General features: G+C 64.6%; 106 protein-coding genes, 2 tRNA genes, 1 pseudogene and 1 riboswitch (1 of these 110 cut by a window edge). Of the genes and pseudogenes, 52 read left to right on the forward strand and 57 right to left on the reverse strand.

Translation table 11 applies throughout. The features are described 5' to 3' along the window. Positions 1-335: 335 nt before the first annotated feature. Both V8352_RS04090 and V8352_RS04095 read left to right on the forward strand, forming a co-directional pair. Positions 336-1,064, forward strand: coding sequence for a helix-turn-helix transcriptional regulator (locus tag V8352_RS04090; RefSeq protein ID WP_336422993.1), 729 nt, complete (start codon positions 336-338; stop codon positions 1,062-1,064). Beyond that, positions 1,061-1,561 carry a hypothetical protein gene (locus V8352_RS04095; RefSeq protein ID WP_336422994.1) on the forward strand — a complete coding sequence of 167 codons (501 nt, stop codon included), beginning with the start codon at positions 1,061-1,063 and terminating at the stop codon, positions 1,559-1,561. The genes V8352_RS04090 and V8352_RS04095 overlap by 4 nt, the downstream gene beginning before the upstream one ends. 225 nt (positions 1,562-1,786) lie before the next feature. Here the strand turns inward: V8352_RS04095 and V8352_RS04100 are convergent. The 3 genes from V8352_RS04100 to V8352_RS04110 all read right to left on the reverse strand — a co-directional run bounded on the left by V8352_RS04100 (position 1,787) and on the right by V8352_RS04110 (position 4,737). Beyond that, a tRNA-Thr gene (locus tag V8352_RS04100) sits at positions 1,787-1,862 on the reverse strand. 86 nt (positions 1,863-1,948) lie between these two features. Continuing rightward, the gene (locus V8352_RS04105) at positions 1,949-3,430 is read right to left on the reverse strand and encodes a heme biosynthesis protein HemY (RefSeq protein ID WP_336422995.1); all 1,482 of its coding nucleotides are present in this window, start codon (positions 3,428-3,430) and stop codon (positions 1,949-1,951) included. 14 nt (positions 3,431-3,444) lie between these two features. After that, positions 3,445-4,737: a COG4223 family protein gene (locus tag V8352_RS04110; RefSeq protein ID WP_336422996.1), complete on the reverse strand. Its 1,293-nt coding sequence runs from the start codon at positions 4,735-4,737 to the stop codon at positions 3,445-3,447. On the opposite strand from V8352_RS04110, the gene V8352_RS04115 reads away from it, so the two are divergent. Beyond that, the gene (locus V8352_RS04115) at positions 4,727-4,987 is read left to right on the forward strand and encodes a hypothetical protein (protein WP_336422997.1); all 261 of its coding nucleotides are present in this window, start codon (positions 4,727-4,729) and stop codon (positions 4,985-4,987) included. The genes V8352_RS04110 and V8352_RS04115 overlap by 11 nt on opposite strands. Before the next feature lie 202 nt (positions 4,988-5,189). Here the strand turns inward: V8352_RS04115 and V8352_RS04120 are convergent, their stop codons facing one another. Continuing rightward, complete coding sequence (locus V8352_RS04120) at positions 5,190-5,933, reverse strand: uroporphyrinogen-III synthase (protein ID WP_336422998.1); 744 nt, start codon at positions 5,931-5,933, stop codon at positions 5,190-5,192. 89 nt (positions 5,934-6,022) lie between these two features. Between V8352_RS04120 and tsaD the strand changes: the two genes are divergently transcribed. The 4 genes from tsaD to V8352_RS04140 all read left to right on the forward strand — a co-directional run bounded on the left by tsaD (position 6,023) and on the right by V8352_RS04140 (position 8,530). Further along, positions 6,023-7,102: a tRNA (adenosine(37)-N6)-threonylcarbamoyltransferase complex transferase subunit TsaD gene (tsaD, locus tag V8352_RS04125; protein WP_336422999.1), complete on the forward strand. Its 1,080-nt coding sequence runs from the start codon at positions 6,023-6,025 to the stop codon at positions 7,100-7,102. A gap of 77 nt (positions 7,103-7,179) precedes the next feature. Continuing rightward, positions 7,180-7,449, forward strand: a complete 270-nt coding sequence (locus V8352_RS04130; protein ID WP_336423000.1) for a YciI family protein — start codon at positions 7,180-7,182, stop codon at positions 7,447-7,449. Positions 7,450-7,454: 5 nt separating this feature from the next. Continuing rightward, on the forward strand, positions 7,455-7,874 hold the full coding sequence (locus V8352_RS04135) for an EVE domain-containing protein (protein ID WP_336423001.1): 420 nt from the start codon (positions 7,455-7,457) through the stop codon (positions 7,872-7,874). A 131-nt stretch (positions 7,875-8,005) separates the two neighbouring features. Then, the gene (locus V8352_RS04140; RefSeq protein ID WP_336423002.1) at positions 8,006-8,530 is read left to right on the forward strand and encodes a hypothetical protein; all 525 of its coding nucleotides are present in this window, start codon (positions 8,006-8,008) and stop codon (positions 8,528-8,530) included. Between the two features lie 315 nt (positions 8,531-8,845). On the opposite strand, the gene V8352_RS04145 is transcribed toward V8352_RS04140, so the two are convergent. Then, complete coding sequence (locus V8352_RS04145) at positions 8,846-9,361, reverse strand: transglycosylase SLT domain-containing protein (protein ID WP_336423003.1); 516 nt, start codon at positions 9,359-9,361, stop codon at positions 8,846-8,848. Positions 9,362-9,655: 294 nt separating this feature from the next. Here V8352_RS04145 and V8352_RS04150 point away from each other — a divergent pair, with 294 nt between their 5' ends. Continuing rightward, complete coding sequence (locus tag V8352_RS04150) at positions 9,656-9,955, forward strand: hypothetical protein (RefSeq protein WP_336423004.1); 300 nt, start codon at positions 9,656-9,658, stop codon at positions 9,953-9,955. A 149-nt stretch (positions 9,956-10,104) separates the two neighbouring features. Here the strand turns inward: V8352_RS04150 and V8352_RS04155 are convergent, their stop codons facing one another. After that, a complete protein-coding gene (locus V8352_RS04155; RefSeq protein ID WP_336423005.1) occupies positions 10,105-10,758 on the reverse strand; it encodes a peroxiredoxin in 654 nt (217 codons plus the stop codon). A gap of 191 nt (positions 10,759-10,949) precedes the next feature. Here V8352_RS04155 and V8352_RS04160 point away from each other — a divergent pair, with 191 nt between their 5' ends. Both V8352_RS04160 and V8352_RS04165 read left to right on the forward strand, forming a co-directional pair. Continuing rightward, positions 10,950-12,395 (forward strand): aldehyde dehydrogenase family protein, encoded by a 1,446-nt coding sequence (locus V8352_RS04160; RefSeq protein ID WP_336423006.1) that lies wholly within the window; start codon positions 10,950-10,952, stop codon positions 12,393-12,395. A gap of 102 nt (positions 12,396-12,497) precedes the next feature. Then, a complete protein-coding gene (locus tag V8352_RS04165) occupies positions 12,498-13,553 on the forward strand; it encodes a serine/threonine protein kinase (protein WP_336423007.1) in 1,056 nt (351 codons plus the stop codon). Between the two features lie 10 nt (positions 13,554-13,563). On the opposite strand, the gene V8352_RS04170 is transcribed toward V8352_RS04165, so the two are convergent. After that, positions 13,564-14,205, reverse strand: coding sequence for a pseudouridine synthase (locus V8352_RS04170; RefSeq protein ID WP_336423008.1), 642 nt, complete (start codon positions 14,203-14,205; stop codon positions 13,564-13,566). A 105-nt stretch (positions 14,206-14,310) separates the two neighbouring features. Further along, positions 14,311-14,916, reverse strand: a complete 606-nt coding sequence (locus tag V8352_RS04175; RefSeq protein ID WP_336423009.1) for a YqgE/AlgH family protein — start codon at positions 14,914-14,916, stop codon at positions 14,311-14,313. A 108-nt stretch (positions 14,917-15,024) separates the two neighbouring features. Between V8352_RS04175 and V8352_RS04180 the strand changes: the two genes are divergently transcribed. Continuing rightward, positions 15,025-15,834, forward strand: a complete 810-nt coding sequence (locus V8352_RS04180) for a protein-disulfide reductase DsbD domain-containing protein (RefSeq protein ID WP_336423010.1) — start codon at positions 15,025-15,027, stop codon at positions 15,832-15,834. Between the two features lie 72 nt (positions 15,835-15,906). On the opposite strand, the gene V8352_RS04185 is transcribed toward V8352_RS04180, so the two are convergent. From V8352_RS04185 to V8352_RS04205, 5 genes are all read right to left on the reverse strand, one after another. Then, positions 15,907-19,296 (reverse strand): efflux RND transporter permease subunit, encoded by a 3,390-nt coding sequence (locus tag V8352_RS04185; protein WP_336423011.1) that lies wholly within the window; start codon positions 19,294-19,296, stop codon positions 15,907-15,909. Between the two features lie 3 nt (positions 19,297-19,299). Next, entirely contained in the window at positions 19,300-20,793 is a 1,494-nt protein-coding gene (locus tag V8352_RS04190) for an efflux RND transporter periplasmic adaptor subunit (protein WP_336423012.1), read from the reverse strand. A gap of 85 nt (positions 20,794-20,878) precedes the next feature. Beyond that, on the reverse strand, positions 20,879-21,421 hold the full coding sequence (gene moaB, locus V8352_RS04195; protein WP_336423013.1) for a molybdenum cofactor biosynthesis protein B: 543 nt from the start codon (positions 21,419-21,421) through the stop codon (positions 20,879-20,881). 3 nt (positions 21,422-21,424) lie between these two features. Further along, on the reverse strand, positions 21,425-22,042 hold the full coding sequence (locus V8352_RS04200; protein WP_336423014.1) for a LysE family translocator: 618 nt from the start codon (positions 22,040-22,042) through the stop codon (positions 21,425-21,427). Next, positions 22,039-22,836 carry a uracil-DNA glycosylase gene (locus V8352_RS04205; RefSeq protein ID WP_336423015.1) on the reverse strand — a complete coding sequence of 266 codons (798 nt, stop codon included), beginning with the start codon at positions 22,834-22,836 and terminating at the stop codon, positions 22,039-22,041. Before V8352_RS04205 ends, V8352_RS04200 begins: the two co-directional genes overlap by 4 nt. Positions 22,837-23,013: 177 nt before the next feature. Between V8352_RS04205 and V8352_RS04210 the strand changes: the two genes are divergently transcribed. Genes V8352_RS04210 through V8352_RS04230 form a run of 5 tightly spaced genes read left to right on the forward strand, consistent with a single transcriptional unit; the run spans position 23,014 to position 26,739 of the window. Beyond that, positions 23,014-23,970 (forward strand): aspartate carbamoyltransferase catalytic subunit, encoded by a 957-nt coding sequence (locus tag V8352_RS04210; RefSeq protein ID WP_336423162.1) that lies wholly within the window; start codon positions 23,014-23,016, stop codon positions 23,968-23,970. A gap of 47 nt (positions 23,971-24,017) precedes the next feature. Continuing rightward, positions 24,018-24,575: a hypothetical protein gene (locus V8352_RS04215; protein ID WP_336423016.1), complete on the forward strand. Its 558-nt coding sequence runs from the start codon at positions 24,018-24,020 to the stop codon at positions 24,573-24,575. Continuing rightward, positions 24,572-25,882: a dihydroorotase gene (gene pyrC / locus V8352_RS04220; protein ID WP_336423017.1), complete on the forward strand. Its 1,311-nt coding sequence runs from the start codon at positions 24,572-24,574 to the stop codon at positions 25,880-25,882. The genes V8352_RS04215 and pyrC overlap by 4 nt, the downstream gene beginning before the upstream one ends. Continuing rightward, positions 25,883-26,488, forward strand: coding sequence for a glycerol-3-phosphate 1-O-acyltransferase PlsY (gene plsY, locus V8352_RS04225; protein WP_336423018.1), 606 nt, complete (start codon positions 25,883-25,885; stop codon positions 26,486-26,488). Beyond that, entirely contained in the window at positions 26,485-26,739 is a 255-nt protein-coding gene (locus tag V8352_RS04230; protein ID WP_442970954.1) for a hypothetical protein, read from the forward strand. The genes plsY and V8352_RS04230 overlap by 4 nt, the downstream gene beginning before the upstream one ends. Here V8352_RS04230 and V8352_RS04235 read toward each other — a convergent pair. From V8352_RS04235 to V8352_RS04245, 3 genes are all read right to left on the reverse strand, one after another. Beyond that, positions 26,736-27,509, reverse strand: a complete 774-nt coding sequence (locus V8352_RS04235) for a 3'(2'),5'-bisphosphate nucleotidase CysQ (protein WP_336423019.1) — start codon at positions 27,507-27,509, stop codon at positions 26,736-26,738. The two genes, V8352_RS04230 and V8352_RS04235, sit on opposite strands and share 4 nt — an antisense overlap. Continuing rightward, positions 27,496-28,842, reverse strand: a complete 1,347-nt coding sequence (locus V8352_RS04240; protein ID WP_336423020.1) for a TldD/PmbA family protein — start codon at positions 28,840-28,842, stop codon at positions 27,496-27,498. Before V8352_RS04240 ends, V8352_RS04235 begins: the two co-directional genes overlap by 14 nt. Positions 28,843-29,003: 161 nt before the next feature. Further along, entirely contained in the window at positions 29,004-30,542 is a 1,539-nt protein-coding gene (locus V8352_RS04245; RefSeq protein WP_336423021.1) for a DUF2125 domain-containing protein, read from the reverse strand. 268 nt (positions 30,543-30,810) lie between these two features. Between V8352_RS04245 and V8352_RS04250 the strand changes: the two genes are divergently transcribed. Further along, positions 30,811-31,575 carry an SDR family oxidoreductase gene (locus tag V8352_RS04250; protein ID WP_336423022.1) on the forward strand — a complete coding sequence of 255 codons (765 nt, stop codon included), beginning with the start codon at positions 30,811-30,813 and terminating at the stop codon, positions 31,573-31,575. Then, positions 31,572-32,189, forward strand: a complete 618-nt coding sequence (locus V8352_RS04255) for an enoyl-CoA hydratase/isomerase family protein (protein ID WP_336423023.1) — start codon at positions 31,572-31,574, stop codon at positions 32,187-32,189. The genes V8352_RS04250 and V8352_RS04255 overlap by 4 nt, the downstream gene beginning before the upstream one ends. Positions 32,190-32,306: 117 nt before the next feature. On the opposite strand, the gene V8352_RS04260 is transcribed toward V8352_RS04255, so the two are convergent. The 8 genes from V8352_RS04260 to V8352_RS04295 all read right to left on the reverse strand — a co-directional run bounded on the left by V8352_RS04260 (position 32,307) and on the right by V8352_RS04295 (position 39,064). Further along, positions 32,307-32,687 carry a biopolymer transporter ExbD gene (locus V8352_RS04260; RefSeq protein ID WP_336423024.1) on the reverse strand — a complete coding sequence of 127 codons (381 nt, stop codon included), beginning with the start codon at positions 32,685-32,687 and terminating at the stop codon, positions 32,307-32,309. Continuing rightward, positions 32,680-33,333: a MotA/TolQ/ExbB proton channel family protein gene (locus tag V8352_RS04265; protein ID WP_336423025.1), complete on the reverse strand. Its 654-nt coding sequence runs from the start codon at positions 33,331-33,333 to the stop codon at positions 32,680-32,682. The genes V8352_RS04260 and V8352_RS04265 overlap by 8 nt, the downstream gene beginning before the upstream one ends. Then, positions 33,330-33,752 carry a hypothetical protein gene (locus tag V8352_RS04270; protein WP_336423026.1) on the reverse strand — a complete coding sequence of 141 codons (423 nt, stop codon included), beginning with the start codon at positions 33,750-33,752 and terminating at the stop codon, positions 33,330-33,332. Before V8352_RS04270 ends, V8352_RS04265 begins: the two co-directional genes overlap by 4 nt. 82 nt (positions 33,753-33,834) lie before the next feature. Next, positions 33,835-36,285 carry a GcvT family protein gene (locus V8352_RS04275; protein ID WP_336423027.1) on the reverse strand — a complete coding sequence of 817 codons (2,451 nt, stop codon included), beginning with the start codon at positions 36,283-36,285 and terminating at the stop codon, positions 33,835-33,837. A 22-nt stretch (positions 36,286-36,307) separates the two neighbouring features. Beyond that, complete coding sequence (locus V8352_RS04280) at positions 36,308-37,204, reverse strand: homocysteine S-methyltransferase family protein (RefSeq protein ID WP_336423028.1); 897 nt, start codon at positions 37,202-37,204, stop codon at positions 36,308-36,310. Further along, positions 37,201-37,656 carry a pyridoxamine 5'-phosphate oxidase family protein gene (locus V8352_RS04285; protein ID WP_336423029.1) on the reverse strand — a complete coding sequence of 152 codons (456 nt, stop codon included), beginning with the start codon at positions 37,654-37,656 and terminating at the stop codon, positions 37,201-37,203. The genes V8352_RS04280 and V8352_RS04285 overlap by 4 nt, the downstream gene beginning before the upstream one ends. A gap of 256 nt (positions 37,657-37,912) precedes the next feature. Beyond that, entirely contained in the window at positions 37,913-38,524 is a 612-nt protein-coding gene (locus V8352_RS04290) for a LysE family translocator (protein WP_336423030.1), read from the reverse strand. 87 nt (positions 38,525-38,611) lie between these two features. Beyond that, complete coding sequence (locus V8352_RS04295; RefSeq protein ID WP_336423031.1) at positions 38,612-39,064, reverse strand: GAF domain-containing protein; 453 nt, start codon at positions 39,062-39,064, stop codon at positions 38,612-38,614. 115 nt (positions 39,065-39,179) lie between these two features. Between V8352_RS04295 and V8352_RS04300 the strand changes: the two genes are divergently transcribed. The 3 genes from V8352_RS04300 (at position 39,180) to V8352_RS04310 (ending at position 42,054) form a co-directional block, all read left to right on the forward strand. After that, positions 39,180-39,518, forward strand: a complete 339-nt coding sequence (locus V8352_RS04300) for an STAS domain-containing protein (protein WP_336423032.1) — start codon at positions 39,180-39,182, stop codon at positions 39,516-39,518. 19 nt (positions 39,519-39,537) lie between these two features. Next, the gene (locus V8352_RS04305) at positions 39,538-40,038 is read left to right on the forward strand and encodes an ATP-binding protein (protein ID WP_336423033.1); all 501 of its coding nucleotides are present in this window, start codon (positions 39,538-39,540) and stop codon (positions 40,036-40,038) included. 438 nt (positions 40,039-40,476) lie between these two features. Continuing rightward, on the forward strand, positions 40,477-42,054 hold the full coding sequence (locus tag V8352_RS04310) for a gamma-glutamyltransferase family protein (protein ID WP_336423034.1): 1,578 nt from the start codon (positions 40,477-40,479) through the stop codon (positions 42,052-42,054). Positions 42,055-42,119: 65 nt separating this feature from the next. Here V8352_RS04310 and hspQ read toward each other — a convergent pair whose 3' ends face one another. Beyond that, positions 42,120-42,446 carry a heat shock protein HspQ gene (gene hspQ, locus V8352_RS04315; RefSeq protein WP_336423035.1) on the reverse strand — a complete coding sequence of 109 codons (327 nt, stop codon included), beginning with the start codon at positions 42,444-42,446 and terminating at the stop codon, positions 42,120-42,122. A 260-nt stretch (positions 42,447-42,706) separates the two neighbouring features. Here hspQ and V8352_RS04320 point away from each other — a divergent pair, with 260 nt between their 5' ends. Next, the gene (locus V8352_RS04320) at positions 42,707-43,291 is read left to right on the forward strand and encodes a transglycosylase SLT domain-containing protein (protein WP_336423036.1); all 585 of its coding nucleotides are present in this window, start codon (positions 42,707-42,709) and stop codon (positions 43,289-43,291) included. 89 nt (positions 43,292-43,380) lie between these two features. On the opposite strand, the gene V8352_RS04325 is transcribed toward V8352_RS04320, so the two are convergent. The 4 genes from V8352_RS04325 to V8352_RS04340 all read right to left on the reverse strand — a co-directional run bounded on the left by V8352_RS04325 (position 43,381) and on the right by V8352_RS04340 (position 49,458). Then, the gene (locus V8352_RS04325) at positions 43,381-43,992 is read right to left on the reverse strand and encodes a LolA family protein (RefSeq protein ID WP_336423037.1); all 612 of its coding nucleotides are present in this window, start codon (positions 43,990-43,992) and stop codon (positions 43,381-43,383) included. A 74-nt stretch (positions 43,993-44,066) separates the two neighbouring features. After that, the gene (locus V8352_RS04330; protein ID WP_336423038.1) at positions 44,067-44,672 is read right to left on the reverse strand and encodes an exopolysaccharide biosynthesis protein; all 606 of its coding nucleotides are present in this window, start codon (positions 44,670-44,672) and stop codon (positions 44,067-44,069) included. Between the two features lie 86 nt (positions 44,673-44,758). After that, the gene (locus V8352_RS04335; RefSeq protein ID WP_336423039.1) at positions 44,759-47,764 is read right to left on the reverse strand and encodes a DNA translocase FtsK; all 3,006 of its coding nucleotides are present in this window, start codon (positions 47,762-47,764) and stop codon (positions 44,759-44,761) included. Between the two features lie 365 nt (positions 47,765-48,129). Continuing rightward, positions 48,130-49,458, reverse strand: a complete 1,329-nt coding sequence (locus V8352_RS04340) for an amidase (RefSeq protein WP_336423164.1) — start codon at positions 49,456-49,458, stop codon at positions 48,130-48,132. Positions 49,459-49,562: 104 nt separating this feature from the next. Here V8352_RS04340 and V8352_RS04345 point away from each other — a divergent pair, with 104 nt between their 5' ends. Beyond that, complete coding sequence (locus tag V8352_RS04345; protein ID WP_336423040.1) at positions 49,563-50,780, forward strand: UbiH/UbiF/VisC/COQ6 family ubiquinone biosynthesis hydroxylase; 1,218 nt, start codon at positions 49,563-49,565, stop codon at positions 50,778-50,780. Positions 50,781-50,858: 78 nt separating this feature from the next. Here the strand turns inward: V8352_RS04345 and V8352_RS04350 are convergent, their stop codons facing one another. The 10 genes from V8352_RS04350 to V8352_RS04395 form a co-directional block, all read right to left on the reverse strand. Then, a complete protein-coding gene (locus V8352_RS04350; protein ID WP_336423165.1) occupies positions 50,859-51,302 on the reverse strand; it encodes a molybdenum cofactor biosynthesis protein MoaE in 444 nt (147 codons plus the stop codon). 5 nt (positions 51,303-51,307) lie between these two features. After that, positions 51,308-51,553: a molybdopterin converting factor subunit 1 gene (gene moaD / locus V8352_RS04355; protein ID WP_336423041.1), complete on the reverse strand. Its 246-nt coding sequence runs from the start codon at positions 51,551-51,553 to the stop codon at positions 51,308-51,310. Beyond that, complete coding sequence (gene pgsA, locus V8352_RS04360; RefSeq protein ID WP_336423042.1) at positions 51,553-52,218, reverse strand: CDP-diacylglycerol--glycerol-3-phosphate 3-phosphatidyltransferase; 666 nt, start codon at positions 52,216-52,218, stop codon at positions 51,553-51,555. Before pgsA ends, moaD begins: the two co-directional genes overlap by 1 nt. A gap of 119 nt (positions 52,219-52,337) precedes the next feature. Beyond that, positions 52,338-54,221 (reverse strand): excinuclease ABC subunit UvrC, encoded by a 1,884-nt coding sequence (gene uvrC, locus V8352_RS04365; RefSeq protein ID WP_336423043.1) that lies wholly within the window; start codon positions 54,219-54,221, stop codon positions 52,338-52,340. A gap of 313 nt (positions 54,222-54,534) precedes the next feature. Further along, the gene (locus V8352_RS04370; RefSeq protein WP_336423044.1) at positions 54,535-55,323 is read right to left on the reverse strand and encodes an SDR family oxidoreductase; all 789 of its coding nucleotides are present in this window, start codon (positions 55,321-55,323) and stop codon (positions 54,535-54,537) included. Positions 55,324-55,331: 8 nt separating this feature from the next. After that, a complete protein-coding gene (locus tag V8352_RS04375; RefSeq protein ID WP_442970956.1) occupies positions 55,332-56,279 on the reverse strand; it encodes a calcium/sodium antiporter in 948 nt (315 codons plus the stop codon). After that, positions 56,279-56,449 (reverse strand): hypothetical protein, encoded by a 171-nt coding sequence (locus V8352_RS04380; RefSeq protein WP_336423046.1) that lies wholly within the window; start codon positions 56,447-56,449, stop codon positions 56,279-56,281. Before V8352_RS04380 ends, V8352_RS04375 begins: the two co-directional genes overlap by 1 nt. 6 nt (positions 56,450-56,455) lie before the next feature. Continuing rightward, entirely contained in the window at positions 56,456-57,250 is a 795-nt protein-coding gene (locus V8352_RS04385; protein WP_442970960.1) for a S49 family peptidase, read from the reverse strand. Between the two features lie 115 nt (positions 57,251-57,365). After that, positions 57,366-58,127, reverse strand: coding sequence for an ABC transporter permease (locus tag V8352_RS04390; protein ID WP_336423048.1), 762 nt, complete (start codon positions 58,125-58,127; stop codon positions 57,366-57,368). Next, positions 58,124-59,053: an ABC transporter ATP-binding protein gene (locus V8352_RS04395; RefSeq protein WP_336423049.1), complete on the reverse strand. Its 930-nt coding sequence runs from the start codon at positions 59,051-59,053 to the stop codon at positions 58,124-58,126. The genes V8352_RS04390 and V8352_RS04395 overlap by 4 nt, the downstream gene beginning before the upstream one ends. Positions 59,054-59,208: 155 nt before the next feature. Here V8352_RS04395 and V8352_RS04400 point away from each other — a divergent pair, with 155 nt between their 5' ends. Next, a complete protein-coding gene (locus V8352_RS04400) occupies positions 59,209-60,444 on the forward strand; it encodes a flavin monoamine oxidase family protein (protein WP_336423050.1) in 1,236 nt (411 codons plus the stop codon). Here V8352_RS04400 and V8352_RS04405 read toward each other — a convergent pair. The 8 genes from V8352_RS04405 to V8352_RS04440 form a co-directional block, all read right to left on the reverse strand. Continuing rightward, on the reverse strand, positions 60,437-60,940 hold the full coding sequence (locus V8352_RS04405) for a CoxG family protein (protein WP_336423051.1): 504 nt from the start codon (positions 60,938-60,940) through the stop codon (positions 60,437-60,439). The genes V8352_RS04400 and V8352_RS04405 overlap by 8 nt on opposite strands. Positions 60,941-61,095: 155 nt before the next feature. Further along, complete coding sequence (locus V8352_RS04410) at positions 61,096-65,292, reverse strand: translocation/assembly module TamB domain-containing protein (protein WP_336423052.1); 4,197 nt, start codon at positions 65,290-65,292, stop codon at positions 61,096-61,098. 5 nt (positions 65,293-65,297) lie between these two features. Then, positions 65,298-67,130 carry an autotransporter assembly complex protein TamA gene (locus V8352_RS04415; protein WP_336423053.1) on the reverse strand — a complete coding sequence of 611 codons (1,833 nt, stop codon included), beginning with the start codon at positions 67,128-67,130 and terminating at the stop codon, positions 65,298-65,300. Between the two features lie 242 nt (positions 67,131-67,372). Then, positions 67,373-68,209 carry an ABC transporter permease gene (locus tag V8352_RS04420; RefSeq protein ID WP_336423054.1) on the reverse strand — a complete coding sequence of 279 codons (837 nt, stop codon included), beginning with the start codon at positions 68,207-68,209 and terminating at the stop codon, positions 67,373-67,375. Then, entirely contained in the window at positions 68,206-69,093 is an 888-nt protein-coding gene (locus V8352_RS04425) for an ABC transporter permease (protein WP_336423055.1), read from the reverse strand. Before V8352_RS04425 ends, V8352_RS04420 begins: the two co-directional genes overlap by 4 nt. 4 nt (positions 69,094-69,097) lie before the next feature. Next, positions 69,098-70,231, reverse strand: coding sequence for an ABC transporter ATP-binding protein (locus V8352_RS04430; protein WP_336423056.1), 1,134 nt, complete (start codon positions 70,229-70,231; stop codon positions 69,098-69,100). Between the two features lie 71 nt (positions 70,232-70,302). Then, positions 70,303-71,427, reverse strand: a complete 1,125-nt coding sequence (locus tag V8352_RS04435) for an ABC transporter substrate-binding protein (RefSeq protein WP_336423057.1) — start codon at positions 71,425-71,427, stop codon at positions 70,303-70,305. Positions 71,428-71,471: 44 nt separating this feature from the next. Further along, positions 71,472-72,845, reverse strand: a complete 1,374-nt coding sequence (locus tag V8352_RS04440; RefSeq protein WP_336423058.1) for a glutamine synthetase family protein — start codon at positions 72,843-72,845, stop codon at positions 71,472-71,474. A gap of 114 nt (positions 72,846-72,959) precedes the next feature. Between V8352_RS04440 and V8352_RS04445 the strand changes: the two genes are divergently transcribed. Then, complete coding sequence (locus V8352_RS04445) at positions 72,960-73,796, forward strand: helix-turn-helix transcriptional regulator (RefSeq protein ID WP_336423059.1); 837 nt, start codon at positions 72,960-72,962, stop codon at positions 73,794-73,796. Between the two features lie 12 nt (positions 73,797-73,808). On the opposite strand, the gene V8352_RS04450 is transcribed toward V8352_RS04445, so the two are convergent. Both V8352_RS04450 and V8352_RS04455 read right to left on the reverse strand, forming a co-directional pair. Then, entirely contained in the window at positions 73,809-74,897 is a 1,089-nt protein-coding gene (locus V8352_RS04450; protein ID WP_336423060.1) for a DegT/DnrJ/EryC1/StrS family aminotransferase, read from the reverse strand. Positions 74,898-74,899: 2 nt separating this feature from the next. Continuing rightward, on the reverse strand, positions 74,900-75,310 hold the full coding sequence (locus V8352_RS04455) for a sugar 3,4-ketoisomerase (protein WP_336423061.1): 411 nt from the start codon (positions 75,308-75,310) through the stop codon (positions 74,900-74,902). Between the two features lie 227 nt (positions 75,311-75,537). Between V8352_RS04455 and V8352_RS04460 the strand changes: the two genes are divergently transcribed. The 20 genes from V8352_RS04460 to V8352_RS04555 all read left to right on the forward strand — a co-directional run bounded on the left by V8352_RS04460 (position 75,538) and on the right by V8352_RS04555 (position 94,333). Then, complete coding sequence (locus V8352_RS04460; RefSeq protein WP_336423062.1) at positions 75,538-76,926, forward strand: cytochrome ubiquinol oxidase subunit I; 1,389 nt, start codon at positions 75,538-75,540, stop codon at positions 76,924-76,926. Between the two features lie 2 nt (positions 76,927-76,928). Beyond that, positions 76,929-77,939, forward strand: a complete 1,011-nt coding sequence (locus V8352_RS04465; protein ID WP_336423063.1) for a cytochrome d ubiquinol oxidase subunit II — start codon at positions 76,929-76,931, stop codon at positions 77,937-77,939. Between the two features lie 112 nt (positions 77,940-78,051). After that, complete coding sequence (gene phnD, locus V8352_RS04470) at positions 78,052-78,999, forward strand: phosphate/phosphite/phosphonate ABC transporter substrate-binding protein (RefSeq protein ID WP_442970957.1); 948 nt, start codon at positions 78,052-78,054, stop codon at positions 78,997-78,999. 74 nt (positions 79,000-79,073) lie between these two features. After that, positions 79,074-79,895, forward strand: a complete 822-nt coding sequence (gene phnC, locus V8352_RS04475; protein ID WP_336423064.1) for a phosphonate ABC transporter ATP-binding protein — start codon at positions 79,074-79,076, stop codon at positions 79,893-79,895. Further along, a complete protein-coding gene (gene phnE, locus V8352_RS04480) occupies positions 79,892-80,692 on the forward strand; it encodes a phosphonate ABC transporter, permease protein PhnE (protein ID WP_336423065.1) in 801 nt (266 codons plus the stop codon). The genes phnC and phnE (V8352_RS04480) overlap by 4 nt, the downstream gene beginning before the upstream one ends. After that, the gene (gene phnE / locus V8352_RS04485; RefSeq protein WP_336423066.1) at positions 80,689-81,492 is read left to right on the forward strand and encodes a phosphonate ABC transporter, permease protein PhnE; all 804 of its coding nucleotides are present in this window, start codon (positions 80,689-80,691) and stop codon (positions 81,490-81,492) included. The genes phnE (V8352_RS04480) and phnE (V8352_RS04485) overlap by 4 nt, the downstream gene beginning before the upstream one ends. 187 nt (positions 81,493-81,679) lie before the next feature. Next, the gene (locus V8352_RS04490; protein WP_336423067.1) at positions 81,680-82,789 is read left to right on the forward strand and encodes an ABC transporter ATP-binding protein; all 1,110 of its coding nucleotides are present in this window, start codon (positions 81,680-81,682) and stop codon (positions 82,787-82,789) included. Positions 82,790-82,834: 45 nt separating this feature from the next. Further along, complete coding sequence (locus V8352_RS04495; protein WP_336423068.1) at positions 82,835-84,121, forward strand: ABC transporter substrate-binding protein; 1,287 nt, start codon at positions 82,835-82,837, stop codon at positions 84,119-84,121. A gap of 68 nt (positions 84,122-84,189) precedes the next feature. Beyond that, positions 84,190-85,059, forward strand: coding sequence for a carbohydrate ABC transporter permease (locus V8352_RS04500; RefSeq protein WP_336423069.1), 870 nt, complete (start codon positions 84,190-84,192; stop codon positions 85,057-85,059). Next, positions 85,056-85,907 (forward strand): carbohydrate ABC transporter permease, encoded by an 852-nt coding sequence (locus tag V8352_RS04505; protein ID WP_336423070.1) that lies wholly within the window; start codon positions 85,056-85,058, stop codon positions 85,905-85,907. Before V8352_RS04500 ends, V8352_RS04505 begins: the two co-directional genes overlap by 4 nt. A 413-nt stretch (positions 85,908-86,320) precedes the next feature. Beyond that, positions 86,321-87,538, forward strand: coding sequence for a tyrosine-type recombinase/integrase (locus V8352_RS04510; protein ID WP_442970962.1), 1,218 nt, complete (start codon positions 86,321-86,323; stop codon positions 87,536-87,538). 146 nt (positions 87,539-87,684) lie between these two features. Then, positions 87,685-87,915 carry a hypothetical protein gene (locus V8352_RS04515; protein ID WP_336423071.1) on the forward strand — a complete coding sequence of 77 codons (231 nt, stop codon included), beginning with the start codon at positions 87,685-87,687 and terminating at the stop codon, positions 87,913-87,915. Between the two features lie 110 nt (positions 87,916-88,025). Next, a complete protein-coding gene (locus V8352_RS04520; protein ID WP_336423072.1) occupies positions 88,026-88,454 on the forward strand; it encodes a hypothetical protein in 429 nt (142 codons plus the stop codon). After that, positions 88,451-90,970, forward strand: a complete 2,520-nt coding sequence (locus V8352_RS04525) for a YfjI family protein (RefSeq protein WP_336423073.1) — start codon at positions 88,451-88,453, stop codon at positions 90,968-90,970. The genes V8352_RS04520 and V8352_RS04525 overlap by 4 nt, the downstream gene beginning before the upstream one ends. A gap of 350 nt (positions 90,971-91,320) precedes the next feature. Next, entirely contained in the window at positions 91,321-91,719 is a 399-nt protein-coding gene (locus tag V8352_RS04530; RefSeq protein ID WP_336423074.1) for a hypothetical protein, read from the forward strand. A 1-nt stretch (position 91,720) separates the two neighbouring features. Then, positions 91,721-92,941 (forward strand): phage major capsid protein, encoded by a 1,221-nt coding sequence (locus V8352_RS04535; RefSeq protein WP_336423075.1) that lies wholly within the window; start codon positions 91,721-91,723, stop codon positions 92,939-92,941. A gap of 146 nt (positions 92,942-93,087) precedes the next feature. Continuing rightward, positions 93,088-93,366, forward strand: a complete 279-nt coding sequence (locus tag V8352_RS04540; protein WP_336423076.1) for a hypothetical protein — start codon at positions 93,088-93,090, stop codon at positions 93,364-93,366. Positions 93,367-93,447: 81 nt separating this feature from the next. Next, positions 93,448-93,906 carry a phage terminase small subunit P27 family gene (locus V8352_RS04545; RefSeq protein ID WP_336423077.1) on the forward strand — a complete coding sequence of 153 codons (459 nt, stop codon included), beginning with the start codon at positions 93,448-93,450 and terminating at the stop codon, positions 93,904-93,906. Next, on the forward strand, positions 93,903-94,142 hold the full coding sequence (locus tag V8352_RS04550) for a hypothetical protein (protein ID WP_336423078.1): 240 nt from the start codon (positions 93,903-93,905) through the stop codon (positions 94,140-94,142). The genes V8352_RS04545 and V8352_RS04550 overlap by 4 nt, the downstream gene beginning before the upstream one ends. Further along, on the forward strand, positions 94,139-94,333 hold the full coding sequence (locus V8352_RS04555) for a hypothetical protein (RefSeq protein ID WP_336423079.1): 195 nt from the start codon (positions 94,139-94,141) through the stop codon (positions 94,331-94,333). Before V8352_RS04550 ends, V8352_RS04555 begins: the two co-directional genes overlap by 4 nt. Positions 94,334-94,579: 246 nt before the next feature. Here V8352_RS04555 and V8352_RS04560 read toward each other — a convergent pair. The 3 genes from V8352_RS04560 to V8352_RS04570 form a co-directional block, all read right to left on the reverse strand. After that, a tRNA-Cys gene (locus tag V8352_RS04560) sits at positions 94,580-94,653 on the reverse strand. Between the two features lie 172 nt (positions 94,654-94,825). Further along, on the reverse strand, positions 94,826-96,310 hold the full coding sequence (dacB, locus tag V8352_RS04565; RefSeq protein WP_336423080.1) for a D-alanyl-D-alanine carboxypeptidase/D-alanyl-D-alanine endopeptidase: 1,485 nt from the start codon (positions 96,308-96,310) through the stop codon (positions 94,826-94,828). A gap of 87 nt (positions 96,311-96,397) precedes the next feature. Further along, complete coding sequence (locus V8352_RS04570; RefSeq protein WP_336423168.1) at positions 96,398-97,006, reverse strand: nicotinate-nucleotide adenylyltransferase; 609 nt, start codon at positions 97,004-97,006, stop codon at positions 96,398-96,400. A gap of 153 nt (positions 97,007-97,159) precedes the next feature. On the opposite strand from V8352_RS04570, the gene V8352_RS04575 reads away from it, so the two are divergent. The 4 genes from V8352_RS04575 to V8352_RS04590 all read left to right on the forward strand — a co-directional run bounded on the left by V8352_RS04575 (position 97,160) and on the right by V8352_RS04590 (position 102,578). Continuing rightward, positions 97,160-99,142 carry a putative bifunctional diguanylate cyclase/phosphodiesterase gene (locus tag V8352_RS04575; protein ID WP_336423081.1) on the forward strand — a complete coding sequence of 661 codons (1,983 nt, stop codon included), beginning with the start codon at positions 97,160-97,162 and terminating at the stop codon, positions 99,140-99,142. A 108-nt stretch (positions 99,143-99,250) separates the two neighbouring features. Continuing rightward, positions 99,251-100,900: an energy-dependent translational throttle protein EttA gene (gene ettA, locus V8352_RS04580; protein ID WP_336423082.1), complete on the forward strand. Its 1,650-nt coding sequence runs from the start codon at positions 99,251-99,253 to the stop codon at positions 100,898-100,900. Positions 100,901-101,035: 135 nt separating this feature from the next. Next, positions 101,036-102,202 (forward strand): geranylgeranyl reductase family protein, encoded by a 1,167-nt coding sequence (locus tag V8352_RS04585; protein ID WP_336423083.1) that lies wholly within the window; start codon positions 101,036-101,038, stop codon positions 102,200-102,202. 169 nt (positions 102,203-102,371) lie between these two features. Continuing rightward, positions 102,372-102,578, forward strand: coding sequence for a cold-shock protein (locus V8352_RS04590; RefSeq protein ID WP_076531718.1), 207 nt, complete (start codon positions 102,372-102,374; stop codon positions 102,576-102,578). Between the two features lie 75 nt (positions 102,579-102,653). Here V8352_RS04590 and V8352_RS04595 read toward each other — a convergent pair whose 3' ends face one another. After that, the gene (locus tag V8352_RS04595) at positions 102,654-103,403 is read right to left on the reverse strand and encodes an arylesterase (RefSeq protein ID WP_336423084.1); all 750 of its coding nucleotides are present in this window, start codon (positions 103,401-103,403) and stop codon (positions 102,654-102,656) included. Between V8352_RS04595 and V8352_RS04600 the strand changes: the two genes are divergently transcribed. Next, the gene (locus V8352_RS04600; RefSeq protein ID WP_336423085.1) at positions 103,402-104,070 is read left to right on the forward strand and encodes an ABC transporter ATP-binding protein; all 669 of its coding nucleotides are present in this window, start codon (positions 103,402-103,404) and stop codon (positions 104,068-104,070) included. The two genes, V8352_RS04595 and V8352_RS04600, sit on opposite strands and share 2 nt — an antisense overlap. Then, positions 104,067-106,663, forward strand: a pseudogene (locus V8352_RS04605) (ABC transporter permease). Before V8352_RS04600 ends, V8352_RS04605 begins: the two are co-directional and overlap by 4 nt. A 69-nt stretch (positions 106,664-106,732) precedes the next feature. Here V8352_RS04605 and gcvP read toward each other — a convergent pair. The 3 genes from gcvP to gcvT all read right to left on the reverse strand — a co-directional run bounded on the left by gcvP (position 106,733) and on the right by gcvT (position 111,244). Continuing rightward, the gene (gene gcvP / locus V8352_RS04610) at positions 106,733-109,594 is read right to left on the reverse strand and encodes an aminomethyl-transferring glycine dehydrogenase (RefSeq protein ID WP_336423086.1); all 2,862 of its coding nucleotides are present in this window, start codon (positions 109,592-109,594) and stop codon (positions 106,733-106,735) included. A gap of 115 nt (positions 109,595-109,709) precedes the next feature. Next, entirely contained in the window at positions 109,710-110,069 is a 360-nt protein-coding gene (gcvH, locus tag V8352_RS04615) for a glycine cleavage system protein GcvH (protein ID WP_336423169.1), read from the reverse strand. 38 nt (positions 110,070-110,107) lie between these two features. Then, the gene (gene gcvT, locus V8352_RS04620; protein ID WP_336423087.1) at positions 110,108-111,244 is read right to left on the reverse strand and encodes a glycine cleavage system aminomethyltransferase GcvT; all 1,137 of its coding nucleotides are present in this window, start codon (positions 111,242-111,244) and stop codon (positions 110,108-110,110) included. A 179-nt stretch (positions 111,245-111,423) separates the two neighbouring features. Continuing rightward, positions 111,424-111,511: riboswitch (glycine riboswitch) on the reverse strand. Positions 111,512-111,648: 137 nt separating this feature from the next. Between gcvT and V8352_RS04625 the strand changes: the two genes are divergently transcribed. Further along, positions 111,649-112,224: a gamma-glutamylcyclotransferase family protein gene (locus V8352_RS04625; RefSeq protein ID WP_336423088.1), complete on the forward strand. Its 576-nt coding sequence runs from the start codon at positions 111,649-111,651 to the stop codon at positions 112,222-112,224. Between the two features lie 6 nt (positions 112,225-112,230). On the opposite strand, the gene gltX is transcribed toward V8352_RS04625, so the two are convergent. Then, positions 112,231-113,146, reverse strand: the 3' portion of a protein-coding gene (gene gltX / locus V8352_RS04630; protein WP_336423089.1) for a glutamate--tRNA ligase. Its footprint extends 410 nt past the window's final position; only the last 916 of its 1,326 coding nucleotides appear in the window; its start codon lies beyond the right edge, outside the window; it ends in the stop codon at positions 112,231-112,233.

The following is a 113,146-nucleotide window of genomic DNA, read 5'->3' on the forward strand; positions in this document are numbered from 1 at the left end:
GTCGCCGGTCGGCTCAAGCACCTGCCCGCGTCACCCTACGACACAACATCTGGTGTGGTCGTGAACTGACCGGAGACCCGCACACCCACACAAACCGCGAAGAAGCCTTAGTTCTCGACGCATTTTCCCTGACGTTGCCAGATGACAATTACATTCGACAGAGCCGCTTATGGGCTACTCGACTTTCGTAGCGCACGACCCTGACCGAGCCTGTCGATCGATGCAGGCGCATCTGTCACCGCACTGTGCAAATGCCCAGATAAATTAGGGCCAGATGTCAAAGATACAGGTTGCTGCGCCGGACGTGGTTATGGGCCAAAGAGACGAGTATCGTTATGTTGCAAGATATTGCCGACTCTCAGAGATCCCTTCGGGGGATATTCATTGGAAGCGCACTGTGCTTTTCCGACATCGCCATCAAGCTGGCGAATGAGGAAATCACTTGCATCACATTTCAGCGCCTGCCGACCTTGGCCGATCTGTCGGCACTGGATGACGCGGCGGCGGCGGAGGTGCGACTGATTGTCGTCTACGAAGGGATGCTGGACGATCTTCAAGTCGCCATTCCAAGCCTCAAGCAAAAATTTCCGCAGGCGTTCATGGCGCTGGCCTACCGCAATCGCGCCGCAGCCCTGCGCCTGATCAGGGAGGCTTGTGACCACCCCTGTTCAAGGGATGTCGGCTTTCTGCCAATGGGGGTGGAAATGGATTGCTGGCTGTCCGTGCTGCGTCTCCTGGTCTGGGGCGAGCGATACGTGCCAGCCAATTTGATCGACAACGCGCGCGAGGCCCCGGCGCCGGCAACGCCTTCGACACCCAACGGCCAGGACCGGTCGCATAACGCGCAGCAGGAAGTGCATCTGACCGCGCGCGAACGCGAAGTCCTGCGCGCAGCCGCCGCAGGCAAGCCGAACAAGATCATCGCCGAGGACCTGAGCCTATCGCAACATACGGTCAAGCTGCACATGCACCACATCATCGCCAAGCTGGGGGTCAGCAACCGCACCGAAGCGACCCTGTGGTATCTGTCGCAGTCACAGCACGCTTCGGGGCGCTCATCATGACCGGCGCGGCGCATGCGCCCGATTTCGACACCTTTTTGCTGCTGATCGGCAAGCTGAACTACGCATGGTCCAATACCGAGAGCCTGCTGATACACCTCATCGCGGGCCTCGGCAAAATGGACAAGGAAACTGCGACGGTCGTGTTTCTGACACTCAGCACGGCCCGCGCCCGGATCGACCTGGTTGAACGGCTGGCCAAGCTGCCGCGCATCGACGTGGACCAGCGGACGCGCACGCTGGCGCTCACCTCACGCATCCAAGGGCATTCGGCCCTGCGCAATCGCTATAACCATTGTATTTACGCCTTCGACAGCGAGGGGGAGAATCCGCGCACCATCCTCATGCGGATCGCAGATCGCAAGGACAGCCTGAAGATGGGGCAGATGGCCCCGATGGACACCTCGGCGGCCGATGGGATCATCACCGCCATAGACGAGCTTGGAAAGGTGAACCGCGACATCTGGGGTTTGATCGACGCGTTCGGTTATCCCCGCTGAGACTGACCCCGGAAATTGTGGCGGGCGCCCAACCACTTCGGGCGATGCGAAGGCGCGAGTGGCCTTGCCCTCTTCCCCCGGCGCATTCCTTGGGTTTTCCCTGCGGTGACGTCGAGCACCCCGTCTCAACCCAAGGTCAACGCGGGTGAAATGATTGCAGGTATCATCTACGGCTCCCACTTCCGGTCAAGAGCGGGAATGTAAGCAGTCAGCTAGCTAAAATAGTGGTGCCGCTGATAGGACTCGAACCTACGACCCCATCATTACGAATGACGTGCTCTACCAGCTGAGCTACAGCGGCCCTTGGCGGGGCAATACACGGGTCAGGGGACCGGCACTGCGCCTCGGGTGACGGCGCTATAGCACCGCCGGCGGGGCGGGCCAAGACTATTTTTCAGGCTCGGACCCTTCCTTTTTCTCACGCTCTTCGGGCGGGTCCTGAACCACTTCGGCATCGACCACGCTGGCCACATCCGTCGCGCTGGCCTCGTCGAGATCGCCCATGATGAGGGGCAGCATCTCGATGCCAGTGGGCGAGGTCACATCGTTTTGCGGCGGTGTTTTCCATTCCAGCGTATCGAAGGCCTCGCAATGCTCGCAGGCCGGGGACCAGTCGCCGTGGATGTGCTGGCACTTGGCGCAGATCCATTGCGGGCCGCGCGGCGCGGCCATGGCGCGGGCAAGCCAGCCTTTGACAACCCGGTCGGCGGCACCCTCGCCGCGCTCGATGGCGGCCATGATCGTGAGGACCCGCGCGTCGGGATCTTTTTCCACCAGATCGCCCAGCGCGCGGCGCGCACCGGGGAAATCCTCGGCGGCGAGGTTCAGCTCGGCCTCGACGAGTTTCGATTCGCGGTGATCAGGGCGCGCATTTGTCAGCTTGGCAAAGCGCTTGAGCCGCTGCTGTGGTGTCTCTTCGGGGGCGATGGCGGCAAAGGCGGCAGCCAGATCGGGATGCGGCTGCTGATCCCATGCCTTGCGGATCACGCGGGCGGCATAGCGCGGCGCGCCTTGGGCGATGTAGCTGCGCGCGGCCATGACGGCGGCGGGGATCAGGTGCGGCGACAGACGGTTGGCCTCGATCGAGGCCTCGCGCGCTTCGACAGTCTTGCCTTCCACGGCGATATCGCGCGCTGCCGACAAGGCCAGCACCGCGTCGCGGCGTTTGTGGACGTCGCGGGGGATGTTGCCATGCTTGAGCTTGGCATTCAGCGTTGCGCGCGCACCTGCCCAATCCTCGTGCCCCGTCTGCAAGCGCAGCAGCGTGTCCTGAATCTCGGGATGCGCCGGCTTGAGGCCAAAGGCGGTCTGCGCCAGTTTCAGCGCGGTGTCGGTATCACCATCGGCGAGCTTTTGGCGCAGGATGCCGCGCACGCCGACAAACCGCGTGCGATCATCCTTGAGCAAGCGTTTGTAGACTTCCTCGGCCTTGGCGCGATTACCCGACATCTCGGCGGCCTGCGCGGTGACCAGATTGGTCAGCGCGGGCTTGCGCAGATAGCGCTCGGCCTTGGCGGCGCGCGCCATCGCAACGTCGCCCTCCCCCGAGGCCAGCGCCATCATGCCCTCAGAGAGCGCGCGGTAGCCCTTTTCCTGTCGGTTGCGGTCAAAATACCGCGAAATGGCAGTCTCATCACCATTGATGAATTTCAGCACCGCGATCACCAGCGCCGACAGCTTGAGCAGCAGCCAAAGCGCAAGGATCAGCAGCGACAGTGCCAGCACCGCCTTGAGCGGGGTCAGGTTCAGCTCGACCCCTGCCATGACGATGCGCACACCGCCATCCAGTTCCAGCAGGTAGGAGGCGCCGAAAGTGACCATGACCACGAGGGCCAGGAAAACGACGATCTTGATGATTGACCACAGCATTGGGGCTGGCCCTTTCAGTTCAGTTTCGCGGCAAGCGCGTCATGGGCGGCAAGCGCTTGCAACCGGGCGCGCGCATCTGCGGCCCAATCCGAAAGCTCGGCCTTGGCGGGATCCGGCAGCGTCTCCACTTCGTTCAGTGCGCTTTCCAGTTCGCCTTGTCTCAGATCATCCTCGACGCGCGACAGGATCGCATCCGTGCCCGGCCCCTCCTTGCGCTCAAGCGAGCGTGCGCCCAGCTGGTCCGACATGAAGGACCAGAAGCCCGGATCGGCCGCCTCGGCGCCTGTGCCACGCGCGGCGGACAATGCGGCGCGTGCGGCAGGGGCAAACGCCTCCTGAAGAGCGGCTTGGGTCGGGGCGCCGGTCTCGGCGACCTCCTGAAGCGCGTCGGGCGTGGCCATGCCCGCCCGCTCCAGATCGCCCAGCGCCTCTGCAAAGCCAGAGCCTGTGTCAAGCGCGGTGCGGATACGTGTGAGCGCGGCGCGGCGCAGGGCCTGCTGGGCGGCGGCGCGCGCGGCATTGTCGGCCTCTTCGGCCTCGCGGGTCAGCGCGGCCAATTGCTCACCCTGCTGCGACAGGGTGTTTTGCAGTGCATTCAGCTGGCTCGCCGACACCCCCGAGCCGTCGGCCGCGGGCTGCGCCTCGACCTGATCGAGGCGCTGGCTCAGCGCGCTGATCTGATCCGACAGGTCTGCGACGGTGCCCTCGAGCGCCTGCTGGCTGCTTTCGATCCCGCTCAGATCGGGGGCCTCGGGCGCGCCGGGCTGGTCGGCCACTTGGGCCGAGAGTGCGTCAATGCGCTCGGATTGAGCGTCAAGGCGGGCGGCCAGATCGTCGCCCCCGGCGCCAGCGGGCGTCATGATACCCATTTGCGGCAGAACATAATAAGCGGCGCCAAAGCCGATGGCCGCGGCGCAGACGCCGCCCAGAAAGAGCGCAAAGAACCCGCCCTTGCGCTGCCGTGCGGGGGCCGTGGTGCGCTGTGCGCTCTGGCCGGCCGCGCCTTGGCCACCCGAGGGCGCTGCCTTGGCGCCCGGCCCCGACGCGGTCTGCCCAGAAGTCGTCTGCCCGGAACTCGCCTGCCCGGAAGTGGCTTCCTTGGGCGCCTGGGTGCCGGGTTGAGAGGTCGCAGAAGCGCCCGTTTGCACCGCGGCGGTCTGGGACGGCGTGGATGCGGGGGCGCTGCCGGCGGCTGGCTTTGACGTCTCGCTCTTGGGAATGCTCGTAGCGGCTGTTGGCGTTGCGGTGGATGCAGTGCCGGCGCTGCCGTCCTCGGATGTCTCGGAGGCGGGCGTCGTGGACTGCACCCCGGTGGAAGTGGCGCCTTCGGCTTTTGGCGAAGCAGGGGGTGTGGACGACGCGGGCTTGCCCGATGTTGATGTGTCCGCCGCAGATTTTGCCGCAGATGATTTCGATGTCGTGGATTTTGCTGCGGTGGATTTGGTCGTGGTTGACTTGGCAGCCGTAGATTTGGCGGCGCTGGACTTGGCTCCGCGCTTGGGCGCACTCGCCTTGGTGGCGCTCGGCTTGCTGCCTTCGGTCGCACCCGCGCCTTGACCCGCGGGTTCGGAGGGTTCTGTTTTCGGCGTTTGCGCCCCGGCCTCGTCTGACTTTGCGCTATTTGTCGCATCATCCGGGCTGCGGGACTTCGAGGTCTCATCGCGACCCGGCTTGCTGTTCGGACTGTCCCCGGACCCTTTTTTATCTACCACGTCGCGTGTCCCTTTCGAATCTGCCCGAATTGCTCAGCCAGCCAACCTTACTGCGGGCGCATTGTTCCCTCAAGGCGATAGGCCGCCGACAGCGCCGCGGGCCAGGCGCGCAGCATGGCCGCAGCATCCGGGCGCTCTGCCACGATCACGGTCTGCGCGGCGGCGCCATGCGCCCTCTCGGGCACCCGCGCCGCCGCCGCCGCGCTGATCGCCAGGACCACCAGTGGCGCGCGCGGCGGCCCATCGGCAAAGAGCGCCGCCGCACTGCGCGGAGAAAAAACTGGCGCGATGACCGGCGCCGAGCCATCAAGGCAGGCGCGTGCCTCCGCGCTCAGCGGCGCGCGCCGTTGCGCATAGATCACCGCCTCATCCGCCGGAATGCCTGCATCGCGCAGCGCCCCGGCCACATTCGCCGCCGCATGCTCTCCGCGCAGGTGCAGCATGGGGCCGCGCACCCCGTCCGCGCGGATTCGGGACAGCAGATCGCCCGCGTCGCCGCTGCAGGAAATCGCCCGCATCCCCGCGCCGCGCGCCTCCTGGGCAGTGGCATCGCCCACTGCATAGACCGGAATATCGCGCCGCTCGCTGAGCGCCACGAACTGGCGCACGCCACTGCGCGAGGTAAAGATCAGCCAGTGATAGCCATCAAGGCCGGGCAAGGCGCCCGCCGCCTCGATCACCAGCGCAGGCGACAGGATCACCGGCACATCGCCCCCCGGCGCGGCCCGCAGCAAGGCCGCGAATTCGGCCCCATAGGGTTCGGGCCGCGTGATCAGCACGGTGGGGGGCAAGGCGCGGCTCCGCAGTTGTGAGGCAGTCATCCAAGTGATACGCCCTGCGCGGTGGTCACGCAACGGCGGCCACGCAACAGGCGGAAAAGATGAACGACCCCCTGACCATCCTCGGACTGGAGAGCAGCTGTGACGACACCGCAGCGGCAATCCTGCGCGTGGGCGATAGCGCGCAGATCCTCGCCCAGACGGTGCATGGCCAAGGGCAACTGCACGCGGCCTTTGGCGGCGTCGTGCCCGAGATCGCGGCCCGCGCCCATGCCGAAAAGCTGGACGTTTGCGTGGCCGAGGTGCTGCGCGCATCGGGCCTAGGGCTTCGCGACATGGACGCCATTGCCGTAACCGCCGGGCCGGGCCTCATCGGGGGCGTCATGTCGGGGGTGATGTGTGCCAAGGGGTTGGCCGCAGGCGCGGACCTGCCCCTGATCGGGGTCAACCATCTGGCAGGGCATGCTCTGACGCCGCGCCTGACGGACAATGTGCCCTACCCCTACCTCATGCTGCTGGTGTCGGGCGGGCATTGCCAGTTTCTGCGCGTGGATGGCCCGCAAGACTTCATGCGCCTTGGTGGCACCATCGACGACGCCCCCGGCGAGGCTTTTGACAAGACGGCGCGCCTTTTGGGGCTGCCCCAGCCCGGCGGCCCCGCAGTCGAGGCTGAGGCGGCGCTCGGCGATGCCGCGCGCCATATATTTCCGCGCCCGATGCTGGACCGCCCCGGCTGCGATATGTCCTTTTCGGGGCTGAAAACGGCCCTGCTGCGCGCGCGGGATGCGATTGTGGCCGTCAAGGGCGGTTTGACGGTGCAGGACCGGCGCGACCTCTGCGCCGGGTTTCAGGCCGCGATGCAGGAGGTTCTGGCCGAGAAAACACGCCGCGCACTGGCGAGCTTCCCCGATCTGCGCGTGATCGCCGTCGCGGGCGGGGTCGCAGCCAATCAGGCCATCCGCAGCGCGCTGGTCGAGGTGGCCGAGGCGGCCGGCGTGCAGTTCATCGCGCCGCCGCTTGCACTCTGCACCGATAACGCCGCGATGATTGCCTATGCGGGGGCCGAACTGTTGCGCGCGGGCCAGCGCGATGACATGACACTCGCCGCGCGGCCCCGCTGGCCACTGGACAGTGCCGCGCCCGCGATGCTGGGCTCGGGGCGCAAAGGCGCCAAAGCGTAAATTGCGCGCCGCGCCGCCCCGCTATAGTCTGCGCCCAAACAGACATCATACCGACCAAGCATCATCAAGGAGCTCATATGCTGATCGCCCTCATCGCCCGCGACAAACCCGGCGCGCTGCAAGTCCGCCTCGATACGCGCGACGCGCATGTCGCCTACCTCAAATCCTCGGATGCCGTATCGCATGCAGGGCCGCTGCTGGATGATGAGGGCCAGATGTGCGGCTCGCTCGTCGTGCTCGATGTCGCGGACATGGCCGCGGCCAAGGCATGGGCCGCCGCAGATCCCTATGCGCAGGCCGGGCTGTTCGCCTCGGCCGAGTTGATCCCTTGGAAAAAGGTGATCTGAGCGCCATGGCCTATTGGCTATTCAAATCCGAGCCGTCTGCCTGGAGCTGGGACGATCAGGTGGCGCGCGGCGATGCCGGTGAGGAATGGGACGGCGTGCGCAACTATCAGGCGCGCAACGTCATGCGCCAGATGGCCGTGGGCGATCGGGGCTTCTTCTATCACAGCCAGAACGAGCGCGCGATCGTCGGCATCGTCGAGGTCTGCGCCGAGGCGCATCCCGACAGCACCTCCGGCGATGACCGCTGGGAATGCGTCGATATCCGCGCCGTCATGCCCGTGGTCACGCCCGTCACACTCGATGCGATCAAGGCCGACCCGCGCCTTGCCGAAATGGCACTGGTGCGCCAGCCGCGCCTGTCGGTGCAGCCCGTCACGCCGGAGGCGTGGCGTATCCTGTGCGACATGGCTGGCATCGACGCATAAACCGGCCAACCTGTTGCTCTGAATGGAACCTTTTGCTTAACGCGGGGTTAAGCCGGTAATGCAGCGCGAGGCAGTATCTTCAGCATCATGCGATGCGTCACGCGCGATGGCAGGAATTATGGAGAAATCTTATGACCAAGCTTCTTACCGCCGTTGGCGCCCTCACAATCGCCTTCGCCGCCCCCCTTTCCGCAGCGCCCGAGGATGTCCTGCCCGAGCGCAGCGACGAGATTGCCGAATTCCGCGACGCTGGCGCATGGACCATCCGCGAAAATGTCACCAAGGGCTCGTGCTTTGCCTCCTACAAGGCCGAGTCGGGCGCAATCGTGCAATTCGGATTTACCGAGGATGAAACCGCCGGCTATCTGGGCCTCTTTGGTCGCGATGCGATGGCCATTCCCAGCGAACAGGAGGTTGCGTTCATCGCCAATGGCAACCTTTACTCCGGTATGGCGACCGGCGTTGGTGCAAGCCTCGAAGATGGCTACGAGGGTGGCTATGTCCTCGTGAACAACGCTGAGTTCGTCCAGGATATCGAGGCGGGCGGTGAATTGACCGTCTTGCCTGAAACGCCGCAGGCATTCGTCGTGGATATGTCGGGTGCCTCGGACGCGGTCTATGAGGTGCGTAAATGCACCACCGAACTGGACAGCTGATCCGCGAGCTGGCGAGATATTTGAGATTTCAGGTGAAGGCCCTGCTTCGGCGGGGCCTTTTTCCGTTTCCGTGCGCGAGACGTTGGCGCGGACCGCATATGCATAAAAACGGAGGGTTCCGGCAAACACCGAAACCCTCCGCCACCCCACGTGCTCCCAAGCACCACACGTGTATTCTGGAATAGGTTCCGGCCTTCCTGGCCCGACAATCAGAGATTAGCCCAGCGCGCATCGCCATGCAAAAGCCAAGTTGCGCCAATTTGCTTCAAAATCACGGGCAAGAAAAAGCGAGGTGCAATAGCGCGGAAACAGCGCTTATCTACAATGTTTGGCGATCTCGCGGTCCCGAAGCTCTGTTTCGACCAGAAGGCAGCGATTGCGCGCCTCGTAGTAGTATCCGCGCGCATACCACATCACCGCCTCGTCAATATCACCGTCCGAGACCAGCCACGCGCCGCGCAGGTATTTCACCGCAAAATGCAGATTGGTGTCGGGGTCCAGCAGGTCGGTATCCCTGCCGGCAAATCCCATGCCGCGCGCCGTGGCGGGCAGGATCTGCATCATGCCAAAGTAGGGGCCATTGCGCGCATGGGGGCGATAATCGCTCTCGCGCTGGATCACCTTGTGCACCAGCGGGCGGGGCACCTCGTAGTGATCGGCGTATTTGTTGACCAATTGCCGGATTTCGGGCGTCTCTCCGGGATAAAGCGCGGCCGAGGCGCTGCGGGAGTCCTTTGGGCCGTTTGCCGGCGGGGTGCTGGAACACGCGGCAACAAAGACGAGGGAGGCAACAAAAGCGGCGCGCAGGATCATGATCCGGGATGTCTCCATAGGATTCCTTGGCACGTTTAAGGCCCGGATTCGCCGCAACTGACAAGCAAATGATGAGGGGCTTGCGCGAAAAGGCGCCCGCGCGAGGCCGCCGTGCGCGAAGATTTGCGCAATTATCACCCTGCGCCGGATCAAGGGCGCGGGCCTATGCGCGCCTGCCTGCACACATCAAAACCTGCCCGTCGCGGCACGCGCTTGCCACACTTTCAATGGCAGGCAAGCGCCAATCCGGTCATCAAGCTTGATTACAGGCGATATTGGAGTAGACTTCAATTCTAACGGAGGGAGGCAGCCATGCCCAAGATTGCCCGTTTCTACATCCTGCATTGCACCATCGGATTCGCGCTTTCCGCGCTCTTCACGATCGCACTTTTGTGGCTGAACGTCGCAAACCTGTGGCATCTGATCAGCACATCCGACATCGGCGTGATGGCAGTGACGGTGTTCTGGATCCTCAACGGCATCGTCTTTGCCGGGGTCCAATGCGGTGTCGCGATCATGTTGATGACCGAAAAGGACGACGATGACGAGCCCCGCGGCGGACGCGGCGTGCCTGTGCGCGTCATGGCGAAAAGCGGTGGGCGTGCGCGCTAGCGCGACATGCGCCGAGCACCACCTTGGAAGAGCTGGCTCGCATCACGCCAGCCAGCCATCATCGGCTTGCGCCTGAATGACCAAAGGCCCCGGCACATTGCCGGGGCCTTCTCATGTTCGGGGACGTGCTGGCGCGCGACGAGCGCGGTTCAGGCCTTGAGCTTGGTCATGCGCAGATAGGGCAGAACGGTGGTGAAATCGCCAAACTTCTCCTTGGCGTCCGCATCGTTCAGCGTGGCCGGGATGACCACATCCTCGCCCACCTGCCAATCGGCGGGCGTCGCCACACCGGCGCTGGCCGCCGTCTGCAAACCGTCGAGCGCGCGCAACACCTCGGCAAAGTTGCGGCCGACATTCATCGGGTAGGTCATCGACAGTTTCAGCTTCTTGTCCGGGCCGATGATGAAGACGCTGCGCACCGTGGCGCTGTCATTGGGGGTGCGGCCATCGGGCAGATATGCCTCCGCGGGCAGCATGTCGAAGGCCTTGGACACCTCCAGCCCCGCATCCGCGATGATGGGGAATCCCGCGCCGGTGCCAGCGACCTGCTCGATGTCGGCCTTCCACTTCTTGTGGTCCTCGACACCGTCGACCGAGACGCCGATCACCTTGGTGCCGCGCTTGGCCCACTCGTCGCTCAGTCGGGCAACGGCGCCGAATTCGGTGGTGCAGACAGGGGTGAAATCCTTGGGATGGGAAAACAGGATCGCCCAGCTGTCACCGATGAAGTCATGAAAGCTGATCGTGCCCTGATCGGTCTCGGCAGTGAAATCAGGGACGGTGTCATTGATGCGAAGGGCCATGGCGGCTGTCCTTTCCTGTGATGTTTCATTTGTCTTTCTACGGCGCAAGATAAGCCGCTCTGGCCTGAATTGCACCCCCCGCCGGGCGCCGCCCACCTTGCAGGCTGTCGGTGCCGGGGCTATGTCATGGGGCAAGGCGCAAACCGCCAGCGAGACATAGTATTTACGGAACGTTCAAACGGAGACACAACATGATCGAGAAGCGTCAATTCTACATCAACGGGCACTGGACGGACCCCGCCAGCCCCAATGACTGCCACGTCATCGACCCCTCCACCGAAGAGCCCTGCGCGGTCATCACCCTGGGCGGCGCAGCCGATACCGACGCTGCCGTTTCCGCCGCCAAGGCCGCCTTTCCGGCGTGGATGAACACCACGCCCGCCGAGCGCATCGCGCTGGTCGAAAAACTGCAAAAGGTCTATGCCGCCCGCGCCGAGGATATGGCGCAGGCCATCAGCCTTGAAATGGGCGCCCCCATCGAGCTGGCACGCGAGCAGCAGGCTGCCGCAGGCTTGGGCCATATCGCCGCCTTCCTCAAGGCCGCCAAGGAGTACCAGTTCGAGCATCCGCACGATCCCGACACCCCCGGCAGCTACATCCGCAACGAGCCGATCGGCGTTGCCGCCCTGATCACGCCGTGGAACTGGCCGATGAATCAGGTGACGCTCAAGGTGATCGCGGCGGCCGTCGCGGGCTGCACCATGGTTCTGAAACCTTCCGAGGAATCGCCCCTGTCGTCGATGGTCTTTGCCGAGATGATGCACGAGGCGGGCTTCCCCCCCGGCGTGTTCAATCTGGTCAACGGCGACGGCGTCGGCGTCGGCACCCAACTGACCGAGCATCCAGATGTCGACATGATCAGCTTCACCGGCTCGTCCCGCGCGGGCAAGCTGATCTCGAAAGGCGCGGCAGACACGCTCAAGCGCGTCAGCCTCGAGCTGGGCGGCAAGGGTGCGAACCTCGTCTTCTCCGATGCCGACAGCGAGGCTGTCGAGCGCGGTGTGCGCCACTGCATGAACAACTCGGGCCAGTCGTGCAACGCGCCGACCCGCATGATCGTGCAGCGCGACGTGTATGACTCCGCCGTCGAAAAGGCCGCCGCGATCGCCAATTCGATCAAGGTCGGCCCGGCCAGCGAAGAGGGCGATCACATGGGCCCCGTGGTCAACCAAGTCCAGTTCGACAAGATCCAGGACCTGATCCAGCAGGGCATCGACGAGGGCGCGCGCCTCGTCGCAGGCGGCGTCGGTCGCCCCGATGGCCTCAACCGCGGCTTTTATGTCAAACCGACGGTCTTTGCGGATGTGAACAACAACATGGTTATCGCCCGCGAAGAGATCTTCGGCCCGGTCTTGGCGATCATCCCCTTCGACACCGAAGAAGAGGGCATCGCCATCGCCAACAACACGCCCTACGGCCTCACCGATTATCTGCAAACGCAGGACAAGGGCCGCGCCGCCCGTGTCGCCCGCGCGCTCCGCGCTGGCATGGTCGAGGTCAACGGCCAGAGCCGTGGACAGGGCGCGCCCTTTGGCGGCATGAAGCAGTCGGGCAACGGCCGCGAGGGTGGCCCGTGGGGCATCGAGGATTTCATCGAGGTGAAATCCGTCTCGGGCTACGACCCCAAAGCCGCCTGATCCCGGCGCAGTGACACGCAAAGGGGCCGGAGTGATCCGGCCCCTTTCGCCCCGCTCAGCAGGGTCTGGGCCCGCGCGCAAAAACCGTCTAGGACAGGAACCATGAGCCTGCCAGACCCCTCATCCAGTGACATCGCCGCAGCCGCATTCGTTCCAAAGACGGTGCACAAGCGTGACATCTTCTCCGAGACGATCTCGGGGGAACTCGAAGGCATCCCGGACTATCCGGTCGTCCTGCGCAAGCTGGACACGGTGCCATGGTACGCCCGCCCCGTCGCCTGGACGCTAGCCCGCAAGGAAATACGCGGCCTGCGCGCCGTGAAGGGGATCAAGGGCTGCCCTGCCCTCGTGCGCGTCGACAAAACCGGCCTCTTGCGCAGTTGGACCCGCGGCACGCCGCTGCAACTGGCCCAGCCTTCGGATGCCGCATGGTACCGCGACGCCAAGCGCCTTCTGCGCGAGATGCGCCGCGCGGGCGTGACGCATAATGATATCGCCAAGCCGCAGAACTGGCTGATGACCCCCGAGGGTGAGGCCGCCGTCATAGACTTTCAACTGGCCTCGGTTCACCGCAGGCGCGGGCGTCTTTTCCGCGTCATGGCCCGCGAGGATCTGCGCCACCTGCTGAAGCAGAAACGCGCCTATGCGCCCGGCCTTCTGACCCCGTCCGAGCGCCGGATGCTGGCGCAAAAGGCGCTGCCGTCGCGCATCTGGATGGCGACGGGCAAACGGGCCTACAACTTCATCACGCGCCGCCTGATGAACTGGTCCGATGGCGAGGGCACCGAAGACCGCATCCAGCGCGATGGCCCGGCCCTGACGGCGGCGCTCATGGCGCACCGCAATGTGACGGACGTGGCCCTCGCCACCTACGCCCTGCCCGCCAAGGGCGTAGGTCTCTATGCCTTCGTGGAAACGACGCTAGACGCCGATGCGCTGGCGGAGATTGCCCCCCAGCCGAGGCCGGAGGCGATCCAGCCCGTAGCCGCCCTGCCGCGCCACCCAGACGGCAGCACCCGCAACGACGCGCTACAGCTCGTCGCCGCCAACCGCCTCGACGAGCTTGCCCAGATGCAGGAGCGCGAGCCCGAGCTTGCCAGAACCCTTACCCCCATCATCGCCAACCGCCTCAACCTGACCGACCGCGTGCTGCGCTAGCCCCCGCGTGCTAAAAAGGCGCCTTGGCGCGAAACGACATGCCCCGCCCACTTTCAGGGTGGTTGATGCGCAACTCTTCGGCATGCAGCATCATGCGGGCATGGCTGTCATCGGGCGCATAGATCGGATCGCCCAGAATGGGGTGACCCAGCGCCAGCATATGCACGCGCAGCTGATGCGTCCGTCCCGTCCTGGGCCAGAGGCGCACACGGCTTTCCGTCTCTGCGGCCTTCATCACACGATATTCCGTCAGCGACGGCTTACCCGTCTCATGGCACACCATCTGGCGCGGGCGATTTGGCCAATCGACGATCAGCGGCAGATCCACCTCGCCCTTCTTCCCCTCCATGCGCCCCGCCACACGGGCCACATAGGTCTTGCGCGCGCGGCGCTCCTGAAACTGCGTCGACAGGAACCGCTGCGCATGGGGCGTTATCCCAAAGACCATCACGCCCGATGTGTCCCGGTCCAGCCGATGTACCAGAAGCGCGGTGGGAAAGGCCGCCTGCACGCGCGAGAGCAGGCAGTCGGCTAGGTGATCGCCCCGGCCCGGCACCGACAAGAGGCCGGCCGGTTTGACAACCGCCAGCACCTCGAAGTCTTCGTGGACGACATCCAGCGGCGTCATGGGCGGATCATAGGGTGTCAGCATGGCGCCCGCTCTACCCCGTGCCGCGTGCGCAGTCCAGCGCCCGCACCATGGACTGGCACCTTTCATTGTTCTGAAAATACTCCCGCGCGGAGCGCGTCTCGGCTCTCAGGCCGTGCCGAAGTCTGCCGACAGCGCCACCGGGCTGATCCCGAGCGTGGCAAGCGCAGCGGCCCATTTGCCCTCCGACATCGTGCCGAAGATCAGCTTGGCACTGGCATCGCAGATCAGCCAGGCGTTCTCGGCAATCTCGCCCTCCAGCTGACCCGGACCCCATCCGGCATAGCCCAGCGCAATCAGCGCATTGTCCGGCCCCTCGCCCGACGCCATATCCTCCAGAATATCCAGCGTCGCGGTCATGGAAAAATCGTCTGTCACCTCCAGCGTCGAGATGGACGACGCATAGCCGCCATCATGGAGCACGAACCCACGCCCCGATTCGACGGGCCCGCCGTAATGGATGGGAAGGCGCCGCGCGTTGGGCGCCGCCTCGATGTCCAGCTGTTCCAGAAGGTCCGCCAACCTGAGGTCATCGGCCACCTTGTTCAGGACAAGCCCCATGGCCCCCTCGTCGGAGTGGGCGCAGACAAAGATCACCGATTGATCGAACCGCGGATCGGCCATGCCGGGCATCGCGATCAGGATGCGGCCCGTCAGGTCCATGCCCGCAAGTGCGGGGCCAGTCAAAAGGGCGGTATCCTTGGCAGTCGTCATGTACTCGACAATGGCGGCTCGCCCCCGCGTTTACAAGGGGCCAGGCGGGCGCAGACGGTGACCCGATTGTGAATTGGCTTTGCCCGCGACATCGCGCAAAGAGAGGGGATGAAAAAAATCCTCTCCGCCCTTTGTGCCGCCGTTCTTTGCCTCGCGCCACTGCCTGCCGCCGCCGATGCGATGCAAGCGGTCACCTCGGCCAAGGTGCTGCCCGGTTGGCGCATGGCCGACGGCACGCATATGGCCGCGTTCGAGCTGCGCCTCGCCCCCGGATGGAAGACCTACTGGCGCGCGCCTGGCGATATCGGCATCCCGCCGCGCTTTGACTGGCGCGCGTCGCGCAATCTTGCGGGTGTCGAGGTCGAATGGCCGACGCCCATGCGTATCGACCAGGGCGGCATGATGGCCATAGGCTATCATGATACCGTGATTTTTCCGCTGCATGTGCTGCCGAAGGCAAGCGGGGACGTCGGCCTGACCGGTACTGTCGAAATCGGCGTCTGCCGCGATGTCTGCATCCCTCTGACGCTCGACCTTGCTGCCGATCTTCCGAAGGCAGACGCGCCGCGCGATTCGCGCATCATCGCCGCGCTTGCCGACCGTCCGCTGACCGCGGATGAGGCGGGCGTGGGCCGTGTCGCCTGCACCATTTCGCCCGGTCAGAAAGGCGGTCTGGCGTTGCGCGCCGAGGTGACGGTACCACCCGTCGGCGGCCTTGAGACGATGGTGATCGAAGCCAGTGACCCCAGTATCTGGATCGCGCAGCCGCGCAGCACCCGGCAGGGAAACACATTCGTCGCGGAGACGCGGCTGGCCCATGTCGAGGGGCGGCCCTTTGCGGTGGACCGCTCGAACCTGCGCCTGACCCTTATCGGAGAGAGCCGCGCGATTGATATCAAGGGCTGCCCCGCGCCCTGAAACGCGCAGCCAAGACCCCGCATCACAGCCGCTGGCAGAGCGCAGTCCCCAATATCAGGGGTGCGTGACCCTTCAGACACGCCCGCGCCGCGCCGCCTGCCCGATCGCCAGTATCGCATAAAGCGCCAAGACCATCACCATCGCCCCCAGCGAGAAGGCCACCAGCGCGCCCGGCACACCCGTCATGGCCGCTGGCATTACCTGCGCGATAGCGCCCGGCAGGCTGCCCGACCAGATCGCCCAGCCCATCGTCGCCGCGAACCAGAGCACCAGCAAAGCCGCCCCGCCCAGCATCGCGCCCCGCACCCGCCCCGTGCGAAAGCGCATGCCCCGGCGCAGCGCCGCCATCTGGCGCGCCACGTCGTGCTGCACAGCGATCAGCGCAGGCACGACGAGCAGCACAAGGATCATGCCAAAGCCGAGGCCATAGACCAGCGTGATCACCGTCGGCTTCAGGAATTGCGCCTGCTGGCTACGCTCGAACAGCAGGGGCGTCAGGCCCAGAACCGTCGTCAGCGTTGTCAGCATCACGGGACGCAGCCGGTCGGCGGCACCGTCAATGATCGACGGGATCAGACCGCGCGTGCGCGCATGCTCGTCAATCGTGGTGACCAGAACGATCGAGTCGTTGATGATGATGCCGGTCATCCCCAAAAGGCCGACAACGGTGAACATGCTCAGCGGCACGTCCCACGCATGGTGGCCATAGATCGTGCCGACCAGGCCGAAGGGGATGATCGCCATCACCACCATGGGCCGCGTCCAACTGCCAAAGACCAGCGACAGCACAAGGTAAATCCCGATCAGCGTCAGCATCAGGCCCAAGAGCGCATCGTTCAGAAAATCGCTTTCCTGCTCGGCAAGGCCCGACATCTGCCAGTCGACCTGCAATTCGGCGGCAATGCGCGGCAGGATATCGCTTTGCAACAGCTCCTGAATCTCGGTGGCACGGGCCGGGTCCTCTTCCGAGATGTCGCCCGTCACGCTGATCAGGCGCACGCCGTTCTCGCGCCGCACGGTCGAAAACCCGTCGCGCGTCTCGGCGGTGACGATCTCGGCCAGCGGAACGTAGGCGCCGCCGGGAGTGCGCAGCTGCGTCTCTTCCAGAAAATCGGCAGTCAGCGTGCCTTCGGGCAACTCCACCCTGATGTCGGCGCTGCGCGGCCCGACGGGGAATGTCGCGGCCTCGATCCCGTTCAGCCGCGCGCGCAGCTCGCGCCCTAGATCGTCGATGCCAAAGCCAAGCGCCGCGCCCTGCGGTGTCAGATCCAGCACCAGTTCCTGCTTGTCATAGGCCAGATCGTCCTCGACGCCGCTGACCTCGGGAAAGGCCGATAGCGCCTCTTTCAAACTCTGCGAGGCGGCCTTGAGCGTCGCCGCCTCGGCACCCGAGAATTGCACGTCCAGTGCGTCGCCGCCCGGCCCGCTGCGCGAGCCCCGGAAGCTGACCGTTTCGGCCAGCGGGTGCGGCACGATCCGCTCTTGCAGGTCGGCGGCGAAGGCAAAGCTGCTGTAGGGGCGCAGGTCCGACTCGATCAACTCGATCGAGATACCGCCAAGCTGGTCGGGCTCCTTATTGCCAGCGCCCGACAGGCCGCGCCCGGCATTGCCGCCGATTTCCGCGATCACATAGTCCAGCGGGCTGAGGCCATATTCAGCCTCATACTCATCGGCCAGTTCCTGCGTGGCGCGCTGCATCTCGCGCAGCATCTCCAGCGAGTCGGCGCGCGTCGCACTGGGTGCCATGGCGAAATTGCCCGTGACGCTGCCCTGCTCGGGCGCGTTGAAAAAGCGCCAGGTCACATCGCCGCGCACAAAGAGTGCGGCCTGACTGGCTAGGATCAGGATCACCCCCGCCAAAACCGGGTACCGCGCCCAGATCACACCGGCCATGGCAGGGCGAAACACCCGCTCGCGCGCCCATTCAAAGCCGCGATTGACCACGCGCGACGGCGCGTCATACCAATGCCGGCGTTTCGAAGCACTCAGCGCGTGGCTCATGTGGTGCGGCAGGATCAGGAAACATTCGGCCAGCGACGCGATCAGCACGACGATCACGGTAAAGGGGATGTCGGCAATCAGATCACCGAACCGGCCCGCGATGGTGATAAGCCCGCCAAAGGCGATGATCGTCGTCGCGGTCGCGCAAAAGACCGGCATCGCCATGCGGCGCGCCGCGTTCTCGGCGGCAACGACGGGCGATTCGCCCATCCCGCGGGCGCGCGCATCCGCATGCTCGCCCACCACGATGGCATCATCCACCACGATCCCGAGCGTGATGATAAGCGCAAAAAGCGAGATCATGTTGATCGTGATCCCAGCCGCGAACATCAGCGCGACAGCGGCCAGAAGCGCGACGGGAATCCCCGCCGCCACCCAGAAGGCCGTGCGCGCATTGAGAAACAGGAACAGCAGCGCCACGACCAGCATCAGGCCCGTGGCTGCATTGTCCAGCAGCGTGCTGAGGCGGCCCGAAATCTGTTCGGACCGCGTGCGGATCAGATCGACGCTGACGCCCTCCGGCAGGCCCCTCACCATCTCGGCCGCGACCTCGGCCACGGTTTCCTGAATGGCCAGCGCATCGCCCCCTTCTGAGCGGTCGACACGCAACGATATGGCCGGGTTGTCACCCACGAAATAGGCGCGATCGCGCGCTGCACCCAGCATCGTGATCTCGGCCACATCGCCCACGGTAAGGCGCGTGTCGCCGATGCCGCCGCGCAGGGTGATGGCGGCGATCTGCTCCGGGTCGCGCTTTTCGCTGCCAGTGCGCACGCGGGTGTCGGCGCCCTCAACGTCGCCTGCGGGGTTTGCATCCACCTCGGCGCCGATGGCCGACGCGATCTCGGTCAGGGTGATGTCATGCTCCATCAACTGGACGCTTGGCACCTCGACCAGAATCTGCGGCGCGGCCACGCCGCGCAGTGTGGTGCGGGTGACGCCTTCGGCAAAGAGGCGGGTCACCAGATCATCCGCATAAAGCGCCAGTTGATCGGAGCTGATCGGGCCGGTGATGACCACATCGGTCACCCGGTCGGACCAGCTGCCGCGCCGCACCTCAGGCTCCTCCGCGGCCTCAGGCAGGGTCGTCACCGCATCGACGGCGGCCTGCACATCGGTCGCGGCGCGCGACATATCCCAGCCGGGCTGAAATTCGATCGCGATGGTGCCAAAATTCTCGCGCGACGAGCCACTTGTGCTCTCGACGCCCTCCACGGCCAAAAGATCAGGCTCGAGCACCTGAACGATGGCGGCGTCGATATCGCCCGCCCCCGCGCCGTCCCATTCGACCGAGACGGTGACGCTCTGGATCACGACATCGGGAAAGAACTGCGCGCGCATGTTGGGCACGGCGGCAAGGCCCAGCACGACCATGACCACCAAAAGCAGGTTGGCAGCCGTCGGGTGGCGCGTGAACCAGCTGAGAATGCCCCCCGGACCTGCGCCGATCTTGCCCGCCATCCCCTAGCCGCCCATCCGCGTTTCGATCTGCTCGACCACACTGGCGGGCACGCGGGCCTGCGCCAATTGATCCAGAAGGCGCGTGCGCATGGCGTCCGGCATGTCGCGGCTGCCCTCCACATAGGCGATGAGACGCGCGCGGCGCTCATCGGACAGGTTCATCATCTCAGAGGTCTCGTCCTGCGCCTTGACATCCACATCTGCCCCAGTGGCCGCCCCGGCGCCCAGCGCGCGGGCCTTGATCCCGGCGCCAAGCAGCGGCGAGCGCTGCATGACGATCTGGCGCCCCGTCAGTGCGGGCGCGCCCGCCTCCGCGCGGACCAACACATCATCGCCCTGCCGGCGCAAGAGCGTCACGGCCACCGGCTGCAACCGGCCATCCTCGCCCAGCGCCAGCACAGCGCCGTCCGCGCCCAGCGCGCTGGCGGGCAGGCGCACCACGCGCTCCAGCGCGGGCTCGGCGACCTCGACTGTGACGAAATCGCCGGGCTTCAGCCCGCCCGCCGTCTCGAGCCGCGCAAAGACGCGCCGCCCGGTCTGCCCTTCGCCCACGGCGGCGCTGGCGCGGGTGATCGTGCCCGGCGCGCTCAGCCGCGCGCCCGACGCTTCCAGAACGGCCGTCACCGGCGCGCGGCGAAGCTGGCCCTGCGCATCAAGCAGCCGCGCAAATTGCGAGGTCGAGACGCGAAACGCCACCTCGAGCGCATTGCGGTCGATGAGCGTGCCCAATTGCTCACCATTGGAGACAATCGCGCCTTCATCGACGGCCACATCGGCCAGCGCGCCGGAAAATTCGGCCGTGATCACGGTGTCGGCCAACCGCCTTTCGGCCTCGGCCAGCGCAATCTCGGCGCGGGCGGTCGCGGTCGCGGCCTGATCGACGCGCGCCTCGGCCCCAAGGGCGGCCTGCCTGCGCGTCAGCACCGCGCCCCGCGCGGCGGCGGCGGCCAGCTCTGCCGTCTCGACGGTGGCGGCGGTGCCGACGCCTCGATCCTCAAGGTCGCGCTGGCGCTGCAAGGCGCGCTCCTGCAACTCGGCCTGATCGCGCGCGGCGCTCAATTCGTCCTGCGCCAAATCCAATGCGCGACCTGCCTCGCGCGCCGAAGCACGCGCATCCATCAGATCGGACTCGGCCCGGTCGCGGGCCGAGCGCATGTCGGCCGGATCAATCCGCAGCAAGACCTGCCCGGCCTCGACCTGCCCGCCCTCCTCGAAGGCGTCATTCAGTTCGATCACGGTGCCGGATGCCTTGGCGCGCAGCTCCAGCGCGCGGCGGCTCTGCACCTCGCCATAGGCAGTCAGTGTCGGGGCAATGGTCTGAGGCGCGGCGACCACCACGTTGACGGCAAACTCACGCTCGTCCCGCGCGCCCGGCCCCGGCGTACGCTCCATCCGGGCCTGCACCGATGTGCTGAGGATATAACCAGCATAGGCCAGAAGGCCCAATGTCAGCGACATCAGGATCAGGCCGGTCAGGCTGCGGCGCAGAAAATGCATGGCGGGGCCATCCTCGCATGTGGGCAAGCACTCTGAACATCAGGGCACTCTAAATATAAGGCATGCCACGTGAATACCAAACGCCCTACTTGCGGCGGTGATGCTCGTCCAGCCTCGGCATGATCTCTACAAAGTTGCAAGGCAGGTGCCGATAGTCGAGTTGCAGGGCCAGAATCTCGTCCCAGGCATCGCGGCACGCCCCCGGACTGCCCGGCAGCGCAAAGAGATAGGTGCCCATGGCAACACCTGCCGTCGCGCGGCTCTGCACGGCGCTGGTGCCGATCTTGGCCATGCTGACATGGGTAAAAACGGTGCCGAAGGCGTCGATTTCCTTTTCATAGACATCGCGGTGCGCCTCGACGGTCACATCGCGCCCGGTCAGGCCCGTCCCCCCGGTCGAGATGACGGCATCCACACCCGCATCCTCGCACCAGGCGCGCAGCTGCGCCGCTATGGCCTCCCGCTCGTCCTTCACAATGCTGCGAGCGGCCAGAACATGCCCCGCCGCCTCCAGCCTCTGGACCAGCGTGTCGCCCGAGCGGTCATCCGCCTCGGCCCGCGTATCGCTGACCGTCAGAACGGCAATGCGCACGGGGATAAAGGCGCGGCTCTCGTCGATGCGGCTCATGGCTCAGACCCTTTCAAGGATGGCAAGGCGCGCGGCAAGCGCGGTGAATATCGCAGCCGTGGCAAGGCCCAGCCCGCGCGCAAACCGCGGCGATCCGGCCATGCGCCGACCCAGTCCCCCGGCAAAGACACCGACCGCGCCGTTGATGAAAAGCCCGCCGATCCCCATGATGCACCCCATCACCAGAAACTGGGGAAGTAGCGCGCGCGCCGGGTCGGCGAATTGCGGCAGGAAGGCGAGCACAAAGAGGATCACCTTGGGGTTGCTCAGGTTTACGATCAGCCCCTCGCGAAACGCGCGGGGCGCGCTCATGGGCCGGCCCTTCGCCTGCATGCGGCCCTGGCGCAGCGCACCCAGCGCAAGCCAGAGCAGATAGCCGACCCCGACCCAGCGGATCACATCGAAAAGCCATGGTGCCGCGGCCACCAGCGCGCTGACGCCCAGCGCCGCCAGTGCCGCATGGATCAGCGACCCCAGCGCAATTCCGGCACTTGCCGCCATCGCGGGCACCGGGCCCGCCCGCAGCCCCTGTCCCAGGCAGAAAATCATGTCCGCGCCCGGCGTCAGATTCAGCGCCAGAGCGGCGGGCAGAAAGGCCAGAAGGAGCCATGGGTCGATCATTCCGCCCCGTCCCGCAACCGTGCCTGCACCATCAAAAGATCGGCCCAGGCCGCCCGCTTGGCCGCAGATGTGCGCAAGAGGTAGGCCGGATGAAACATCGGCAGCACGGGCTTGCCCCACGCCTCATGCCATGCGCCACGCAACTTGGTGATCCCGCGCGCGCCCAGCACGGCCTGGCAGCTGATATTGCCCATCACGATGACGATTTCGGGGCCCGCAAGCTCCACATGGCGCTGCACGAAAGGACGCATCATGTCGATCTCGTCGGGCTTGGGGTCGGCGTTCTGCGGCGGGCGCCAGGGCAGCACATTGGTGATATAGACGCTTTCTGCGCGGCTCAGCCCGATGGCGCCCAGCATCCGGTCCAGCATCTGGCCCGCGCGCCCCACGAAGGGCCGCCCCTCGCGGTCCTCATCGCGTCCGGGTGCCTCGCCGATGATCATGACACGCGCGCCCGCCACCCCATCGGCAAAGACCAGATTGCGCGCGCCGCGCTTCAGATCGCAGTGCTCATAGGCCGCCAGCGCCGCGCGTAGGGCGTCCAGATCCTGCGCCGCGCCCGCCACCCTGCGCGCTGCATCCACCGCATCCGCGCCTTGATCGACGGCCCTAGCCGGCGCGGCGCCGGGCACCGGTGCGGCAGACACCGATGCAGGCGATGGCGCAGCCGCTTCCGGCGCCGCAGGCACGTCATAGCGGTCGACCGGCACGTCGCCGATCGCCTCGTCCACGCCCAGCTCCACCTGCCATTGCAAAAGCGCCCGCAGCGCATGAAAATCCAATGCCGAATCCATGCGCCAAGGCTACTCCCCCGGCCACGCAGGCGAAAGCGCCGAGTGCGCGCGCGACTCATACTTTCATTGTTCTTCAAATACTCAAATCCCGCCACAGCTCCATGCGCCCCGGCTTGCCGATTGAACGCCGCCCGCGCCCATGCGATAAAGCGGGCCAGTGCCAAGCGGGAGATGCCGGTGACCTTCGACCACACCCACCTTCTGGGGATCGAGCCTTTGGCCCCCCATGATATCCGCACGGTCCTCGACCTCGCCGATATCTATGCGGAGCAGGGCCGCAGCGGGGCCAAGCATGGCGATGCGCTCGCCGGTCTGACCCAGATCAACATGTTCTTCGAGAATTCCACGCGCACGCAGGCCAGCTTCGAGCTGGCGGGCAAGCGCCTTGGCGCGGATGTCATGTCGATGGCGATGCAGGCCAGCTCGATCAAGAAGGGCGAGACGCTGATCGACACGGCGATGACGCTGAACGCGATGCACCCCGATCTTCTGGTCGTGCGTCACCCCCATTCGGGCGCCGTCGATCTGCTGGCGCAAAAGGTCAATTGCGCGGTTCTGAACGCGGGCGACGGGCGGCACGAGCATCCGACGCAGGCCCTGCTCGATGCGCTGACGATCCGGCGCGCCAAGGGGCGGCTGCACCGGCTGAACATCGCCATCTGCGGCGATATCGCCCACAGCCGCGTCGCACGCAGCAACATCATCCTTCTGGGCAAGATGGAAAACCGCATCCGCCTGATCGGCCCGCCGACCCTGATGCCTGCCGGTATCGGCGAGTTCGGTGTCGAGGTCTTTGATGACATGGAGGCCGGTCTCAAGGACGTCGATGTGGTGATGATGTTGCGGCTTCAGCGCGAGCGCATGGATGGCGGCTTCATCCCGTCCGAGCGCGAGTATTACCACCGCTACGGCCTCGACGCCGAAAAGCTGGCCCATGCCGCGCCCGATGCAATCGTCATGCATCCCGGACCGATGAACCGGGGCGTCGAGATCGACGGCGAGTTGGCCGACGATATCCGCCGAAGTGTGATCCAGCAGCAGGTCGAGATGGGCGTTGCCGTGCGCATGGCGGCAATGGACCTTCTGGCCCGCAACCTGCGCGACAGACGCGCGCCGAAAACGGTGATGGCCTGAGATGACCGGTGATCTTGGAAGGACGATGGCACGAAAGGGACGGCGGCATGAGTGACAAGATCGAAATCAAGGCGACCGAGACGGGCGTCGTGCGCGTCTTTGCGGTCGATATCCCCGCAGATCAGATCGCGGCCTTTACCGCGCGCAATGGCCGTTGGCCCCTGCGCGAGGCACTGGGGGCCGAGGCGCTGGATGCAGATCATGTCGAGGTGTTCGATGCGTCCGATCTGGCCAGCGTCGGCCTGCCCGGCTATCTGGCCGACGGGCACGCCATCCCGGAGGATCAGCTGGAGCCGATGCGCGCGCGGCTGATGGCGCAGAAGGGCACCCTGATGGTCGTCACCTCGCGCGCGTTTCAGGGCACGGCGCAAACGCTGACGCCCCGCGCGCCGCTCAGCCTGATCGGCACCTTTCAGGAGGCGGATGATCCGATCACCTTCGGCGCCCTGCCCGATGCCTCCGCCCGCACGCCCGAAGCCGAGCCAGAGGCCGAGGAACCCGCGCGCAAGGCCCCGTCAGATGCCGCCATGTCGGGCCGCGTGGCCACCGTGGTGCTGCTTGTGCTGGCCCTTCTGGTCATCGTCATGGTCTGGATCGCCGCATGACGGCCACGGACAGCACCCTCATCACCAACGCGCAGATGATCGACCCCGAGGCAGGCACCGTCACGCGCGGCAGCATCCTGATCGAGGCGGGGCGGATCAGCCGCGTCACGCCGGATGATATGCAAGGCGCCGTGGCAGAGGATGCGCCGCGCGCGGGCCGCGTCGTCAATGCCGGGGGCAAATTCCTCGCCCCCGGCATCGTCGATATCGGCGTGAAGGTCTGCGAGCCGGGCGAACGGCACAAGGAATCGTTCCGCTCTGCCGGTCTGGCCGCCGCCGCCGGGGGCGTGACCACCATGGCCACGCGCCCCGACACGCTGCCCGCGATCGACAGCCCCGAGGTGCTGGAATTCACCCGCCGCCGCGCCAATGAGGCAGCACCCGTGAACGTCCTGCCAATGGCGGCCCTGACCAAGGGGCGCGAGGGCCGCGAGATGACCGAGATCGGCTTCTTGATGGATGCGGGCGCAGTCGCCTTCACCGATTGCGACCATGTCGTGCAAAGCACCAAGGTGTTTGCCCGCGCGATGACCTATGCGCGCGCCTGCGGCGCCCTGATCATCGCCCATCCGCAAGAGCCGGGTCTGTCGGCGGGCGCTGCGGCCACCTCGGGCAAGTTCGCGTCGCTCTACGGCCTGCCCGCCGTCACGCCCATGGCCGAGCGGATGGGCCTTGATCGCGACATCGCCCTGCTGGAGATGACCGGCGCGCGCTATCACGCCGACCAGATCACGACGGCCCGCGCGCTGCCCGCGTTGAGCCGGGCCAAGCGCAACGGGCTCGACATCACTGCCGGGACATCCATCCACCATCTCACGCTCAACGAACTGGACGTCTCGGGCTATCGCACGTTTTTCAAGGTCAAGCCGCCGCTGCGCAGCGAAGAGGACCGGCAGGCGATCATCGAGGCGGTGCGCAGCGGGCTCATCGACACGATCAGCTCGATGCACACGCCCCAGGACGAAGAGAGCAAGCGCCTGCCCTTCGAGGAGGCGGCCAGTGGCGCCGTCGCGCTCGAGACACTCTTGCCGGCGGCGCTGCGCCTTTATCATTCGGGCGATCTGGATCTGCCGACGCTTTTTCGCGCACTGGCGCTCAACCCGGCCAAGCGGCTGGGCCTCGCATCGGGGCGCCTCGCCGTGGGCGCGCCTGCCGATCTGGTGCTGTTTGACGCGCACAAGCCCTTCGTGCTCGACCGTTTCAAACTGAACTCGAAATCCAAGAACACACCCTTTGACGGGGCGCGTATGCAGGGCCGGGTGCTGGCCACCTATGTCGCCGGGGCGCGCGTCTATGAGGCCGAATAAATGCCAGTGATCGAGACCTCCGCCGCCCTTCTGCTTGTGTGGGCGCTGATCGGCTATCTGCTGGGCTCTATCCCCTCGGGCATGATCCTGGCGCGCGTTCTCGGGCTGGGCAACCTGCGCGAGATCGGATCGGGCAATATCGGCGCGACGAACGTGCTGCGCACCGGATCAAAAAAGGCAGCAGCAGCGACGCTGGTGCTGGACGGGCTGAAGGGCGCTGTGGCGGTGCTGTTGGCGCGCGCGATCGCGGGCGAGGACGCGGCGCAACTGGCAGGGCTGGCGGCCTTTCTTGGCCACTGTTTTCCCGTCTGGCTGGGCTTTCGCGGCGGCAAGGGGGTGGCGACATTCCTCGGCCTGATGCTGGCGCTGGCTTGGCCTGTTGGCCTCTTGTGCTGCGCGGCATGGCTTGCCACGGCGGCACTTGCGCGCATCTCGTCGCTCGCGGCGCTGGTTGCGGCGCTCAGCGCACCGGTCTGGATGCTGCTTCTGGGATACGGGTCGATGATCGTCCTTGGCGTGGTGGTGGCCGCGCTGATCCTCTGGCGGCACCGCAGCAACATCGCGCGGCTGCGCGCGGGCACGGAGCCGCGGATCGGCGCCAAGTGAAGGTGTTTCTGGCGGCCTTCGATGCGCTGCCTCTGGGGGTCTTTGTCGGCGCGGCGCATGGGCGGCGCTACGTCGTGACGCGCCAGGATTTCGTAAGCGGGGCGGCGCAAAAGCTGGTGGCCGAAGAGTGCTGCGGGCCAGATTACATCAGCCTGAACCTTTACCGCCTGACCTCGGGCGCGCGGCTGAAGCCCTGCGAGATGCCTCGGGAAAAGGTGGTGCGGTTCGTCATGGATCTGGAACCGCTTTAGGCCAGCGCGCCGACGATCTCGCCATGCAGGCGCGGGCCTGCTGCCACCATACCATCCACCTGCGGCACCGCATTGTTGAAGCGCAGCGCCTTGCCGCGCCGGTCGGTCGCCAGCGCGCCCGCCTCGCGCAGGATCAGATCGCCTGCGGCCACATCCCACTCCCACGTCTTGCGCAGGGTCAGCATCGCGTCAAAACGGCCCTCTGCCACGAGGCTGAGGCGATAGGCCAGCGAGGGGCGATGCTCGCGCTTGAAGGCCGGAACGGCGCCGCGCCAATGCCGCGCCTCAAGCATGGGGCGCGCGGCCAGGAGGGTCGCGCCCTCGGCCCGGTCCGCAAGGCTTGCCCGAATGGGCGCGCCGTTCAGCGTCGCGCCCTCGCCCAAGGCGGCGGCATACATGAGGTCGAGCATCGGCAGATAGACGACCGCCGCCGTCACCACCCCCTCATCAACCACGGCCAGCGCATGCGCCCATGCGCTGTTGCCCTCGATAAAGCTGCGCGTGCCATCTATGGGGTCGATGATGAAGGTGCGCGGCGCGGCAGCGCGCAGGGGGTCATGCGTGCTCTCTTCGCTGAGCCAACCGTAGGCGGGCCGCGCGCTGCGCAGCTTGGCCTCGAGCATGTCGTTGACCGCAAGATCGGCCTCGGTGACAGGGCCCGCGTCCTCGGGCTTGTCCCAGCGCCTGACAGAGCCGCCGACATAGCCGGTCGCCACCTCGCCCGCCGTGCGGGCTGCCTCGATCAAAAGGGGCAGGTCATGTGCCGGCAAGGGTCATCCCCTCGACCAGAACTGATGGGACGACCGACGACAGATGCGTGCGCGCGTCATTGGCGGGCGTCATGCGCATAAGCATGTCGTGCAGATTGCCCGCGATGGTCAGCTCGTTCACCGGATAGGCGATCTCGCCATTCTCGATCCAGAAGCCCGAGGCCCCGCGCGAGTAATCCCCGGTATTGGAATTGATCGTCGAGCCGATCATCGACGTCACCAACAGGCCCGTGCCCATGTCGCGGATCAGATCCGCGCGGCTGGCGCTACCTTGGGTCAGGGCGATGTTCCATGTGCCCGGGCGCGGCGGGCCGGACATGCTGCGCTTGGCATTGGCGGTGGACTGGAGGCCCAACTGGCGGGCACTGGCAAGGTCCAGCACCCAGCCCGTCAGCACGCCCTTGTCCACAATCGCGCGGGGCTTGGTGGGCAGTCCCTCGCCGTCATAGAGCCGCGATCCGGCCACGCGAGGGCGGTGCGGATCCTCGATGATGCTGAGTGCCTCGGGCAGCACCTGCTGGCCCAGTCTGCCGCGCAGCCATGTCGCCCCGCGCGCAACGGCGGCGCCATTGGCGGCGCTCAGCAGGTGGCCGATCAGCGAGGTTGAAATCCGTTCGTCAAAAAGAACCGGATAGGCGCCCGTCTTGGGGCGGCGCGCGCCCATGCGCTCGGCGGCGCGCTGGCCCGCGCGCGCGCCGATGTCGGCTGCGGCGCGCAGATCGGCGTCCCAGATGCGCGCGTCGCCATCCGAATCGCGTTCCATCCCTGCGCCAGTGCCGGCGATGGCCGCGCAGGAGACATACCAATCCGTGCGCGTGTGCCCCGCCTCGAACCCGTTGCTGGCCGCCAGCCAGACGCGCCGGCGATCATAGCCTGCGGTCGATGCCTGCACCTGGCTCACGCCCGGCGTGGCAAGGGCCGCCGCCTCGGCCTCGGCGGCGCGGCGTTGCAGCTCGGCGGGTTCGGGCTCGGGCGCGGGGTCGGCCAGTTGCAGCGCGTCCATATCCCAATCGCGGGCCAGCTGGCTGGCATCGGCAAGCCCGGCATGGGGGTCTTCGGGCGCCTCGCGGGCCATGGCCACCGCGCGTTCGGCCAGAATATCCAGCGTCTCGGGGCGGATGTCGGAGGATGACACATTCGCCTGCCGCCGCCCGACCAGCACGCGCAGGCCGACGTCAGTGGCCTCCGACCGCTCGGCCTGTTCAAGCGCGCCGCCGCGCACGTCGATCACCTGCGAGGCGCCAGTGGCGACCATTGCATCGGCGCTATCGGCACCCGCGCGGCGCGCAGCGGCCAGCAGGGACTGAGCCAGATCGTCAAGTTTGTGCGTCATCGAACCACCGCCTTTCAGATGCCTGCCTCAGGTAGTCCGGTCGTGCTCCCTGCACAAGGGCACATGCCAATGCAAAGGGCCGGGGCCAATGCAAAGGGCCGGGGTGTGCCCCCGGCCCTCGCGCCGCATGCGGCGCTCGCGCGCTGGCTGATGCCTGCGCGCTATTTCAGTTGCTGACCGTTGGCGATGATGCCGCCCGCCTCGGTAAACTCGATCTCGGACTTCAGCACATCCTCGCCGTCGCCCGGCACAGCGGCCATGCCCAGCGTCATACGCGCCATCATCGCCTGTTCAGAGCCCAGCATGCCCATCGAGACAAGCCTGTCCAGCAGCGTGTTCGCCCCCGTCAACGTGAACGAGGCCGCGCCCACCGGCTTGGGCTGACCCCCATAGCTTTCGGTGTCGGTGTTATCGAACGTCACCGCGCCCTCGCCGGTAAGTTCGGCCCCGACAAGGCTGACCAACAGGCTGTTCAGCGTGAGCGCGTCCAGTTGCGCCGGGATGTCATCCTGCTCCTCGACTTGGGCCATTTGCGCCGGGTCCATGATATCGGCCAGAATGCTGGCCTTGCCGTCCACATCCAGCGCCACGGTGGCCGGATCACGCGGCAGAACGTTCTGCCCGTCGATCATCGACCACGCCGTATCGCTCAGCGTCAGGCCGCCCAGCAGCAGGTTCAGCGCAAAGTCCTGCGGCTCCTCGGCCTGAGTGAGTGGAACGGCCAGGTCGAACTCCGTCTCTTCCATCGCCATGGAGACCGCGAAGGGCAGCGGCGGCACCAGCGCTTCGACCTTCAAGCCCTGCGATGTGACGCCATAGGCAAGCCCCTCCTCATCCATCCGCATGGTCAGCTTGCCCCCCTCGCTGGAGGTCGATCCGCTGGTGGTGTTACCGCCCGATGTCGCCTCGAACGTGCTGCCACCGGGGCCAAAGACATAACCGCCATCTATTGCAAAGCCCGACGCCAGCGCCGCCGACAGATCATTGGCGTCAACGCCCTCGGGCATTACAAGCTTGCCCATCATTTCGAGCGTTTCGAACTGGCCCGCGATCTTCGTGTCGCCGCCCTCGGGAGCGCTGACATCGAAGGTGTAAGTTGCGGGGCCAGCCATGACCTGCTGATTGGCGGTGCGCCCTTCCTCCAGCGTCATCACTGTGCGCCCCTTGAGGTTCTCCAGATCAAAGCGGATTTCACCCAGATCGACGGTCTCGCCCTCGGCCTCCAGGCCGGTCGCGGTCAGGCCAAGGCCGCTCGCGCTGTAGTCATAGGTCATCTCGGAGGCGTCGCCCGATACGGTGCTGACCATGTCGGTCGTGCGATAGAGCATCTCCAGCGTGTAGGTCTCAAGGCCCGTACCCGCGATGCTGATCGGCATTTCAGCGGGATAGACGATGGCGACGGTGCCGTCACCGTTGTCGCGCATCACAATCTCGGGCACGGTAATGACCGTCTCGCCCGCATCGTCCGGCAATGTCTGCGTCAGGGTGATGTCCGAAAGCTCAAGCCCCTCATCCGTCTGCGTTTCCTCCGCGTTCACGGCCATGTCGAAACTGCCCATGTATCTTTGCCAGTCGGCCCAGACCTCGGCCGGGGTGACATCGGCCATCGCACCGCCGGTGCCCATCATCAGCGCCAACGCGCTGGTTGCGGCCCTTGTGGCGGCCTTGCCGCCGCGCGTGTGTGTGCCTTGGAAAGTCATGTCGCGCCTCGTCGATCAGGAAGTTTGGGCCGAGTTTCGGGCGATTGCGGCCCAGCGTCAAGGCCGCAGGCCGGGATGGCACACGACGGGCAGGTGTCCGCGGCGGCAAACCCAAGGTCGGGGCGGCCGCAGCTGAGCATGGCCCGCCCCCGGTCTGGATCCCTGCTCCAGATCCCTGCTCCAGATCCCTGCTCTGTGCCCCGCCTCTGGACCGCGGCCGCGACGGGCGCTACGCATAGCGTGACACGCCCCTTGCAGGAGAAACGCCATGACCACCGCCCCCGACATGACAGGACAAACCGTGCTGATCACCGGCGCCAGCCGTGGCATCGGCGCCGAGGCCGCGCGCGTATTTGCCGGCGCAGGCGCGCAACTTGTGCTCATGGCACGCTCCGAGGGGGATCTGGCCGAGGTTGCTGGCCCCCTGAACGCGCTTGCCGTGACCGGGGATGTGGCCAACTACGCCGATATGCAGCACGCGGTGGCGCTGGCCGAGGAACGGTTTGGCAGGCTCGACGTGCTGATCGGCAATGCCGGTGTCATCTCGCCCATCGCCATGCTGGACGAGGCGGACCCAGAGGCATGGGGCCGCGCCATCGACATCAACCTCAAGGGCGTCTTTCACGGGATGCGCGCCGCCATGCCCGGGATGAAGCGTGCAGGGCGCGGCACGATCCTGACCGTCTCTTCGGGGGCGGCGCATAGCGCCCTCGAGGGGTGGAGCGCCTATTGCGCCTCCAAGGCGGGCGCGGCCATGCTGACCTCGGCCGCCCATACCGAAGGTGCGGCGCATGGCCTGCGTGTCATGGGCCTCTCGCCCGGCACGGTCGCCACCGACATGCAGCGCGACATCCGCGCCAGCGGCGTCAATCCGGTCAGCCAGCTGGAGTGGGATGCCCATATCCCGGCGGACTGGCCCGCGCGCGCGCTGCTTTGGATGTGCGGCGCCGGGGCCGATACGTATCTGGGGCAAGAGATTTCGCTGCGCGATCCGGGCACCCGCGCCGCCATTGGCCTGGGGGATGCCGCATGATTGCCGTTGAAGAGCAAGACGGCATCTGGACCGCGACCATTGACCGCCAAGCCAAGGCCAACGCGGTCAGTGAGGACATGCTGGTCCGTCTGTCCGAGATCGCCGAGGCCGCAGCGCGCCCCGGCGCCGCGCGCCTGCTGATCCTGACGGGGGCGGGCAAGGTCTTTTCCGCCGGAGCGGATCTGGCCGAGATGCAGACCGGCCTTGCCACCTCCCCCTCGTGGGAGCGGCTGTCATCGGCCATCGCGTCCCTGCCCTGCCTCAGCATCGCGGCGCTGAACGGGACGGTGGCGGGCGGCGCCATCGGCATGACGCTGGCGTGTGATTTCCGCGTGGCCGCGCCCGGCGCCGAAGTATTTTATCCGGTGATGAAGCGCGGGTTCCTGCCGCAGCCATCGGACCCCGCGCGCCTGACTGCGCTGGTCGGCCCGGCGCGCGCGCGCCGTGTGCTGCTGGCGGGCGAGCGGCTGGGTGCACAGACCGCGCTCGACTGGGGGCTATACGACCGGATCGCCGAGCCCGGCGCACTGCGCGAGGCGGCGATGGAACTGGCCGATCACGCGCTGGCGGCAACGCCCGAGCATGTGGCAGCGATCAAGCGGATGATCCCCTGAGCCTCAGTCAAGCCCCTGCTCGGTCACGATCAGGATGCGCCCCGCCCCCGCCGCGCGCAACTGGCGCGCGATGCGCACCAGATCGGCAACTCGCGCCGCGCCCCCGGCGCGCGCGTCTCATGAATCCCCCAGTACGGTCGGGGAGATGCCCGCGATCCCGCGCAGCAGCACCAGCAGATCCGCGAGGCGCTGCGAGGTGACAGCATCCCCGAGCGCAATCAGCAGCGGCTGCGCCTCGCCCGCCTCGGGCCGCGCGCGCAAGGCGGCGCCCAGCGCCTCCAGCGCCATCGCCTCGCCGTTCAGCGTCACGTCTGAGGCGCGCAATTGCACGAAGAGCGGGCGCGCATTGGCAGGCGCGCCCGCGCCCGCCGCAGCGCTCAGCTCGATCTCGGAGAACTTGGAGAAGGTCGAGGACAGCATGAAAAACAGCAGCAAAAGAAAAATGACGTCGATCAGCGAGGTCATCGACAGACGCCGCAGCCTGCGCGATCTACGCATCCTGCGCCGCCGCCGCGGGGACCGTCGCCGCGCCGCGATCCCCGCGCGGATGCAGGATGGCGGCCAGTGCGCGCTCGGCCGTGACGCGCTCGGCGTCCATGCGGCCCTCCAGCCAGCTCAGGACAAGGGCCGTGGGCATCGCCACCGCCAGCCCGACGGCGGTGGTCAGCAGCGCGACCCAGATGCCCCCCGCAAGGATAGACGGATCAACCTGCGCGCCCGCCTCCTGTAGCGATTGAAACGCCTCGATCATGCCCAGAACCGTGCCAAAAAGCCCCAGTAGCGGCGCAAGCTGCGCCACGGAGTCCAGCAGGCGAAAGCCCGTTTCCAGATCCGCAAAGCGCGTCTCCGCCTCTGCCGCCAGCCGCTGCACGTCCTTGGGGCCGGAGGTAAAAGCCATGTCCACGACCGGCGCCAGATAGCTTTGCGAGCGGGCCAGAGCAGCGCGCGCACCGGCCCGCTCGCCCGCGTCCCACGCAGCCACCGCCTCGCCCAGCGCGGTGTGACGGCCCACGCCCGCCGCCGAGAATTGCCATATTTTGTAGAGGATCACCGCCAGCGTCACGATGGACACCGCCAGCAGCAACAGGACGACCGGCCCGCCCAGCGCCGCGATCTGGCGGATGGGATCGAGAAGGGCGTTCATCCCTTGAGCGCGATTGCGGTGCGGCTGGTCAGCAGCAGATCCGTCTCGCAGGCCCGCTCCGGCAGATCCGCGCCGCTGCAGGTCTCGGCCCCGTTGATCAGGATGGCGCCCAGCGCTTCACAGGTTTGCCCCGCCAGTGCAAATTGCCGCACGCGCGGGCGCGCAGGCGGCAGCGCGCCCATGTCAAAAAGCGTCAGACGCTCGACCTGCCCGGCGGCATCAAAGAGCACCGCCTCGTAGATCGCCTGATCTATCGGCGCATCGTGGCCGTTCTGCACCAAAAAGGACAGCGTGCAAGCGCCCTCAATGGTGCGGGCCGCGTTCAACTCGATCGAGACCGCCGCGCCAATCGGCTCGTCGGCCAATGCGGGCAATCCCGCGACGAGCGCGATGGTCGTCAAAAGGGGCCGCAATGCCATGGATCGTCTCCCGCCCGCTGTGCATATATGCCTCAGTGTTTCACCATATGGGGCACATCATGGCAATGCCCGCCTGCGCCCCTCAGCTGCGCATCCGCGCGTTTTGAGGGTCATACATCGGCCTCAGGCTCGCTTCGGCGGGCACACGCGTGCCCGCAACATCAATTTCATAGGTCGAGGCCAGCACCTCCTCGGCAGATTGGCCCTCGCAGGGCACATAGCCCATCGCGATGGCGCCGCCCAGATGATGGCCATAGCTGCCCGAACTGACATGGCCGACGATCTCTCCGTCGCGCAAGATCGGCTCATTGTGATAGAGCAGCGGCTCGGGGTCTGTCAGGCGGAATTGCACCATACGCGCGGCCAGCCCCGCGTCCTTCTTGCGCAGCACCGCGTCCCGGCCGATGAAATCCGGCTTGGACATCCTGACCGCAAAGCCAAGCCCCGCCTCCAGCACATGATCCTCGCAGGTGATGTCATGCCCGAAATGGCGAAAGCCCTTTTCGATCCGACAACTGTCCATCGCGTGCATCCCGCAAAGCGACATGCCATGCGCCTGCCCGGCCGCGTGCAGCACCTCGAAGGCGTGGCCCGCCATATCAGCGCTGACATAGACCTCCCAGCCCAGCTCGCCCACATAGCTCACGCGGTGAACACGGGCGAGGCCCATGCCCAGCTCGATCTCCTGCGCGGTGCCGAAGGGGTTGGCATCATTGCTGAAATCGGCGGGCGATACGGCGCTCAGCACCTCGCGCGCTTTGGGCCCCATGACGGCCAAGACGCCCTCGCCCGCCGTCACATCGGTGATGACGACATGGCGGTCGCCGCGATGGCGCTCCATCCACGTCTGATCGGCCAGCCGCGTGGCAGCGGGGGTGACGACGAGATAGGCCGTCTCGCCAAGGCGCGTGACCGTCACATCCGCCTCGATCCCGCCGCGCGCGTTCAGGAACTGCGTATAGACGATGCGCCCGACCGGGACGCTGAAATCGCCGCCGCCGATATGGTTGAGAAAGCTTTCTGCATCCGGTCCCTCGACACGCAGCTTGCCGAAGGAGGACATGTCATACATGCCCACATTTTCGCGGATCGCACGATGCTCGGCCTCGGCGTTGGCGAACCAGTTCTGCCGCTTCCAGCTGTAGTGATATGCGCGCTCCTGTTCGGGTGCGGCAAACCAGTTCGCGCGCTCCCACCCGGCAGCCTCGCCCATGACGGCGCCCTGCGCCAACAGCTGTGCGTGAAAGGGCGTGCGCCGGATACCGCGTGCGGTGGCCTTTTGCCGATACGGGAAGTGGTCGGCATAAAGCAGGCCCAGTGTTTCCTTCGACCGCTCGAAAAGGTAGGTCTTGTTACTCTGAAATGGCTGCATCCGCGCGATGTCCACATCGCCCAGATCAAAGGGTTTCTCGCCACTGTCCATCCACAGGCTCAGCGCGTGACCCGCCCCGCCAGCCGACTGGATCCCGATGGAGTTGAAGCCGCAGGCGACCCAGACATTGTCCATCTGGGGGCTGAGGCCGAGGTGGTAGGCGTCATCGGGGGTAAAGCTTTCGGGTCCGTTGAAGAAGGTGTGGATGCCCGCCGTCGCCAGCATGGGCATCCGGGCGCAGGCGGCCTCCAGAATGGGCTCGAAGTGATCGAAATCCTCGGGAAGCTGGTCGAATTCGAAGGTGTCGGGAATGCCGTCCATGCCCCACGGCTTGGATACCGGCTCGAACGCGCCGACCAGCATCTTGCCTGCGTCCTCCTTGTAATAGGTGCATTCGTCCGGCACGCGCAGCACCGGCAACTGGCCAAGCGCCTCGATCGGCTCGGTCACGATGTAGAAATGCTCGCAGGCGTGAAGGGGCACGGCGGCGCCCGCCATGCGGCCCACCTCATGCCCCCACATGCCCGCGCAATTGACGACCATCTCGGCCTCTATATGGCCTTCCATGCTGCCATCGTCGCTGGCCCAGTCGACGCCGGTGACGCGCCGGCCATCGCGCGCCATGCCCGTCACGCGCACACGCTCCTGCACCCGCGCGCCCCACTGGCGCGCACCCTTGGCCAGCGCGAGCGCGATGTTCGCAGGGTCCGCCTGCCCGTCCGTGGGCAGCCAGACACCTCCCGTGACGCCCTTGATGCTCAGATGCGGATAGCGCGCCTTGATCTCTTGTGCCGTCAGCTCTTCGGCCGGCACGCCGAAGGCGCGGGCCATGGCCGCCTGACGGTGCAATTCCTCCAGCCGCTCGCCCGTGAGCGCCGCCGAGATCGAGCCGCCCTGACGAAACCCCGTGGCAACCCCCGTCTCCGCCTCCAGCCCGGTATATGATTCAGCCGAATAGCGGGCGAGTTTGGTCATGTTCGCCGAGGCGCGCAACTGTCCGATCAGGCCCGCCGCATGCCATGTGGTGCCCGAGGTCAGCTGCTTGCGTTCCAACAGGATGACATCGCTCCAGCCCAGCTTGGCCAGATGATAGGCGACCGAACAGCCGACGACGCCGCCGCCGATGATGACCACGCGGGCCTTTGTGGCCAGATCCTCCATGACCGCGCGCTCCCTTGGCCAACTAGACGATGGTGTGACCCGCCGCGTCGAGGCGCCGGGCAAGCTCGCGGATGTGATCGGGGCCGACCTCGCAGCAGCCGCCGACGATCGTGGCTCCTTGCGCGACCCAGCTCATGGCGAAATCGGCATAGAGGCTGGGTGTCAGATCGCGCCGCGCGGTCAGCGCATCGACGGTGGGCGCATCCTTGAGGAACCCTTCGGTAATATGGTCGAACCCGTTGGCGTAGGCCCCAAAGGGCAGGCCGAAGCCGCGCAGCGTGATCAGACCCGCGCCAACCGCCTCGGGGCGGGTGCAGTTGATCAGCAGGGCATCGGGCTGGTAACGCGCGATGACATCCCCCAGCGCCTCCAGCCGCTCGCCAGAGCGCAGGCGGGTTCCATCGTCGTCCATCACAGTGACCGACAGCCATACGGGCAGGCCCGCATCCGCACACCCCAGCAGGGCGCCCTCGGCCTGCTCGACCGATGCCGCGCTCTCGATCAGCAGCAGATCCACCCGGCCCTGCATCATCTGGACCAGTTCGGCATACAGCGGCGCGGCCACCTCGGGAGGGGGGCAGATGTCGGGTCTGTAGGACGCGCCCAGCGGCCCCAGCGTGCCGGCGATATGGCCTTCGCCGAAGTCCCGGCGTGCCGTCTCTGCCTCGCTCAGGGCACATTCGACCAATGCGGCGAATTGATCTTCCAGCCCGGCAGGCGCGAGGCGGTCACGGTGGATCGGGTAGGTGTTGGTGCTGGCGATGGTCGCACCAGCGCTGAGATAGGCCCCATGCACAGCCGCGACGAGGCCGGGCCGCTGCATCATCACGCTGGTCGACCAGAGGCTGGTCGGCGCATCGCCCGCGCGCTTGACCAATTCCTGACCGATCGAACCATCCAGAAGGATAATTTCGCTCATGGGTAGATCTCCTTGAACTTCGCCACGTAGGCGGCAACCATTTCGGCCTCGGTCATGCCATCGTCGTACGGCGGTGTCGTCACCTCGCGCGCCGCCTCAATGTCGATCAGCACAAGATCGGTGATGCGGCCCGCAAGATCACCCCATTTCGCCTGCCAAATGCCGATCAGCGCGTTGAACTCGGCGCTGCCGCTGGCCGCCACGCGCGCGGTGCCGCGCACGCGCAGGCCCTTGCGCTTCCATTGGTCGATGAAATTGACCTCGGCCCAAGGCGCGCGGGCAAGGTTGCGCAGCGTGCCGGGCGAGCGGATGTTGCCAAAGCCGATGGCCCCGTCGCCCAGCACGAGAAACGTCCCCTTGGGGCTGACCGCCGGGCGCCCCTCGGGCATTACCGTTGCAACGAACCCCAGCGGAAAGGTGGCGATCAGGTGTTTTGCGTTCTCACTCAACATCAGACTCAAATCCGTTCATCCTGAGTTCCCCCCGACCCGCACGATGCACAGCCCAAAGCCCCGCAGAGCGCCCACCGGCCTCCTCGGGCATCTCACTCAGGATCGGGCCGCCGCTGCCGACGCACAATACATAGGACGCCTCGAGCGCGCCCGCACGCAGATTTGCGCGATCCGGCAAATTTTGCCAGCAAGCGGCACAGGAGGGCCGAGAGATACCTTACGGCATGTCAAATCCGCCAAACGCCGCGCTCGGCCCTTACGGCAAGGCTGCGGCGCCCAGAAGCGCGCCATAAACGACAAAGCACACCGCCAAACCTCGGCGCAGCGGGCGCGATGCGACCGCGCCCAGAGCCGAGCGGCCCAGCATCGCGCCCAGCGCGGTGTAGCCTGAATAGCTGAGCGCCGTCAGGCTCAGCGCGGTTGGCACGATCACCCACATCTGTGCGCCGATGGGCACATCCGGCTGCACGAACTGGGTGAACGCGGCAAGGTAGCCCGCGACGCTCTTGGGATTTATCGTGGCAATGAGAAACGCGCGGCCATAGACCGTTCCACCCGCCACTTCGGCCACGCTCAGCGCGCGGCCCGCCTGCCGCCAGGTGCGCACACCCAGATAGATGAGGAAAGCGGCGCCAATGGCTTTGGCCACCTGAAACGCCACCGGCGAGGCCAGCAGCAGCGCCGAGACCCCTAGCGCCGACAGCGCCAGAAAGAGCGCCGCCTGAGTCAGGATGCCCGCGATGCCAGGCACTGACCTGCGAAAGCCCAAGGTGACGCCGTTGGTGATGCAATTGACGGCGTTCGGCCCCGGCGTCGTCACGAAGACGGCCCAGAAGGTCGCAAAGATGCTCCAGCCCTCCCAGCTCATCCGGCCGCCTTGTGAGGGGGTGGGGGCACAATAACCGGGTGCGCGCGATGCGCGGACATGGACGCCGCGTCCATGGCGCGCCCCGCACTACCCGCCAAAGGTCTGTCGCAAGAGGCGCGTCAGCCCCTCGACATCCTGCTGATCGAAGGCACCGGGGCGGTCACTGTCGATATCCAGAACGCCGATCAGCGCGCCGGCCCGATCCCGCACCGGCAGAACGATTTCGGACCGTGTGCTGCTGGAGCAAGCGATATGGTCCTCGAACGCTTCGACATCATCGACCAGCTGCACCTCGCCGGTGCGCGCCGCCGCGCCGCAAACCCCGCGCGCGAATGGGATCACCAGACAGCCGTGACTGCCCTGATAGGGGCCGATCCGCAACACCTCTGGCCCGGTCACGCGGTAGAACCCCGTCCAGTCAAAGCGTGGGTCGGCATGATGAAGCTCACAAGCCATGGTGGCCATGAGCGCGACGGTATCTTCTTCGCCGTCAGTCAGCGCAGCCAGCACCTTGGCCACCTCGTCATAGTTGATCCGCATTTTGCCCCCGCTCGCTGTTGTGACGCTGGTCTAACTTTTTCGGCGGGCGAGAACCAGATGGTAACGAATTGGTCCTAGCGTGAGGGCAACCAGAACGAGCGTATTGGAGTGGTTCATGGATTTGACCAGCAGCAGGCAAGGCGCCTACCACGTCATCACGGTGAATGCCGCGCGCATCGACGCGGCGGCGGCCATCGCCTTCAAGGAGGCGCTGCGCGCGCAGACGGCAGCGGGCACCGAGGATGTCCTGCTGGACCTTGGCGCAGTGGAATTCATCGATTCGAGCGGCCTAGGGGCGATCGTCGCCGCGCTCAAGCTGGTCGGGCCAAGCCGTCGCCTCGATTTGGCCCGGCTGACGCCCGATGTGCAAAAAGTGTTTCGCCTGACCCGGATGAACACGATCTTTGCGATCCATGAGGCGATCGAAGATGCGGCGCCCCGGCGCGCAGGATAACAGCCGGAAAGGGAATGCAATGACACCGGCAGCCGATCGCGCAGGCCCCATCAAGGCCGAGCGCCCGCATGAATTGCGCCTGACATTTCTTGCCTCTTGCGAGGATGTCCGCCACGCGCTGAGCGATCTGCGCACCTTCCTGCGGGACGCGGGCATTGACGCCGATGAGCGCGGCACGGTTGAAATCGTTCTGGCCGAGGTTTTGAACAACGTGGCCGAGCACGCCTATGCGATGCGCGAGCCGGGCAAGGTCTGGCTGGATGTTACGCTGGAGGAGGAGTCTCTGATCGCAGATATCACCGACGCAGGTGTGCCCCTGCCGGGGCTATGCCTGCCTGCAGGGCGCAACCCCGCGCCCGACGCGGCGATAAGCAGCCTTTCGCGCCATGACCTGCCCGAAGGTGGATTTGGCTGGTTCCTGATTCGCAGCCTGACATCAACGCTCCGGTATCGCCGGGTGGCGGGACGCAATCATCTGCATCTGGCGATGGATCTTGCTGCCTCGGACGCATCTGACTAAGCGAGGCGCAGGTTAACCAGCCCGCGCGGCACAGATACAACGGCGCGATATACTGGCCAACCACCCGAGCGGCGAGTGCATTGCACTGCGCTGATCCGTGTTTTGCAAGAATTCGGCAAAAGGCGAGCCATTCCGCGCCTCGCGCCATCCATCCCCCCTCCAAGCTGGCCGAGGCCGGGCGCATGACCTCTGACACAGTGCTGCCCAAAACTTGCCAACATCTTTTCTCATTCCCGACGAAGTAAGCCGCTAGTGGTAGCATCGTAGCTGCAAAAGCTTCCCTCGACGCCGCGTTTAACAGCCCCCCCCCAGTGCGCGGCGTCGAGGACCTATTCGCAGGCCATTCGTATGGCGCGTGACATTCCCCTTCAATTCAGTGCCTTGGCATTTGGCGGGCTGCCCCCTAACGTGCCTGCATTTCCCGATGCAGGAGCCGTTATGCGCGATTTTCATCTGCCCGGCCGTTCGCCCGTACTGGCGACCAACGGCATGTGTGCCACGTCCCACCCCCTTGCCGCCAAGGTCGCGGTCGACATCCTCGAACGGGGCGGCAACGCCATGGACGCGGCCATCGCGGGCGCTGTCCTTCTGGGCATCTGCGAGCCGCAGATGACCGGCATCGGCGGCGATTGCTTTGCCCTCTTCACCAAACCGGGGGAGAGCGGCGTGCAGGCCTTCAACGGCTCGGGCCGTGCGCCTGCTGCCGCCAGTGCCGCCGCGCTGCGTGCCAAGGGCATGGATGCGGTGCCGCTCTATACCGCCGACGCGGTGACGATCCCCGGCGCGATCGACGGGTTCTGCCAGCTCAGCGAGCAGCATGGCAAGCTGGGCCTCGACGCGATCCTCGCCCCTGCCATCCACTATGCCGACGAGGGCGTGCCGGTGGCGCCGCGCGTCGCGTGGGATTGGATCGAATCCTCTTCAGTCCTCAAGGATCACGCGCTGGCGCATTACCTGCCGGGCGGCACGCCGCCCAAGATGGGCACGCTGTTCCGGGCCCCCGGCCAGGCCGAAGTGCTGCGCCGCGTCGCCGCCAAGGGCGCCAGTGCATTCTACGAGGGGGAGGTCGCGGACGACATGCTGGCCGCGTTGACCGCAGCCGGAGGCGTGCATGACGCAGCAGATTTCGCAGGCCATCGCGGCGACGCAGCAGAGCCGATCAGCGGCACCTACAAGGGCCGCAAGCTGGTCGAGCATCCGCCCAATGGACAGGGCGCGACAGCGATCCTGATGCTGAACATCCTGGCACAGTTCGACGTGGCCGCGATGGATCCCTTGGGCGCAGACCGCGCGCATCTGGAGGCCGAGGCGACCAAGCTGGCCTATGACACACGGAGCCGCATCATCGCCGATCCGGACCACACTGCGCGCACCGACTTCATGCTGAGCATGGACACCGCGCAAAGACTGGCCGCGATGATCGACATGAAGCGCGCCATGCCCTCCGCCAGCCAGATGACCGAGGCGATGCACCGCGACACCGTCTATATCACCGTCGTCGACAAGGACCGCATGGCCGTGTCGCTGATCTATTCAATCTTCCATGGCTTCGGGTCCGGCATCGCGTCCGAAAAATTCGGCATCCTCATGCAGAACCGCGGGGCGGGCTTTACCCTCGCCGAGGGGCACCCGAACGCGTTGGCCGGCGGCAAGCGGCCGTTCCACACGATCATTCCCGGCATGATCTGCGATGGGGAGCGTGCCGTGATGCCCTTCGGCGTGATGGGCGGCGCGTACCAGCCTGCGGGACATGCGCGATATGTCTCGAACCTTGGCGATTTCGGGATGGATCCACAGACGGCCATCGACGCGCCGCGCGCCTTTGCCGACAAGGGTGAGTTGCGCGTCGAGCGGGGCTATTCAGACGCCATACGCGCAGATCTGGCCGCGCGGGGGCACAAGGTGGTGATCCCGGACGAGGCCATCGGCGGCGCGCAAGCGGTGCTGATCAGGGAGGATGGCGCGCTGGAGGGGGCGTCAGATCCGCGCAAGGACGGCTGCGCGCTGGGGTATTGACCCGGCCGCGTACCTCGCACCTCTGATACTATCGGCACGGGCGGTGATCCGCCCCTGCCCCCACATCAGTTCAGCTGAAAGTGCAGCGGATAGTGGCCATCCTCGAAGGGACCAAAGAGGTCTTCTATGTCGGGGTGCTCTACCGGCTCACCGGAATAATCGGCAATCAGATTCTGCTCGCTTACGTAGGCGACGTAATAACTCTGCTCGTTCTCAGCCAAAAGGTGATAAAACGGCTGATCCTTGACCGGGCGGCTTTCTTCGGGAATGGATGAATACCACTCCTCGGTATTGGCGAACTCAGGGTCGACGTCGAACACCACCCCCCGAAAGGGGTGTTTCTTGTGCCGGACGATTTGGCCCAGATGATATTTCGCACGTGTTTTCAGCATAGATTGCAGCCTTTAAACGTTGATACTAATGGTTTCAAGTGGACTTTGTCCAATTGCGAAGCGCTGCACGGTGGAAACAGTCTGTCGGCGCGAACGCGCCTTTGGCGGCAGGGCGCCCCCGGACAGGAAACCGGCCGGCCCATCGGCAACAGCGCGCGGGCCGGCGAAATTCGTGATTTCCCATCTGCGAAAAAATGGGTAAGCTGCCCCAATAAACAAAGGCAGCGCAGACTGCCGCAAAAACGAGAGCAGAGGCAGCTATGAGCAGACAGCTTCGCGCGCTCCTTCTTTTGGTGCTTGTCGCGGCCTGCGGGCGCGGTGGCAGCTACGGGGATTCCCCGAACCAGATGGAGGATGCCTGCGCCATTTTGCAGGAACGTCCCGAATACAGGCGCGCCTTTCGCGCCGCCGAGCGGCGCTGGGGCGTGCCAACCCACGTCCAGATGGCCACCATCTATCAGGAGAGCAAGTTCGTCTCGGACGCGCGCACGCCCTACCGCTTTACGCTTGGCGTCATTCCGATGGGGCGCCAAAGCTCGGCGTTCGGATACAGTCAGGCGCTGGACGGCACATGGGATGAATACGTCGCCGAGCAAGGCGCGCGGCGCGCGCGGCGCGACAACATCTATGATGCGACCGATTTCATGGGCTGGTACATGTCCAAGACGCGGGATTCGTTGAACATTCCGATGTATGATGCGCGCAACCAATACCTCGCCTATCACGAGGGGCGCACGGGCTATGCGCGCGGCAGCTACAATGGCAAGGCGTGGCTGGTGCGCGTTGCGGGCACCGTCGAGAGCCGCGCCGCGCGCTATCAGATGCAACTGCGGCGCTGCGGCTGATCGCCGCGCACCGGGCTTGCACATGATCCAAAAGGGCGGCGCATTGCGCCGCCCTTTTTCATCCGTCGCGTCCAGTCATTCAGGCGCAATCAGCGTTCAGGGCGTGAGCCCGTGCCGATGCCGAGGATGACGAAATTATCGTTGGAAATGCTGACGCCCGTGGTCAGATCGCCCAGAATGACCGTCGTGCGGCTGCCACCGCTGTCATTGATGACCCACTGGCGCAGTTCGGTCGGGTTCGAGGTAAAGACCAGATCAATGCTGCCGTAGTCGGGGTTTTTCGGATCCTGCGCACGCACGGTCGTTGTCGTGCCATCACTGCTATGGTCGGTGACCATGCGCGCACGGCTGAAATCGACGTTGCGCGCGAGGATGATCGACAGCGGCGTCTGGTTCAGCGGATAGCCTTGCGGACCCTCGTTGGACTTGCCGTCGATGATGCCGACGGTATCGCCATCGGCCACCACCAGCATATCCTCGGGCGGCTTGTATTCGAACCGCACGCGACCCGGCCGTTTGATGAGGATGCGGCCCTCGCTGATGGTCCCGTCATCATTAACTTGCGTGAACGCGCCGCTCGCGGTCTGAAAGCTGTTGAGATAGCGCGACAATTCGTTGAGGGGCAGCTTCTGCGCGGCGGCAGGCAGGCTACTGGCAAAGGTCAGCAGCAGGGCGGCGGCAAGCAATCGAAAGTTTGTCATCAGGGCAACCCTATGTTGTGAGTAGTCGAGTGGTTTTGTCGCAGACTTCGGATGGATATGCGATAACATCTCCATCAACCTCCCGCGATGAGCGCAAAATAGACGGTGATGGCCGCCGTGCCCGAGCCTACGAAGGCGATCAGCATCAGCAATCCGTCGCGCACGGTCATCGCAAGGCCCAGTAGCGCGATGGCGAGCATCGGCGCCGAGCTGACCCATGGCAGCAGCTCCAATGGCGGCACCGTCAAGCAAAGACAAAGGATGAGCGCCCCTGCGACCCGCGCGGCAACGTGCCCGGCCAGCGGATCAAGCCGTTGACCGAAATGGCGATCCATCCAGCCCGCAATCCCGCGCAGCGCATCCACCGCCTTGCAGACCCGCGGTGCGCGCAGCTTGCGGTTTTCGACAAAGCCGGGCAGCCACGCATGAGTGCGCCCCGCCAGCAATTGCAGCGCAAAGACGGCGCAAATCATCGCAAGAAACGTGGGAACGCCGGGGATGACCCCGAGAGGCGTGATTTCGAAAAGCGCCGTGATGAAGATCAGTGGGCCAAACCCGCGCCCGCCAATTGCCTCGGCCAGATCGCCGACAGAAACCTCGTCGCTTCCCTGCCTTTGGGCAAGGTCGCGGATATTGTCCAGAACGTCCCCGACGGCACTGGTTTTCATCGTATCAGACATGGCGCCCTCCGCAACCTGCCGGGGGATAACCCCGCGGGGCGTTCGCAGTTCCGCGCCCTCCCCCCGGTGGGGGAGGGGGGGCCGATTTACTGCTCGGGCACCAGGATCTCGCGCTTGCCCACATGGTTGGCCGCCGAGACGACGCCCTGATCCTCCATCTGCTCGACGAGGCGCGCGGCCTTGTTATAGCCGATGGCCAGCTTGCGCTGAATGTAGGAGGTCGAGCATTTGCGATCGGTGATCGCGATCTGCACAGCCTGATCGTAGAGCGCATCCTCGCCTTCGGTATTGCCCCCGGTCGAAAGGCCCAGAACGGCGTCGATATTGCTGGCCTTGTCTTCATCGGGGCCTTCCAGAACGCTGCCGACATAGACGGGCGGGCCCTGGCTCTTGAGGTGGTTGACGACATCCTCGACCTCTTCGTCACTGACGAAAGGCCCGTGGCAGCGCGTAATCTTGGCGCCGCCCGCCATATAGAGCATGTCTCCCATGCCCAGAAGCTGCTCGGCGCCCATTTCGCCCAGAATGGTGCGGCTGTCGATCTTGGACGTCACCTGAAAGCTGATGCGCGTGGGAAAGTTCGCCTTGATCGTGCCGGTGATGACATCGACCGACGGGCGCTGCGTGGCCATGATGATGTGAATGCCCGACGCGCGCGCCATCTGTGCAAGCCGCTGGATGCAGGCTTCGATCTCCTTGCCCGCGACCATCATCAGGTCGGCCATCTCGTCGACGATGACGACGATATAGGGCATCTTTTCGGGCGCGAACTTCTCGGTCTCGAACACCGGCTCGCCGGTCTCGTCATCGAATCCGGTCTGCACCGTGCGGCTGAACATCTCGCCCTTGCCCAGCGCGTCGGCCACGCGGGAATTGTAGCCGTCGATGTTGCGCACGCCCATCTTGGACATCTTGCGATAGCGCTCTTCCATCTCGGCGACGGTCCATTTCAGTGCCACGACCGCCTTCTTGGGGTCCGTCACAACGGGGCTCAGCAGGTGCGGGATACCGTCGTAGACGCTGAGTTCCAGCATCTTGGGGTCGATCATGATCATCCGGCAATCATCCGGCGTCAGCTTGTAGAGCAGGCTGAGAATCATCGTGTTGATCGCCACCGACTTGCCCGAGCCGGTCGTGCCCGCGATCAGGAGGTGGGGCATCTTGGCCAGGTTCGCGACCATGGGGTCGCCGCCGATGTCCTTGCCCAGCGCCAACGGCAGCTTCTGATTGCCATCGCCGAAATCGCGGGTCGACAGGATTTCGCGCAGCGACACCATCTCGCGGTTGTCATTGGGCAGCTCGATCCCGATCACGGTGCGGCCCGGCACGGTGCTGACGCGTGCTGACAAGGCCGACATCGAGCGCGCGATATCATCCGACAGGCCGATCACGCGGCTGGCCTTGAGGCCCGGCGCCGGCTCCAGCTCGTACATGGTGACGACGGGACCGGGGCGGACCGATACGATCTCGCCCTTGACGCCGTAATCATCAAGCACAACCTCGAGCATGCGCGCGTTTTCCTCGAGCGCCTCATCGCTCAGATGATAGCGCGTGATCGTGTCGGGGCTGGACAGCAGGCTGAGGGGCGGCAGCTCGTATTGGACGCTCGCGGTCTCCTCGAATTGCAGTGCAGGCTGCGCCTCGCCAGCGGCGCGGGCCGAGGGGGCGGGCGCCTTGCGCTGCAAATGCTGCACCACCTTGCGCGGCTCGGGCGTTTGGGCGCGCGGCGCGGGCTGAGGCGCGGCGCGCATGCTATCGTCGAGGATCACCGCCTCATCCATATCATCTGCCATGTCATCTGCGCCTGCATCGGCAGCGTAGCGCGCAGGATGCTGGGGCGCCTGAGTGTATTGGGGCGGCTCCACAGGTGCGCGCGGGGCGGTTCCGGGCCGGGGCGCTTGCTGCGGGGTTTCGGCGCGCGGCGCGGTCAGCGGCGGCTCGGGCGGCAGATGACTTGGGCGGGTTGTATCCAGCAAAAGGGGTGTCGGCCCGCGGCGGCCGTCGCGCGCAATCGCTGCGGCTGCGGCCTGCTGCACCTGTGCGGCAGGGCCCGAGCGCACGCGCGCCTTGATGATATCGGCAATCTTTTCCTTGATGCGATCCTCGCCCGGCATCGCGTGCTCGCCCGCAACGGACTGAGGCTCGATCAGTTCGGGGGCGGGCATCGCCTCAGGCTTGCGCGCAAGCGGATTCATCCGGCCCAGAAGCCCGCCCTGTTTTTCGGGTTTTTCAGGCGCGCGCGGGGCCGCGCGCTGCGAAGCATGCGACTGCGATGCGCTCAGCGGCGGCTCGTCCGCCTCCTGATACACTTTGGCGTGGGCGCTGCGGCGCACCTGCGGCTGCGCCGCCATCTCGGCCATCATGGGCTCGGCCCGGCGGGCCTGCGCGCTGGCCTGCACATTCGCCCGCGCGCTGCGGGCGGCCCCTGCTGCGCCCGACGCGCCGCGCGAGACGAGGGAAATCAGGAAGGAATACGCCATGACGACGCCCAGAATGGTCCAGCGCAGGCCGCGCCGGATCTCGGCCCGCTCAAACCCGGTGACAAAGGCACCCAGCGCCAGCATCACAAGGCCCAGCACCAGCGACAAAAGCTTCAGCCCCGCCGCCGCGCCGATGGGCAGGATACCCAGCGCCGCGCCCATGACGGTATCGCCGAAAATCCCGCCAAGCCCAAAGCTGTGGCTGGCATACCACTCGGCGCCCGGCGTTAGCGACGCCGCATAAAGCGACACGACAGCCACCCAGATCGGCGCAAAGATCACCCGAGCCATCACGCGGTCCTGTCCCCGGTGCAGCAAGAAGCGCAGGCCCCAAACCGCCAGCACGATCGCCACGCCCCAGCCGCCAAGGCCCACCACCATAAAGAGCGTGGCGGCGATCGTCGCACCCGTCTGGCCCACCCAATTCTGCACCGGCGTGTCCACCGCCGAAAGCCAGCTGGGATCGTCAGGACTGTAGGAGGCAAACATCATCATGGCCAAAGTGGCGAGGCCAAGCAGACCAAGACCCAGCAATTCCTTGCCACGTTTCTCGATGGCCATCGCCATGTTGCTGTCCAAGAGAGGATCGCGCCCGCGTGTCTGATATGCCATGTCTTCCCTCGTCCTTACGCCATGCAGGGGACGCGCCGCGCGCGCCGCCGCCCGAACCTGCGCGCAAACGCACCCGTGGTCCGGCTGATTTCATCGTTGACCTGAGGGGAATGGATCCGCACGGCGCGCTGCCCGCAGGGCCCGCCCGCCACATGGCAAGAGCGCACCAGACAAGGGGCCGCAAGGTTCGAAAACCGTTCGGAATACATGTTTACTGCCTCAGGTTCGGGATCGTTTTCGCCCCGTATAGCGCAAAACTACGCGCTGCGAGCGCGCCCGTCCAGCAAAACCATATCCTGCAAGCACGCATTGTGGCATTTTTGGCGAGCTTGGTTTTTTACTAGTAAAATACCCAATTCAACGGCTTAGCCCAGCGCCGCCTCCGCCGCCTGTGCAACCCGCAAGAGACGCGCCTCGCCCATGGATGCGCCGCAGAGCATGATGCCGCAGCTGTGGGTGCCGGTGGGCAGGGTGATCGCAGCAAGGCCCATGAGATTGCCGACGCGCGTGTTGCGCAGCGTCAGCAGGTTTTCCCTGACATAATAGTCGCCATCCTCCATCAGGCGCGCGGCATTGGGCGGCATGTTGGGCGCGGTCGGCATCAGCACGGCATCAAATCCGGCCATGCGTCCGGCCCAGACACCGCGCAGCCGGTCCAGCGTTTGCCATGCCGCGACATACTCCGGCGCGCTGACGCCCTGCCCGCCGCGAAACCTGTCTCGGATGGGGCCGAACATCTTGTCTGGCGCAGCCTCGATCACGTGCTGCCATGTCCCGTAGGCTTCGGCCGAAAAGAGCGTTGCCGAAAGGTCCATCGCCTCCTCGACTTCGGGCACCGTAACCGGAACGATCTGCGCGCCCGCCGCCTCCAGCCGCGTGCACGCCTCTTGATACGCGCGCGCAGGGGCGTCCCGCAGATCCTCCATCACCGTGGTTTCAAGCGCAGCAAAGCGCATCCCCTTCAGCGATGCGCCGCGCAGGTCGACCGGCGCGCGGTCCTCCAGCACCGCCAGCAGAAAGGCCGCGTCCTCGACTGTGCGCGTCAGTGGCCCGATTGTGTCAAAGCGCGCGGCGAGCGGCACCGTGCCCTCGCAGGACAGGCGCCCGGCGGTGGTCTTGAGCCCCACCAGATCATTCCAGGCGGCCGGCACGCGCACCGATCCACCCGTATCGCTGCCGATCCCGGCAGCGGCCAGCCCATGCGCCACGCCCGACGCCGCCCCCGACGAAGAGCCCCCGGCAACCGCCTCGGCATCGTTGACGCAAGGCGGCGTGGCGGTCATCGGGTTCAGGCCAAGGCCCGAAAACGCCAGCTCGCTCATATGCGTCTTGCCAAGGCAGACAAGGCCAGCGGCGGTCGCATTGGCCAGCACCTTGGCGTCGCGGTCCGGCACACGCCCCTCCAGAAGGCGGCTGCCCGCCCCGGTCGCAGTTCCCGCGCTGTCAAAGAGATCCTTCCAGCTGATCGGCACCCCGTCGAGCGGCCCGCGCCGCTGGCCCTCGTTGGCGCGCGAGGCTGCTGCCTGCGCCTCGGCGCGGGCGCGGTCCTGAGTGACAGCGGTATAGATGCGGGCCGCGGCAGGATGCGTGGCAATCGCCTCCAGATAAGCCTCGGTCAGATCAACGGCATCGATGCGCCCCGCGCCGATGCCCCGGCCCAGATCCGCCGCGCTCATCCTCAGCCAGTCCCGCATTGCCTGCGCCATGCAAAATTTCCCATACATAAATTTACGTCGCGCCGAACCTAGCGGCAGGGTGGCGCATGGACAATCCCGCACGCGCGACCATATTGAGGGGCATGAAAATAGACAGCGATATCGCAATCATCGGCGGCGGCCTGAATGGCTCGGCCCTCGCCTTGGCACTGGCGCAGCAAGGGCTGAGCGTGTGCGTCATTGACGCCCTGCCCCGCCCCACGCGAGCGGACCACGACTTTGACGGGCGCGCCTATGCTTTGGCGATGGCCTCGGTGCGCCTGCTCCGGGCGCTGGGGGTCTGGGCCGGGATCGAGGATCGCACCCAGCCCATGCTGGAAATAAAGGTCAGCGACGGGCGCGCGGGCATGGGGCCGCTCATGCCCTTTTCGCTGCATTTCGATCATGCGGAGCTTGAGGAAGGCCCAATGGGCCACATGTGCGAGGACCGCGTTTTGCGCCCTGCCCTTCTGGATGCGATGGATGCGCATGACGGCGTCACCACGATCTCGGAGGATGCCGTCACCGCGCAAGAGGTGGATGGCACCGGCGCGACGCTGACGCTGGCCTCGGGCCGGACGGTGCGCACGCGGCTGATCGTGGGATCCGATGGGCGCACCTCGGGCACGGCGCAGCGCGCAGGCATCACGCGCACCGGCTGGGGCTATGGGCAGACCGCGCTGGTCTGCGCGGTCGAACACGAACTGCCCCATCACGGCATCGCGCATCAATTCTTCATGCCGCCCGGACCGCTGGCGATCCTGCCGCTTCCGGGCAATGTCTCCTCCATCGTCTGGAGCGAGCGGGACGCGACAGCCGCGACCTTTGCCGCGCTGGATGACGAGGATTTTCTGACCGTCCTTCGCCCCCGCTTTGGCGATTTTCTGGGCGACATCCGGCTCAAGGGGATGCGCTACAGCTATCCGCTGGGCCTGAGCCTCGCAAAAAGCCTGATCGCGCCGCGCGTTGCGCTGGTGGGCGATGCGGCGCATGGGATGCATCCTATCGCGGGGCAGGGCCTGAATGCCGGGCTGCGCGATATCGCAGCGCTGACGCAGGTGCTGGGCGAGGCGCGCGCGCGCGGCGAGGATATCGCCGATCTCGGCGTGCTGGAGCGGTATCAGCGCTGGCGCCGGTTCGATATCGCGGCGCTGGCCGCAACGACAGACCTTAGCAACCGTCTGTTTTCAAATGACAATCCAGTGCTGCGCAAGCTGCGCGGTATTGGCATGGGGGCCGTTCAGGCCGCCGCGCCGCTGCGCCGTGCGCTGATGCGCGAGGCGGCTGGCCTGACGGGCGATCTGCCCGACCTCATGCGTTAGGGTTTGCACTGGGGGCTACTCCCCCGCCACCGCTCCGCTGCGCAGGACGGTATCGACCGGCTCGCAGGGCGGCGCGCGTCAGTCCCAATCCTTCAGCGCGTCCTCATCAACGTCTTTGGCCGCGACCCAAAGAGCGCCGTCCCCGGTCAGCTCTTTCTTCCAGAAAGGCGCGCGGGACTTGAGGTAATCCATCAGATACATCGCCGCCTCGAACGCATCCTTGCGGTGGCGCGCGGCGGTGGCGACCATCATGATCATATCATCCGGGCTCAGCCGGCCGTGGCGGTGAATAATCAGGCTTCCGCCCAGTTCCCAGCGGCCATGCGCGTCCTCGGCAATCGCGCCCAGCGCCTTTTCGGTCATGCCCGGATAATGCTCGATCATCATGTGATCGAGGCTGCCATCCAGATCGCGCACGATCCCGGTGAAGGTGACGACCGCGCCCATGCCGGTCTGGCGCGCGGCAAATGCGCTTGCCTCCGCGCCAAAATCGAATGGCGCCTCCTGCACGCGCACGTCCATGCCGCTCATCCGCCGGTCATGGGCGGAAAGAATGCGACCTCTCGCGCGCCCGCTAGGGGCGTATCCCACCCGGCAAGTTCCTGATCGACGGCGACGCGCAAGGCGGCCAGATCGCTGAATGCCATCTCGTAACGGGCCTCACGCGCGGACAGCTCGTCCACCAGATCCTGCACAGTGGCCGCATCGGTCTGCACCGCTTCGCGCGGCAGGCCGATCCGCTCGCGCACCCAGGCAAAATAGAGCACATCCATCAGCGATCATCCTTCAGATACGGCCGCGCTTTCAGCAGGTAATCCGCGCCGGAGATCAGCGTCAGGATTGCCGCAAGCCACAAGAGCCACAAGCCCGCATACCAAGTGTAGTGCATTCCGGCCAGTTTCCAGCCAAGGCCCAGCACATCCTCTTCCTCGCCCGCAAGGATCGCGTCCACCATGGCCAAATCCATGCCAAAGGTGGACATGCCGAAGTAATGCTCGAACACGCCTTGGGCGAAGAGCGTGGCGATCGCGACCATCTGGGCTGTCGTCTTCCACTTGGCCAGTTTGGTGACCTTGAGAAGGCCGGCAGTGTCGCCCAGAAACTCGCGCAGCCCCGAGACGAAAACCTCGCGAAAGAGAATCACGGTCGCCGGCAGCACCAGCCAGGGCGACATGGGCGAAAATCCGACGATGACCATCAGCGCGATCACCACCATCGCCTTGTCGGCAATCGGGTCGAGCATCGCACCCAGCCGCGTCTCCTGCTTCCACGAGCGGGCGAGATAGCCGTCGAACCAGTCGGTGATCGCCGCCGAGACAAAGAGCAGCAGCGCAAACCAGTCGGCATAGGGCCGTGTGAAATACAAAAACATCACCGCGACACCGGGCGCGGCCATGAGGCGCAAGAGCGTGAGGATGTTCGGGACCGTCCATGTCATGGGCTATGTCTATCCCTCTTGGCATGGCTGTTAAAGCCCCGCATTGCGGTGCGCGCGATATGGCCGGGCCCTGATTTTCCGAATGGACAACAGCCCTGCAATCGGAGGATTCAGCGCGCTCAGCCCTTGTCGTGGAAGTAGTCATAGACCTTTTGCGCCAGCGCTTCGCTCACGCCGTCCACGGCCTTGAGATCGGCGAGGTTCGCGCGGCCAACTGCCTTGGCACTGCCGAAATGGGCCAGAAGCGCGCGTTTGCGCGCAGCGCCGACGCCCGGCACGTCATCAAGGGGTGTGGCGCTGACCGCCTTGGCGCGTTTGGCGCGGTGCGTGCCGATGGCAAAGCGGTGTGCCTCGTCGCGCAGGCGCTGGATGAAATACAGCACCGGATCGTTGCGCTGCAGCGCAATGGGTCGCTGGCCGGTGCGGTGAAATTCCTCCTTCCCCAGATCGCGGTCGATGCCCTTGGCGACGCCCACCATCGGGATGTCGCCGACGCCCATCTCGGTCATGATGCTGCGCACCGCGCTGACCTGCCCTGCCCCGCCGTCGATCAGCAAGAGGTCAGGCCAGGTGCCCTTGCTTCGGTCCGGGTCCTCCTTCAGCAGGCGCTTGAAGCGGCGCTGGAGCACTTCCTTCATCATGCCGAAGTCGTCGCCGGGGGTCAGATCGTCGCCGCGTATGTTGAACTTGCGATACTGGCTTTTCAGCATCCCCTCGGGGCCTGCGACGATCATCGCACCGACCGCATGGGCGCCCTGAATATGGCTGTTGTCATAGACCTCGATCCGGGCCGGCGGCCCCTCAAGCCCGAAGGCGTCCGCGACACCGCGCAAGAGCCGCGCCTGGGTCGCGCTCTCGGCCATCTTGCGGGCAAGGCTTTCGCGTGCATTGCGTAGCGCAGATTCCACCAGCTCGGCCTTTTCGCCGCGCTGGGGCACCATCAGCGTCACCTTGCGGCCCAGCTTGCCCGCCAGCGCCTCGGCCATCAGGTCGGGGTTTTCGATGTCGTTGGACAGGATCAGCTGGCGCGGCGGCTCCTTGGTGTCATAGAATTGGCCGATGAAAGCCTCCAGCACCTCGGGCGCCTCGACATCCGCCCCGACGCGCGGGTAAAAATCGCGGTTGCCCCAGTTCTGCCCCGCGCGGATGAAAAATACCTGCACGCAGGCCTGACCGTTTTCGAGATGCAAAGCGATGATGTCTGCCTCATCGACGCTGCGCGGATTGATGCCTTGAGCGGTCTGCACCTGCGTCATGGCCTTGATCCGGTCGCGCAGGGCCGCCGCGCGCTCGAACTCCATCGCCTCGCTGGCCTCGGCCATCTGCGCGGCCAGCTTTTCCTGGATCTCGGTGGATTTGCCGCTGAGGTATCGCTCGGCATCGCTGACCTGATTGGCGTAATCGGCGCGCGAGATATAGCCAACGCAGGGCGCAGTGCAGCGCTTGATCTGATATTGCAGGCACGGGCGCGTGCGCGTCTCGAACATCGCATCGCTGCAATTACGCAGCTGAAACACGCGCTGAAGCTGCGCCAGAGTGCGGTTGACCGCCCCCGCGCTGGCGAAGGGCCCATAGTAAGAGCCCTTTTCCCGCTTGGCGCCGCGGTGCTTCTTGATCATCGGGTAGTCGTGCGACTTGGTCACAAGGATGTTCGGAAAGGATTTATCATCGCGCAGCAGCACGTTGTACTTCGGCTTGAGCTGCTTGATGAGGTTCTGCTCGAGCAGAAGCGCCTCTGTCTCGGTGGATGTGGTCAGGAACATCATCGACGCGGTTGCGTCGATCATCCGCATGATGCGGCCCGTGTGCCCGGTGGGCCGCGCATAGCTGGTGACCCGCGCCTTGAGATTGCGCGCCTTGCCGACATAGAGAACGCGCGCCTGTGCATCAAGCATCCGGTAGACGCCAGGCGACGCATCAAGCGTGCGCAGGTAGGATTGGATCACCTTGTGGCCCGTCGGAACAGGCGCACTCGGGGCGGTTTCAGAAGGTTCGTTGCTCATGTGTCCCTAGATATGATTCTGCACCCTGGCTGCAATCTTGGAAGGCTGCGCACAAGAGGTATCATGTCCACGATTTCTGTGGATAACTCTGCGGGTAAGTTTGGGTCATCAGGGAATTTCCCTTGTTCATAGCAGGTTTCGCAGGTTTGCCTGTTTTTTAGGCTTGTTTTCAACCACTTGAAAACAATCACTATATTTTATGCCGTCTCGCAAAATACTGAAAACATTAGCATTTTTGTAACGGTTTTTTAACAAAGCCTAACGCAGTGCAAAACTTTCGCGGCCCAGCGCAATCAGGGCTTGAAACGCGGGCCTATTCGACTCCCAGAACATCCGGGGTCTGCCAGCACAAATGCTGTCCCCCGTCGATGCACAGAAGCTGCCCGGTGACGGAAGGCGCGTTCAGAAAATAGCCGAGCGCGCCGGTGATGTCCGGCAGGTTCGCACCCCGCTCCAGCACCGTCGCCGCGCGCTGTCCGGCAAAATGCGCCTCGCTCTGCCGCGCGCCGCGCATGGTGGGGCCGGGGCCGATGGCATTGACCCGCACGCGGGGCGCGAGCGCCTGCGCCGCGGTCTGGGTGAACGTCCAGAGGCCCATCTTGGCCAATGTGTAGCTCATGAATTCGGGGGTGAGCTTGCGGACTCGCTGATCGACCATGTTGACTACAAGGCCCTGCGCCACAGGCTCGTCATTTTCGTCCATCACAGGCTCCGGCACCTGCGCAGCAAGGGCTTGCGTCAGCACGAAAGGCGCGCGCAGATTGCTTTCGAAATGGCGGTCCCAGCCGGTGCGCGTCGTGCTCTTCAGCGTGTCATACTCAAAGATCGAGGCCGAATTGACCAGCACGGTCATCGGCCCGCCCAGCGCATCGGCGGCCATCGGGATAAGGGGCGTGACCTGATCCTCGGCCAAAAGGTTGGCCTGCAGCGTCACGGCCTTGCGGCCCAATGCGCGGATTTCGTCAGCGACAACATCGGCCTCATCGGCCGAGCTGTGGTAGTGCACGGCCACGTCATGCCCTTGGCGCGCCAGCTCCAGCGCCATCGCGCGGCCCAGCCGCTTGCCCGCCCCTGTCACCAATGCACGCGCCATGGCCGTCATCCTCGCTGTCAGATCAATATGAAAGTCACATAGGCCAGATAGGCCGCGGTCAAGAGCACGCCCCAGACCCGTCCGATATTCGCCCCGAAAAAGACGAAGGGGATCAGGATCAGCGACGCCGCCAGCATGACCCATAGATCAAATCTCAGGAATGCCGCATCAACCGGGATAGGCCCGACCAGTGACGTGATCCCGATGATGGCCAACAGGTTGAACATGTTGGAGCCGATGACATTGCCCAGCGCCACATCCGCCTGCCGCCGCAGCGCGGCCATGACGGTGGTCGCAAGCTCTGGCAGGGATGTTCCAAGCGCGACCAGCGTCAGGCCGATCACCGCATCACTCACCCCGTATTGCCGCGCGATGATGGACGCATTGTCCACCAGCAGATCCGCCCCCAAAGGCAGGCCGATGAGACCCAGCAGCAGAAAGACGATGATGCGCCACCACGGCATATCAGGATCGGCGCCCTCGACCTCTTCCTCGGGCGGGGCCGCGCGTTCGGCGCGGCGGTGCCGCCGGGCATCGCGCGCCGCGTCAAAGAGCATGTAGGCCAGCGCGGCCAGCAGGATCAGGCCCGACCAGAAGGTGAAGGTGCCGAAAAAGGCCAGCGCGATGAAAAGAACGCTGGCGATCAGCATGAAAATGTAGGTCTTGCGCGTTTCGCACTCGCCCGTGTGAAGCACCGACAGGATCGCGGGCACGCCCAGCACCAAAAGCACGTTCGCCACGTTCGAGCCGATCACATTGCCCAGCGCTAGGCCCGGCTTGTCCATCAGGATGGCATTGACCGAGATCAGCAGCTCCGGCGCCGAGGTGCCGAAGGCGACGATGGTCAGGCTGACGATCAGCGCCGGAACACCGACCCGCAGGCTGAGATTGACCGCACCCTTGACCAGCGCATCACCGGCCAGCAGCAAGATCACGAGACCCAGCGCCGCGAATGCCCAAACCATCACTTGCCAATGCCCTTCCGGCAGGAGCATGGCCCCTTGCCGATCCTGTATTTACCGCAGTGCTTGCATTTGGCCGCTGCCAGACGCTTTTGCCCCGGAAAGCGCAATTTGCCGAACATGGCCAGAACGACCATACCGACGAGAAAGAGTGCGACGATCTTGACAATCATTCCCGGCTACAGCCCGAACCGCGCATAATGCGCGCGGTTCTCGACAGCACCGATGGCATCCTCGGCAATGGTCGCGCCGAACCGCGACAGCAATCCCTTCTTGGGGCCGTAGCGCATCAGGCGCACCTCCTTGCCATAAAGCTCTTGCAGCTTTGGCATCATGTGGCCCTCGCCATCGACCAGCCCCAGCTTGACCGCACGCCGACCCAGCCAGAATTCCCCGGTGAAGATGTCAGGATCATCGGCAAGTTTGTCACCGCGCCGGTCCTTGATATATGCGATGAAGCCGCTGTGCAGATCCTCCAGAATCTCCTTCAACCGGGCCACATCCTCGTCCTTTTGCGGCAGGAACGGATCGAGCGTCGATTTCGACTTGCCCGCGGTATGCACGCGCCGCTCGATCCCTTGGCGCGCCAGGAACACCGGGGCGCCGAAGCCTGCCGAGATGACCCCGATCGAGCCGATGATCGAGCCGAAATCGACCCAGATGTCATCGGCCGCCGCAGCCAGCCAGTAGCCGCCCGAGGCCGCGACATCCTCGACAAAGGCATGGACGGGCACGTCCTTTTCCTCGGACAGACGCCGGATGCGCGCCGCGATCAGCGACGATTGCACGGGCGATCCGCCTGGCGAGTTGATGAGCAGAGCGACAGCGCGCGGTTTGCCCTTCTTGAAAGCCTTTTCAAGGATGGGGGCCAGCGCCTCGTCGTTCAGCGACGCACGGCCTGTGCCGATGGTGCCAGACAGCCGAACGACCGCCACCCGCGCTTGGGATTTGGTGAAAGGCAGGCGGGATTTCAAAGCGGACCAGTAATGCATCACCGGCATGTATATTCGCTGGGGGTCTCAGACAAGGCAGCGGCACCAGATCGTGCCGCCTTGTGGCCAAAAAGGTGATGTCACGACGTCCGCGCGCCTAGGATTTGATCCGATACCCGGTTTTGAAGATCCACCAGACAATGCCCATGCAGATGGCGGTAAAGCCCGCGATGGCCAGGAGCGACCAGCCCACGCCAACGTCCGCGACGCCAAAGAACGACCAGCGAAACCCCGAGACAAGATAGACCACCGGATTGAAGAGGGCGATGGTCTGCCAACTTTCGGGAAGCATCGAGATCGAGTAGAATGCGCCGCCAAGGAACACCAGCGGCGTGATGACCAGCAGCGGGATCAGCTGAAGCTGTTGAAAATTATCGGCCCAGATACCGATGATGAAGCCAAAGAGGCTGAAACTGATGCAGGTCAGCAAAAGAAAGGCCAGCATCGCACCCGGATGCATGATCTGGATATCGACAAAGAATTGCGCAGTGATCAGGATCACGACCCCGATCAAGAGCGCCTTGGTCGCCGCGGCGCCGACATAGCCCAGCACGATTTCAAGGAAGTTCACCGGCGCGGATAACAGTTCGAATATCGTGCCGATGAATTTCGGAAAGTAGATGCCGAACGACGCGTTGCTGATGGCCTGCGTCATCACGCTCAGCATGATGAGGCCGGGCACGATGAACGCGCCATAGCTCACGCCCTCGACCTCGTCGATGCGGCTGCCGATGGCGGTGCCAAAGACCACGAAATAGAGCGATGTCGAGATGACCGGCGACAGCAGGCTTTCCATGAGGGTTCGGAAAAACCGTTTCATCTCATAAAGGTAGATGGCCCAAATTGCTGGAAAGTTCATGCGCCTTCCTCCTTGATGAGCCCGACGAAAATCTCTTCGAGGCTGCTTTGCGTGGTCTGGATGTCGCGCAGCGCCAGCCCCTCGTTCGCGATGGCCTGCAGCAGGCGCGTAATGCCCGTGCGCTCGCCCCCGGCCTCGTAGGTATAGCTCAGCGAGGTGCCCCCGCCCGTGAGGGTCAGCTCATACTCGGCCAGCGCGGCCGGGATCGCGTCCAGCGGCTCCATCAAGTCGATCCGCAAGGTCTTGCGGCCCATGCGCGCCATCAGATCGGCCTTGGGTTCGACCAGCAGGATCTGCCCCCTGTTGATGACGGCGATGCGGTCGGCGATCGCCTCGGCCTCTTCGATGTAATGCGTGGTCAGGATGATGGTGACACCCGCGCGACGCAGCTCTTCGACGACCTGCCACATATCGCGGCGCAGCTCGACATCGACGCCTGCCGTCGGCTCGTCCAGAAACAGAACGCGCGGCTCGTGGCAGAGCGCCTTGGCGATCAGCACCCGGCGCTTCATCCCGCCCGAAAGCTCGCGCACCCGCGCGTTGCGCTTGTCCCAGAGGGTCAGCTGCCGCAGGATCTTCTCCAGCAGCTTGTCATCGCGCGTCTTGCCAAAGAGGCCGCGCGAGAAGCGAACGGTATTGATGACCTTCTCGAAAGGCTCCAGCGCGATCTCCTGCGGCACGAGGCCAATCATCTCGCGCGCCTTGCGATAGTCCGTCACCACATCATGTCCGCCAACCGTGGCGTGCCCGCTGGAGGGCGTGACGATACCGCAGAGCGCCGAGATCAACGTCGTCTTGCCCGCGCCGTTGGGGCCGAGCAGCGCGATGATCTCGCCCGCCTCGATCTGAAGCGACACGCCGTCCAGAGCGGTAAAACCGCCATCATAGACCTTGCCCAGATTTTGCACGTCGACGATGGTCGTCATGCCAGCACCCCCTTTGATTACCGGGGCAAACCTAGACTATTCATGGCCAGTGGCAATCGTGCATCAGCCATGGGCCGGCCTGCGCTGACGCACAGAGCCTTGCGGGCCGGGTGCGCAAATGTATGCTGCGCGAAAACACGCATAAGGGGCATGGCATGGACGAGCAGGGCATCATCATCGTCGGGGCGGGCGCGGCGGGCATCGGCGCAGCGCTGGAATGCAAGGCGCGCGGCATCCCCTACACGGTGCTGGAGGCCGCAAACCGCGTTGGCGGGCGGGCCTATACGGCGACGGCGGGGCTGCCGCGCGCGTGGGATCACGGCTGTCACTGGCTGCATTGCGCCGACGTGAACCCGCTGGTGGAATGGGCCGACAAACTGGGCGCGACCTACCGCTCGCAAGAGGTTGCCCGCCCGTTTCAGGTCTGGGACGAGGGCGCGTTTCAAGATGCCAAAGGCGTGGCCGCATATGAAGACGCGATCAATCGCGCCTTCGAGGCGGTCGAGACATCCGGTCGCGACGTGCCAATCCCGGATGTCCTGCCGGATGCGGGGCGCTGGACGCCTTCCGTGCGCCTAATCCTCGGGCTGATGGCGGGTGACGATGCAGAGGATGTGTCGGCATCGGGGTATGCCGACTACCGGGACACCGATCACAACTGGCCCGTGCTGTCGGGCTATGGCGCGCTCATCACCGCGATGGCCGCTGGGCTGAACATCCGCACCGGCGTCGCCGTGCGCACCGTCGAGCAGCGCAGCGACGGCGCGACGGTCGTCACCGACGCGGGCGATCTGGAGGCCGCCGGCGTGATCGTCACCGCCTCGACCAACGTTCTGGCGCGCGGTGCCATCGCATTCAGCCCCGGCGCCGCCGCCGATCTGGCCCGCGCGCTTGACCGCGTGCCTTGCGGTGCCTACGAGAAGGTGGCCTTTGCCCTCGACGCGCTGCCCGACGAGGTGGCACAGACCCGCTTTCTGAGCGTTCAGCGCAGCGGACAAGACATGGCCACGAATTTTCAGATCATGCCGGGTGAGGCCCCGATGATGCTGAGCCATATTGCTGGCGAGACTGTGCGGGCGCTAGCGGCGGCCGGGCCGGAGGCGATGATAGGCCACGCCCGCGATGCCCTGACAGAGGCGTTCGGGCCGCGCATCATGGACCGCGTCATCGGCACCGCGACAACAAGTTGGACGACCGATCCGCTGGTCCTTGGCTCATATTCGCACGCCGTTCCGGGTGCCGCGCAACTCCGGCGGGACATGATCGCGCAGGACACCGGGCGCGTGGCCTTCGCGGGCGAGGCGTTCTCGCCCGAGTGGCAGGCAACGGCGCATGGCGCCTACGCCAGCGGGCGCAGCGTGGCCGAACGGATGGCGGCGCTGCTTAGCTGATCAGCTTTTTCAGCCAGCCCTTCTTTTCGGCCTCAGGGGCCGCATCCTCTTCCTTGGGGCCCTCGATCACCTCCTCAAGACGGGAAAAGAACTGATCGGCCATCTTCTTGGCAAAGCCATCGACGATGCGGCTGCCCAATTGGGCCAGCTTGCCGCCCACCTTGGCCTCGACATCGTAGCTGAGCGTGGTGACGCCATCCGCCTCGTCGAGGCGGACATCGGCCGCCCCCTTGGCAAAGCCTGCGGCCCCGCCCTTGCCCTCGCCGGTGAGGGTCAGGCTGGAATGCTCGACCATGTTGCTGATGGTCACCGCGCCGCGAAAGGTTGCCTTCACGGGGCCGACCTTTTGCGTGACGACTGCCTCAAAGCCATCCTCGGGGTTGCCCGTCACTTCGCTGGCGCCCGGCACGCATTCCTTGAGCACCTCGGGACTGAGCAAGGCGGCCCAGACCGTCGCCTTGTCCGCCTCAATGGTTCTCGTGTCGCTCATCTGCATGGCTCGCCCTCCCTAGGTCATTTTGGCGAGGTTAGCGCAAGGCAGGCAAGCCGCCAAGCTGGCAAAACACGCCCTATCTTCAAGACTTCGGGGGTGCGCATGTAAAAGGCGGCCCGCGATGGGCCGCCCTCTGCCGCGCATTGTGCAGCGACGGCTCAGTAGTCCTTCTCAAAGAAGATACCAAGGCCGCTATCGCCATCGGCGCCAAAGCTGCCCTTGGCCTTGAGGCGTCTGTTGATCTGCAAGTTCAGATTGATCTTGGTCTGGCCCTCGCTGTCCACCTCGACCTCGGAATAGATGTTGTCGGACAGGTATTTACCCGCGCGCACCTCGGTCTGATCATCCTCGCCCGTGGTCACATCGAGATTGTCGAGGCCGATCCCCTCACGCAGGCTGCCGACAACGCCGCCGCCCCCCCTGCCCGCCAGTGTCGCCACCGCCGAGGCCAGCTGCACCGCCTGAAACGCGGAAATCTGGCTAAGGTCACGGCCAAAGATCAACTGCGAGACAACCTGATCCTCCGGCAGTTCCGGCTGTGACGAGAAGGTGATCTCGGGCTCATCCGCAGGCCCCTCAAGCGTGATCGAGACCTGAACATCGCCGCTGGTGGTCTGGGCAACCAGCAAGATATAAGGGACGAAACTGCCCTGCATCCGCAGGTTGCCCGTTGTCAGATCCAGTCGCTTGCCCAAGAGGTCGAGCCGCCCCCGGATCAGGTCGAACTGACCTTCGGGAATGACGTTGGCCGTCGTCCCGCGCAGGCGCAGGCGCCCGCCCATTTCGGCATCGAGGCCGCGCCCCCGGATGAAAATCTGCGAGGGCGCATTGATGTTTATGTCGAGGCCATAGACCGGCCCGCCTCCGCTGCCGGGCCCTCCGGCACCGCTGCCAGTGTCGAGCAGATTGGCAAAGGCGCGGGTTTGGCGCACGGCAGCGGGCTCGTTCACATGCTCGAGGCCCGGCAGGCTGGCACCAGAAGAGATGGCGCCACTGGGTATCTGAATGTTCACCTCACCGAGGTTGACGATCCCCGAGATATCCGCGCCGCCGGCTGCGGGGCCGACGAAGGTGACACGGCCATTCGCAGTGGTGGTGTAGAGGCCCGGATCGGTGATGCCGACGTTTTGCAGATCGACGCCGATGTCGGCCTGGTAGGGCGCGCTCAGGCCAATGCTGCCGTTCACGCCGAGGCGCCCGCCGGTGTTGACCCCCGCCGTGACGTCAATGCGCGCGGATGCGCCATTGAGGTTTACATTGGCGTTGATGCCCTCCAGCGCCAGCTTGGCCTGCGGCAGGGCCACGCCCGCGCCGCTGGTGGTGATTGTGCCGCTGACCGAGGAGACGGCAGGCGGGCCATTCACACGCAGGTTGAAATCCGCGACACCCGACAGGCTGCGCGGGCTGATGAACGAATTGGCCAAGGCCAGTGGCGCACGGCCATTCACCCTCAGATCAAGCGTGTCGCCGTCGGCTATGCGGCCCGATACATCCGCGGTCAGCCCAGCCGGGCCGGTGCCGTCCAGATCCACGACATAACCACTGCCATCACCGCGCACCGTGCCGCTGACCGTTGCGGGGCCAGGAATGCCCGGCGCAAAGAGCGCGACATTGGCCAGCCGTGCGTCGATCGTGGCCGATGATGCGCCGTCCGTGCCCAGCGTGCCGGAGGCATTCGCCGTCAACTGCGACGTCTCCAGATCGGCGCGGTCGATGACGATGGTGCCATCCGCGCGCCGCGCCACTTGAGCGTTGAGGCTGGAGGCGCCGCGCAGCAGCTGATCGACCTGCGGGTTGCCGATGGACAGGTTGTCACCCGTCACGTCCACTTGTGCCTCTGCGGCGCCGTCTGCCGCGTAAAAGCCCGTGGCAGTCGCGTCCAGCATGGGCGTCTCGACCTCGCCGCGTTTCAGGGTGATGGTGCCCTCGGCGCTCCGCAGCGCCTCGATCTGCGCGCGCGAACGGCCCCTCAGGATACGGTCCACCTGCGGGATGCCAACCACAAGGTCGGTGCCGGTGATATTGGCCGTGCCCTGCGCCGTGCCATCCGCGCCCATGTAGCCCTGAACGTCGGCCTCGACCTGAGGCGTTGTCAAAAGGCCCTTGCTAAGCGTCAGGGCGCCATCGGCGCTGCGCTGCGCCGAAATCTCGGCGCGTGAGGTGCCGCGCAGGATGGGGTCAACCTGCGCGATGCCAACGGCCAGATCCTCGCCGTTCAGCACGATATCGGCCTGCCCGCTCAGCTGTTCCAGATTGCCTTGCGCATCGACGATCACGCTGCCCGCGCCGCCCAGATCGCGGCCCGCAAGGGCCGAATAGGGCGCAAAGTCGCTGGCGACCGCCGTGGCGCTCATGTCGAAGATGCCCGGCGTGCCGCCCACGACGTTGACCGTGCCATCTGCTGTCAATGATGCCTCGCCGGGGCCCGATGCACCGGCCTCAATGGTCCAGACGTTGCCATCCTGATCGGCCCGCGCGGTCAGGCGCGCCGGGCCTTGCAAGTCAGGCTCGACCAGCGACGCATCACTCAGCGCCAGTTCCAGATCGGCCATGCTGCCATCGGATTTATAGGCCGCCGTTGCCGTCAGATCCGTGGTGGGCGATGTGATGCGCAATGCGTCGAGGAACGTCCCCTCGGCAGTGCGGCGCGCAGTCACGTCGAGCTGCGTGCTTCCGCGCAAAAGCGGATCGAGGCGCGGCTGGCCCACGGCCAGATCCTGCGCGCTGCCGGTCACGCTGGCATCCATGGTGCCATCCGAGGGGGTGAACTCGCCCTCCACCTGCGCCTGAACCGCACCCTCCAGATCGGTCCCGGCAAGGCCGGAAAACCGCGTGAGATCGGCCGCCTCGACAGCAACATTTGCAGTAATGCGCGGCGACGTCTCATCGCCCAGACCCAGCAGAGCCGCCTGGCCGGTGATGTCATAATCGCTGCCCGTCAGGGACAGCTCGCTCAGGCGAAACGGATTGCCCTCGGTCCAGTCGAACACGATGTCACCGCGCAGGGATCGGCCAAGGGCGCGCGACAGGTCTGCATTGATGAGCGCCAGCCCGTCGACCGCAACATCCAGCGCGCCATCCACCTTGCCTTGGGCGGTGCCGTCCTCCCCCTTGGAGATCGTGCCGCCGCCCACCAAGGACGCCTGGTCCAGCGTCAGGTCGGTCCGCTCCAGCCTATCGGCGGTCAGGGACAGGTCCCACCTTTCGCCATCGTTCAGATCGTAGGTCAGGCTGAGGTCCATATCATCGAGTGTCGTGCGCTCGCCCGCGATGGGCAGCAGCACGGGCGCGCCATCATCCGAGGCGATGCGCCCGGTCAGATCAAACCGCTCGGGCCAGCCGTCGGCGCCCAGTTGCAAATTGCCATCCAGCGTCAGCGCAGCGGCGGTCAGCGACAATGTCTCGATGCCCAGACCGCCATTGGCGGGCCTTGATCCCTCGACCACCAACGCCATTTCAGTGCCAAAGAACTCGCGGTATTCCGGCGCAAAGACCGGCGCGATGTCGCCTCTGATATCTGCGGCAAAGTCGAGCGGCGCGTCCGTTTCGCCCTCTTGCGGCGCAGGGGCGGCAATACTGACGGTGCCGCCCATGCGGCGTTCGCCATCCGTATCCAGCGCAATCTCGGCGGTGAAATCGGACAGCGGCGCATCGCCGGTGACGGTCAGGCCCAAGGACGGATTGCCCGGAATACCCATCAGCTTGGAGGCGATGCCGCCCTCGTCTTCGGTCACGGCAAGATCAATCGCAAGCCTGCGCTCTGCATTCGTGTAAGCGGCGTCCAGCTTTACCGCGTCATTTGCCTTGTCGAGGCGCGATATGTCGAGGGCCGTATTTCCCGCGCCATCGGCCAGTTGCAGCGATCCATTCAGCGAAAGGGCAACCTCTTCGCCGAGAATGGGCGCTCCCAGCAGCAGCCGCTCGACCGCGATCTGCTCGACGTTCACGGAAACCGGGAGTTCGGGCAGGGAAAATCCGGTGGCCTCGGCATCGGGCACATCCATGGCCTCTTCGCCCTCGGGCAGGCGTGGCAGAAGGATCTCGGCGGCGGAGAGGTTCGCCACTTGGAGGCGGCCACGCAGCAGGGCAAGGCGGCTCCAGTTCAAGGTCACATCGCGCAAGGTCAGCCAGACGCCCTCGTCGTCGGCCACGGTCAGCACGTCGAGGCGCGCCTCACTGCTCAGCGCGCCCTCGAACCCCTCGATGCGCACCGTGCGGCCCGCGGTCGAGAGGTTGTCCTCGATGAAGCCCTGCAAGAGGCCGCGATCGTCCTGCGCGGACGCGGCCTGCGGCAGCACCAGCGCGGCGGCCAGCGCCAGTGTCATGAGGCCGCGTGTGAAAAACCCTTGGATCATCTGTCTCAAAATGCCTGTCCGATGCCGATGTAGATCTGCACACCGTCGCCGGTGCTGCCCGTCACGGGCGCCGCCACGTCAAAGCGGATGGGGCCGATGCCAGTTGCATAGCGGATGCCGATGCCCGCGCCGCTATGCCAGCGGCCACTGTCGTCATAGATGCTTTCGGGGCCGACATAGCCCACGTCGAAAAAGGCGACGGGATCGAAATTCCCGGCGATGTCAAAGCGCGCCTCGGCAGAGGCCCCGACAAAGCTGCGCCCGCCTGTCAATCCGGCGCCCTGCGTCACGCCAAGCGACTGGTAAGGATGCCCGCGCACCGTGTTGCCGCCGCCCGAGTAAAAGAGAAAATCCTGCGGCGTATCGGCGAGGCTGGCCCCTAGAATGCTGCCGAATTGCAACCGGGTCGCCAGCGTGAGGAAGCCCCCTTCGTCGATCTGGCGATAGGCGCGCCCATCCAGAAAGATGCGCCCGCCGCTATCGGTATCGTCGAGCGAGAAGAAGGGCGTCGCCTCGGCTTGCAGGTAATAGCCACCGGCAGGATCGAGGGGGTTTTCACGGCTGTCATATGTCGCCTTGAAAGGGACCAGCAGGTGAAAGAACTCCCGCCTGCCAAAAACATCCGTCTCGTCCGAGTAGCGCAGGCCAAGACCCGCCTCGACCGTCAATTCCTCGGTGACGATCCTGCTGAAGCCAAAGCCCAGCTCGGCAGTATCCGACAGGTAGTTCGGCTCGTCCTCGCGGGCGACGCGGCCCAGAATGAAAAGGGTGGTATCGGCACCGAAGGTCGCGGGGCGCTCGAACCGGCCACCGACCTCATAATCGACACCGCCCTCAATACCCCCCGTCTGGCTGCCCAGACCGCCCACCTTGACGTCAAAGCGCAAGCGCTCGGCCCCGCCCATGAGATTGCGGTGCAGCCAGAAGCTCGAAAGGGTCAGGCCCTCGTTGCTCGACAGCTCGATCCCGGCGCCGAAACGGCGTGGTTTTTCGTCAGCGACGTTCATCTCGATATCCATGACATCGCCGCTGCGCAGGGTTTCGGCCTCGGTCAGTGCCACGGACTTGAAGGCGCCGGTGCGGCGCAGCCGCTTGGCGGATCGGTCCAGCTCTTCGGGGGAAAACCTCTTGCCCGTGGGCAGGCCCGCGATCTGGCGCAAACGCTCGGAGCGCACGTCGCTTTCGGATGTCTGGACAAGATCGCCGAATGTCACGACCGGACCGGGCGTCAGCGCGACCTGCGCCGAGAGGGTGTTGGTCTGGTGATCCGCGACGATGTTCTCACCCGAAATCTCGGCCTTGGCATGACCAACATCGCGCCAGCCCTTGATGCCCGCATCAGCGGCGGCACCCACGCGCCGTGCGCGCGCCGTGCCGCCCGGCCTGAACTCTTCTGGCAGCTCGGTGCCGGGGGCAAGGGGCGCGACGCGCGCCTCGGAAAACGCAAAAAGCGGGCCGGGCAGAACCCTGACGACCACTTCGCCGACGCCGGACGGCTGAGCGAAGGGCGACAGGCTTCCGGCCTCGCGGCCATCGACCGTGATGCGGATGACGCCGCTGTAATGGCCAAACCTGTAGAGCACGCCAAGCAGCTGGGCGTAGTCGGCATTCGCGGCGGCGATGATGTCCTGGGGGTCGGTGCGCCCATCGGCCTGAGCGGCCTGGATCAGCGACGCATTGACGAGCGCGTCGCGCAGATTCTCGTTATCCGCCGGAATTTCGTAACGCAGTGTTTCGAGGGCCTGAACGGCAGATCCGGCAAGGGCGAAGGCGGCAAGGGCCACGATTCTCGGCAGCACGATTTTCGGCAGATGGAATGCACCCGTTTTGAAACCCACGTTGTAACCCTCATTCCCGTCGGCGCAGTCGTTGCAGCGTCAATTTGGGAAATTCTAGGACATCAAGCGCTTGCCTGCCAGCAGGTTCCCGCCCACTGGCAGCCGCGAAGGCATGGACCCGCCGATCACGCGCAAACGGCTGGTGATTTTCACGGCGTGAATTCAATGATTTGCGCAGGTGAGGCCGAGGCATGGGCGCGACCTGATAAAATCGTGATCGCGCCCCGGCTGCCCTGCTTGCTTTAGCTGCTCTTGAAGCTGCCCGCCTGCCGCGCCGCTGCCCGGCGGCGGAACCAATCAGCTAGGCCAAGCAGGAGCAGCGCAGGCACGAATGTGACCGTCGCCAGCGCCGGATAGATCGGGGACGAGCCGACGGCGATGCCCGAAAAGACGAAGGTCGGCAGGGTCCGCGCGGTGCCCGCAAGGCTGTAGGTGACGTAAAAATTGCCCCAGGACAGCAGAAAGGCAAAGATCGCGGCCGACATGACGCCCGGCCAGATCAAGGGCAGGGTCACCTCGCGAAACACCTGCCAGTTGTTCGCCCCTGCATCGCGCGCCGCGTCCTCCAGCGTGTCGTCAAAGCCGTGGACCTGCACCGCGATGATGATGAGCGCGAAAGGCGTGATATAGACCACATGCCCGATGATCGCGGTCCAGAGCGCCGGCGAAAAATCAAGCCATCCGCCCAGCACCGAAAACCACAAGAGCATGGCCACCCCCAAGAGAAGCTGCGGGAACAGCAGGGGCGCAAAGCTGATCACCTGAAAGCTGCGTTGAAAGCGGAAGCGCCAGCGCATCCACGCGATTGCACCGCCAATGGCGAGCACCGTGGCGACCGCGGTCGACACGCTGGCCAGCAGGGCCGAGTTGCCCAGCGCAGGCCAGAATTCCCGCGAGGCGAACAGCTCAAAATACCAACGGATCGAAAAGCCTTCGATGGGAAAGCTGAGGAACCGGCTTTCGGAAAAGGAAAAGAGGATGAGCGTGAAGATCGGGACGTAGAAAAACACCAGAACGGCGATAACGGACCCATAGAGGATGATCCCGGCAAGGATCCCTTCGTTGCGATAGCTCATCATTGCGTGTCCTCCTGTGGCTCAGGCGCCGCGCGCATTGCGCGCACCGCCACGGCCCCCGCGATCGCCAGCGTCGCCGTGCCGATGGTGATGACGACCAATGTCAAAGCCGCGCCCAGAGGCCAGTTGACCCGCGTCTCGAACGTCTGGCGGATCAGCTCGGCCGCCATGGGCGAGGTGCCGCCCCCCATTACCTTGGGCTCGAGGAAAACGCCCAGCGCGAGCACGAAAACGAGGATGCCGCCCGCAAAGATGCCGGGCCGCGCGAGGGGCAGTGTCACTTCCCAAAAGGTGCGAAAGCGCGATGCGCCGGCATCATAGGCAGCCAGCATCAGATCGCGGTCAATCCGCGCCATCGACAGGTAGATGCAGAAAATCGTGTAGGGCAGCAGGTTATAGACCATGCCCAGCATCGTGGCCGAGGATGAAAAGAGGATATCGGTGGAATTGGCCCCGAAACCCAGCACATCCAGCGCGCCGTTCAAAACGCCCGTGCGGTCCAGAAACAGCACCCAGCCAAACGTCTTCAGCACCGCATCGGTGAGAAAGGCAAAGACGATCAGGATGGTGACGTGGTTGGACAGGGCGGGCATGCGATGCACCATCGCGTAGGCCACCGGCAGGCTGATGAAGATGCACAGCGCCACGCAGATCAGCGCCATCGTCAACGTCCGGATCAGGATCGACCAATAGTGCCAATGGGAAAAGACATCGATCCAGGTGTCGGTGCTCCACGTCCAGACAAGGCGATAATACTCGGTGCCCTGAAAGCTGAGCAGGGCGGTCATCGCCAGCGGGATCAGGAAGAAGACCGCCATGATCGCCGCCAGCGGCAGCGTGGCCAGCCAAAGGGTGGGATCGCGCCATGTCTTGGCCGTGATACGCATCGTCCTACCCCTCGCCCAAGAGGTAGAGATCGCGGCGCTGAAAGCTGAGCCAGACCTTTTGCGCCACGGTCGCGGGCGGGGTGGCGGTGCCCTGCACATCGACGATCATCGGCTCGCGCAGGCCCTCCACTGCGATGCGGTATTGAATGGACGAGCCCTTGATAAAGAACTCCTCGACGCTGCCCTCCATGACGCAATCCACTTCGGCGGCATCCGGCGCCTCGGTCCGCATCACGATCAACTCGGGCCGGATCATGAGCAGGCCGCTGGTGCCTGCATGGCCGGGGCTGAATTGCGCCTCGTCCAGCGTGGGGTCGGCACAGCGCAGCGCGGGGTTGTCAAAGGCGGCGCCGTCCATCTGCACCGGAATGAGGTTCGTCTCGCCGATGAAGCCCGCGATGAAGGCATCGGCGGGGCGGTAATAGATATCCGTGGGCGAGCCATTCTGCAAAATGCGCCCGTGACGCATGACGCAGATGCGGTCAGCCAGCATCATCGCCTCTTCCAGATCATGCGTGACGTGGACAAAGCTGGTGCCGATGGTGCGATGCAGGTGCTTGATCTCGGTTTGCAGCACCTTCTTGAGCTTGACGTCCAGCGCGCTCAGCGGCTCGTCCAGCAGTAGCACACTGGGGCGCGACACCATCGAGCGGGCCAGCGCCACGCGCTGCTGCTCGCCGCCCGAAAGCTGGGCGGGATAGCGGGTGGCGTAGGCCGAGGGCAGGTGCATCAGGTCCATCATCTCGGCGACGCGGGCGTCCTGTTCGGCCCGCGAGACCTGCGCCAGTTTCAGCGGAAAGGCGATGTTGTCGCGCACGGTCTTGTGCGGAAAGAGCGCGAGCTTTTGAAACACCATGCGCGTCGGGCGCTGCGAGGGCGGCAGGCCGACGACGGATTTGCCCTGGATCTCCAGCGAGCCTCGGCTCGGCTGCTCGAACCCGGCGAGGATCTTCAGCAAGGATGTCTTGCCGCAGCCCGAGGGGCCGACAAGGGCCACGAATTCGCCATCCATCACCTGCAGGTCGATGTCGTAAAGCGCCTGAAAGCTCTCGTAGAGCTTGTCGATGCCTTGTGCTTCGATGATGGGCGCGGCCTTTGTCGGCGCATCGGTCACGGGGTCACTTGCGGAAGTGTTCACTGGCGGGTTCGCTCCGGCTCTCTTGGTTTATTGGGTGCCCACCCGGCCAATGCCGGATGGGCGGAAACGCATCAGTTGGCTGCGGCCAGCTCTTCCTGGAAGATGGCCAGCATGTCGTCGATGTTCGGCGCGACCGAATGGAAGTGGCTCTTGTCCCAAGCCTCCCACATGTAGTCCATTTGCAGCGCGGCCTTCTGCTCGTCGGTGAACTTGGCCTCGGCGGCCTGGCTGGGCACCAGGTTGCAGGTGGCTTCGGTCCAGGCCAGCTCGACCGCGACGTCGGGCGAAACCATGTGCTTGACCAGTTCCTTGGCCAGCTCGGGGTTGTCGGTGCCCTTGAGAATGCCGGTGCCCTCCATCCAGATGATGCCCTGGTTCAGGCCGTCCTTGGGCTCGGGCACAATCGACAGGATGTGATCCTGCCCGTCCTTGCGCAGCGCCGAGGTGCAATAGCTGCCCCCGCCGATCAGCGCGCGGAACGAGCCGTCCATCAGGCCCTTTTGCGCCACCGAAAGATCACCGACCAGAGCGCGCGTGTTCTTGAAAAGCGCGCGCAGGACCGTGCGGATCTCTTTCAGCTCGGCGTCGTCGAGTTCCTTGTAGGGGTCGATCCCGGCGTGCAGCGCCATCGGCATGATCGGCCAGTCGCCCCAGTCGAGCACGCAGATCTTGTCGCGGTAGGCCGGATCAAAGCAGGGGTCATAGCTGGCCCATGTCTCGACCTTGTCGAACTTGGTGTTCACGGTCGGACCGACCCAGCCCCAGCGCGTGGGCAGGCCCGTCGCCTTGCCCTCGTATTGCAGCGGCGCGAAGGGCGCGCGGAACTGCGGGTAGAAATCGGCATAGACGTCAGCGAATTCTTCGTCGTCCAGATACTCGCAGATGCCCGCAGGCCCCATGCGCGCAATCCACGGGCTGTCCGAGGAAACGACGTCGAAGTCGCGGTAGCCGCCTGCCGCCAGCTTGGCAAATCCGCCGGCGCTGTCGGTGATGAGATCGACCGAGACATTGGCGTCATGTGCCGCCTCGAAAGCGTCGATGATGCTGGGCTTGTCATAGCCTTCCCAGCACATCAGGCGCATGTCGGTGGCTGCGTGAGCACGGCTGCCGATGCCGCCGAGTGCCGCGGCGCCGATGGCGGCCGCGCCGCCGCGCAGCACGCTGCGCCGGTCGGTCATGGTTTTCTTGAAAGTCATTTTCTGGTCTCCCTTTTGGTTATCATTGGACTTTGCGGGCGGCGTTACACCACTTCGAGGTATCGCGCCAACTCCCATGCGCCGACTTGGGCGTTATGCGCCTCCACCTCGTATCGGCGCAGTTTGACGTAAGTTTCGACGAAATCATCGCCGAAAATGCTGCGCGCCGCATCCGAAGCCTCCAGCCGGTCCGCCGCCTCCGAAAGGGTGCGGGGAAAGCGCAGGCTTTCCGGCGCCTCTACGGCATAGCAGTCGCCGGTCTGGGCGGCGGGCGGCTCGATCCCGTGCTCGATACCATACATTCCGGCGCCAAGGCACATGGCATATGCGGCAAAGGGGTTCGTATCGGCTGCAGGCACGCGAAATTCGATGCGCGTCGCGGCAGTATCGTCATTGATGACGCGCAGCGCCGCCGTGCGGTTCTGCACGCCCCAACTGGACCAGGTGGGCGCCCAGGCGCCGGGGATCATGCGTTTGTACGCATTGATCGTGTGGCTGCACAGCGCCAGCATTTCGGGCATCAGCGTGACGATACCGCCGACAAAATGGCGCGCGGTCTGGCTGAGGCCGTCCTCGGCATCGGCATCGGCAAAGGCGGCCGCGCCGTCCTTGCGCAGCGACATGTGCAAATGGCCCGACTGTCCGGGCAGATCCGGCGACAGCTTGGCCATGAAGGCGGCCGTCAGGCCGTTGCGCAGGAAAAACGCCTTGGCGAAATTCTTGAACAGGGCCGCGTCATCGGCGGCCTTCAGCCCCTCGGCATGCAGGAGCGGCGCCTCGAAGAAACCCGGCCCCAGCTCGGTATGCATGGCATCTAGGGTTATGCCAAGGCGGGTCATCACCGCCTCGAACTCGGCCAGCAGATCGTGGTGCAACGCTTCGGTCTGGAGCGAATAGGTGCGGTTGCCTTCGGCGAAATGATCGAGGTTGCGATAGCTCTTCTGGCGCAGGGTGCGGGGCGTTTCGTCAAAGACCGTGAATTCGAATTCAAAAGCCGAATGCACGGTAAACCCTGCCTCTGCCGCACGGGCGACCATCCCCTGCGCCTGATTGCGCGCGCTCTTGGCCCCGAAGGGCTCGGCAAAGTCCGAAATCGCCAGCGCGTCATTTTCGGCAAAGGGATAGGCGCGCCACGCGCCCGGATCAATCATCGTGGGCCGGTCGACAAAGGCGCTCGTCTCTTGCGGCACTTCGCCGGTGTCCCAGCTATAGAGGATGTCGCAGAAGGGCCCGCCGGTCTTGGCCAGCTTGGCCGCCTTGGCGCCGCTGACCTTCTTGTGACGAAAGACACCATTGGCGTCAAAGATGCCCAGATGCACGTTTTCGGGATCGCTTGGCGCGCCCTGCCCGCCTGCGACCGTGCCGGCTTGTTGATTGCTGTCCTTCGTCGTCACTTGCGCCCCGCTGCTGCCTTGCATCCAGCGCCGCAAGGCGGCATCTGGTTAATTTTGTGTCCGAAGGTTAGGCTAACCCGCATTGCGCGCCCAATAACCCCAAAGGATTAGAGGCCAGTTCTCCGGCCCGAACGTCGTATGGACATGACTGCCCTGCACGCCGATCCCGAATTCACCGCCCATCTTGGCGCAGATTTTGCGCGCGCGGTGGACGCGATCGGCACGCTCGCCTTCATGGATGCGCTGACACAGGCGGTGCGCGCCATCGTGCCTTTCGACAATGCGATGCTCTTTGCCTACAAGTCGGGCGAGCGTCCGCGCGGGCCCTATACCGACATCTCCGACGCCGCCGAAGCGCGCATCGTGATCGACCAGTATCTGCTCGGCCCGTTTCTGCTGGATCCCTTCTATAGCGAGGTGCAGCAGGGGCGCGTGGACGGGCTGGCTTGTCTGGGCGACATCGCACCCGATGAATTTTTCGCCTCGGAATATTACGAGCAGCATTACCGCCGCACGCGCATCACCGACGAGGCAGGCGTTTTTCTGGCCCTGCCGGATAGCGCGGTGCTGGTCTATAGCGTGACGCGGCGGCACGGCAGCCCGGTATTTGCGCCTGCTGACCTTGCCGTGCTGCGCGGCCTCGCACCGCTGATCGCGGCGCTGACGCGGCGGCACTGGGCCGGCGTCGATCTGGGATTTGGCTCGCAAGCCGGGGGGGACGCGACCCCCGATCCCATCGCCGCCGCGCTGGCCGCCCTGGGCGAGACGGTGCTGTCGCAGCGCCAGCGGCAGGTCGTGGCGCTGGTGCTCAAGGGCCATTCGACCGAGGCCATCGCGCTCAACCTGGATATCAGCGCCGACACGGTCAAGGTTCACCGCCGCAATGCCTATGCCAAGCTGGGAATATCCTCGCAAGCCGAGCTTTTCGCGATGTTTCTGGATCTGCTGTCGCGCATCGTCGCGCCGCAAACCTAGCGATATCGCCGCTTAACTGAGCGCGATTACTCGGTCGATGACATATTCGGTCTGCGCATCGGTCTGCGCGGGGCACATCGGCAGGCTCAGCACCTCGCGCGCCAGCCGCTCACTGAGGGGCAGGCTTCCGGGGGCGTGGCCCGCATCCGAATAAGCCTTTTGCAGATGCGGCGGGATCGGATAATGGATCACCGTGCCGATCCCCGAATCCGCCAGCCTGTGCTGAAACGCGTCCCGCTGATCATGGCGCACGACATAAAGATGCCAGACCGGATCGGCCCACTCGGGGACGACCGGATGGTCCAGCCCCGCCTTGGCAAAGGCCGCGCTATACTGCGCCGCAATCTCGCGCCGCCGCTTGGTCGCTTTGTCCAGCGCCTCCAGCTTGACGCCCAGCACGGCGGCCTGAAGCGGGTCGAGGCGGCTGTTCACCCCCTTGACCTCATTTTCATACTTCACGGCCGAGCCGTAATTGCGCAGCAGGTTGACCGCCTCTGCGATGGCCGCGTCGCCTGTCGTCAGCGCGCCGCCATCGCCCAGCGCGCCAAGGTTCTTGGAGGGGTAAAAACTCCAGGTGCAGGTGCCGGAGGCGCCTACCTTCTGGCCCTTGTAGCTGGCGCCATGCGCCTGCGCGGCATCCTGCAAGACCTGCAAGCCATGCTGCGCGGCAACGGCATTCAGTGCGTCCATATCGGCAGGCTGACCATAAAGATGCACCGGCAGGATCGCGCGGGTGCGCGCCGTGATCGCCGCCGCGACCGCATCTGCATCCAGATTATAGGTGTCCTCGCGCGGCTCGACCGGCACCGGGACAGCGCCGCATTGCGACACGGCGAGCCATGTGGCGATATAGGTGTTGCCCGGCACGATCACCTCATCCCCCGGCCCGACCCCCATCGCACGCAAGCCAAGATAGAGCGCATCCAGCCCGTTGGCGACGCCAAGGCAGTGGGGGGCGCCTAGATAGGCGGCAAATGCGGTCTCGAACTGCTCAAGCTCCGGCCCGCCGATGAAATAGCCAGAGCGCGCGGCGTGCAGCAGCGCGGCCTCGATGCCCGGCTGAATTGGCGCGCTGGCGGCGCCAAGATCAAGGAATGGCACCTTCACGATGCGCCGACCGCACGCAGGTATTCGGATTTGTCACGGATGTAATCGGCCTCGTCATAAGCCTCGGAGGCCATCACCATGCAAACCGACCCGGACGAGAAATTATCCAGATAGCGCCACATCATCGGGCAGACATAGACCCCGAAATAAGATCGGTTGAGGTGGAAACGATGCGAAGCGAAGCCATCATCCAGAACCAGATCGAAACTGCCGGACATGCAGATGACAAACTGATGCAGCGCCTTGTGCGCATGTTCGCCCCGGTCAGCGCCGCCGGGCACATCGTAGAGGTAGTAGACCCGCTTGATATCGAAGGGGATGTGATTTCCCCCCTCGACGAATGTCAGATTGCCGCGCGCATCCGCGATCTTGGGCAGTTCGATGATCCGGCAGTCACTGAGGGGCATGAGCAGTCTTTCGCAAAATCCGTCATGATGGGGTATAACATGACGGCGCTTCCCGCAAATGGGCTTTGGCATGCGCCAGGAATTTCACGCCGCGCGATTCAGGGAAAATCTGGCACGCGCATGAACTTGGCGCCTCGCGCAGATTGTCGCACGACGGTGCTAGCGCGCGATCTGGCCTTATATGATCGGCAAGAGCTCAGAGGTTGAGACGGCAAACGGAGGTATCGGTGGACACCCTTCTTCTTTCGCGCATCCAGTTCGGCGCCAACATTTCATTTCATATTCTCTTTCCCACGATCACCATCGCCCTCGGCTGGGTTCTGCTGTTTTTCAAGCTGCGCTTTTCAGCAACCGGAGAACGCAAGTGGATGGATGCCTACATGTTCTGGGTCAAGGTCTTTGCCCTGTCGTTCGCCATGGGTGTCGTGTCCGGCATCACCATGTCATTTCAGTTCGGCACCAACTGGCCCGGCTTCATGGAAACGGTTGGCAACGTCGCGGGCCCGCTGCTGGCCTATGAGATCATGACGGCCTTTTTCCTTGAGGCGGTGTTCCTCGGGATCATGCTGTTTGGCGCATCGCGGGTAAAGCCTTGGGTGCATACCACGGCGACCTTCCTCGTTGCGTTCGGCACCACCATGTCGACCTTCTGGATCATCGTGCTGAATTCGTGGATGCACACGCCGCAGGGGTATGAGCTGCGCGAGGGTGTCGTGCATGCCACCAACTGGCTTGAGATCATCTTCAACCCGTCGATGCCCTACCGCTTTGTCCACATGATGCTGGCGTCCGGCCTGACGGTAGCCTTTCTGATCGCCGGCATCTCGGCGCTGCGCATGCTGTGGGGCGACCGGGCCGAGTCGGCGAAATCGGCGCTGCGCGTCGGCATCATTGCCGGCGCGGGCCTGATCCCGCTTCAGATCGTGGCGGGCGACATGCATGGCCTGAACACACTGGAACATCAGCCTGCCAAAGTCGCGGCGATGGAGGGCAACTGGGAGACGGGGCCAAACGTGCCTTTGCTGCTCTTCGCCCTCCCGGACGAGGAGACGCGCAGCAATCGCTTCGAGATCGGCGTGCCAAATGGCGCCTCCCTGATCCTCAAGCATTCGGCGGATGGCGTCGTGCCCGGCCTCAATGACTTTGTGGCCGAGGATGGCGAGGTGCTCCATCCGCACGTTGCGCCCGTCTTCTACAGCTTTCGCGTGATGATCGGCACGGGCGTGGCGATGCTGCTGCTGTCCTGGGGCGGCCTCGTGCTCTTGCGCCGCTATGGCGCGGGCGGCATGCCGCGCCTGCCCCTCTACGCCTTCTGCGCGATGAGTTTCAGCGGATGGATCGCGACCCTCGCGGGCTGGTACACAACCGAGATCGGACGCCAGCCATGGCTGGTGCAAGGGGTGCTGTCGACCAAGGATGCGGTCAGCGATGTGCCTGCGGGCATGGTGTGGACCACTCTGGTCGGCTACCTCGTGATCTATGCGGCGCTGATCCTGGCCTATATCGCGGCCATCACCTATCTGGCGCACAAGGCGGCCAAGGGCGAGCCGCTGCCGACGCGCGATCCTGCCAATGCCGGTGCGCGCGGCACCCCTGCCTTGCAACCGGGAGAGTGACGATGGAAATGTTCGCAGACCCCGCCGTCTGGCTGCCATGGACCTTCGCCGCGCTGATGGGCCTGTCGATCCTGATCTATGTCGTCCTCGACGGCTTCGACCTGGGAGTGGGCCTCTTGATGCCCTTGGCCAATGATACCGAAAAGGACATGCTCGTCGCCTCTATAGGCCCGTTCTGGGACGCGAACGAGACATGGCTTGTGCTGGCCATCGGTATCTTGCTGGTTGCGTTTCCGCCCGCGCACGGTGTGATCCTGACCGCGCTCTATCTGCCGGTCTTCGTGATGCTGATCGGGCTCATCCTGCGCGGTGTCTCGTTCGAGCTGCGCGCCAAGGCGCCGCCCAGCCAGAAATGGCTGTGGAATGCAGCGTTCTTTGGCGGATCATTGATGGCAGCGATGAGTCAGGGCTTCATGCTGGGCATGTATGTGATGGGGCTGGGCTGGACACCGCTAAATGTTGCGTTCGCGGCACTCACGACGGTGTTCCTGACGGTGGGATACAGCTTCCTCGGCGCGACATGGCTGATCCTGAAGACCGGCGGCGCATTGCAGGGCCATGCGATCCGCTGGGCCCGCGGCGGCATATGGGGGCTGGTGCTGGGAATCGGGGCCATCTCCCTTGCCACGCCGTTCGTCAGTGCGCGCATTTTCGACAAATGGTTCGGCGTGCCCGAAATCTTTTACCTGTCGCCCATGCCGATCCTGTCGGCGGCCTTGATCGGGTTCTTGTGGTGGAAGCTGCGCCGGATCCCGCGCAGGAATGACGCTTGGTCATGGTCGCCCTTCGTCGCGGCCACGGCCCTCTTTGTGCTGGCCTTTGGCGGGATGGCCTATTCGTTCTATCCCTATGTGGTGCCCGAGCAGATCACGATTTTCGAGGCGGCATCTGCGCCCGAAAGCCTTCTTATCATCCTGATCGGCACGCTCTTCGTGCTGCCCGCGATCATCGGTTACACGGTGCTGTCCTACTACATCTTCCGGGGCAAGGCGACTGAGCTTAGCTACGAATAAACTTGGCGCAGCTTGGGAATCGCGTCACGATCGGACGAATTGCCCGACTGTCGCAAATCTGCAATACTCGTGGGGTATGGCCAGTTCAGATTGTCACGAAAGGACACCTGCCATGATGAAACCCCTGTTCCTAGCCGCAACTGCGATGCTCGTCTCGACAGCATCCTATGCCGAGTTCTCGCTTGATCCGCGCTATAGCGATTCGGATGGCGATCTGATCGCCGATATTCCGGAGGATGCCTCCGATCTGGTCGATCCCAGCACGTTGATCTTTGCCTATACCCCGGTCGAAGATCCGGCCGTCTATGCAGAAGCATGGGGCGATTTCATCACCCATATGGAAGAGACGACCGGCAAGGACGTGCAGTTCTTCCCAATCGACAGCAACGCCGCCCAGATCGAGGCGATGCGCGCGGGCCGTCTGCATATCTCGGGCTTCAACACCGGCTCGAACCCGCTGGCCGTGGCCTGCGCCGGTTTCCGCCCGTTTGCGATGATGGCCGCCGCGGATGGCAGCTATGGCTACGAGATGGAAATCATCACGCACCCCGATTCGGGCATCGAAAAGGTCGAGGATCTGGCTGGAAATCAGCTTGCCTTTACCTCCGAGACATCGAACTCGGGCTTCAAGGCGCCCTCTGCCCTGCTCAAGGCCGAGTATGACCTTGAGGCAGGCACCGATTTCGAGCCGCTCTTCTCGGGCAAGCACGACAACTCGATCCTCGGCGTCGCCAACAAGGATTACCCTGCTGCCGCCATCGCCAACTCGGTGATGAGCCGCATGATCGACCGTGACGTCGTTCAGCCCGACCAGATCGTGTCGATCTACAAGTCGCAGACCTTTCCGACGACCGGCTATGGCGTTGCGCACAACCTGACGCCCGAGTTGCAGGACAAGATCAAGGACGCTTTCTTCAGCTTTGAATGGGAAGGCACCTCGCTGGCCGAGGAATTCTCGAAGTCGGGCGAAGAGCAGTTCATCCCGATCACCTTCAAGGATGACTGGGCCGTGATCCGCCAGATCGACGAAGCCAACGGCGTATCCTACACCTGCCAGTGATCGACTGAGCACCTCACCTTGAGTGCGGGCGGAGCGATCCGCCCGCACTCTGCTTTTGCAAGGCGGAGCCCCTGATGCTGACCCTGACCAACCTGACCAAGACCTACCGCACCGGGGACAAGGCGCTCGCCGATGTCAGCCTGACCGTCCCCAAGGGACAGGTCGTCGGCCTGATCGGGCCGTCCGGCGCAGGAAAATCCACGTTGATCCGCTGCATCAACCGGCTGGTCGAGCCCACGAGCGGCACGATCGAGCTGTCGGGCACCGAACTTGCCGGGCTGGGTCCGCGCGCCCTGCGCCGCGAGCGGCGGCGGATCGGGATGATCTTTCAGGAATACGCGCTGGTCGAGCGCCTGACCGTGATGGAAAACGTGTTGTCGGGGCGTCTGGGGTATGTCTCGTTCTGGCAGAGCTTTACCCGGCGCTATCCGGGCACGGATATCGAGCGGGCCTATCGCCTTCTGGACCGCGTCGGCCTGATGGAGCAGGCAAACAAGCGTGCCGATGCCCTCTCGGGTGGTCAGCGCCAGCGCGTCGGCATCGCCCGCGCGCTCAGCCAGGAACCCGAGCTGCTGCTGGTGGACGAGCCGACAGCCAGCCTCGACCCCAAGACCAGCCGCCAGATCATGCGCCTCCTGATCGAAATCTGCGATGAGCGCGACCTGCCCGCCATCGTCAACATCCATGACGTTCCGCTGGCACAGCAATTCATGCAGCGCATCATCGGCCTGCGCGCCGGGTGCGTCGTCTTTGACGGGCCACCAGAAGAATTGACCGAAGATGTGCTGACCACGATCTATGGCGCCGAGGACTGGACCGCCATGCGCAAGGGCGGCGAAGAAGACCGCGCGGCAGATGCCGATATCGCGGCAAGGCTGGCGGCGATCCCGTCATGAGCACCTACCCCACCACATGGCGCCGCCCGCCCCAGATCGTGACGGATCGGCGCTGGCGCATCGCGCTGACGCTTGCGGTGATTGTCTATATGATCGTCGGCGTCGGCAGCGTCGAGTTGGACTGGGCGCGCATCGTCGAGGGCGGCGAGCGCGGCCTGCGCTTTATCTATGGCTTCTTGCAGCCCGACTTCACCTCGCGCTGGAAGGACATATCGAACGGGCTGATCGAGAGCCTGACGATGACGCTGACCTCGACCGTCGTGGGCGTTGCGATCTCGATCCCCATCGGCATCGGGGCGGCACGCAACATGGCCCCTGTCTGGATCTACAGCATCTGCCGCAGCATCATTGCCGTCAGCCGCGCCCTGCAAGAGATCATCATCGCGATCTTCCTTGTCGCCATGTTTGGCTTTGGCCCCTTTGCCGGGTTTCTGACGCTGTCCTTCGCCACCATCGGCTTCATCTCCAAGCTGCTGGCCGAGGATATCGAAGACATCGACGAGGCGCAGGCCGAAGCGATCCGCGCCACCGGAGCCAGCTGGATGCAGCTGGTGCATTACGCGATCCAGCCGCAGGTGATGCCGCGTCTGATCGGCCTGTCGCTCTATCGTCTCGACATCAATTTCCGCGAAAGCGCGGTGATCGGGATCGTCGGCGCAGGCGGAATCGGCGGCACGTTGAACACCGCCATCGACCGCTATGAATACGACAGCGCGGGCGCGATCCTGCTGGTCATCATCGCCATCGTGATGGTGGCCGAATACTCGTCCTCCTACCTGCGAAAGTTCCTGCAATGACGCAGTTCCCCCAGACATGGCAATTCCGCAGCCCGCGCGGGCGCCTCGCGCTCTGGTTCGGCTGGCTCTGCCTCGTGGCGCTTTTTGTCTATTGCTGGCAGGTGATGACCGCCAACACGATCTGGATGTTCGTGCTGGACGCGCCCCGGCAGGCCGCCGATATCGGCGGCCGCATGTTTCCGCCGCGCATATCATACCTGCCCGAATTGCTGATTCCGCTGTGGGATACGCTGAACATGGCGACGCTGGGAACGCTTCTGGGGGTGATCCTGGCGGTGCCGGTGGCGTTTCTGGCAGCGCGCAACACCACGCCCTCGCTGCTGATCCTGCGGCCTGCGGCGCTCTTCATCATCGTTACGTCCCGGTCGATCAATTCGCTGATCTGGGCGCTGCTGCTGGTGGCGATCCTCGGCCCCGGACTTCTGGCCGGAATCATCGCGATCGGCCTGCGATCCATCGGCTTCATCGGCAAGCTGCTCTACGAGGCCATCGAGGAGACCGACACCCGCCAGATCGAGGCCGTCGCCGCGACGGGGGCCAGCCCGACACAGGTGCTGAATTACGGCATCGTGCCCCAGATCATGCCCGCCTTCTGGGGCATCACCGTATTTCGCTGGGACATCAACATCCGCGAAAGCGCGATCCTCGGCCTTGTCGGCGCGGGCGGCCTCGGGCTCAAGCTGCAAGCCTCGCTCAACGTGCTTGCCTGGCCGCAGGTGACCACGATCCTTCTGGTGATCCTCGCCACGGTGGTGCTCTCGGAATGGGTCTCGGCCAAGGTGCGCGGCGCGATCCTCTAGCCCGTCACGGCGGGCCTTGTCGCGCGCAGCCTGCCTTTTCAGCGACACGGGCCACCTCGGGCAAAGCTGCGGCTGAAAGCGCGGTGGATTGAGGACGACGCGCCCCAGACGCAAGGCTGAGGCCACGGTCGCAGAAGGTTCACAAAACGTTAAAGCTACTGTCAAGAAGCGCGGCTAGGCCGCGTGTATGACCCAGATCGCACACCTGCCATCCGCCACATCCGAACCCGCTCCGCTCCGCGGTGCGGTCGGACCCACCTCAGATACGCAAGATCGTGCGCTGAGCCTGACACGGGTATCGAAGGTGTTCGGTGAGACCAAAGTCGTCGATGACGTATCGGTCGACCTGCCCAAAGGCCAATTCACTGTGCTTCTTGGGCCCTCGGGATGCGGCAAATCAACCCTTCTACGGATGATCGCGGGGTTGGAGGATCCAAGCACGGGCGTGATCGCGTTGGACGGGTGCGACATCACCAAAGCGCCACCTGCGGATCGCGGCATCTCGATGGTGTTTCAATCCTATGCGCTCTTTCCGCATCTGACAGTTGCGCAGAATATCCTGTTTGGCCTGCGTGTGCGGCGCGTGTCGCGATCTGATCAGGCGGCGCGGCTTGAAACCGTGGCGCAAATGATGGGCCTGTCGCCCTTGCTGGATCGGCGCCCCTCGCAACTGTCAGGGGGGCAGCAACAACGCGTGGCGCTGGCCCGTGCCGTCATCAGTGAACGTCCCGTTTGCCTGATGGACGAGCCGCTGTCCAACTTGGATGCCAAATTGCGTGCCGAGATGCGGGTCGAGATCCGTGCGCTGCAACAACGGCTTGGGTTGACCATGGTCTATGTCACCCATGATCAGGTCGAGGCGATGACGATGGCTGACCGGATCGTCGTGCTGAACGAAGGTCAGGTGCAGCAGGTGGGCAGCCCGCGCGAAATCTATGCGCGCCCGGAAACTGCGTTCTGCGCCCGCTTCATAGGCACCCCGCCGATGAACCTGCTGACACTTGACGACCTGCGTCAGGTCAGCGGCGACCGCCCGCCAGCGCTGTCACCTGACACATTGGTCGGGCTGCGGCCCGAAGACATTACGACAGATCACTCCGATGGCGTGCCCGCAACCGTGACGGCCGTCGAATATCTTGGGGCAGATCAATTGATCAACTGCCGCCTTGGAAGTGCCGATCTGCTGGTGCGCCAGCCGGTGCGGCACGGTGTGCCGGGCGACACGCTGCGCCTGAAGTGGGCGCAGCAAAGCCTGCATTTCTTTGATCCCCTCACCGGCAAGCGGCTTTCCACCTGAAGCCGCTCCTCACTTTTCTTTCTCCTCAAACCAAAGGGACTTATCATGACATTCACACTCAAGAAGGCACTCCTCGGCAGCGCCATGGTCGGCATGGTGGCCGCCGCGCAACCTGCGCAAGCGGTTGATCTGGAATTCTACTTTCCTGTCGCCATCGGCGGTGCCGCAGCCGATCTGGTGCAGGCCCTGACCGACGAATATGTCGCGCAGGCTGATGACGTGACGATCACGCCGATCTATTCCGGCACCTATGCCGAGACGATGACCAAGACCTTGACCGCCGCGCAGGGGGGCAACCCGCCGCCGCTGGCCATGCTGGGGGCGGTCAATGTCTTTACCCTGCTGGACGAAGACCTGATCGAGCCGTTCGAGACCCACCTGACCGAAGAAGAAGCCGACGAATGGCTGGGCGGCTTCATGCCCGCCTATGTCGAAGATACGCGCGTCGATGGCATGACCTATGGCATTCCGTTCCAGCGCTCGACCCCGGTGATGTACTGGAACAAGGACGCCTTTGCCGAGGCTGGCCTTGATCCCGAAACGCCCCCCGCAAACTGGGATGAGCTGGTTGAGATGGGTAAAAAGCTGACCAAGCGCGACGAATCGGGCAATGTCACACAGTATGGCGTTCGCATTCCCAGCGCGGGCTTTCCCTATTGGCTGTTTCAGGGCCTGACCACACCTGCCGGGGGAATCCTTGCCAGCGCTGATGGAACCGAGACCTATTTTGACGCTCCCGAATCCGTTGAATCGCTGGAGTTTCTGGTCGACCTGTCGGCAGAGCATGGCATCATGGCGCCGGGCACGATTGATTGGGGCGCAACCCCGAAGGCGTTCTTTGAGCGTGAAAGCGCGATTGTCTGGACCACGACAGGCAACCTGACGAATGTTCGCGAAAACGCGCCTTTCGACTTTGGCGTGGCGATGCTGCCAGCCAAGGCGCAGCGCGGCGCACCTACCGGTGGCGGCAGCTTTTTCCTGTTCAAGGACGCCAGCGACGATCAGAAGGCCGCTGCTGTCGATTTCCTGCAATGGCTGACAGCGCCTGAGCAAGCGGCCCGCTGGTCCATCGAAACGGGATATGTGGCACCCAGCTTTGCCGCATGGGAAACCGATGCAATGAAAGCCTATACCGCTGATTTCCCTGCGGCTTTGGTCGCACGGGACCAGTTGGAATTCGCGGTGGCGGAACTGGCAACCTATGACAATGCGCGCATCACGCAAATTCTGAACTCGGCGCTCGAGGCGGCAATAGGCGGGCAAAAGACCGCAGCAGAGGCACTGGCCGATGCACAGGCCGAGTCTGACGCGATCCTGTCGGCCTATCGCTAAGCCAACTCTTTGCACCACGGGGCCGCGCGATCACGCGCGGCCCGATCCCTGAACCACAGGAAATCGCCATGCGCCGCGAATGGATACAAGCCTTTTGTCTGCTGATGCCGGCCATGGTGCTATTGTTCGCCTTCACCCATTGGCCCGCCATCGAAACCCTGATCCAGAGCTTCTGGTCCACAGGGCGCGGGCGTCGCGTGTCGCAATTCGTGGGCACCGAAAATTATGCCAAGATGATGGCAGATCCGGTATTTCGGCAGGTCATGTGGAACAACGCGATCTATGCCGCCATCACGATACCGGCGGCCATCGGTATTTCCCTTGTCATGGCGCTGTTCGTGCATCGACACATTCCGGGGTTGGCCTTTCTGCGGATTGCCTTTTTCACCCCGACCGTCTTGCCCCTGATCGCTGTCGCCAACATCTGGATGTTCTTCTACACACCCGGCTTTGGCCTGATCGACCAGGTGCGGGGCCTGTTTGATCTGCCGGCGCAGAACTGGGTGGGGCAGCCCGAAACGGCGCTCTATGCCATGATCGCGGTTGCGGTCTGGAAAGAAGCGGGGTTCTTCATGATCTTCTACCTCGCCGCGCTACAGACCATCCCGCAATCGCTGCGCGAGGCCGCTGATCTGGAAGGCACCAGCCGCTGGACATTCTTCTGGCGCGTGACTTGGCCGTTGATCATGCCCACCACACTGTTCATTTCCGTCAATGCGGTGATCAATGCCTTCCGCCTGATCGACCATATCATCGTGATGACCAAAGGCGGGCCCAACAACGCGTCGATGCTCTTGCTTTACTACATTTACGAGGCGGGCTTTGCCTGGTGGGATACGGCCTATGCCGCGACGCTGACGGTCGTGATGCTGGCCATCCTGATGGCCGTGGCCGTGGGGCAGTTCTTTCTGGTGGACCGAAAGGTGCACTACAAATGAGCCTGTCCCCCACACTTATCGCCACGCGCAGATCAGACCGCATTGATTTTGACCGGCGGCTCTTTGTCACGGCGGCATGGACGCTCGCCATCATCTGGATTCTGCCGCTGGCCTATGCAGTCTGGACCGCCTTTCACCCCGCGATCTATGAAACGCGCTTTACCCTGACGGCGCCTTTGACGCTTGAGAATTTCACCGATGCATGGTCGCAGGCCCCCTTTGCGCGCTATTTTTTGAACACGGCGATCCTCGTATCCTCGATTCTGGTGGTGCAGCTTGTTGTCTGCACCTTGGCGGCATTTGCCTTTGCCCGGCTGCAGTTCCCCGGCAAGGGGCTGCTGTTCACGTTGGTCTTGATACAGCTCATGGTGATGCCCGACGTGCTGCTGGTGCAGAACTACAAGATGATGCGCAATCTGGGGCTGGTGGATACCATTCTTGCCATTGGCCTGCCCTACATGGCCTCGGGCTTTGCGATCTTCCTGTTGCGCCAGACATATATGACCATCCCGAAGGAGCTGGACGATGCCGCCCGGGTTGAGGGCGTGTCGCTGCTGGGGCTGATCTGGCGGGTCTATGTGCCACTGGCCAAACCGACCTATCTGGCCTTCGGACTGGTGTCAGTCTCGTCGCATTGGAACAATTTCCTATGGCCGCTGATCATCACCAATTCCGTCGAAACCCGTCCCCTGACCGTGGGTCTATCGGTTTTCGCCACGACCGATAGCGGCGTTGAATGGGCTGTGATCAACGCGGCCACCTTGCTGACCTCTGCGCCGTTGTTGATTGGTTTTTTGCTGTTCCAGCGTCAATTCGTCCAAAGCTTCATGCGGGCCGGGATCAAGTGACACGACGCATGAGAGAGCCCAAGATCGGCAGACAGCTTCACAGATCTTGTCTGCCACTTCGTGTCAAACTCGGCAGCTCTGAAGCTCGGTCATTGATCTGGAAGAAAATGGAGGCGAGTACCAAGTCCAACTTGGCGTTTCAAGCAAGTGCGATTTGAAAAAATAATGTCATAAAACACAGTATCTTGAAGCATATACATGTAAAATCCTGTTGCATACCAGTGCATCAAAGCGCATTCTTTATGGCAGGTAGGAGAGCCGGTGAAAATCGCCAGTTGAATTCCCACCAAGGACTTCGAACCGCGCAGGGGGGGGCAGATATGCCGAAAGTCGCAAGGGAATTATCGCCGCTGGAAGTGAAGCGGCTGCAACATCCAGGCAATGGCCGCAACGTGACTTTCGCTGTTGGTGGCGTGTCTGGGCTGCTGTTGCAGGTCACACCAACCGGGGGGCGATCCTGGGTTTTGCGCATCAATGTAGGAGGCAGGCGCAGAAACATTGGTTTGGGCGGTTATCCCGATGTGACTCTTGCGCAAGCGCGAGAGCGCGCCAGAGAGGCTAAGGGGAAGGTTTGGCAGGGCGTTGACCCCGTCGAGGAACGCAAGGCTATCAGGGCGGCGCTGGTGGCAGCTGCGCGCCGTGGACTGACCTTTGCCGACGCGCTGGACCGCTACGCCACAGAGAAGGTCAAGGAATTCAGAAACGAGAAATACCGCGACCAGTGGCGCGCGACCGTGGAAAGCTACGCCGTGCCGGAATTAGGCAAGATGCTGGTCGCGGATGTCGGCTTGCAGGACGTGCTGCGCGTTCTGCAGCCGATATGGGAGACCAAGACCGAGACCGCCAGCAAGCTACGCCAGAGGATCGAGCGCATCATTGATTATGCAACTGTGCAGGGGCATCGTGAGGGGCCAAACCCGGCGCGCTGGAAAGGCAATCTCGACATGGTGCTAGCCGCGCCTTCCAAGGTATCAGGCGGGGCAAATTATCCCGCCTTGCAGGTTGATGACGTGCCGCGCTGGTGGGGGGCGCTGCAGGGCCGTAATGGCATGGGCGCCGCCGCGTTGCGTTTTCAAGCCCTGACCGCGACCAGAACGGGCGCGATTCGATTTGCGACATGGTCGGAAATCGACCTGCAGGCGAAAACATGGACAATCCAACCGGGGCGAAAGTCATCGAAAATCGCGCCGAGTGACCGCCCGAAGCGAATCCCGCTGACAGATGAAATGGTCGCGCTGCTGGAAGCCCTGCCGCGCTTCGATGGCAATGACCTTGTGTTCTCTGCGCCGCGCGGCGGGGCGTTGTCCGATGCGACCTTGGGCAAGGTTATGCGCAGCATTCACGAGACCGATGTGAAGGCCGGGGGCAAGGGCTATGCGGACGCCGCGACAGGCGAGCAAGCCGTGCCGCATGGGCTGCGCAGCACGTTTAGAACATGGGTTGCAGAGCGCACGCGCTTTGATGGCGACATGGCCGAAATCGCCCTGTTTCATAAAGTCGGAAGCAAGGTTCAGCAAGCATATGACCGATCCGACCAAATCGAGAAACGCCGTGGCATGATGGCCGCATGGGGGCGCTTCCTGCAGGGCGCGCAGGTTGTCGAATTGCAGGGGGCGGGGGCCGATGTCTGATGTAAGGCGCAGGCATGAACTCTTGCGCGATGAATGCCAGAAGCGGGCCGAAGCTGCATGGCGGCGCGCGATGCGCGGCGACGTAAGCGAAACTGAACGCCGCGACGCACTAGACCAAGCGCACGCGCTGATGACTGTTGCACTTAATGGATTGGGAAAAGCAAATTGTGCGCCGCACGCTGGAGGGCGCAGGCGACTATCCCGGCGCGCAGCTTGAACTTTTGCTGCGCCGCCTTGAAGCCTGCCCCGAAGCCCTGCCCGCAATCGCGGATGCGATGGAGGATATGGCCGCCCTGCAAGAGCAACAGGCCAAAGCCCTACGCGCCGAGATACGCCGCCGCAACGGCGGGGCCGAGATCATCGAGCTGAAAACGTAAAACCCCACCCACGGCGGCACGCGGGCGGGGCTGGAATTGATCGAGCAGGCAAGCGCGATTGTTACAGTATAACCGACCGTGCCGTTGTGGGCAACTACAAGGCACGAGCAATGAAAAATCAGAACAGAGCGACAATCCGCAAAATGCGGAGGGACGCGGACAAGATCGCAGCGGTGCTGGCGGCAAACACCCTTGAGGCCGATGGCCGCGCTGGTGTTGTGGTCAACCCGACCGCCCGCAAGGTGCTGGCACGCGGATACGCCGACCTGATCCGCAACGGCTGCAAGCCGGTTGTGCAGCGTATCACAGAGACCGAGGCGGCCAGCCTGCCCGGCTATCGCCCGACGCCACCCGGCGCGACGTGGTGGGCCGCTTTCGGGCTGGACGTTGACGGTCGCGGCACATGGGTTTCGCGCTGGGCGCAGGTGCGCGGCTTGCCACCCGAGGAAGCCCGCGATGCAGTCGAGGTGCGCCTGTTGGCCGATCTGGGGCGTGCCTGCAACGCATCGGGCTTTCCGGTGATGGAGGGGCAGCGATGAACATGCAGGAAACCGTCCTCACCCCTGATCTTGCCGCGATTCGGCAGCACCTTGCCGCATGGGCCGCGCCCTACATTGGCACCGAGTATGAAGACGGGCTTTGTGAAATTGCCTATACCGCGCCGGGCAGCGCAGCACCTGACCGCGCCCGAATGTTTGAACTGGATGACTTCGACAGGGCCGCCGCTTTTGCGGCAGAGCAGAACGCCCAGGGCGCGAATATCTACATCGGCGCAGCCCTACGCGCGCCGGATGCAAACCGGAACAGGCGCGGATCGACGCTCGACTTCTACGCCGCCGCTCATGCCGGTTGTGAAGCCGACGAACACGCGGACAAGGTGGCCAAGCGGATCGAGGCGGCTGGCCTGAAGGGCGCAATTCGTGTCAGGACAGGCCAGCATCCCGAAACGCGCGTGCATCACTGGTTGCCTCTGCGCGAACTTTGCGATGATGCAGACGCTTATACAGAGGCCCTTGGGGCGCTGGTCGCGCATGTTGGTGCCGACCCAAAGGTTAGGGATAGCGCGCGCATCTTGCGACTGGGCGGCACTGTCAACTGGATCACGGACCCGGCGAAACAGGCCAAAGGCTATGTTAACGAATTAACCGCAGTCAAGATCGAGGATGCACCCGCCGCAGACCTCGACCGCCTCGCCACCCTCGACCCCTTGCCGGGCTGGCAACCGCCGCACAAAAGCAGCAAAGGCGGCAATGGCGGACCGGGCGAGATCATCCGCAACGCCGCCGGGCTGGTGACGGATGGCCGCGAAGCCTTCTGGCGTCAGATCGTGATTGCCGAACTCGCCAAGTATCAGCGCGACACCGGAGCAGACCCGACCGCCACCGAGGTGTTCGATTTAGCCTTTCCGCGCTTTTATCAGGAGACCGAAGGCGACGACCGATGGACCTCTGAGAGAGGGCAGGCAATGCTGCGCAAGCGCACACAGAACACACTGCGCCGCCTGCGTTTTGGGCACCTCGCCCGGCATGGGCTCTATTCGGTCGAGACCGGGGAAGGCCGCGCAGAGGCCGAGCGCGTGCAACAAGAGCGCGACCAGAACCGCCTCGACCGCGCAGACCCGACGCCGCTGATCCGCGAAATGCCAGAGGCCGGACCCTACCCGGTCGCGGCGCTGGGGCCGCTGCGCGAACCCGCAGAGGCAATCGCCGCCGCAACGGAGGCACCCGTTGCCATGTGCGCGGCATCGGTTCTTGCCTCTGCGGCTCTGGCCGCGCAGGGGCATCGGGACGCAGAGACGCTTAACGGCACCGCACCCGCAAGCCTGTTTTTGCTGACGGTGGCCGAGAGCGGCGAGCGCAAGAGCACCGCCGACCGCCTCGCCATGAGGGGCGTGCGCGACTTCGAGGCCGATCTGCGCACCGATTACGATATTGAGCGCGACCTCTGGCGCGATGCACATGAGGTTTATAAGGCCACCCGCACGAAGATACTTGCTGACAAAAAAGCAGACAGCGCCGCTAAGCGAGCTGATCTTTCGGCCCTTGGAACCGAACCGCCCGCACCGCTGAAACCGCACATTGTCGCATCTTCACCAACTATCGAGGGGATCGTGAAGCACCTGCCCGAACTGCGTGCGAGCCTTGGCATAATGACCGAGGAAGGCGGCGCGTTGATCGGCGGGCATTCCATGAAGGCTGAAAACCGCCTCGCCACCTGCGCCAGTTTCTCGGCAATGTGGGACGGATCACCGCTCGACAGGTGGCGTGCAGGCGATGGCGTGGAAAGCTACACCGGGCGCAGGTTTTCGGCGCATATCCTCGTGCAGCCGGTCGCGGCGGAGGCGCTGCTATCTGACCCGATGGCGAACGGGCAAGGGCTGCTGGCGCGTTTCCTGACATGCAGACCCGCCTCGCGGATCGGAACCCGGTTGCGCATGGAAAAGGACGCGGCAGCCGAGGCCGAGATATCCCGCTTCGCCGCCCGTATCCGGTCGCTTCTGTCGCGCCCCTTGCCGCTGAAGGATGACACCCGAAGCGAACTCGCGCCGCCAGTCCTGCCCTTGTCGCAAGAGGCGCGAGAAGTGCTGACCGCCTTCGCCCGCGACGTAGAAAAGGCACAGGCAGCCGGCGGACCTTTTGAAGATGCGCGCGCCTTCGCTTCAAAAACCGCAGAACACGCGGCGCGCCTTGCGGCAGTGCTGACGGTCTACGCGGACCCAGATGCGCCGGAGGTTTCAGGCGAGATGATAGCCGGGGCAACGGAGATCGCCACATTCTACGCCAACGAGGCCGCGCGACTGGCCGACGCTGCAATCGTGCCGCCCGAGGTGGCGGACGCGGAACGGATGCGCCTTTGGCTTCTGGGATCGTGGGGCGAGCCTTGCATATCAGCACGCTCAGCGGCGCAGCGGGGGCCGTTCAAGATCACAGACCGGACGCGAAAGGCGCTGAAGCGGCTTCAGGATCACGGCTGGCTGGTCGAGGCCAACGGCGCAAAGGTGGAAGGGAAGCCCCGCCGGGAAGCGTGGTGGATCGTGCGCGAGGTGCAGTCATGACCGCTTTCAGCTTCGACGCCAAGGCGGCGCTACATCACGCGCAGAAATGCCGGGCGCTTCCTACACTTCCTACACTTCCTACAGACGGATGCGAGAGGGGCGAAAAAGTAGGAACTGTAGGAACTGTAGGAACGGTGCGCGTTTGTGATCGTGAAAACGCACTCACAGCACCCGCCGTTGCGGCGCTGGATGACTGGCGCGCCCGCGCCGATGACGTGACCAACCCCGACGCATGGAGATGAAGGGGGGGGGCGCTATCAAAAGTCCAAAGGGCTTCGAAACGGAAACCGACTGCCCCTCTCAATTCACACATCCGCAATTCAGAAGTTTTGACCATCATCTAAAGGAACATGACATTGACCAATGAGGCGAAAGGCGGTAATACTATAACACGAGATGCACCGCGCCGCGCGGGCATCCTGACCGAATGTCACCGCGCCAGCGGGGCAGAGGATAAGCAGACCGGGCAAATCCACCCGTCCCTTTCCCTGTTCAATGGTGCCGAGATGGCTTCACCAAAAACACCAAAGACTGAGCAACCGGCGGACCAGCCGAAACGCGACCTTGTGCTAAATTCGCGCGCTGATCTGCGCGACCTGCTTATCAAGGCGGGCTTGGCCCGCGCCGCTGCTGAGAAAGTCGCCAAAGGTGGATGGCCCGCATTGTCGGGGGAAATCACAGAAACCGACATTGCCGAGGATTGCGCCGACCTAGCGCGCACCTTGGCTGAAACCTTCAAGGAAATATGAAATGACTACCCAACAAACAAACATGCAAGAACTACACCGCGATCTGAAAGCAATGAACACCATTGCGCCACAGATGAAACAGGCAGTCGAGGCAGCGCGAGATCACGAAAAGAGATTGAGTCAAGTCGAGCAAACCGCTTCACTTGCCTATGAGACGGCAAAGCGGGGGGCTGACGCTGCTTTGCAAGGCATGTCCAGCGGCAACACTAAAGGCCAGCACGTCGCGACTACGCCGCATGTCCGCGCTTTCAAGGATTGGCTGCGCGCACCGCAGGATTCAAATCGGCGCGCCGATCTGGTGGCGCAGGAAATGGACGTGCGCGCTGCTGGGTCTACGCAAACAGGCGCAGGCGGTGGCTTTGCGGTGCCGGAACCTGTTGCTGACACCATCCGCGCCCGCGTGCTGGAAATCTCACCAATGCGGCGACTGGCGTCGAACTTCTCTGTGACCAGCACCGGAACCAAATTTTTGGTCAACCGGAATAACGCAACGTCCGCTTGGGTTGGCGAGACGGACCCGCGCACGGATACAGGCGAACCGACGCTTGATTTGCGAGGGCCGACTTACGGCACAACATTCGGGCTGATCGAGGCAACCGAGGAATTGCTACTGGATGCCGCGATTGATATCGGCGCGTGGTTCTCGAACGCAGTAGCGCAAAAGATCGCGCAGGCCGAAGGTTCGGCTTTCGTCTCGGGCAATGGCACCAACAAACCGACAGGCTTTCTTGCGGGGCCAACGCCGCTTGCGACTGGCGACTCGACCCGTGCGGCAGGAACGTTGCAATATGTGCCGACAGGTGACGCGGCATTGATTAAGATCGACAGCCTTTCGGACCTGTTCTTTGCGACCAAGGCGCAGCACCGGCAGAGCGGAACGTGGCTCATGTCATCGGCAACCGCCGCAGTGATTGCAAAGTTGAAGGATGGCGACGGTCGGTCGCTTTGGCAAACCAGTCTTTCAGCCGACACGCCTAGCACGCTGCTGGGCCGTCCGGTGGTCTATGACGAAAACATGCCAGCGGTTGCAGGCAATGCTTTCCCCGTTGCCTTTGGTGACTTTTCGGCAGGCTACCTTATCGCAGACAGCGGAGCGCTTCGCATCACCACGGACGATAATATCACCAAACCCGGTTACGTCCGCTGGTATGTGCGCCGCCGCGTTGGGGGCGTGATCTACGACAGCGATGCAATCAAGCTGCTGAAAGTCGCCACCACCTGATGCCGATAGGCAGGATGCGCCTATGTGCCCACGCAGGCATGAAGCATCCCCGTTAGTCGGTGAGTGGGCAAACCCCGACAGCGCGCGACTGGGCCACCTTTACCCAGCGCGCGCGCACCATCAACCACAAAGGATCGAGGCAGGCCATGACGAACATTGAATCCCAAAACATACACGCCGCGTTGGATTTGCCCGCGCATAAAGTCGAAGGCATGGCCGCAACGGCGGCACAGATGCACCGCCTGACCTTCGCGCAGCTTGTCGCAATGGTCGCGCGGATAGACCGCAGTCGTGCCAACGCCAAGGACACGCGCGCGGCAACCGAAGGCCCGATGTCGGAAGCACTGGACCGGATCGACGCGCAATTGTGCTGCATGTGGGCACTGGTCGAGGCCGAATTAGAGCGGCGCATGGGGGGCAGGTAGTCAAACCTTACAGCCCTCAAAACGAGGGACCGGCGTGGGGACCGTTCTTATGCCGATGCAGAAACAAAAGGAAAAAAGCCAATGCCACGAAAACCGAAACCGTCTCACCTGAAAGCCGTGACCAACTCGGCACGCGGCAAGGTCATAGAGGCCACACAAGCCCGCCTGAGCGGCACAACGCCGCCCGCCTTCATGTCGGATCGCGCAAGCCAACATTGGCCTGAATTGGCCCGCCTGCTGGCCGATATGAACGTGCTGGGCGATGGCGACAAAATCGCCCTGGGGCTGCTTTGCGAAACGCTGGCCGAGTATCTCGACGCCCGCGATACGGTCGAGACCGAGGGCGCAACCTATCGGGCAGAGACCGAGGCGGGGGCCGTGATGTATCGCGCTCATCCGGCGGTCGCGCAGCGCAATGACGCCGCCCGCCGCGTGCAAAGCCTTCTGAGTGAATTCGGACTGACCCCGAGTGCAAGAGCCAAGGTTTCAGGCTTGCCCGATCTGCCCGGTAACGACGCCGCACGGGAGTATTTTACATGAGCGACCACCTGTCATCCAAAGCCCGCGCCGCTCACGACCGGATGCTCGACGCCTTCGATGCCCTGATACAGAATGCTATCAAGCGCGCTGGCGAAGTAACGGAAGCTAAGGCCCGCCGCGAAGGTAAGAGCGCCACAGAGGCCGCAGAGGCCGCGCAGAATCGCGTCAATCATCTTATGGTCGAGATGCAGCGCGAGCGCGCCAGATTGGAAGTTGAGGGCGCGAGGCGGCAATGAACGGCGCGGATCGCGCCCTATGGTGCGCGGTGCTGACCCATGCCCTACACGACGCCGCGAAGGGCAAAGATCAATACTGGATCGGATCGGCGGATTTTCGGTATGTCTGCACATTGGCCGGGCTGGACCCCGCTGCGGTCGAGGCACGTTTCGACCCGGAGCGATTCCGCGCGCTGATCCGGGCCGCGTGAACCTTATGCCCAGACTTGCGCCGCAGCCTGATACCGGATGATGACTGTTGCGCTCTCTCTCACGGCGCGCCGTTTTTTGCCGGTGCCGAACTGCGCGGGGCTGGAAGCGGAAGCGATAATGCATCTGCACTGACCGTCCGCATCAATCTGGCTCAATCAAGCGCATCTGTGATGGCGCATCTTATGGCGGGTAATTAAATTTTATATCAATAAAAACAAACAAAAACAATTACTTAAGATATAAAATGGAGGCGAGTACCGGAATCGAACCGGTGTACACGGATTTGCAATCCGTTGCGTCACCACTCCGCCAACTCGCCTGCCGTGGTGGTAGGCATCAATTAGTGGATGGAGCGGCGCGGTGCAAGGGCGCTTTCGCGCCCTGAGCGCAGGATTGGCCAGTCCAGTGCAACGCCGCGCGGGTAACGTGATCTGCGGCAGCAGATCGGGGGCAGGTCCGGCGCCGCAGTGCGAAAGCGGCCGGCAGCGCTCCTAGCCGCCGTAGGCCGTGCTCCAGCGTTCGATCAGCGCCTGTTGCAGGCTCTTGGCGCGCCTGTTCCAGTCGGACACACCCGGCGGTTTGTCGTCTGCCCGGCCCGCGATTGCAGCGCGACGTCCCGCTTCATGAGTGAAGATCGCAAAGGCCAGCGGGCGGCCCGATGCTCCGGTCGCGTAGCCCGCAAGCGCGCTGACGAAATGCAGCGTGCCGGTCTTGGCCTCGACGCGCACGGGATGTGCATCATTGAACTGGCCATTGGCTCCGCGCATCCGAAACGGTTTGAGCATCGGGCGCAGCGCCGCACTGCGGTGGGCATAGGTCAGGACCTTGGCCATCGAAAGCGCGTTCACGCGTGACGCCTCGCCCAGCCCCGAATGGTCGACCAGCGCCGCACCATCAAGGCCCAGATCACCGCGCGCCCATTGGGTCATCGCCCGCGCCGAGGCAGCAAGGGATGCGGGCCGGCCGCTGCGGGCCGCCGTCGCGGTCATGCCGATCAATTCGGCCGTCATGTTGTTGGAGTATTTCAACATCCCGACCAGAAGGGTCGGCAGCGCATCGCTGAGATGCGTGACGAGGGTGTCGCCCGCAGGCGCGCTCTGCTGTGATTTGGCCGGGGCCAGTGTGATGCCTTGGGCGCGGGCCAGACTGGCAAACACCTCGCCCGCATATTGATCAGGGCGCCGCACCGGCAGCCAGCGCGAGCCAGACTTGCCCAGCGCGCCGCGCGCGACAGTCCACTGGTCGTGATCGCCGCCATCGGCATAGGTGAAAATCGGACTCGATCGGTCAGCGATCTGCATGCGGGCCACGCGCACCTCGGGCCGGAACTGCGACGAGCGGGCATCCATGGTCACCGAATACCCCCCCGAGGCGCGCTCCCATTGGAAGTGAACGCGGTTGAAATTGAGGTTCAGCCCTGAGAGTGCGGGGTTGTATCCCACCTGAACCGGCTGGCTTGCGTCGATCACCCGCTCAAAAGGCAAGGCGCCGCCGTAGACGCGATAGGCCCCTGACACGCCGCGCACGCCCGCAGATTTGAGATTGGCCGCCATGGCGCCCAGCGCATTCGTGTCCAGCACCGGATCGCCGCCGCCCACCAGCACCAGATCGCCCTGGATGATGCCGTCGACGACGGGTCCAGTGGCCACCAGCCGCGTGCGAAAGCGGTAGGTCGAGCCCAGCGCATCCAGCGCATAGAGCGCCGTGATCGCCTTGGTCACACTGGCCGGGGGGAAACCCTCGGCGCCCTCGCGCGCCTCCACGACCGTGCCGGTGGTCATGTCGACCACCGCATAGCCCACGCGCCCACCAAGGCGCGCGGCATCGATCAGTGCGCCGGCATCGGGCACCTCGCCCAGATCACCGGGCCGCAGTTGGGGGCGCAGCGAGACTGCAGGCGCGCCAGCCTGCGCACAGCCAGCCAGCACCGCAGCGGTGCCAGCCAGAAAGAACCGCCGAGAAAATGTTTTTATCATGGGCCGAAGTTAACCTTAGCCAGCCACGGGCCGCAATCGCCTTCTGTGCCGGACATGCTCACGTTTTTGCGGGGTGGACCCGCACCATCACCAGCCGCCCGACGCCCGCAGATGGGTAGAGGACAGCGCCATCATCGGCACATTGGCAAAGCACCATGCGGGCGCCTCCATCTGGCCCAGCCTGCGCGCCTCGCCAAGTGGCACGCGCGCATGTTCATAGACGCGCGCCGCCACCGAGGCGCGCGCCGCCAGACGCGCGCCGGGACGCGCCAGAATACCGATCGGCACGCTCTCCATGATCGTGCGCCAATCCTGCCATTGATCGAATTGCACCATGTTGTCGGCCCCCATCAACCAGACGAACCGCACATCGCGCCGCGCCGCGCGCAAGACCGCGAGGGTATGGGCGGTATAGCGCGCACCGATCTGTGCCTCGACATCGCTGACATGGACGCGCGGGTGGCGCATGATGGTGCGGGCCGCCTCCATCCGCTTGTCCAGCGGGGCAGGCCCGCGCGCCTTCAGCGGATTGCCGGGGCTGACCAGCCACCATACCGCATCGAGGCCAAAGAGCTTGAGCGCCTCGCGCGTGATGTGGACGTGGCCCGCATGTGGTGGATCGAACGAGCCGCCCAAAAGGCCGATCACGCTGCCGCGCCGGGCGGGCGGAAGGCAAAGAGGGCGCCCGGTCGGCATCATGGCGGAAACTCCTAAAATTCGTTGATTTTTCTAACCACAAAGCTGGGCGGAGGCCACCCGATATTAACGGCGCTGCGTCACGGTCCCCTAGTCGGACAAGCAGCAGGTAAAGACGTGTCGCGCGCAAAACCGGATGATACTGAGCCACGCGTGCCTCGCCCCGGTTCCGGTGGGGGCCGCGCCGATGCGCCGCACCTCATTCTGCCGGACGGCACTGCTGGGCCGTGGATCACCGGGCTGATCCTGGATCACGCCCGCGATGGAATCATCCTGCTGGATATTTCCGGCCGCGTGCTATGGATGAATCCCGCGCTGGAGAGGATGCTGGGCTGGACGCTGGGCGAGATGCGTGGCCACAATCCGGCACAGTTCATCCTGCCACCCGAGGCGCGTCCCACGCCAGATGCACTGGCGCGGTTCCGCTACGATCCCCAAGGCAGCCTGTTCAAGAAATACCACGTCGCGCGCCACCTGCGGCGCGACGGCACCACATTCTGGAATCAACAGTGCCACGCGCTGATTGATCTGGGGCCGGCCGATGCGCAAAAGATGGTCGTTGTGACCTGCCGCGACATATCCGACGAGGTGCGGGTGCAGTCCGCGCTTCAATGGGTCAAGGACGATCTGGATCACGCGGCCCATCACGACGATCTGACCGGCCTCGGAAACCGCAAGAAACTGTCGAAATTCCTGCAATCAGGCACCGCGCACGCCAGCCTGCGGGCCGGGTCGATGGGTGTTCTGCAACTCGATCTGGACCGGTTCAAGGACATCAACGACACGCTGGGCCACGCGGCGGGCGATGCGGTGCTGGTTCATGTCGCGCGCAACCTGATCGAGGCGGCGGGCGCGGATGACCTCGCCTGCCGCATGGGGGGCGACGAATTCCTGCTGATCTGTCCTGATATCGGCGACCGCGCAAGCCTTTGCCGGCGGGCCGAAGCCGTGCTCGAGATGGCAGGGCGGCCGCTGGCGTGGCGGGATCAGACCATCGTGCCCGGCGTTTCGATCGGGGCGACCATGCCCGGCGTGAGCGGCGATGATGTGCCCATGGACGGCGAGGCCCTGATCCGGCAAGCCGATCAAGCGCTCTATAGTGCCAAGGAGGCCGGACGCGGCCGCGCTGTTCTCTACACCCCCGAGCTGGGCCGCCGCCACCGCGAAGAGCAGCAACTGAGCCGTGATCTGAAAGACGCCGTCGAGCTGGAGCAGTTTTGCGTGCATCTACAGCCCATCGCGCATCTGGGGCAGAACCGCATAACTGGCTGCGAGGCCCTTTTGCGCTGGTGCCATCCCGTGCGCGGCCTGCTGCCGCCCGCGTGTTTCCTGCCCGCCGCCGCGCAGGCCCAACTGCTGAGCGAGATCGACTATCTGGCGATGAATGCCGCACTTGACGCGCTGTCTGAACTGCGCGGACAGGGCTTTGCCGATCTGAGCATGTCGCTCAACGTGTCCAGCTCGATCCTGGCGGATGCGGATTATCCCGCCCTGCTGGATTGGGCGCTGCAATCACGCGACCTGCCCCCCCAATCGGTTTGCATCGAGATACTCGAGACGGCGATGATGAACCGCGGCGCGCTGGATGTGACGGCTGCGGTGACGCGCCTGCGCGACCTGGGCGTGCGCGTCGCGCTCGACGATTTCGGCGCCGGCTATGCAGGGCTTGCGCATATGTCCGCCGTCGAGATCGACGCAATCAAGCTGGACCGCACGATGACCTGCCGCCTTGGCAAAGACCCGCGGGCGCGGGTTATCACCCGTGCGATCATCCGCCTCTGTGCGGTGCTGGGCATGGACGTGATCGCGGCGGGCGTCGAAACCCAAGGACAGCTTAGCATCCTGCGGCGCGCGCAATGCCCGCAGGTTCAGGGCTATGGACTTGCACGGCCGATGGCGCTGGCCGAGCTGTCCGATTGGCTGCGCGCGCACACGCCATTCGCCGCGCCCCTCACGATGCCCCAGACCCCGGCGCCCGAGGGCCAGCTGCCCGGCAGCCAGACGCCCGGCAACACGCGTCCTGATCCGGCAGCGCCGGATCCGCACACGACCAGCGCCGCGCCCGCGCGCGAAGGGGGCGCAGACCGAGGCCGCAGCAAACGTGCCAAGCAAAGGCGCCGCGATACATCCAATTGAATTCACCGCGCCGCGCGGTTACATGGCAAAGGAACTCACATCACGCCCGGCGCAGCCGGGCCGCGTCACGTCGGGCCGATGCGCCCGAGCACAGGAAAGAGCAACGTCATGGCAGCCAATCAATACGTCTATCACATGCAAGGCGTCTCCAAAGCCTATCCGGGCGGCAAGAAATGCTTTGAGAACATTCACCTCAGCTTCCTTCCGGGCGTCAAGATCGGCGTCGTGGGCGTCAACGGCTCGGGCAAATCGACCCTGATGAAGATCATGGCCGGTCTCGACAAGGATTACACAGGCGAGGCATGGGCCGCCAAGGATGCAACCGTCGGCTACCTGCCGCAGGAGCCGCACCTCGACGAAAGCCTGTCGGTGCGCGAGAACGTGATGCTGGGCGTTGCCGCCAAAAAGGCCAAGCTCGACCGCTTCAACGAGCTGGCAATGAACTATTCCGACGACACCGCAGACGAGATGGCGGCGTTGCAGGATGAGATCGACAGCGACAACCTGTGGGATCTCGACAGCCAGATCGACGTCAGCATGGAGGCGCTGGGCTGCCCCCCCGATGATGCGGAAATCGCAGGTCTTTCGGGCGGCGAGCGTCGCCGCGTCGCCCTCTGCAAGCTGCTGCTGGAAGCGCCCGACATGCTGCTTCTGGACGAGCCGACCAACCACCTCGACGCCGAAACGATCGCTTGGCTGCAACAGCATCTCATCGACTACAAGGGCACCATCCTGATCGTCACCCACGACCGCTACTTCCTCGACAGCATCACCGGCTGGATTCTCGAGATCGACCGTGGGCGCGGCATCCCTTACGAGGGCAACTATTCCTCCTGGGTCGAGCAGAAGGCCAAGCGCCTGCTTCAGGAGGCACGCGAGGACAAGTCCAAGCAAAAGACGCTGGAGCGCGAGCTGGAATGGATGCGGCAGGGGGCCAAGGCGCGCCAGGCCAAATCCAAGGCCCGGATCAAGTCCTACAACGAGATGGCCGACCAGTCCGAGCGCGAGAAGCTGACCAAGGCACAGATCGTCATTCCGAACGGTCAGCGCCTCGGCTCGAAGGTGATCGAGGTCGAGGGGCTGAGCAAATCCCTGGGCGGCCGCAAGCTGATCGACAACCTCAGCTTTTCGCTGCCCCCGGGCGGCATCGTCGGTGTGATCGGCCCCAACGGTGCCGGCAAGTCGACTTTGTTCCGGATGATCACCGGCCAGGAGCAGCCAGACGAGGGCACGATCGAGCTGGGAACGACCGTGGACCTCAGCTATGTCGACCAGTCGCGCGACGATCTTAACCCCAACGAGAATGTCTGGGAGGCGATCGCCGATGGCCAGGACATCATCAAGCTGGGGGACGCCGAAGTGAATGCACGCGCCTATTGCGGCGCCTTCAACTTCAAGGGCGGCGATCAACAAAAGAAGGTGTCGCTGCTGTCGGGCGGTGAACGCAACCGCGTTCACATGGCACGCCTGCTGCGGTCCGGTGGCAACGTCCTGCTGCTTGACGAGCCGACAAACGATCTGGACGTCGAGACGCTGCGCGCTCTTGAGGATGCGCTGGTCGATTTCGCGGGCTGCGCCGTGGTCATCAGCCACGACCGATTCTTTCTGGACCGGATCTGCACGCATATGCTGGCCTTTGAGGGCGACGCGCATGTCGAATGGTTCGAGGGCAATTTCGAGGATTACGAAGAGGACAAGATCCGCCGCATGGGCGATATCGAACCCTCGCGCGCCAAGCACAAGAAGTTCGCACGCTGAGGACGCGATTGCCCTGCGACGGCGCCCGGCCCGTCATCGGTGACCCCCTGAAGATGCATGCATGACGACGCGCGCCCGGCACCGGGCGCGCGTTTTTCGTTTTGCGCGCCCGCAAAACCGCTTAGACCAAGCCCCATGTCTCACCCGGCCCAAGCCTTCGACATCCTCATCATCGGCGCTGGCCCCGCCGGCAGCGCCGCCGCGATCACCGCGGCGCGCGCGGGCCTTCGCACGGCGATCATCGACAAGGCGGCGTTTCCGCGCCCCAAGCTTTGCGGCGGCCTCGTCACCGGGCGCGCGGCCACGCTCTACCGCGAGATCTTTGGCGCAGAACTGACCCCCGAGATGTTCGAGCCGCGCGAGCAGATCACCTTTCACGCGGGCGGCGCGCCGCTGGGCGCCGCAATGGAGAGCCCGCCGGTCTATCTGGCCATGCGCCGCACCTTGGACGTGCATCTGCTTGGCCTCGCCGTCGCGGCGGGGGCGGAAGATTACACCGGGCAAAAGATTACCGAGCTGGACGTGGACCACCCTGCTGTAACGCTTGGCAATGGCACGCGCCTCACCGGGCGCATCCTGATCGGGGCGGATGGCGTGAACAGCATGGTCGCACGCAGCCTCTTTGGCCGCGCGCATGATCCCGCAAGGATTGGCTTCGCGCTCGAGATCGAGGCGCCTCCGCTGCCCGCGCCCCAGCGCGCCGCGATCCGCATTGATCTGGGCGCGGCGGAATGGGGCTATGGCTGGCAATTCCCCAAAGACTGCGGCACCACCATCGGTGTCGGCGGGATCGCCGCGAAAAATCCGAACATGAAGGCGCATCTGGCCGCCTATCGCGCCACCTTGGACGAGAAGAGCGGCGCGCGCATCAAGGGGCATCACCTACCGTTTGGCGATTATCGCCGCAATCCAGGCAAGGGCTGCGCGCTGCTGGCGGGCGATGCCGCGGGCCTTGTCGATCCGATCACGGGCGAGGGCATCGCGTATGCGCTGCAATCGGGTGCCGCCGCCGCACGGGCCGCTGCCGCCGCACTGGCAAAGGGCCGGCCAAGCGCCGCCCTGCCCGCCTATCGGCGCGCGCTACGGCCCATTCACCGGGCGCTGCGAATGGCGTGCTGGCTCCGCCCGGTGATCTTTGGGCGCCGAACCCGGCCAGTATTCCTGCGCGCCTTCGCTGCATCCTCTGTCCTGAAGGGCAGCTACCTCGATCTGCTGGCAGGACGACTGGAATATCCGAAACTATGCCGGACTGCGCTGCTTCGCTTGCCACGCGCAATTTGGCGGCATCGGCGCGGCGGTTAGCAAAATCTGAGTTCCTTTATTCTTGCAAAACAGCGATTCTCCAGATATACAAGTTTCGCGACGTTACCACTATCGACCTACTGCTCCTTACGGCACAGGCACTCGATCTTGCACTGACTAGCCGCGCTGCCGCACTTACGCGGGCAGCATACAATAAGGAGACTACGGTATGGCTACTGGCACCGTAAAATGGTTCAACTCGACAAAAGGCTACGGCTTTATCGCACCCGACGGTGGCGGCAAGGACGTTTTTGTCCACATTTCCGCTGTTGAGCGTGCTGGCCTGACCGGCCTGGCAGACGATCAGAAAGTGACTTTCGACATCGAAGCGGGCCGTGATGGCCGCGAGTCGGCATCGAACATCGTTCTGGCCTGAGCCACTTGCGATAGATTGGTAAATTGGGCCCCCGCTGGGGCCCTTTTTCGTTTCATCACGGCAGGATTGGATGCTTCAGTTCTGCACTTCCGCGTCGCGATTCTCCAGCACCTTTGAAATCAGGGCCTGAACACGAGGCCCCATGTCGTCCACGACCTTTGCGATCCCGTCGGCGTTGGGATGCGTGCCGTCATCTTGCAGATAGGGCACCTGATCGGCGCTTGCCTCGGGCAGCGCGCCAAAGAAATCCAGCTGAAGGAGCGTGCCGTATTCCTCGGCCAGCTCGGGGTAGATGGCATTGAACGCTTCGCGATACTCGGGGCCGTAGTTATCCTTGGCGATCAGCCCGACCAGCAGCACCTCGATATCCTCTTCTGCGGCGCGGCTAAGGATGGTCTCCAGATTTGCGCGTGTGTCGGAGGGATCGGTGCCGCGCAAAAGATCGTTGCCGCCCAACTCGACAATCATCGCATCCGGATCATCCCCCAGTGCCCAATCGATACGGCGCACGCCGCCTGCCGTCGTGCTGCCCGATACCGACGAATTCAGAAGGCGCACAGGCACGCCCTGAGGCGTGCCATTTTCCTTCAACCAGACCGACATCTGGGCGACAAACCCGTCCTCCCGATCAAGACCATACCCCGCTGTCAGGCTGTCCCCGAAGGCCATGACGCGCACCTCGCCGGGCGTCTCCTCTTCGGCCGTGGCCGGCGCACCGCCAAGGCCAAGGGCCAATGACAGCACGATCGCGAGGGACGCAGCCTTGCCGCTGGGGCGCACGGCCCCATATCCAAGGAAACCCTTTAACGTCAGGCCAATATTCATGTCTTCTCCTATCGTTTCGCTCGCAGATGTTGGCCTTACACTTAGATCCGGCACAGGCGACGTCGAGATACTGCACGAGATTGCGCTGGATGTCGCCGAGGGCGAGACGTTGGCGCTCGTCGGGCCTTCGGGATCGGGCAAATCGTCCCTTCTGATGCTGATGGGCGGGCTGGAGCGCGCGACATCAGGGCGCGTCTGTGCGCTGGGGCAGGACCTGGGCACGCTGAGCGAGGATGCGCTCGCGCGGCTCAGGCGGGGGCACATGGGCGTCGTGTTCCAGTCGTTCCACCTCATCCCGACGCTGACCGCGCTGGAGAATGTCGCCGTCCCGCTCGAGCTGGCGGGCGCGGCGGATGCGGGGACGCGGGCCGAGGCGCAGCTGAAGGCCGTGGGCCTGGCCCATCGCGCGGGGCACTACCCCTCTCAGATGTCGGGGGGTGAGCAGCAGCGCACCGCGCTGGCGCGCGCCACAGCGCCCCGCCCGCGCCTCATCCTTGCCGATGAGCCCACGGGGAATCTCGACAGCGCCAGCGGTGACGCGATCATGGACCTTCTCTTCGACTTGCGCGCCGCAGATGGCGCTACACTCATCATGGTGACCCATGACCGCGATCTGGCGGCGCGCTGTGATCGGACCGTAGCCTTGCAGGACGGACGTATCGCATGAATTTACGCGTTGCTGCCAAACTGGCCGGTCGCGAGCTGCGCGGCGGTCTCGCCGGGTTTCGCATTCTTCTGGGCTGCATCATCCTCGGCGTTGCCGCCATTGCCGCCGTGGGCACAATCCGCACCAGCATCGAGGCAGGCCTCAGCGAAAAGGGCGCCGAGCTTTTGGGCGGCGACGCCGAGATCGGGCTGACCTACCGCTTTGCCGATGAGGCCGAGCGTGCATGGATGGCGCAGACGGCTGAGAATGTTTCGGAAATCGTCGATTTCCGCTCGCTCGCCGTGGCGGGTGATGACCGTTCGCTGACGCAGGTCAAGGCCGTCGATGAAGCCTATCCCCTTCTAGGCAATGTGGGGCTTGACCCGGCGATCCCGCTTGGCACTGCGCTGGATGGACAGAATGACCTGCCGGGCGCAGTCATGGCACCGACGCTGATCGCACGGCTGGCGCTTGAGACGGGCGACACCTTTCGCCTTGGCTCGCAGGATTTCGTGCTGATGGCCGCGCTGATTGACGAACCTGATGGCGCCGATGCCGGCTTTGCCCTTGGTCCGCGCACCTTGGTGCGCACCACGGCCCTCCAGCAATCGGGCCTCTTGCAGGAGGGCACGCTTTTCTCGACGCGCTATCGACTGGACCTGCCCGAGGCCACCGACCTGTCCGCGCTGGAAGAGGAGGCGCGCAGCACCCTCGGAACCAGCGGGATCGCGTGGCAGGATGCAAGATCTGGCGCGCCGGGGATCTCGGAGTTCGTGGACCGGCTGGGCGCGTTCCTCGTGCTGATCGGCCTCAGCGGCCTTGCCGTGGGCGGTGTCGGCATCTCGTCGGCGGTGCGCGCCTATCTGGCGCGCAAGACGGCCACCATCGCGACCCTGCGCACGCTGGGCGCGGATCGCGGGACGGTGATGGCAACGTATTTCATGCAGATCGGCGCGCTCGGCGGGCTGGGGCTGATGCTCGGGATTCTGCTAGGTGCGGGCCTGCCAGTGGCGCTGTCGCCCATCATCGAAGCGCGCCTGCCGGNGGCGGGCTGGGGCTGATGCTCGGGATTCTGCTAGGTGCGGGCCTGCCAGTGGCGCTGTCGCCCATCATCGAAGCGCGCCTGCCGGTGCCTGCGGCGTTCGCCTTCTATGCGGCGCCGATGATCGAGGCGGCGATTTACGGCGCACTTGCCGTGCTGATCTTTACGCTCGCCCCGCTGTCGCGGATCGAGGATATCCGCGCGGCCAGTCTTTTTCGCGACGGCGGCACGGCCTCGCACAGCATGCCACGCTGGCCGATGCTTGCCGCTATTGCCGGGCTGACGGCGCTCCTCCTCGGTGTTGCGGCGGCCTTCTCGGGCAACCTGCGCCTCACGCTCTGGACGGCGGGCGGCATCATTGGCGCGCTGGCGTTTCTGTGGCTGGCGGCGTGGGGCGTGCAGGCGCTCGCGCGCCTTGCCCGGCCTGTGGCGCGGGGCCGTCCCGCGCTGGGATGGGCGCTGGCAGCCATCGGCGGGCCGCGCAGCACAGCGGCGCCCACCATGCTGGCGCTGGGGCTGGGCCTGACGGTGCTGGCCGCCGTGGGCCAAATCGACGGCACCCTGCGCGGCGCGATCACGGGCAACCTGCCCGACCGCGCGCCCTCCTTCTTCTTTGTCGATTTGCAGGCCGACCAGATGGACGGATTTGAGGCCCTGACCGCAGACGACCCCGCCGTCAGCCGCGTCGACAGCGCGCCGATGCTGCGCGGCATGATCACCGCCATCAACGGCCAGGATCCGGTAGAGGTCGGCGGAAGCCACTGGGTGCTCGAAGGCGACCGGGGCGTGAGCTATGCGGCCCTGCCCGATGGCACCGTGACGGCCGGCGAATGGTGGCCCGAGGCGTATGACGGCCCCCCGCAGATCAGCTTTGCCGAAGAGGAGGCGATGGAAATGGGCCTCGGGCTGGGCGATGAGATCACCGTCAACATCCTTGGCCGTGACATCACGGCCGAAATCACCAGCTTGCGCGAGGTTGATTTCTCGACCGCTGGCATCGGCTTCATCATGGTGATGAACCCGGCCGCACTTGCGGGTGCGCCGCACAGCATCATTTCCACCGTCTATGCCGATCCGGACGCCGAAGCGCGGCTCTTGCGCGAGGTCTCGAACGCCTATCCCAATGTCACCGGAATCCCCGTCAAGGACGCGATCGACCGGGTGGCCGAATTGCTCAAGGGGCTGGCATCCGCCACGTCATGGGGCGCATCGGTCACGCTGCTGACGGGCTTTCTGGTACTGATCGGTGCGGCAGCCGCAGATCAGAATGCGCGCATCTACGAGGCGGCCGTCCTCAAGACGCTGGGGGCATCGCGGGCGCGCATCCTGAGCAGTCTGGCCCTGCGTGCAATCTTTCTGGGCATGGCGGCGGGGGCTGTGGCGCTCGCTGCCGGGGCGCTCGGCGGCTGGGCGGTAAGCCACTATGTGCTCGACGTCGACTACCGCATCCTATGGCCTTCGGCGCTGGTCATCATCGGTGCGGGCGTGCTGGTGACGCTGCTGACCGCGCTCGCCTTTGCGCTGCGCCCCTTGGGCGCGCGCCCGGCCCAAGTGCTGCGCGCGAGAGAGTGAACGCCGAAGGGCGAAACGAAATAGCGGGCCTTGAAAGGCCCGCTTTCCCCTTTATTTCAGCGCTGTAAACTATTCTGCCGCCTCGGCATAATCCTCCATCGGCGGGCAGGTGCAGATCAGGTTGCGGTCGCCATAGGCATTGTCGACGCGGTTCACAGAAGGCCAGTATTTGTCCACCCGGAACGCTCCGGGAGGAAAGCATCCCTGCTCGCGGCCATAGGGGCGATCCCAGTCGCGCACCAGATCCTCCATCGTGTGCGGCGCATTCTTGAGCGGGTTGTTCTCGGCGTCGATGCGGCCCTCTTCGATGTCGCGGATCTCGTCCCGGATCGCCAGCATCGCATCGCAAAACCGGTCCAGCTCTGCCTTGGTCTCGCTCTCGGTCGGCTCGACCATCAGCGTGCCCGCGACTGGCCAGCTCATCGTCGGCGCATGAAAACCGCAATCAATCAGACGCTTTGCGATATCATCCACCGTGACATGCGCGCCCTCGGCGAAGGGGCGCGTATCAAGGATGCACTCATGCGCGACGCGGCCATTTTCGCCCTTGTAGAGAACGTCATACGCCCCCTCCAGCCGCTTGGCGATGTAGTTGGCATTCAGGATCGCGACCCGCGTCGCCTGCGTCAGGCCCTCTCCGCCCATCATCAGGATATAGGCCCAGCTGATCGGCAGCAGCGAGGGCGAGCCGTAGGGCGCCGCGCTGACAGGCCCCTCGGTGCCGCCAGTTTCGGGGTCAGTTTGGGGATGGCCGGGCAGATGCGGGATCAGATGCTCCTTGACGCCGATCGGCCCCATGCCCGGACCGCCGCCGCCATGCGGGATGCAGAACGTCTTGTGCAGGTTAAGGTGGCTCACGTCGCCGCCCAGATCGCCGGGGCGGCTCAGCCCCACCATCGCATTCATGTTGGCCCCGTCGATATAGACTTGGCCGCCATGCTCATGCGTGATGCGACAAACCTCGATCACCGTCTCCTCGAACACGCCATGCGTGCTGGGATAGGTAATCATGCAGCCGGCCAGCGCCTCGCCATGTTTCTCGGCCTTTGCGCGGAAATCATCGAGGTCGATATCACCGCGCACATCGCATTTGACCGGGACGACCTTCCAGCCGACCATCTGCGCGCTGGCGGGATTGGTGCCATGCGCGTTGGCCGGAATGAGGCAGACGTTGCGCCCCTCCTGCCCGTTCGCGCGGTGATAGGCGGCAATGCTCAGAAGCCCCGCATATTCGCCCTGCGCGCCCGAATTGGGCTGCATCGAAATAGCGTCGTACCCGGTGATATCGCACAGCTTGGCACTCAGATCATCAATCAGCTCATGATAGCCCTCTGCCTGATCGCGTGGCACGAAAGGGTGCATCCGCGAAAACTCGCGCCAGCTTACCGGCATCATCTCGGCGGCCGAGTTCAGCTTCATCGTGCAGGAGCCCAGCGGGATCATCGCGCGGTCCAGCGCCAGATCGCGGTCAGCAAGGCGGCGCATGTAGCGCATCATCTCGGTCTCGGCCCGATTCATATGGAACACAGGATGCGTGAGGTACTCGGACGTGCGGTGCATCCGGTCCGGCACACGGTATTCGGGCGTGAAGTCGTCGTCGTGGTGCCTGATGCCAAAAGCGCGCCAGACGCTCTCGATGTTCTCGGGGCGCGTGCATTCATCCAGGCTGATGCCGACGCGCGTCTCTCCCACCCGGCGCAGGTTGATCCCCTCGTCCAGCGCCGATTTCATCACCGCGGCCTGAAGCGGTCCGACATCGACGGTGATCGTGTCAAAGAACGCCTTTGGGTCCACCTGAAATCCCGCCGCCTCCAGCCCCTTGGCCAATCGCACGGTCTTGCGGTGGATGCGCTGCGCGATCGCCTTGAGGCCCTTGGGACCATGGAAAACAGCATACATCGACGCCATCACGGCCAACAGTGCCTGCGCGGTGCAGACATTGCTTGTCGCCTTCTCACGGCGGATATGCTGCTCGCGCGTCTGAAGCGACAGGCGGTAGGCCCGGTTTCCGTGGCTGTCGATGCTGACGCCCACGATCCGCCCCGGCATCGCGCGCTTGTAGGCATCGCGGCAGGCCATATAGGCAGCATGCGGGCCTCCATAGCCCAGCGGCACGCCAAAGCGCTGCGTGCTGCCAACGGCGATATCCGCGTCCATCGCGCCCGGCTCCTTCAGCAGCGTCAGCGCCAGCGGGTCGGCCGACACGATGCCGATCCCGCCATGCTCGTGCAGTGCGGCGATATGATCGGTGAAATCGCGCACATGGCCGTAGGTGCCCGGATACTGGAACAGCGCGCCGAAAACCTTGTCGGCCTCCATCTTGTCGGGATTGCCGACGATCACTTCGATCCCAAGGGGCGCCGCCCGCGTCTGCACCAGCGCGATATTCTGCGGATGACAGTCGCGGTCGACAAAGAATGCCTTGGCCTTGGATTTGGCCACCCGCTGCGCGGTGGTCATCGCCTCGGCGCAGGCTGTCGCCTCGTCCAGCAGTGACGCATTGGCAATTTCGAGGCCCGTCAGATCGCTTACCATCGTCTGGAAATTCAGCAGCGCCTCGAGGCGGCCCTGACTGATCTCGGGCTGGTAAGGCGTGTAGGCCGTATACCACGCGGGATTCTCAAAGATGTTCCGCTGGATCGCGGGCGGCGTGACCGTGCCGTGATAGCCTTGGCCGATCAGGCTCACCAGAACCTTGTTCTTGCCGGCAACCTGCCGCATGTGATGCAAAAGTTCGCGCTCGGACTTGGCCTTGCCAAAGTTCAGCGGCTCTTTCTGGCGGATCGCCTTGGGCACGGTTTCGTCGATCAGCGCGTCCAGACTGGGCGCGCCCAGAACCTCCAGCATATCCTCGATCTCTTGCGGAGAGGGGCCGATATGGCGCCGGTTGGCAAAATCATAAGGCAGATAATCGGTGGGCTCGAACGCCATGTCACACTCCATCAAATTTGAGGCTGCGCAGACGGGCCGCCTATGCGCCCCGCCCTTCTTTCATTGTTCCAAAAATACTCCCGCGCGGAGCGCGTCGCCCCGGCGGCCAGCCGCGCTAGCCCACGAATTTTCCGTAGGCCGCTTCATCCATCAAGTCATCCAGCTGGCTCATGTCGTCGGGCTTGATCTTGAAGAACCAGCCATCGCCGATAGCGTCCTCGTTGACCCGGCTGGGCGCGTCGGCCAGCGTGTCGTTCACCTCGACGATCTCGCCGTCGATGGGGGCCAGGATATCGCTCGCGGCCTTGACGCTTTCGATCACGACGACCTCGTCGTCCTTGACGACTTCCTTGCCCACTTCGGGCAGTTCGACAAAGACGATGTCGCCCAGTTGTTCGGCTGCGTGCTCGGTGATGCCGACCACGACCAGATCGTCTTCGACGCGCAGCCATTCATGCTCTTCGGTGTATTTCATCATCGGGATCTCCCTTGGGTCTCAGGTGTTTGACTGTTTCAGCGTTTGAAATTCGCAGGCGTGAAGGGCAGTGGCGCGACGGTGGCCGCCAGACGCTTGCCCCGGACATCGCCATAAACGGTCGTGCCGGGCTCGGCCAGATCGGCGGGCACATAGCCCATCGACATCGGCGCGCCGATGGTCGGCCCGAAGGCGCCAGATGTAATCGTGCCAACGGCCTCGCCGCCGCTCTCATCCGCATATAGCGATGTGCCCTCGCGCATCGGCGCACGGCCCAAGGGGAGCAGGCCGACGCGGCGGCGCGGGGCGCCATCCGTCATCTGGGGCAGAATTACATCGGCCCCCGGAAAGCCGCCCTCGCGTGCGCCGCCCGCGCGGCGGACCTTCTGGATCGCCCAGCCCAGATTGGCCTCGACCGGCGTTGTACCTGCGTCGATATCATGCCCATAAAGGCACAAGCCCGCCTCAAGGCGCAGGCTGTCGCGCGCGCCAAGGCCGATGGGCTCCACCGCCTCATGCCCAAGAAGCGCACGGGCAAAATCCTCGGCGCGGCCCTCCTCGACCGAAATCTCGAAGCCATCCTCGCCGGTATAGCCCGAACGTGACAGCCACAGCTCGCCCCAGTCCGAGGGCAGCCTGGCGATATCCATGAAGCGCATGTCGGCCGCGCCCGACACCAAGGCCTCCAGCGCAGCTTCAGCTTCGGGGCCTTGCAGCGCCAAGAGCGCGCGCCCGGGAACCGGCCGGACATCGCAGCCGGGCATTTGCGCCGTCATGCGCGCGATATCGGACTCCTTGCAGGCGGCATTGACGACCACAAAGAGGTCTTCGCCCCGCCGCGCCAGCATCAGATCATCCTCGATGCCGCCAGCCTCGTTGGTGAACATCCCATAGCGCTGGCGACCGTCCGCGAGGCCAGCCACATCGACCGGCACCAGGGCCTCCATCGCGGCGGCGACCTCGTCATATCCGCCGGGCGCGCTGACGATGACCTGGCCCATATGGCTCACGTCAAAGAGGCCCGCGCGGGCGCGGCAGTGCAAATGCTCCTTCATCACGCCCATGGGGTATTGCACGGGCATCTCGTAGCCCGCGAAGGGCACCATCTTGGCCCCCAGCTCGCGGTGGAGCGCGTTCAGCACCGTTTCCTTCAGCGCGTCAGTTTCAATCGTCATTCCGGCCCTCCTGTCGTGGCTGCCGGGTCGATCGAGAAATCAACTGCGGCATCGCAAAGGCGCAATTGCCTGAACGGCAGGCTGCGCCACGATGCCCCCTCTGTCCTTTCGCCTGAGATCGCTATCCCTTCGGCGCCCCTCATGGCGGTGTGTGCCGCCGGGGTCTCTCCAGAGTTCTGATGATTGAAAAGGTCCTGTCGCCTGAGAGTTTCCGGGGCGGTTGCTCCTTCGGCACTGGCGCGTTGCCAGTTCTCCCGATTCAATCAATGCACACGCTAGTATACCGCCCAAGGCGCAGCAAGGGGGATTTCGCAGCGCAGTCAGGGCGCGCACGCCTTGAAACCGGGGCGGAATTGCGCAAGGTCTGCGGGGACGCAGCAGACGGGCCTCATATGACCGCACCCATGATCGCCACTTCCCACGCCTATTTCTTTGGCTATGGCAGCCTTGTGAATCGCGACACACATGACTTCAAGGAGGCGCATCCCGCGCGGCTGAACGGCTGGCGGCGCCGCTGGCGGCCCACCAGCCTTCGCGAAGTGGCGTTCTTGTCGGTGGTGCCGGATGAGGCCTGCTCGATCAACGGCCTCATCGCGCCGGTGCCGGATTCGGATTGGCACGCGCTGGATATTCGCGAGGGCGCTTATGACCGCGTGCCCGCCGCGCATATGGTCGAGCACCCCCTGCCCCACGCGCCGCAGATCGCGGTCTATGCCGTCCCGAAGGCCCATGATGCGCCGCAGGAGCGCGGCCACTGCCTGCTGCTCAGCTATATCGACGTGGTCGTGCAGGGGTATCTGCGCGAATTTGGCGCAGAGGGCGCGCAGCACTTTTTTGACACGACCGATGGCTGGGAGGTGGAGGTGCTGAATGACCGCGCCGCGCCGCAGTATCCGCGCGCCTGCCGTCTCAGCGCTGCCGAGACGGCGGTGGTCGATGATGGGCTGGCGCAACTGCCAGTGCGTATGCGCCGCGCCTGAGCCGGCTCAGCGGCGCGCGCGGATCACCTGCAGGAGCGGCAGCACCTGCGCCATTTCAGGCCCATGCGCCTGACCCGTCAGTGCCTTGCGCAGCGGCATGAAGAGGGCCTTGCCCTTGCGCCCGGTCTCTTCCTTGACGGCGGTGGTCCATGTGCTCCAGCTGGTTTCGTCCAGCGGGCCCTCGGGCAGCAGCGTCATGGCCGTGACGATGAATTCGGCATCCTCGTCGTCGATCGCCGGCTCGGCGCCGTCGCGGAACATCGCCCACCAGGCATCCAGATCGCCCAGCGTTGTGATATTGCCGCGCGTCACCTGCCAGAAGAGCGGCGCGATATCATCGGGCACGCCCAAGGCGGCGATGCGCGCCTTCACCTCGGCGTAGTCCAGCCCTTGCAGGTAGTGTGCCGTCAGCGGGTAGAGATCGTTCACATCGAATTTCGTCGGCGCAGAGCCAAAGCGCGAGATGTCAAAGCCATCCACCAGCGACTGCATGTCGGTGCGCAGCTCGACCGGATCGGCACTGCCGAGACGCGCCATCAGGCTGAGCAGCGCCGCCGGCTGAACGCCCGCCGCGCGCAGGTCGCGCAGGCTGAGCGTGCCGAGGCGTTTCGACAGCGATTCGCCCTGCGGGCCCGTCAGAAGCGAGTGATGCGCGAAATTCGGCACATGCCCGCCCAGCGCCTCGATGATCTGGATCTGGGTCGCGGTATTGGTGACGTGATCCGATCCGCGCACGATATCCGTGACGCCCATCTCGGTGTCGTCGACAACCGAGGCCAGCGTATAAAGAACCTGACCGTCCCCCCGGATCAGCACCGGATCGCTGACCGAGGCCGCGTCGATGCTGATGTCGCCAAGGATGCCATCGGCCCATTCGATCCGCTCCTGCCGCAGCTTGAAGCGCCAGACACCCGGCCCGCGC

The organism is Roseovarius sp. D0-M9, from assembly GCF_037083805.1.
In the GTDB taxonomy this organism is placed as follows: Bacteria; Pseudomonadota; Alphaproteobacteria; order Rhodobacterales; family Rhodobacteraceae; genus Roseovarius.

What these genes read in the sequence shown, in the direction of transcription:
- V8352_RS04090 (WP_336422993.1), top strand. Translation starts at nt 336, where the DNA reads ATGTTGCAAGATATTGCCGACTCTCAGAGATCCCTTCGGGGGATATTC.
- V8352_RS04095 (WP_336422994.1), top strand. Translation starts at nt 1,061, where the DNA reads ATGACCGGCGCGGCGCATGCGCCCGATTTCGACACCTTTTTGCTGCTG.
- V8352_RS04105 (WP_336422995.1), bottom strand. Translation starts at nt 3,430, where the DNA reads ATGCTGTGGTCAATCATCAAGATCGTCGTTTTCCTGGCCCTCGTGGTC.
- tsaD (WP_336422999.1), top strand. Translation starts at nt 6,023, where the DNA reads ATGAACGACCCCCTGACCATCCTCGGACTGGAGAGCAGCTGTGACGAC.
- V8352_RS04130 (WP_336423000.1), top strand. Translation starts at nt 7,180, where the DNA reads ATGCTGATCGCCCTCATCGCCCGCGACAAACCCGGCGCGCTGCAAGTC.
- V8352_RS04135 (WP_336423001.1), top strand. Translation starts at nt 7,455, where the DNA reads ATGGCCTATTGGCTATTCAAATCCGAGCCGTCTGCCTGGAGCTGGGAC.
- V8352_RS04140 (WP_336423002.1), top strand. Translation starts at nt 8,006, where the DNA reads ATGACCAAGCTTCTTACCGCCGTTGGCGCCCTCACAATCGCCTTCGCC.
- V8352_RS04145 (WP_336423003.1), bottom strand. Translation starts at nt 9,361, where the DNA reads ATGGAGACATCCCGGATCATGATCCTGCGCGCCGCTTTTGTTGCCTCC.
- V8352_RS04150 (WP_336423004.1), top strand. Translation starts at nt 9,656, where the DNA reads ATGCCCAAGATTGCCCGTTTCTACATCCTGCATTGCACCATCGGATTC.
- V8352_RS04155 (WP_336423005.1), bottom strand. Translation starts at nt 10,758, where the DNA reads ATGGCCCTTCGCATCAATGACACCGTCCCTGATTTCACTGCCGAGACC.
- V8352_RS04160 (WP_336423006.1), top strand. Translation starts at nt 10,950, where the DNA reads ATGATCGAGAAGCGTCAATTCTACATCAACGGGCACTGGACGGACCCC.
- V8352_RS04165 (WP_336423007.1), top strand. Translation starts at nt 12,498, where the DNA reads ATGAGCCTGCCAGACCCCTCATCCAGTGACATCGCCGCAGCCGCATTC.
- V8352_RS04170 (WP_336423008.1), bottom strand. Translation starts at nt 14,205, where the DNA reads ATGCTGACACCCTATGATCCGCCCATGACGCCGCTGGATGTCGTCCAC.
- V8352_RS04175 (WP_336423009.1), bottom strand. Translation starts at nt 14,916, where the DNA reads ATGACGACTGCCAAGGATACCGCCCTTTTGACTGGCCCCGCACTTGCG.
- V8352_RS04180 (WP_336423010.1), top strand. Translation starts at nt 15,025, where the DNA reads ATGAAAAAAATCCTCTCCGCCCTTTGTGCCGCCGTTCTTTGCCTCGCG.
- V8352_RS04185 (WP_336423011.1), bottom strand. Translation starts at nt 19,296, where the DNA reads ATGGCGGGCAAGATCGGCGCAGGTCCGGGGGGCATTCTCAGCTGGTTC.
- V8352_RS04190 (WP_336423012.1), bottom strand. Translation starts at nt 20,793, where the DNA reads ATGCATTTTCTGCGCCGCAGCCTGACCGGCCTGATCCTGATGTCGCTG.
- moaB (WP_336423013.1), bottom strand. Translation starts at nt 21,421, where the DNA reads ATGAGCCGCATCGACGAGAGCCGCGCCTTTATCCCCGTGCGCATTGCC.
- V8352_RS04200 (WP_336423014.1), bottom strand. Translation starts at nt 22,042, where the DNA reads ATGATCGACCCATGGCTCCTTCTGGCCTTTCTGCCCGCCGCTCTGGCG.
- V8352_RS04205 (WP_336423015.1), bottom strand. Translation starts at nt 22,836, where the DNA reads ATGGATTCGGCATTGGATTTTCATGCGCTGCGGGCGCTTTTGCAATGG.
- V8352_RS04215 (WP_336423016.1), top strand. Translation starts at nt 24,018, where the DNA reads ATGAGTGACAAGATCGAAATCAAGGCGACCGAGACGGGCGTCGTGCGC.
- pyrC (WP_336423017.1), top strand. Translation starts at nt 24,572, where the DNA reads ATGACGGCCACGGACAGCACCCTCATCACCAACGCGCAGATGATCGAC.
- plsY (WP_336423018.1), top strand. Translation starts at nt 25,883, where the DNA reads ATGCCAGTGATCGAGACCTCCGCCGCCCTTCTGCTTGTGTGGGCGCTG.
- V8352_RS04240 (WP_336423020.1), bottom strand. Translation starts at nt 28,842, where the DNA reads ATGACGCACAAACTTGACGATCTGGCTCAGTCCCTGCTGGCCGCTGCG.
- V8352_RS04245 (WP_336423021.1), bottom strand. Translation starts at nt 30,542, where the DNA reads ATGACTTTCCAAGGCACACACACGCGCGGCGGCAAGGCCGCCACAAGG.
- V8352_RS04250 (WP_336423022.1), top strand. Translation starts at nt 30,811, where the DNA reads ATGACCACCGCCCCCGACATGACAGGACAAACCGTGCTGATCACCGGC.
- V8352_RS04255 (WP_336423023.1), top strand. Translation starts at nt 31,572, where the DNA reads ATGATTGCCGTTGAAGAGCAAGACGGCATCTGGACCGCGACCATTGAC.
- V8352_RS04260 (WP_336423024.1), bottom strand. Translation starts at nt 32,687, where the DNA reads ATGCGTAGATCGCGCAGGCTGCGGCGTCTGTCGATGACCTCGCTGATC.
- V8352_RS04265 (WP_336423025.1), bottom strand. Translation starts at nt 33,333, where the DNA reads ATGAACGCCCTTCTCGATCCCATCCGCCAGATCGCGGCGCTGGGCGGG.
- V8352_RS04270 (WP_336423026.1), bottom strand. Translation starts at nt 33,752, where the DNA reads ATGGCATTGCGGCCCCTTTTGACGACCATCGCGCTCGTCGCGGGATTG.
- V8352_RS04275 (WP_336423027.1), bottom strand. Translation starts at nt 36,285, where the DNA reads ATGGAGGATCTGGCCACAAAGGCCCGCGTGGTCATCATCGGCGGCGGC.
- V8352_RS04280 (WP_336423028.1), bottom strand. Translation starts at nt 37,204, where the DNA reads ATGAGCGAAATTATCCTTCTGGATGGTTCGATCGGTCAGGAATTGGTC.
- V8352_RS04285 (WP_336423029.1), bottom strand. Translation starts at nt 37,656, where the DNA reads ATGTTGAGTGAGAACGCAAAACACCTGATCGCCACCTTTCCGCTGGGG.
- V8352_RS04290 (WP_336423030.1), bottom strand. Translation starts at nt 38,524, where the DNA reads ATGAGCTGGGAGGGCTGGAGCATCTTTGCGACCTTCTGGGCCGTCTTC.
- V8352_RS04295 (WP_336423031.1), bottom strand. Translation starts at nt 39,064, where the DNA reads ATGCGGATCAACTATGACGAGGTGGCCAAGGTGCTGGCTGCGCTGACT.
- V8352_RS04300 (WP_336423032.1), top strand. Translation starts at nt 39,180, where the DNA reads ATGGATTTGACCAGCAGCAGGCAAGGCGCCTACCACGTCATCACGGTG.
- V8352_RS04305 (WP_336423033.1), top strand. Translation starts at nt 39,538, where the DNA reads ATGACACCGGCAGCCGATCGCGCAGGCCCCATCAAGGCCGAGCGCCCG.
- V8352_RS04310 (WP_336423034.1), top strand. Translation starts at nt 40,477, where the DNA reads ATGCGCGATTTTCATCTGCCCGGCCGTTCGCCCGTACTGGCGACCAAC.
- hspQ (WP_336423035.1), bottom strand. Translation starts at nt 42,446, where the DNA reads ATGCTGAAAACACGTGCGAAATATCATCTGGGCCAAATCGTCCGGCAC.
- V8352_RS04320 (WP_336423036.1), top strand. Translation starts at nt 42,707, where the DNA reads ATGAGCAGACAGCTTCGCGCGCTCCTTCTTTTGGTGCTTGTCGCGGCC.
- V8352_RS04325 (WP_336423037.1), bottom strand. Translation starts at nt 43,992, where the DNA reads ATGACAAACTTTCGATTGCTTGCCGCCGCCCTGCTGCTGACCTTTGCC.
- V8352_RS04330 (WP_336423038.1), bottom strand. Translation starts at nt 44,672, where the DNA reads ATGTCTGATACGATGAAAACCAGTGCCGTCGGGGACGTTCTGGACAAT.
- V8352_RS04335 (WP_336423039.1), bottom strand. Translation starts at nt 47,764, where the DNA reads ATGGCATATCAGACACGCGGGCGCGATCCTCTCTTGGACAGCAACATG.
- V8352_RS04340 (WP_336423164.1), bottom strand. Translation starts at nt 49,458, where the DNA reads ATGCGGGACTGGCTGAGGATGAGCGCGGCGGATCTGGGCCGGGGCATC.
- V8352_RS04345 (WP_336423040.1), top strand. Translation starts at nt 49,563, where the DNA reads ATGAAAATAGACAGCGATATCGCAATCATCGGCGGCGGCCTGAATGGC.
- V8352_RS04350 (WP_336423165.1), bottom strand. Translation starts at nt 51,302, where the DNA reads ATGGACGTGCGCGTGCAGGAGGCGCCATTCGATTTTGGCGCGGAGGCA.
- moaD (WP_336423041.1), bottom strand. Translation starts at nt 51,553, where the DNA reads ATGGATGTGCTCTATTTTGCCTGGGTGCGCGAGCGGATCGGCCTGCCG.
- pgsA (WP_336423042.1), bottom strand. Translation starts at nt 52,218, where the DNA reads ATGACATGGACGGTCCCGAACATCCTCACGCTCTTGCGCCTCATGGCC.
- uvrC (WP_336423043.1), bottom strand. Translation starts at nt 54,221, where the DNA reads ATGAGCAACGAACCTTCTGAAACCGCCCCGAGTGCGCCTGTTCCGACG.
- V8352_RS04370 (WP_336423044.1), bottom strand. Translation starts at nt 55,323, where the DNA reads ATGACGGCCATGGCGCGTGCATTGGTGACAGGGGCGGGCAAGCGGCTG.
- V8352_RS04375 (WP_442970956.1), bottom strand. Translation starts at nt 56,279, where the DNA reads ATGGTTTGGGCATTCGCGGCGCTGGGTCTCGTGATCTTGCTGCTGGCC.
- V8352_RS04380 (WP_336423046.1), bottom strand. Translation starts at nt 56,449, where the DNA reads ATGATTGTCAAGATCGTCGCACTCTTTCTCGTCGGTATGGTCGTTCTG.
- V8352_RS04390 (WP_336423048.1), bottom strand. Translation starts at nt 58,127, where the DNA reads ATGAACTTTCCAGCAATTTGGGCCATCTACCTTTATGAGATGAAACGG.
- V8352_RS04395 (WP_336423049.1), bottom strand. Translation starts at nt 59,053, where the DNA reads ATGACGACCATCGTCGACGTGCAAAATCTGGGCAAGGTCTATGATGGC.
- V8352_RS04400 (WP_336423050.1), top strand. Translation starts at nt 59,209, where the DNA reads ATGGACGAGCAGGGCATCATCATCGTCGGGGCGGGCGCGGCGGGCATC.
- V8352_RS04405 (WP_336423051.1), bottom strand. Translation starts at nt 60,940, where the DNA reads ATGCAGATGAGCGACACGAGAACCATTGAGGCGGACAAGGCGACGGTC.
- V8352_RS04410 (WP_336423052.1), bottom strand. Translation starts at nt 65,292, where the DNA reads ATGATCCAAGGGTTTTTCACACGCGGCCTCATGACACTGGCGCTGGCC.
- V8352_RS04420 (WP_336423054.1), bottom strand. Translation starts at nt 68,209, where the DNA reads ATGATGAGCTATCGCAACGAAGGGATCCTTGCCGGGATCATCCTCTAT.
- V8352_RS04425 (WP_336423055.1), bottom strand. Translation starts at nt 69,093, where the DNA reads ATGCGTATCACGGCCAAGACATGGCGCGATCCCACCCTTTGGCTGGCC.
- V8352_RS04435 (WP_336423057.1), bottom strand. Translation starts at nt 71,427, where the DNA reads ATGACTTTCAAGAAAACCATGACCGACCGGCGCAGCGTGCTGCGCGGC.
- V8352_RS04440 (WP_336423058.1), bottom strand. Translation starts at nt 72,845, where the DNA reads ATGCAAGGCAGCAGCGGGGCGCAAGTGACGACGAAGGACAGCAATCAA.
- V8352_RS04445 (WP_336423059.1), top strand. Translation starts at nt 72,960, where the DNA reads ATGGACATGACTGCCCTGCACGCCGATCCCGAATTCACCGCCCATCTT.
- V8352_RS04455 (WP_336423061.1), bottom strand. Translation starts at nt 75,310, where the DNA reads ATGCCCCTCAGTGACTGCCGGATCATCGAACTGCCCAAGATCGCGGAT.
- V8352_RS04465 (WP_336423063.1), top strand. Translation starts at nt 76,929, where the DNA reads ATGGAAATGTTCGCAGACCCCGCCGTCTGGCTGCCATGGACCTTCGCC.
- phnD (WP_442970957.1), top strand. Translation starts at nt 78,052, where the DNA reads ATGATGAAACCCCTGTTCCTAGCCGCAACTGCGATGCTCGTCTCGACA.
- phnC (WP_336423064.1), top strand. Translation starts at nt 79,074, where the DNA reads ATGCTGACCCTGACCAACCTGACCAAGACCTACCGCACCGGGGACAAG.
- phnE (WP_336423065.1), top strand. Translation starts at nt 79,892, where the DNA reads ATGAGCACCTACCCCACCACATGGCGCCGCCCGCCCCAGATCGTGACG.
- phnE (WP_336423066.1), top strand. Translation starts at nt 80,689, where the DNA reads ATGACGCAGTTCCCCCAGACATGGCAATTCCGCAGCCCGCGCGGGCGC.
- V8352_RS04490 (WP_336423067.1), top strand. Translation starts at nt 81,680, where the DNA reads ATGACCCAGATCGCACACCTGCCATCCGCCACATCCGAACCCGCTCCG.
- V8352_RS04495 (WP_336423068.1), top strand. Translation starts at nt 82,835, where the DNA reads ATGACATTCACACTCAAGAAGGCACTCCTCGGCAGCGCCATGGTCGGC.
- V8352_RS04500 (WP_336423069.1), top strand. Translation starts at nt 84,190, where the DNA reads ATGCGCCGCGAATGGATACAAGCCTTTTGTCTGCTGATGCCGGCCATG.
- V8352_RS04505 (WP_336423070.1), top strand. Translation starts at nt 85,056, where the DNA reads ATGAGCCTGTCCCCCACACTTATCGCCACGCGCAGATCAGACCGCATT.
- V8352_RS04515 (WP_336423071.1), top strand. Translation starts at nt 87,685, where the DNA reads ATGGATTGGGAAAAGCAAATTGTGCGCCGCACGCTGGAGGGCGCAGGC.
- V8352_RS04520 (WP_336423072.1), top strand. Translation starts at nt 88,026, where the DNA reads ATGAAAAATCAGAACAGAGCGACAATCCGCAAAATGCGGAGGGACGCG.
- V8352_RS04525 (WP_336423073.1), top strand. Translation starts at nt 88,451, where the DNA reads ATGAACATGCAGGAAACCGTCCTCACCCCTGATCTTGCCGCGATTCGG.
- V8352_RS04530 (WP_336423074.1), top strand. Translation starts at nt 91,321, where the DNA reads ATGACATTGACCAATGAGGCGAAAGGCGGTAATACTATAACACGAGAT.
- V8352_RS04535 (WP_336423075.1), top strand. Translation starts at nt 91,721, where the DNA reads ATGACTACCCAACAAACAAACATGCAAGAACTACACCGCGATCTGAAA.
- V8352_RS04540 (WP_336423076.1), top strand. Translation starts at nt 93,088, where the DNA reads ATGACGAACATTGAATCCCAAAACATACACGCCGCGTTGGATTTGCCC.
- V8352_RS04545 (WP_336423077.1), top strand. Translation starts at nt 93,448, where the DNA reads ATGCCACGAAAACCGAAACCGTCTCACCTGAAAGCCGTGACCAACTCG.
- V8352_RS04550 (WP_336423078.1), top strand. Translation starts at nt 93,903, where the DNA reads ATGAGCGACCACCTGTCATCCAAAGCCCGCGCCGCTCACGACCGGATG.
- V8352_RS04555 (WP_336423079.1), top strand. Translation starts at nt 94,139, where the DNA reads ATGAACGGCGCGGATCGCGCCCTATGGTGCGCGGTGCTGACCCATGCC.
- dacB (WP_336423080.1), bottom strand. Translation starts at nt 96,310, where the DNA reads ATGATAAAAACATTTTCTCGGCGGTTCTTTCTGGCTGGCACCGCTGCG.
- V8352_RS04570 (WP_336423168.1), bottom strand. Translation starts at nt 97,006, where the DNA reads ATGCCGACCGGGCGCCCTCTTTGCCTTCCGCCCGCCCGGCGCGGCAGC.
- ettA (WP_336423082.1), top strand. Translation starts at nt 99,251, where the DNA reads ATGGCAGCCAATCAATACGTCTATCACATGCAAGGCGTCTCCAAAGCC.
- V8352_RS04585 (WP_336423083.1), top strand. Translation starts at nt 101,036, where the DNA reads ATGTCTCACCCGGCCCAAGCCTTCGACATCCTCATCATCGGCGCTGGC.
- V8352_RS04590 (WP_076531718.1), top strand. Translation starts at nt 102,372, where the DNA reads ATGGCTACTGGCACCGTAAAATGGTTCAACTCGACAAAAGGCTACGGC.
- V8352_RS04600 (WP_336423085.1), top strand. Translation starts at nt 103,402, where the DNA reads ATGTCTTCTCCTATCGTTTCGCTCGCAGATGTTGGCCTTACACTTAGA.
- V8352_RS04595 (WP_336423084.1), bottom strand. Translation starts at nt 103,403, where the DNA reads ATGAATATTGGCCTGACGTTAAAGGGTTTCCTTGGATATGGGGCCGTG.
- gcvP (WP_336423086.1), bottom strand. Translation starts at nt 109,594, where the DNA reads ATGGCGTTCGAGCCCACCGATTATCTGCCTTATGATTTTGCCAACCGG.
- gcvH (WP_336423169.1), bottom strand. Translation starts at nt 110,069, where the DNA reads ATGAAATACACCGAAGAGCATGAATGGCTGCGCGTCGAAGACGATCTG.
- gcvT (WP_336423087.1), bottom strand. Translation starts at nt 111,244, where the DNA reads ATGACGATTGAAACTGACGCGCTGAAGGAAACGGTGCTGAACGCGCTC.
- V8352_RS04625 (WP_336423088.1), top strand. Translation starts at nt 111,649, where the DNA reads ATGATCGCCACTTCCCACGCCTATTTCTTTGGCTATGGCAGCCTTGTG.